89 protein-coding genes, 1 tRNA gene and 5 pseudogenes are annotated in these 106,550 nt (G+C 66.2%); 43 read left to right on the top strand and 52 right to left on the bottom strand.

What is annotated here, in order from left to right:
- Positions 1 to 123 (top strand): annotated as a pseudogene (locus FA740_RS13635) (IS5/IS1182 family transposase); the annotation flags it as partial.
- Positions 124 to 232: 109 nt separating this feature from the next.
- Here the strand turns inward: FA740_RS13635 and FA740_RS13630 are convergent.
- From FA740_RS13630 to FA740_RS13615, 4 genes are all read right to left on the bottom strand, one after another.
- The gene (locus tag FA740_RS13630) at positions 233 to 502 is read right to left on the bottom strand and encodes a hypothetical protein (protein WP_136857318.1); all 270 of its coding nucleotides are present in this window, start codon (positions 500 to 502) and stop codon (positions 233 to 235) included.
- A 54-nt stretch (positions 503 to 556) separates the two neighbouring features.
- Positions 557 to 2,104: an IS66 family transposase gene (gene tnpC, locus FA740_RS13625; protein ID WP_136857327.1), complete on the bottom strand. Its 1,548-nt coding sequence runs from the start codon at positions 2,102 to 2,104 to the stop codon at positions 557 to 559.
- Between the two features lie 67 nt (positions 2,105 to 2,171).
- Positions 2,172 to 2,525: an IS66 family insertion sequence element accessory protein TnpB gene (gene tnpB, locus FA740_RS13620; RefSeq protein WP_136857317.1), complete on the bottom strand. Its 354-nt coding sequence runs from the start codon at positions 2,523 to 2,525 to the stop codon at positions 2,172 to 2,174.
- Positions 2,522 to 2,893, bottom strand: a complete 372-nt coding sequence (locus FA740_RS13615; RefSeq protein ID WP_136857316.1) for a transposase — start codon at positions 2,891 to 2,893, stop codon at positions 2,522 to 2,524. The genes tnpB (FA740_RS13620) and FA740_RS13615 overlap by 4 nt, the downstream gene beginning before the upstream one ends.
- A gap of 262 nt (positions 2,894 to 3,155) precedes the next feature.
- Here FA740_RS13615 and FA740_RS13610 point away from each other — a divergent pair, with 262 nt between their 5' ends.
- The 3 genes from FA740_RS13610 to tnpC (FA740_RS13600) all read left to right on the top strand — a co-directional run bounded on the left by FA740_RS13610 (position 3,156) and on the right by tnpC (FA740_RS13600) (position 5,589).
- On the top strand, positions 3,156 to 3,599 hold the full coding sequence (locus tag FA740_RS13610) for a transposase (protein WP_246053634.1): 444 nt from the start codon (positions 3,156 to 3,158) through the stop codon (positions 3,597 to 3,599).
- A gap of 20 nt (positions 3,600 to 3,619) precedes the next feature.
- Entirely contained in the window at positions 3,620 to 3,952 is a 333-nt protein-coding gene (gene tnpB / locus FA740_RS13605; protein ID WP_211243711.1) for an IS66 family insertion sequence element accessory protein TnpB, read from the top strand.
- Between the two features lie 68 nt (positions 3,953 to 4,020).
- Positions 4,021 to 5,589 carry an IS66 family transposase gene (gene tnpC / locus FA740_RS13600; RefSeq protein WP_136857313.1) on the top strand — a complete coding sequence of 523 codons (1,569 nt, stop codon included), beginning with the start codon at positions 4,021 to 4,023 and terminating at the stop codon, positions 5,587 to 5,589.
- Here tnpC (FA740_RS13600) and FA740_RS13595 read toward each other — a convergent pair.
- The 7 genes and pseudogenes from FA740_RS13595 to FA740_RS13560 all read right to left on the bottom strand — a co-directional run bounded on the left by FA740_RS13595 (position 5,572) and on the right by FA740_RS13560 (position 25,426).
- Positions 5,572 to 5,754, bottom strand: coding sequence for a hypothetical protein (locus FA740_RS13595; protein ID WP_136857312.1), 183 nt, complete (start codon positions 5,752 to 5,754; stop codon positions 5,572 to 5,574). The genes tnpC (FA740_RS13600) and FA740_RS13595 overlap by 18 nt on opposite strands.
- A gap of 42 nt (positions 5,755 to 5,796) precedes the next feature.
- Positions 5,797 to 6,198 (bottom strand): DUF6538 domain-containing protein, encoded by a 402-nt coding sequence (locus FA740_RS13590; protein WP_136857311.1) that lies wholly within the window; start codon positions 6,196 to 6,198, stop codon positions 5,797 to 5,799.
- Between the two features lie 190 nt (positions 6,199 to 6,388).
- Positions 6,389 to 8,155, bottom strand: coding sequence for an ABC transporter substrate-binding protein (locus FA740_RS13585; RefSeq protein WP_169306305.1), 1,767 nt, complete (start codon positions 8,153 to 8,155; stop codon positions 6,389 to 6,391).
- A 256-nt stretch (positions 8,156 to 8,411) separates the two neighbouring features.
- On the bottom strand, positions 8,412 to 21,590 hold the full coding sequence (locus tag FA740_RS13580; RefSeq protein ID WP_136857309.1) for an RHS repeat-associated core domain-containing protein: 13,179 nt from the start codon (positions 21,588 to 21,590) through the stop codon (positions 8,412 to 8,414).
- Positions 21,591 to 21,663: 73 nt separating this feature from the next.
- Positions 21,664 to 22,221: a hypothetical protein gene (locus tag FA740_RS13575; RefSeq protein WP_136857308.1), complete on the bottom strand. Its 558-nt coding sequence runs from the start codon at positions 22,219 to 22,221 to the stop codon at positions 21,664 to 21,666.
- Positions 22,222 to 22,255: 34 nt separating this feature from the next.
- Positions 22,256 to 22,744: pseudogene (locus FA740_RS20565) on the bottom strand (YcbK family protein); the annotation flags it as partial.
- A 768-nt stretch (positions 22,745 to 23,512) separates the two neighbouring features.
- Positions 23,513 to 25,426 (bottom strand): AAA family ATPase, encoded by a 1,914-nt coding sequence (locus FA740_RS13560; protein ID WP_246053631.1) that lies wholly within the window; start codon positions 25,424 to 25,426, stop codon positions 23,513 to 23,515.
- Between the two features lie 66 nt (positions 25,427 to 25,492).
- Between FA740_RS13560 and FA740_RS13555 the strand changes: the two genes are divergently transcribed.
- Together FA740_RS13555 and FA740_RS13550 are read left to right on the top strand one after the other, a co-directional pair.
- Positions 25,493 to 25,771: a hypothetical protein gene (locus tag FA740_RS13555; RefSeq protein WP_211243710.1), complete on the top strand. Its 279-nt coding sequence runs from the start codon at positions 25,493 to 25,495 to the stop codon at positions 25,769 to 25,771.
- An 84-nt stretch (positions 25,772 to 25,855) separates the two neighbouring features.
- Positions 25,856 to 26,239: a hypothetical protein gene (locus FA740_RS13550; RefSeq protein WP_136857307.1), complete on the top strand. Its 384-nt coding sequence runs from the start codon at positions 25,856 to 25,858 to the stop codon at positions 26,237 to 26,239.
- Between the two features lie 3 nt (positions 26,240 to 26,242).
- On the opposite strand, the gene FA740_RS13545 is transcribed toward FA740_RS13550, so the two are convergent.
- The 5 genes from FA740_RS13545 to phaC form a co-directional block, all read right to left on the bottom strand.
- Positions 26,243 to 27,079: a protein NO VEIN domain-containing protein gene (locus FA740_RS13545; protein WP_136857306.1), complete on the bottom strand. Its 837-nt coding sequence runs from the start codon at positions 27,077 to 27,079 to the stop codon at positions 26,243 to 26,245.
- 388 nt (positions 27,080 to 27,467) lie between these two features.
- A tRNA-Ser gene (locus FA740_RS13540) sits at positions 27,468 to 27,557 on the bottom strand.
- A 42-nt stretch (positions 27,558 to 27,599) separates the two neighbouring features.
- On the bottom strand, positions 27,600 to 28,166 hold the full coding sequence (phaR, locus tag FA740_RS13535; RefSeq protein ID WP_136857305.1) for a polyhydroxyalkanoate synthesis repressor PhaR: 567 nt from the start codon (positions 28,164 to 28,166) through the stop codon (positions 27,600 to 27,602).
- A 132-nt stretch (positions 28,167 to 28,298) separates the two neighbouring features.
- Complete coding sequence (locus FA740_RS13530) at positions 28,299 to 28,754, bottom strand: Phasin (RefSeq protein ID WP_136857304.1); 456 nt, start codon at positions 28,752 to 28,754, stop codon at positions 28,299 to 28,301.
- Between the two features lie 171 nt (positions 28,755 to 28,925).
- Entirely contained in the window at positions 28,926 to 31,016 is a 2,091-nt protein-coding gene (gene phaC, locus FA740_RS13525) for a class I poly(R)-hydroxyalkanoic acid synthase (protein WP_136857303.1), read from the bottom strand.
- A gap of 133 nt (positions 31,017 to 31,149) precedes the next feature.
- Between phaC and phaZ the strand changes: the two genes are divergently transcribed.
- On the top strand, positions 31,150 to 32,496 hold the full coding sequence (gene phaZ / locus FA740_RS13520) for a polyhydroxyalkanoate depolymerase (RefSeq protein WP_420873150.1): 1,347 nt from the start codon (positions 31,150 to 31,152) through the stop codon (positions 32,494 to 32,496).
- A 90-nt stretch (positions 32,497 to 32,586) separates the two neighbouring features.
- A complete protein-coding gene (locus FA740_RS13515; RefSeq protein ID WP_136857302.1) occupies positions 32,587 to 33,060 on the top strand; it encodes a pyridoxamine 5'-phosphate oxidase family protein in 474 nt (157 codons plus the stop codon).
- On the opposite strand, the gene FA740_RS13510 is transcribed toward FA740_RS13515, so the two are convergent.
- Complete coding sequence (locus FA740_RS13510) at positions 33,042 to 33,791, bottom strand: alpha/beta hydrolase (RefSeq protein ID WP_136857301.1); 750 nt, start codon at positions 33,789 to 33,791, stop codon at positions 33,042 to 33,044. The genes FA740_RS13515 and FA740_RS13510 overlap by 19 nt on opposite strands.
- On the bottom strand, positions 33,788 to 35,077 hold the full coding sequence (locus tag FA740_RS13505; RefSeq protein WP_136857300.1) for an MFS transporter: 1,290 nt from the start codon (positions 35,075 to 35,077) through the stop codon (positions 33,788 to 33,790). Before FA740_RS13505 ends, FA740_RS13510 begins: the two co-directional genes overlap by 4 nt.
- 116 nt (positions 35,078 to 35,193) lie before the next feature.
- Here FA740_RS13505 and thrS point away from each other — a divergent pair, with 116 nt between their 5' ends.
- The 5 genes from thrS (at position 35,194) to FA740_RS13480 (ending at position 40,971) form a co-directional block, all read left to right on the top strand.
- The gene (gene thrS, locus FA740_RS13500) at positions 35,194 to 37,140 is read left to right on the top strand and encodes a threonine--tRNA ligase (protein ID WP_136857299.1); all 1,947 of its coding nucleotides are present in this window, start codon (positions 35,194 to 35,196) and stop codon (positions 37,138 to 37,140) included.
- Between the two features lie 191 nt (positions 37,141 to 37,331).
- A complete protein-coding gene (locus FA740_RS13495; protein ID WP_136857298.1) occupies positions 37,332 to 37,538 on the top strand; it encodes a cold-shock protein in 207 nt (68 codons plus the stop codon).
- Positions 37,539 to 37,612: 74 nt separating this feature from the next.
- Positions 37,613 to 39,067: a class I adenylate-forming enzyme family protein gene (locus FA740_RS13490; protein ID WP_136857297.1), complete on the top strand. Its 1,455-nt coding sequence runs from the start codon at positions 37,613 to 37,615 to the stop codon at positions 39,065 to 39,067.
- Positions 39,064 to 39,693, top strand: a complete 630-nt coding sequence (locus tag FA740_RS13485; RefSeq protein ID WP_136857296.1) for a DsbA family oxidoreductase — start codon at positions 39,064 to 39,066, stop codon at positions 39,691 to 39,693. Before FA740_RS13490 ends, FA740_RS13485 begins: the two co-directional genes overlap by 4 nt.
- A gap of 57 nt (positions 39,694 to 39,750) precedes the next feature.
- Positions 39,751 to 40,971 (top strand): multidrug effflux MFS transporter, encoded by a 1,221-nt coding sequence (locus FA740_RS13480; protein ID WP_246053630.1) that lies wholly within the window; start codon positions 39,751 to 39,753, stop codon positions 40,969 to 40,971.
- A gap of 73 nt (positions 40,972 to 41,044) precedes the next feature.
- On the opposite strand, the gene FA740_RS13475 is transcribed toward FA740_RS13480, so the two are convergent.
- From FA740_RS13475 to FA740_RS13465, 3 genes are all read right to left on the bottom strand, one after another.
- Entirely contained in the window at positions 41,045 to 41,818 is a 774-nt protein-coding gene (locus FA740_RS13475; RefSeq protein ID WP_211243709.1) for an ATP-binding cassette domain-containing protein, read from the bottom strand.
- A complete protein-coding gene (locus tag FA740_RS13470) occupies positions 41,815 to 42,870 on the bottom strand; it encodes an ABC transporter permease (protein WP_136857294.1) in 1,056 nt (351 codons plus the stop codon). Before FA740_RS13470 ends, FA740_RS13475 begins: the two co-directional genes overlap by 4 nt.
- An 81-nt stretch (positions 42,871 to 42,951) precedes the next feature.
- Entirely contained in the window at positions 42,952 to 43,974 is a 1,023-nt protein-coding gene (locus FA740_RS13465) for a sugar ABC transporter substrate-binding protein (RefSeq protein WP_409779437.1), read from the bottom strand.
- A gap of 123 nt (positions 43,975 to 44,097) precedes the next feature.
- On the opposite strand from FA740_RS13465, the gene FA740_RS13460 reads away from it, so the two are divergent.
- The 4 genes from FA740_RS13460 to FA740_RS13445 all read left to right on the top strand — a co-directional run bounded on the left by FA740_RS13460 (position 44,098) and on the right by FA740_RS13445 (position 48,206).
- On the top strand, positions 44,098 to 45,222 hold the full coding sequence (locus FA740_RS13460) for an ROK family transcriptional regulator (RefSeq protein ID WP_136857292.1): 1,125 nt from the start codon (positions 44,098 to 44,100) through the stop codon (positions 45,220 to 45,222).
- A 152-nt stretch (positions 45,223 to 45,374) separates the two neighbouring features.
- Entirely contained in the window at positions 45,375 to 45,995 is a 621-nt protein-coding gene (gene rpsD, locus FA740_RS13455) for a 30S ribosomal protein S4 (protein ID WP_136857291.1), read from the top strand.
- A gap of 199 nt (positions 45,996 to 46,194) precedes the next feature.
- Positions 46,195 to 47,283 (top strand): histidinol-phosphate transaminase, encoded by a 1,089-nt coding sequence (gene hisC, locus FA740_RS13450; protein ID WP_136857290.1) that lies wholly within the window; start codon positions 46,195 to 46,197, stop codon positions 47,281 to 47,283.
- Positions 47,280 to 48,206 carry a prephenate/arogenate dehydrogenase family protein gene (locus tag FA740_RS13445; RefSeq protein ID WP_136857289.1) on the top strand — a complete coding sequence of 309 codons (927 nt, stop codon included), beginning with the start codon at positions 47,280 to 47,282 and terminating at the stop codon, positions 48,204 to 48,206. Before hisC ends, FA740_RS13445 begins: the two co-directional genes overlap by 4 nt.
- Here FA740_RS13445 and FA740_RS13440 read toward each other — a convergent pair.
- A complete protein-coding gene (locus tag FA740_RS13440) occupies positions 48,203 to 49,210 on the bottom strand; it encodes a DUF2125 domain-containing protein (RefSeq protein WP_136857288.1) in 1,008 nt (335 codons plus the stop codon). The genes FA740_RS13445 and FA740_RS13440 overlap by 4 nt on opposite strands.
- 62 nt (positions 49,211 to 49,272) lie before the next feature.
- Here FA740_RS13440 and FA740_RS13435 point away from each other — a divergent pair, with 62 nt between their 5' ends.
- The 3 genes from FA740_RS13435 (at position 49,273) to FA740_RS13425 (ending at position 52,846) form a co-directional block, all read left to right on the top strand.
- Positions 49,273 to 49,818 carry a gamma-glutamylcyclotransferase gene (locus FA740_RS13435; protein WP_136857287.1) on the top strand — a complete coding sequence of 182 codons (546 nt, stop codon included), beginning with the start codon at positions 49,273 to 49,275 and terminating at the stop codon, positions 49,816 to 49,818.
- A gap of 144 nt (positions 49,819 to 49,962) precedes the next feature.
- Complete coding sequence (locus FA740_RS13430; RefSeq protein WP_409597256.1) at positions 49,963 to 51,174, top strand: biopolymer transporter ExbB; 1,212 nt, start codon at positions 49,963 to 49,965, stop codon at positions 51,172 to 51,174.
- Positions 51,175 to 51,178: 4 nt separating this feature from the next.
- Entirely contained in the window at positions 51,179 to 52,846 is a 1,668-nt protein-coding gene (locus tag FA740_RS13425) for a peptidoglycan -binding protein (protein WP_136857286.1), read from the top strand.
- Here the strand turns inward: FA740_RS13425 and FA740_RS13420 are convergent.
- From FA740_RS13420 to FA740_RS13410, 3 genes are all read right to left on the bottom strand, one after another.
- On the bottom strand, positions 52,843 to 53,175 hold the full coding sequence (locus FA740_RS13420; RefSeq protein ID WP_211243712.1) for an SMR family transporter: 333 nt from the start codon (positions 53,173 to 53,175) through the stop codon (positions 52,843 to 52,845). The two genes, FA740_RS13425 and FA740_RS13420, sit on opposite strands and share 4 nt — an antisense overlap.
- 191 nt (positions 53,176 to 53,366) lie before the next feature.
- Positions 53,367 to 54,383 carry a YihY/virulence factor BrkB family protein gene (locus tag FA740_RS13415; RefSeq protein ID WP_136857284.1) on the bottom strand — a complete coding sequence of 339 codons (1,017 nt, stop codon included), beginning with the start codon at positions 54,381 to 54,383 and terminating at the stop codon, positions 53,367 to 53,369.
- Positions 54,384 to 54,407: 24 nt separating this feature from the next.
- Positions 54,408 to 55,076 carry a hypothetical protein gene (locus FA740_RS13410; protein WP_136857283.1) on the bottom strand — a complete coding sequence of 223 codons (669 nt, stop codon included), beginning with the start codon at positions 55,074 to 55,076 and terminating at the stop codon, positions 54,408 to 54,410.
- 145 nt (positions 55,077 to 55,221) lie between these two features.
- Between FA740_RS13410 and purB the strand changes: the two genes are divergently transcribed.
- The 4 genes from purB to gap all read left to right on the top strand — a co-directional run bounded on the left by purB (position 55,222) and on the right by gap (position 58,915).
- Complete coding sequence (gene purB, locus FA740_RS13405; RefSeq protein ID WP_136857282.1) at positions 55,222 to 56,535, top strand: adenylosuccinate lyase; 1,314 nt, start codon at positions 55,222 to 55,224, stop codon at positions 56,533 to 56,535.
- 73 nt (positions 56,536 to 56,608) lie between these two features.
- On the top strand, positions 56,609 to 57,619 hold the full coding sequence (locus FA740_RS13400) for a FliG C-terminal domain-containing protein (RefSeq protein ID WP_136857281.1): 1,011 nt from the start codon (positions 56,609 to 56,611) through the stop codon (positions 57,617 to 57,619).
- 56 nt (positions 57,620 to 57,675) lie between these two features.
- A complete protein-coding gene (locus tag FA740_RS19735) occupies positions 57,676 to 57,819 on the top strand; it encodes a hypothetical protein (RefSeq protein WP_169306304.1) in 144 nt (47 codons plus the stop codon).
- Between the two features lie 94 nt (positions 57,820 to 57,913).
- Positions 57,914 to 58,915: a type I glyceraldehyde-3-phosphate dehydrogenase gene (gene gap / locus FA740_RS13395; RefSeq protein ID WP_136857280.1), complete on the top strand. Its 1,002-nt coding sequence runs from the start codon at positions 57,914 to 57,916 to the stop codon at positions 58,913 to 58,915.
- Positions 58,916 to 58,986: 71 nt separating this feature from the next.
- On the opposite strand, the gene FA740_RS13390 is transcribed toward gap, so the two are convergent.
- Together FA740_RS13390 and FA740_RS13385 are read right to left on the bottom strand one after the other, a co-directional pair.
- The gene (locus FA740_RS13390) at positions 58,987 to 59,739 is read right to left on the bottom strand and encodes an SDR family oxidoreductase (RefSeq protein WP_136857279.1); all 753 of its coding nucleotides are present in this window, start codon (positions 59,737 to 59,739) and stop codon (positions 58,987 to 58,989) included.
- Positions 59,740 to 59,803: 64 nt separating this feature from the next.
- The gene (locus tag FA740_RS13385) at positions 59,804 to 60,121 is read right to left on the bottom strand and encodes an antibiotic ABC transporter (RefSeq protein WP_136857278.1); all 318 of its coding nucleotides are present in this window, start codon (positions 60,119 to 60,121) and stop codon (positions 59,804 to 59,806) included.
- A gap of 157 nt (positions 60,122 to 60,278) precedes the next feature.
- Here FA740_RS13385 and pyrC point away from each other — a divergent pair, with 157 nt between their 5' ends.
- The 9 genes from pyrC (at position 60,279) to FA740_RS13340 (ending at position 69,933) form a co-directional block, all read left to right on the top strand.
- A complete protein-coding gene (gene pyrC / locus FA740_RS13380) occupies positions 60,279 to 61,322 on the top strand; it encodes a dihydroorotase (protein WP_136857277.1) in 1,044 nt (347 codons plus the stop codon).
- Complete coding sequence (locus FA740_RS13375; RefSeq protein WP_136857276.1) at positions 61,319 to 61,990, top strand: orotate phosphoribosyltransferase; 672 nt, start codon at positions 61,319 to 61,321, stop codon at positions 61,988 to 61,990. Before pyrC ends, FA740_RS13375 begins: the two co-directional genes overlap by 4 nt.
- 121 nt (positions 61,991 to 62,111) lie before the next feature.
- Complete coding sequence (locus tag FA740_RS13370) at positions 62,112 to 63,599, top strand: replicative DNA helicase (RefSeq protein WP_136857275.1); 1,488 nt, start codon at positions 62,112 to 62,114, stop codon at positions 63,597 to 63,599.
- Entirely contained in the window at positions 63,590 to 63,946 is a 357-nt protein-coding gene (locus FA740_RS13365; protein WP_136857274.1) for a DMT family protein, read from the top strand. The genes FA740_RS13370 and FA740_RS13365 overlap by 10 nt, the downstream gene beginning before the upstream one ends.
- Positions 63,947 to 64,098: 152 nt before the next feature.
- Positions 64,099 to 65,286, top strand: coding sequence for a multidrug effflux MFS transporter (locus FA740_RS13360; protein ID WP_136857273.1), 1,188 nt, complete (start codon positions 64,099 to 64,101; stop codon positions 65,284 to 65,286).
- Between the two features lie 56 nt (positions 65,287 to 65,342).
- The gene (locus tag FA740_RS13355) at positions 65,343 to 66,740 is read left to right on the top strand and encodes a helix-turn-helix domain-containing protein (protein ID WP_136857272.1); all 1,398 of its coding nucleotides are present in this window, start codon (positions 65,343 to 65,345) and stop codon (positions 66,738 to 66,740) included.
- Between the two features lie 188 nt (positions 66,741 to 66,928).
- Complete coding sequence (locus FA740_RS13350) at positions 66,929 to 68,218, top strand: DUF5930 domain-containing protein (RefSeq protein WP_136857323.1); 1,290 nt, start codon at positions 66,929 to 66,931, stop codon at positions 68,216 to 68,218.
- The gene (locus FA740_RS13345) at positions 68,208 to 68,696 is read left to right on the top strand and encodes a bactofilin family protein (protein ID WP_136857271.1); all 489 of its coding nucleotides are present in this window, start codon (positions 68,208 to 68,210) and stop codon (positions 68,694 to 68,696) included. Before FA740_RS13350 ends, FA740_RS13345 begins: the two co-directional genes overlap by 11 nt.
- A 385-nt stretch (positions 68,697 to 69,081) precedes the next feature.
- Complete coding sequence (locus tag FA740_RS13340; protein WP_136857270.1) at positions 69,082 to 69,933, top strand: fumarylacetoacetate hydrolase family protein; 852 nt, start codon at positions 69,082 to 69,084, stop codon at positions 69,931 to 69,933.
- A gap of 3 nt (positions 69,934 to 69,936) precedes the next feature.
- On the opposite strand, the gene FA740_RS13335 is transcribed toward FA740_RS13340, so the two are convergent.
- The 4 genes from FA740_RS13335 to FA740_RS13320 all read right to left on the bottom strand — a co-directional run bounded on the left by FA740_RS13335 (position 69,937) and on the right by FA740_RS13320 (position 72,822).
- Positions 69,937 to 70,734, bottom strand: coding sequence for a DUF2189 domain-containing protein (locus tag FA740_RS13335; RefSeq protein WP_246053629.1), 798 nt, complete (start codon positions 70,732 to 70,734; stop codon positions 69,937 to 69,939).
- 78 nt (positions 70,735 to 70,812) lie between these two features.
- Positions 70,813 to 71,304: a pantetheine-phosphate adenylyltransferase gene (gene coaD, locus FA740_RS13330; protein WP_136857321.1), complete on the bottom strand. Its 492-nt coding sequence runs from the start codon at positions 71,302 to 71,304 to the stop codon at positions 70,813 to 70,815.
- A 90-nt stretch (positions 71,305 to 71,394) separates the two neighbouring features.
- On the bottom strand, positions 71,395 to 71,856 hold the full coding sequence (locus FA740_RS13325) for a CBS domain-containing protein (RefSeq protein ID WP_136857269.1): 462 nt from the start codon (positions 71,854 to 71,856) through the stop codon (positions 71,395 to 71,397).
- A gap of 54 nt (positions 71,857 to 71,910) precedes the next feature.
- Positions 71,911 to 72,822: a LysR family transcriptional regulator gene (locus tag FA740_RS13320; protein ID WP_136857268.1), complete on the bottom strand. Its 912-nt coding sequence runs from the start codon at positions 72,820 to 72,822 to the stop codon at positions 71,911 to 71,913.
- 101 nt (positions 72,823 to 72,923) lie between these two features.
- On the opposite strand from FA740_RS13320, the gene FA740_RS13315 reads away from it, so the two are divergent.
- From FA740_RS13315 to FA740_RS13285, 7 genes are all read left to right on the top strand, one after another.
- Positions 72,924 to 74,423 (top strand): CoA-acylating methylmalonate-semialdehyde dehydrogenase, encoded by a 1,500-nt coding sequence (locus FA740_RS13315; protein ID WP_136857267.1) that lies wholly within the window; start codon positions 72,924 to 72,926, stop codon positions 74,421 to 74,423.
- 103 nt (positions 74,424 to 74,526) lie between these two features.
- On the top strand, positions 74,527 to 75,657 hold the full coding sequence (locus tag FA740_RS13310; protein ID WP_136857266.1) for a carboxylate-amine ligase: 1,131 nt from the start codon (positions 74,527 to 74,529) through the stop codon (positions 75,655 to 75,657).
- Positions 75,658 to 75,732: 75 nt separating this feature from the next.
- On the top strand, positions 75,733 to 76,878 hold the full coding sequence (locus FA740_RS13305) for an acyl-CoA dehydrogenase family protein (protein WP_136857265.1): 1,146 nt from the start codon (positions 75,733 to 75,735) through the stop codon (positions 76,876 to 76,878).
- 3 nt (positions 76,879 to 76,881) lie between these two features.
- Positions 76,882 to 77,886: an enoyl-CoA hydratase/isomerase family protein gene (locus FA740_RS13300; protein ID WP_136857264.1), complete on the top strand. Its 1,005-nt coding sequence runs from the start codon at positions 76,882 to 76,884 to the stop codon at positions 77,884 to 77,886.
- Entirely contained in the window at positions 77,883 to 78,752 is an 870-nt protein-coding gene (mmsB, locus tag FA740_RS13295) for a 3-hydroxyisobutyrate dehydrogenase (RefSeq protein ID WP_136857263.1), read from the top strand. The genes FA740_RS13300 and mmsB overlap by 4 nt, the downstream gene beginning before the upstream one ends.
- Positions 78,753 to 78,822: 70 nt before the next feature.
- Complete coding sequence (locus FA740_RS13290) at positions 78,823 to 79,104, top strand: hypothetical protein (protein ID WP_136857262.1); 282 nt, start codon at positions 78,823 to 78,825, stop codon at positions 79,102 to 79,104.
- A gap of 96 nt (positions 79,105 to 79,200) precedes the next feature.
- A complete protein-coding gene (locus FA740_RS13285) occupies positions 79,201 to 79,536 on the top strand; it encodes a hypothetical protein (protein WP_136857261.1) in 336 nt (111 codons plus the stop codon).
- On the opposite strand, the gene recN is transcribed toward FA740_RS13285, so the two are convergent.
- From recN to FA740_RS13210, 15 genes are all read right to left on the bottom strand, one after another.
- Complete coding sequence (recN, locus tag FA740_RS13280) at positions 79,533 to 81,179, bottom strand: DNA repair protein RecN (RefSeq protein ID WP_136857260.1); 1,647 nt, start codon at positions 81,177 to 81,179, stop codon at positions 79,533 to 79,535. The two genes, FA740_RS13285 and recN, sit on opposite strands and share 4 nt — an antisense overlap.
- A gap of 28 nt (positions 81,180 to 81,207) precedes the next feature.
- Positions 81,208 to 82,056 (bottom strand): outer membrane protein assembly factor BamD, encoded by an 849-nt coding sequence (locus tag FA740_RS13275; protein ID WP_136857259.1) that lies wholly within the window; start codon positions 82,054 to 82,056, stop codon positions 81,208 to 81,210.
- A 135-nt stretch (positions 82,057 to 82,191) separates the two neighbouring features.
- Positions 82,192 to 83,127: a UDP-3-O-acyl-N-acetylglucosamine deacetylase gene (gene lpxC / locus FA740_RS13270; protein ID WP_136857258.1), complete on the bottom strand. Its 936-nt coding sequence runs from the start codon at positions 83,125 to 83,127 to the stop codon at positions 82,192 to 82,194.
- 231 nt (positions 83,128 to 83,358) lie between these two features.
- Positions 83,359 to 84,936 (bottom strand): cell division protein FtsZ, encoded by a 1,578-nt coding sequence (gene ftsZ, locus FA740_RS13265; protein WP_136857257.1) that lies wholly within the window; start codon positions 84,934 to 84,936, stop codon positions 83,359 to 83,361.
- A 222-nt stretch (positions 84,937 to 85,158) separates the two neighbouring features.
- On the bottom strand, positions 85,159 to 86,493 hold the full coding sequence (gene ftsA / locus FA740_RS13260) for a cell division protein FtsA (protein ID WP_136857256.1): 1,335 nt from the start codon (positions 86,491 to 86,493) through the stop codon (positions 85,159 to 85,161).
- Between the two features lie 22 nt (positions 86,494 to 86,515).
- On the bottom strand, positions 86,516 to 87,460 hold the full coding sequence (locus tag FA740_RS13255; RefSeq protein ID WP_246053628.1) for a cell division protein FtsQ/DivIB: 945 nt from the start codon (positions 87,458 to 87,460) through the stop codon (positions 86,516 to 86,518).
- Positions 87,448 to 88,338, bottom strand: coding sequence for a D-alanine--D-alanine ligase (locus FA740_RS13250; RefSeq protein WP_246053627.1), 891 nt, complete (start codon positions 88,336 to 88,338; stop codon positions 87,448 to 87,450). Before FA740_RS13250 ends, FA740_RS13255 begins: the two co-directional genes overlap by 13 nt.
- Positions 88,339 to 88,530: 192 nt before the next feature.
- Positions 88,531 to 89,466 (bottom strand): UDP-N-acetylmuramate dehydrogenase, encoded by a 936-nt coding sequence (gene murB / locus FA740_RS13245; RefSeq protein ID WP_136857254.1) that lies wholly within the window; start codon positions 89,464 to 89,466, stop codon positions 88,531 to 88,533.
- Positions 89,467 to 89,676: 210 nt separating this feature from the next.
- Positions 89,677 to 90,024, bottom strand: coding sequence for a hypothetical protein (locus tag FA740_RS13240; RefSeq protein ID WP_136857253.1), 348 nt, complete (start codon positions 90,022 to 90,024; stop codon positions 89,677 to 89,679).
- Positions 90,021 to 90,290 (bottom strand): DUF2484 family protein, encoded by a 270-nt coding sequence (locus FA740_RS13235; protein ID WP_136857252.1) that lies wholly within the window; start codon positions 90,288 to 90,290, stop codon positions 90,021 to 90,023. Before FA740_RS13235 ends, FA740_RS13240 begins: the two co-directional genes overlap by 4 nt.
- Positions 90,287 to 91,708 carry a UDP-N-acetylmuramate--L-alanine ligase gene (gene murC / locus FA740_RS13230; protein ID WP_136857251.1) on the bottom strand — a complete coding sequence of 474 codons (1,422 nt, stop codon included), beginning with the start codon at positions 91,706 to 91,708 and terminating at the stop codon, positions 90,287 to 90,289. The genes FA740_RS13235 and murC overlap by 4 nt, the downstream gene beginning before the upstream one ends.
- The gene (gene murG / locus FA740_RS13225; RefSeq protein WP_136857250.1) at positions 91,705 to 92,802 is read right to left on the bottom strand and encodes an undecaprenyldiphospho-muramoylpentapeptide beta-N-acetylglucosaminyltransferase; all 1,098 of its coding nucleotides are present in this window, start codon (positions 92,800 to 92,802) and stop codon (positions 91,705 to 91,707) included. The genes murC and murG overlap by 4 nt, the downstream gene beginning before the upstream one ends.
- The gene (gene ftsW / locus FA740_RS13220; RefSeq protein WP_136857249.1) at positions 92,802 to 93,965 is read right to left on the bottom strand and encodes a putative lipid II flippase FtsW; all 1,164 of its coding nucleotides are present in this window, start codon (positions 93,963 to 93,965) and stop codon (positions 92,802 to 92,804) included. Before ftsW ends, murG begins: the two co-directional genes overlap by 1 nt.
- A gap of 233 nt (positions 93,966 to 94,198) precedes the next feature.
- Positions 94,199 to 94,942: a cytochrome c biogenesis CcdA family protein gene (locus FA740_RS13215; protein WP_136857248.1), complete on the bottom strand. Its 744-nt coding sequence runs from the start codon at positions 94,940 to 94,942 to the stop codon at positions 94,199 to 94,201.
- Positions 94,943 to 95,066: 124 nt separating this feature from the next.
- Positions 95,067 to 97,520 carry an Rne/Rng family ribonuclease gene (locus FA740_RS13210; RefSeq protein WP_136857247.1) on the bottom strand — a complete coding sequence of 818 codons (2,454 nt, stop codon included), beginning with the start codon at positions 97,518 to 97,520 and terminating at the stop codon, positions 95,067 to 95,069.
- A gap of 546 nt (positions 97,521 to 98,066) precedes the next feature.
- Between FA740_RS13210 and FA740_RS13205 the strand changes: the two genes are divergently transcribed.
- Positions 98,067 to 98,951 carry an alpha/beta fold hydrolase gene (locus FA740_RS13205; protein ID WP_136857246.1) on the top strand — a complete coding sequence of 295 codons (885 nt, stop codon included), beginning with the start codon at positions 98,067 to 98,069 and terminating at the stop codon, positions 98,949 to 98,951.
- Here FA740_RS13205 and FA740_RS13200 read toward each other — a convergent pair.
- The 4 genes and pseudogenes from FA740_RS13200 to FA740_RS13185 form a co-directional block, all read right to left on the bottom strand.
- The gene (locus FA740_RS13200) at positions 98,904 to 99,743 is read right to left on the bottom strand and encodes a glycosyltransferase family 25 protein (RefSeq protein ID WP_136857245.1); all 840 of its coding nucleotides are present in this window, start codon (positions 99,741 to 99,743) and stop codon (positions 98,904 to 98,906) included. The genes FA740_RS13205 and FA740_RS13200 overlap by 48 nt on opposite strands.
- Positions 99,724 to 100,341 carry an inner membrane-spanning protein YciB gene (locus tag FA740_RS13195; protein ID WP_136857244.1) on the bottom strand — a complete coding sequence of 206 codons (618 nt, stop codon included), beginning with the start codon at positions 100,339 to 100,341 and terminating at the stop codon, positions 99,724 to 99,726. The genes FA740_RS13200 and FA740_RS13195 overlap by 20 nt, the downstream gene beginning before the upstream one ends.
- 26 nt (positions 100,342 to 100,367) lie before the next feature.
- A pseudogene (locus FA740_RS13190) lies at positions 100,368 to 101,267 on the bottom strand (EamA family transporter).
- A gap of 40 nt (positions 101,268 to 101,307) precedes the next feature.
- Positions 101,308 to 102,327, bottom strand: coding sequence for a DUF1223 domain-containing protein (locus tag FA740_RS13185; RefSeq protein ID WP_246053626.1), 1,020 nt, complete (start codon positions 102,325 to 102,327; stop codon positions 101,308 to 101,310).
- A 231-nt stretch (positions 102,328 to 102,558) separates the two neighbouring features.
- Between FA740_RS13185 and acnA the strand changes: the two genes are divergently transcribed.
- On the top strand, positions 102,559 to 105,339 hold the full coding sequence (gene acnA / locus FA740_RS13180) for an aconitate hydratase AcnA (protein WP_136857243.1): 2,781 nt from the start codon (positions 102,559 to 102,561) through the stop codon (positions 105,337 to 105,339).
- A gap of 335 nt (positions 105,340 to 105,674) precedes the next feature.
- On the opposite strand, the pseudogene FA740_RS13175 reads toward acnA, so the two are convergent.
- A pseudogene (locus tag FA740_RS13175) lies at positions 105,675 to 106,136 on the bottom strand (DDE-type integrase/transposase/recombinase); the annotation flags it as partial.
- Entirely contained in the window at positions 106,120 to 106,326 is a 207-nt protein-coding gene (locus FA740_RS13170) for a transposase (RefSeq protein ID WP_136857242.1), read from the bottom strand. The pseudogene FA740_RS13175 and the gene FA740_RS13170, both read right to left, overlap by 17 nt.
- A 23-nt stretch (positions 106,327 to 106,349) precedes the next feature.
- Here FA740_RS13170 and FA740_RS13165 point away from each other — a divergent pair.
- Positions 106,350 to 106,535, top strand: a pseudogene (locus FA740_RS13165) (transposase); the annotation flags it as partial.
- Between the last annotated feature and the right edge of the window lie 15 nt (positions 106,536 to 106,550).

The following is a 106,550-nucleotide window of genomic DNA, read 5'->3' as shown; positions in this document are numbered from 1 at the left end:
TGCTTCAACAAGCTGAAAAACGCACGCCGGGCCGCCACACGCTACGACAAAACCGCTGAAAGCTTCCTGGGCTTCATCGACATCACGTCTATCCGCCTCTGGGTTCGCCTTTTGTCAACATGACCTAAGTTCGAACTCTCTTATGGCCGTGTCGAAGACAGGCTTGATCTGGTAGACGTACTTTGAAATCGTGTCTGCAGTGATGTAAGCGCTGTTCTGATCCCACATATTGTTAGCTTTTGCGGAATGGGATGACGTTGTCGCCTCGCATGAATGCGATTGCACCTTCGGCCTCGATGGCCTGGATTGCGGTATTCCGAGCGTCTTTGTCCGAGGCGAACTGATCGTCCCAAACGTGACTGGTTCCTTCATGATCGACCACTTCGAGGGACCAGGTTTTGCCGTGTTCAAGGCGGTAGATTTCGATGGAGAAGGGGAAGCCGTCGATGATGACGTGCTGGCTCTTTCCGGAGGTGACCAGATTTGGTTCGTCTTCGATCATCGGCGGCGCTCCGCGGTTATTGATCTTTCGACTATGCCGCCTGCTTTGGTCAGGTCAATCAGTCGAGGACTGATGCGCCCAGTTCCATGGAAGAAGGTCGTCGATCTGGCTTTGCCTATGGCCTTGGACGATTGCGGTAAGGGTGGCTGAGAGCCATGCGTGGGGATTGACGCGGTTTATCTTGCAGGTCTCGATGAGCGAGGCGATGACGGCCCAGTTTTCGGCTCCGGCATCATGGCCGGCGAAGAGGGCGTTCTTTCTATTCAAGGCGATGGGGCGGATGGTTCGTTCGACGGTGTTGTTGTCGATCTCCACGCGGCCATCGGTGAGGAAGCGGCCGAGGCCGTTACGGTATTTGGCGATATAGGCGAGCGCCTCGCCCAAGGGTGACTTGGCGGAAGCGCGGGCGCGATGACGGACCAGCCAATCGTCGATACGGGCGAGGATCGAGGCGGAGCGTTCCAGCCGGATGGACAGTCGGGTGGCGGGGTCGCTGCCACGGATCTCGGCCTCAATGGCGTAGAGGTCGCGGATGAGGGCCACGCCTTCTTCGGCAATCGGCGCGGTTCCGGTGCGGGTGATCTCGATCAGTTTTCGGCGCGCATGGGCCCAGCAATAGGCCAACTGGATGCCCAGACCGATCCGGTCTGGCGCGATCAGCCGATTGTATCCGGCAAAGCCGTCGACCTGTAGGATGCCACCGAAGCCCTGCAATATCCGCTCGGCATGCTGCCCTCCCCGACCGGGGGCATAGGTGAAGACCACGCCTGGAGGTGAGGTGCCGCTCCAAGGACGGTCATCGCGGGCCAGCGCCCAGAAGTATCCGGTCTTGGTCTTTCTAGCCCCGGGATCGAGAACCGGGGCGCGCGTTTCGTCCATGAACAGCTTGGTGGACCGTTTCAGATCGGCGAGCAGCGCGTCATGCACAGGGCGCAGCTCGAAGGCGGCACGCCCGACCCAATCGGCAAGGGTGGAACGGTCGAGGTCGACGCCCTGGCGGCTGTAAATCTGAGCCTGACGGTAAAGTGGCAGATGATCGGCATATTTGCTGACCAGCACATGCGCGACCATCGCTTCGGTCGGCATGCCGCTCGGGATCAACCTCGCAGGGGCCAGTGCCTGCGTCACGCCGTCGGTGCAGGACCGGCACGCATATTTGGGGCGGCGGGTGACGATGACGTGGAACTGGGCGGGCACGATGTCGAGCCGCTCTGACACATCTTCGCCGATGCAATGCAGGCAGCCACCGCAGGCACAGGTCAGACTGGCGGGCTCGATCACCTCCTCGATGCGCGGCAGGTGTTTGGGCAGCGATCCGCGATTGGGGGCACGCGGCCTGGCCGGGCGCCTAGCGGCGCGATCCTCGGCATCCTCTTCGGCATGGATTGCGGCGATGGCCGTCTCCAGATCCTCGAGCGCCAGTTCGAATTGGTCCGGATCGCTCTTCTCGGATCGCCGTCCGAAGGCTACGTGTCTGAAGGCCGCGACCAGCTTCTCCAGCCGTTCGATGCGCTCGTCCTTGCGTCGACCCTGCGCTTCCGAGGCGATCAGCATCGCCTTCAGTGTGGCAATTTCCTCAAGCAGATCAGCGGTCTTTGGCATGGCCATAGTTTATCACCTGCCGCGGACAATACCCGCAAAAGTTGCTCCAAAACTCAACAAAAAAGGACTATTCCACCGCTTCTGGCGCCCTTGCTGCGATGGCACGAACCCGTCGCCAATCCAGCCCAGCAAACAGGGCTTCAAACAGGGCGTGGTTCATCGTGAGCAGCCCGTCCTTCACCGCGGGCCAGGTGAAGCTGTGCTCTTCCAGCCGCTTGTAGGCCATCACCAGTCCGGTGCCGTCCCAGTAGAGCAGCTTCAGCCGGTCCGCTTTCTTGGCCCGGAACACGAAGACAGTCCCTGTAAACGGGTCCTTATGCAGCTCGTTTTTCACCATCGCAGCCAAGCTGTCATGGCCCTTGCGGAAGTCGATGGGTTTTGTCGCCACCATGACCCGCACCCGGTTCGATGAGAAGATCACGTGCGGGCCTGCAGCGCCAAGACCAGCTCAGCAACACGATCTGCGGGCGTTGTCGCATCCAGACGCAGCATCACAGAGCCAATGATCAGGTCAATCGGCCTCGTGACCGGCGTCTTGGTCTGCTCCGGCCAAGCCACGGGCGAGCCAAACTCCGCACCCGCAATCTCAGGCACGACCAGCTTGCCCTTCCGGGCCAGCGTGCGCCACGCGGACAAGTGGTTCGCCTTCAACGAATGGCGTCGCGCCACCTCGTTCACCGAAACTCCCGCCACCAGCGTCTCGGCCACGATCCGGCCCTTTGCCTCGTCAGACCACCGCCGCTTGGCTGCCGGAGCCGCCAAGAGCTCCACAAACCCAATGGCCTCCATATGGCGCTCACGATGGACTCCCAATGACACCTCCCGTGCAAATCTCAACACGAGGCCAAATCGCAGCTTACGGATACAGTAGGAAGGTGGGGTGGGGACAGCGCTTACGCAGTGATGCCCCTGTCCCTTAGTTTTCCGACATAGGCGTTGGCCTGCTCCCTGCGCACATCCCCAATAATCGTAAGCGCGACGCCGATACCCTCCTGCCGCTTGTGATCTGAACGGGTCATTCTCCACGCGGATGAGCGTTGGAGGTTGGGGCTTGGAACGAGACGGCAAAGTGGGCGTCCATTTGGACGGCTCGAGGGACGGCGGGGTTTCTCGGCTTGAGGTGATCGAGGGCCCGTCCGGGCGCCGGCTTCGCACGAAGGCAGAGCAGGCGCGGATCGCGGCGGAGAGCCTGGTGCCGGGGGCTTCGGTGACGGATGTTGCGCAACGGCACGGGACGACGCGCTGGCAGATCTATGACTGGCGGAGGAAGCTGCGGACGGGGCAGCTTGTCGTGCCTGAGAGCGTAGCGGCCCTGCCGATGTTTGCCGAGCTTGTCATGGAGGGCGCGGCTGCTGGGGCAGAGATGCCCGCGGAGGTGGTGGTTGCGACCGGCGTGGAGATCGTTGTCGGCGATGTCGTGATCCGCGTCGGCGCCGATGCCGATGAGGTCCTGCTGACACGGGCGATCCGCGCCGCGCGGGCGGCGGCGTCGTGATGTTCGGTCAGGGAGGGCCGGTGAAGGTCTATGTGGCGACGCGCCCGATGGACTTCCGCAAGGGCATCGACGGGCTGGCCCTGGCGGTGCAGGAGATGTTCGGTCTCGACCCGTTCTGCGGCGCCGTCTTCGTGTTCCGTTCGAAACGGGCGGACAGGATCAAGCTTCTGGTCTGGGATCAGACCGGGATGGTGCTGGTTCACAAGCGGCTGGAAGGAGGCAAATTCGTCTGGCCGCAGGTGCGGGACGGGGTGATGCGGATGTCGTCGGCGCAGCTGGCGGCGCTGTTCGAGGGGCTGGACTGGCGGCTGGTAAGACCGGAGCGGGCGCGTCGCCCGCTGGCGGCGGGGTGAGCGTCCCGATGCGCGAGAACTCCTGTTTTTACTGGCCCTGAGGAGGGCTTCGTGATTCACTTCCCCGCATGGATGCCGACGCCCTCAGCCGCGAGAACACCCTTCTGAAGGCCCGCCTGGCCGAGGTCGAGGCGGCGCTGGCCGAGGTGCAGGAGGCGAACCGCCGGCTGGAGGGTATCCTGCGCGCCGCGCAGCGCGAGATGTTCGGCAAGAGCTCCGAGAAGCTGTCGCCCGACCAGTTCAATCTGCCGCTCGAGGATGCCGAACTGGCCCAGGGTGTGCTCGCGGCCGCGCAGGAAAAGGCAGAGGCCGCGCTGCAACGGGCGCGCGGGGAAACGCCGCGGAAGCCCGCGCGCAACCGCGGGCATCTGCCGTCGCACCTGCCCCGGGTCGAACGGGTGATTGAGCCCGCCAGCATCCTGTGCCCTTGCGGCTGTGGTGAGATGGCCCGGATCGGGGAAGATACATCTGAGCGGCTCGACGTGATCCCGGCGCAGTTCCAGGTGCTGGTGACGCGGCGCCCCAGATATGCCTGTCGCCGCTGCTCGCAGGCCGTGGTGCAGGCCCATGCCCCTGAGCATGTCGTCCCTGGCGGGCTGCCGACCGAACGGCTGATCGCATGGATCATCGTGTCCAAGTTCGGTGACCACCTTCCGTTCTACCGCCAGGCGGGGATCTTCGAGCGGCAGGGACTGCATCTCGACCGCGGCACTCTCGGCAACTGGGTAGGCCGTGCCTGCTTCCACCTGATGCCCGTGATCGACCACATGAAGGCCCATCTGCGCGCCGCCGACCGCATCTTCGTCGACGAGACCCGCGCCCCGGTTCTGGACCCAGGCCGGAAGGCCACCAAGAGCGGCTACTTCTGGGCCGTCGTCTCCGACGACCGCGGCCATGGCGGTGCCGGACCGCCGATCGTGCTGTTCCATTACGCCCCCGGTCGGGGCCGGGAGCATCCACTGAAGTTCCTCGCAGGATACCGTGGCCGGTTCCTGCAATGCGACGCCTACCAGTCCTACAACGCGCTGACCGAGATCACGCGGGATGAAGGGCCGTGGCAGCTGGTCTATTGCTGGACCCATGTCCGCCGCCGCTTCGTCAAACGCGTCGAGAGCGACGGCTCGCCCATCGCCGAGGAGATGCTGCGCCAGATCGCGTTGCTGTATCGGATCGAGACGACCGTGCGCGGCCACGCCCCTGCCGAACGCCTCGCCGCCCGACGTGAGCATGCCGCCCCGATCATCGCCGCGCTCAAGCCCTGGCTGGAGACCCAGCTGTCGCGCATCCCGCAGAAGTCCCTGCTGGCCGAGGATATCCGCTACACCCTCGGGCACTGGTCCGGCCTGATCCGCTTCCTCGACGATGGCGCCCTCGAGCTCGACACCAACCCGGTCGAGAACCAGATCCGTCCGATCGCGCTGACCCGGAAGAACGCCCTCTTCGCCGGAAACGAGATCGGCGCCGAAAACTGGGCCATGCTCGCGTCGCTCGTCGCAACCTGCAAGCTGTCAGGCGTGAACCCCGTCGACTACCTTGCCGACACCCTCCGGGCCATCCTCGACGGGCACCCCAGATCCAGCATCGAAGACCTCATGCCGTGGCGCTACGCACAGCAGCCGTCAAGCCTCGCCGCATAGGGCCTCAACATCGCGCTTACCAATAATCGCATCCCCGGTGATGCCCATCAGCACTGACCAAGCCCGGTCGAATTGCTGTTGTGCCGTCTTGTTCCTTGGACCTTTGCCCAGCGCGATGTGCTTGTCCTTGGCATCACTCAAAGTTCGAGGGATGGCTTTCCCCATCAGCAGATCAAGCGTCAGGCTATTTTGGGGGTTCGGTGTTGGTTACTCTTCATAGGGCTCAAAAGGCCCTCCTGTCAGCGCTTCAATGAAGCGGTCGATTAGTGGATTGTCTGGATAGCGAAGCCCATCACCGGGCTTTAGCCCAGCTGCCTCCAGACGTCCCAGCGCTGCCTTTGGATCGACGCCTTCGACGGTGCCGCTGCTGAGGTGATTGTCCCATAGCGCATCCTGCCGTTTGGCATGATCGTTAGCCCGCTTCGCCGCCTCTATCTGGTCGCCGGTCTTTAGGGAGAAATACAATACGGACTGAGGCCTGCCCTTAGCATCCAGGTGCAAACCCTCGCAGCCGACGCTAACGCGACGCCTGAAGTACCAGACGTTGCCCTTCTTCTGGATATACTTCGCAGACAAACGGAAAGCCCCTGAGTCGAACAGTAGAACCACAGTGTGTCACCTTATGTGTGACCTGTAGCTAGCTCAACAATCTTCTAAATACATGTTTACAAAAGGGAAGTGCAATAATTTTGGCGGAGGGGATGGGCCTGACATCCAACCTTCTCCACAATTTAAAGCATTGATTTAAAGAGAGAAAAAACTTCTCGTCATGGAGATGGTTCGCGTGTCTCTACTTCCCCTAGTTAGAAGCCGTGAGATTGTGAACGATCGACTGGAACTGCCCCCATGACAACGGCGGCATCGCATAGGGGTTATCTGCAGTCGGCCAACCTTTCCAGCGACTTGTATTAAACGGAACGATAATTGGCTCTTGGACCAGCGGCACCAACGGAGCTTCTTGCGCCAACAACTCGTAGGCTTCGCGCGTCAAGTCGATGACCTCAGGCTCACCCGGCGCCGTCTTCGACATCTCATCGACAATCTGCCCGAACCGCTGCGCCGCCGGCGTGTTCCAGCGAGCCATGTTGTTGTAACCGGGGCTTCTTACACCAATGTCCACAGCGGCATTCGGGTGGTATCGGCGCAGGGACGCGTAAGGGTCAACCACGGAGCCGCAACCCAGCCACGAGTAGGCCGCCTCGAACTTGCCCGGAGGCAATATCCAGGCCCAGAGTTCATCGGCAGGAACGACTTCGACCTCTGTTGCAATGCCGGCCTCGGTTAGGCTTTGTGCTACGACGCCCGCCGCCGAAGCGTCTACTGCCGGAGTGTCGGCCACGTGAATGGTCAGGCTCAGGTCTTCTCCCGCCTTCTCGTAGATGCCGTCGACGCCCTTCGCATAGCCGGCCGCGACCATTTCCGCGTCCCCTTGGGCTGGATTAGCCGTTTCTGGCATGGCGAAGCCCGAGGCTACAATCACATCCACATAGGGTTGAAGCCCGGGGAGCGCGGGAAACAAGGTCTGCGAAGGCTGGTTCTGACCCCCGAACGCGTCATCGACGATCCGGGTCTGATCGACGAAATGGGCGACTGCACGGCGCAGGGCCGCGTCATCCCAAGGCGGACTGATCGTGTTGAAGTCGAGCTGGCGCGGGCATTGGCCGAGCCAGGGAACGGGATCGGTCGCGCTCCAGGCGATGACATTCGGGTTTGCTTCCCGGATGCCCGTAAAAGTCTCGAAATCGACCTCTGGTCCGAAGTCCAGTTCGTCAGCCTTCAGGGCGTCGATCGCTTCCTGGTCCGTTTCAATATAGCGGATCACGACGCGTTCAGGCTCCGGCACGTCCCGAAAGCCCGTCTTGGCGCCCCACCAATCTTGGTTGCGGACCAGGACAACTTCCGTGGCTGTTATGCTGTCGGCGACGTATGGGCCGGAGCCGAGCAACGGCTTCAGGAAGCCAGACCCCAGCGGTGTAGCGGCAAATGTGCTGATGTTGCCTTCCCATACGTGCCGCGGAAGGATGAGGAATGTCCCTTCGCGACGTGCGGCCAACAGATCATGCGGAAACCGCATGTTGGGCTTTCGCAATGTTACGGTGAAGGTCCGCTCGTCCTGAACAGACACGCTTGCCACTTGAGAGCGCAGGTTGACCGCGTTCGGGGAGCGATACGTGTCGCTGTTCAATAGGAGACCAAAAGTGAAATCTACATCGTCTGTGTTGAGCTCCTCGCCATCAGACCATTCGACACCGTCGCGCAATGTAAGTCGCCAAATTCTTCCGTCGGCATTCGGCTCGAAGGCCTCGACGAGCCATGGTGCCAGACGGCCATTCGAATTGGTCAAGTGGAATAATGGCTCGCCAACAATCGCATATGCCGTGAACGCTCCGCTCGTGAGGTCTAGCGGACTTATTCTGTTCCAGTCGGGAGTTGAAAGATTCCAAATCCTAATATCCTGCGCTAAAGAAGCGTTAGGCAATAAAACTCCGAAATAAAACAAAGCAGATGCGATGCTTTGAGATATTATTAGACTAAAGTTCGACGAAAATCCAAACCAATGCATCATTCGCCACATCCCTCAAAAACATCAACCTGCCTTTTAGCAATTTCCTCCGACCACTTCTGTGGCTTGCTACTTTCTGAGAACCACGGTGCGCCTTTGGAGAGCCAGTGCTGGCGATATTTCTGGACATCTGCAAGTTGCCGAACATCATCCCCATAATGAACCCCACAGCAGGGGCAAATCTCGAAAGTGAATATCCCGCTTGGATCTTCGTCTAGGCCCTGCCATCCGCATACGAGACATTGGAAACTTGACTGCGTCATGGTCCTAGATCCAGCCTACGCACTCTCTGGTAGTATTCAACACCGCTTTGTCCCAGCTTTCTTCCCATTTCAGACTCTCCGGGACGGAACAGCGTCTTAATCGTACCAGAGTTCGTGACCACCCCGAATTCACCGGTGCGCTTATTGAACCTAACTAGCTCCCCATTGAGCCGCGTGTGCTGCAGTACATCCCTTCCGGGTGCACCACTGAGGAATCTTCTAGCGCGATCCAGGTAGGTGGTTTTGGAGATATTGTATCCCCACTCCGCAGCTATACCATGTTTCTTCCAGTGCTCCGTCAACTTGGCGGCAGAAGCAAAGTCTTTTGCTTCTGGGAGTACGGAGAGCGCTTTAGAGATTGACTTTCCGCCGACGCCATAACCACCGCCCGGCGCAACTATCCCAACGCCAAACCCAGCCGCTGAAATCAATTTGTCAGATGTGCTTGCATTTGGATCCGAGAGAGTGCTCGCTACATCGTAAGTATCGTACGCACTTAAACCCGCTTCAACGAGCGTCCAAGCGCCAAGTGCTCCCCAGTACACCAGCACTGGAACATTGCCGTCCAAGTCTGTCAGGAGTATTGGATTTTGCCCGGCAAAGGCGTAAGCGCTGAAGTTTCTGGGCGCGTAGACGCCACCCGCCGGAGTTGCAGATAGATAGGATATCTGCATTGGGTCGGGTGATACCCAGAAGCCAAGGTCACGACTATAGTACCGCGCCCCGAAAGACGAGAACCCAGTGGCGGGGTCCAGTTCCTTACCGTGGAACACCGACGGGAGGGACGACAGTGGCTCCTCCGGAGCGGCAAGCTTGTTTGCCGTCAGTTCCAGCCCGAACGGGCTGAACTCCCGTCGTGCGATCAGCGTGCTTTCCGCATCCGTGATCTCGCCCACCGCCAGCACGCTTGCGGTGATCGTGCCAACAGCAATGTCCGGATAGAGATAGGTGACCATCGGCTCCGCCGTCTCGCTGACCGGCGGCGTCAGACTGGCGACGGGAAGATCGCCGCTCGCAAGTTGCACCGTCCCTCGGCCGTCCGCCGTGCGGGAGTAGAACGGCGTCATGTAGATCGACGTGATCTCCCGCTCCGCCTTCTCTCCATCCTCTTCCAGGATTGGGCGATGGATCTTCAGAACGCGGTTGCCAGCGTAATCGTAGACATACTCCTCACGCAGAACCTCGGCGTTGTCCGTCCAGTAGCCGTCCGGCCCACCGAGAACCTTCCTGAGCCGCCCGGCCCCGTCCCAATCGAGCCGGCGATCCGACATGACCCCGGGCGCACTGCCGTTCTCGGTCGTCTTGACCTTGGCGAGGCGACCGACCTCGTCATATTCCAGAGCGCTGATACGGGTCGCCTCGAGATCAGGAAGGGCAAAGCCGATCGACGTCGGCGCGTGCACCGGCTGACGCGGTGCGGGCGTATTGTCATACGCGTACTCCCAACGGCGCATGAACATCGACCCGGGATCGCCTTCGATGTTCAGCTCCAGGTTCGTGATCCGGTGGCCCAAATCAAACCCATAGGTCCCGGCGGCTGTCATCGTCTCCGCGTTCTTCCGGGCGAAAGCGTCGAAACCGGTGAGCCGGTTTGCCCCGTCGTAGGCGAAGTTGAAATGGCTGCGGTAGTTCTCTCGGATCGCTGCGACGTTCTGGTAACCTGCGATGTTGCCGCCGCCGTCGTACTGGTATCCGGTGATCTGCACGGGAACATTGGCCCCTTCCGCCTGCGCGGCCGTGATCGTCGCCATCTGGTTCAAGCGGAGGTCGAGCGGATCGTAGAAAAAGCCTGTCACCGTTCCGTCGGACATCAACCTGACGGCGGGACGGTTGATCCCGTCTCTCACTGACCGGACGAGAGGCTGGCCATTGAAGAGGAGCGCGGCCACCGAGCCGTCCGGTGCAAAGCGGGTTCCGATCGAGAAGCGCGCAACGCAGGTTTCGGGCCCGTCGGCGTTGCAGGCGGTCGACGGGTTGGTCGGGACGCTTTCGTTAAACTCCTGAAGCGTGAGATCGCCGAACGAGGAATAGGAGTTTTCCAGCTCGTAGAAGGCCACCTCAGGCTGGAAAGTCTCTGGGCTGCCTTCGCTTGGCACCATGTCCCAGACCGGAGCGACGATGGAGCGGGTCTCTCTCTTGACCTGCCCCAGTTCGTTGAAGTTGTAGCTTCGAGCCCCGGTGCGGTCGGCGACCAGCGTAACCTGGCCAATGCAGTTCTCGCAGATTCTTCCGGTGACGTCGAAAAAACGCTGGTTTGCGTGATCGTTGGGAACAACACGGTGCGACTCAAGAAGCTCCCCAAACGCCGTAGTGTGCGGGAAGCGATCATAGAAGAAAGAGACCGAGTCCTGCCGATCCTCAGTGCCGCCCTTTTGCCCAAGCGAGTGGTAGGTCATGGAAACGACGCGATCCGCGGCGTATTCGAAACGGCGTATCTCGGACGGTTGATGCACCACTCCGCACGGCATGTCCGCCTCCACTTCGTACGCGAACCCGCTCCGTTCCGTCAGGTTGTTCAAGTTGTCGAACTGATATCGCGTGCACCCCGAGTCGGGATCCCGAACCTCGATCATTCGCCCGAGCCGGTCATACTTTGCTGCAAGCGAGGCTCGGTCTCCCCCCGAAAGGGGGTAGTCGACGCTTGTCAATTGAAGCAAGGGATCGAAATGGTATTCCACAGTCGCGTTCGCGGCAGGACTTTCCTCTGTTTCCCATGCGCGAAGGGCTTCTTCGATCGACAGGCAGTGACCGAGGGTGGTGGAGTAATCTCTGTCATAAGTGTTGTTTGAATCCACAGAGAGGGAATAGTCAGTGGCCTTGTAAAGCCGCTCCTGACTCTCGACCGCAGCCGTGGTCAGTCCCCTGGGATCGGTGTACGAGGCCGTGAGCGCGCACCGGGGCGACAGGACCAAAGTGCGGAATCTTTTGGCAGACTCACCGAGGTAATCGGCTTCTCCGATATCATAGGCAAACTGCTTTGTGGCAAGAACACCAGGTTGATTGCCAGCGAGCCCTTCCACCGCAAGTCGGTGTTGCTCATTGACCGGTCGGTCCCCACTGTCAAAACCTCGAATAACAAGGGGAGCCTCCTGCCGCCCGGGTGCGGCCAGCCCATCGAAAATCGGTCCCAGCATGTCCTGCGCGCCATCCCCGGCGAAGCCCTCGAACACGGCAAACTCGCGACCAAGTACGTCCACGAACCCTCCGGTGGCGACACGGCTTGACCTCGTTTCGGCACACTGTCCGTTTATGCCTCCTCGGGGGCTTGAATTGATTGAGGTCAGCAGGTCCGGACGGACCCCGCTACATACCTCCGCCTCGATAATTGACTGAACTGGCTTACCGGCCCCATCAGTGTACGCTGCCGAGTTTCTGATGGTATCAAAGCTCCTCGAAGCACCCTCGTAGGCGTTGGAACTGGCGAACATTTGAGTGTGGCTGCTAAAGGCGTTGTCGATGACATTTGGCCACCCATAGTTCGCAGCACCCAGAATGTTCCAATGGCCGGTCGTCTCCAGGAACTCGAATTTGCGAACGGCGAGCTCAATGTCCTTCGAGAAGGCTCTATTTTGCCTTGGCGCTGCCCCCCAGTCCCTCGCGAGAAGCCGGAACCTGCCCCACCGATCGAAGTCAAGCAGCAGATGATTTCCGTTTACGTCCCGCGTTCCGCTGACGAGACCATGGTGGGGATCAATCCTTTGTCGCGACCAGTGCGTGACCGCGATCCTTTGGTCGGTGTCGGACTTGTAATCCACATTGAAACCGCACGTTCCGATCGCCTCCGGTGGCTTTCCAGCGCTGCTCGCACCAGCGCCGACAATGTCTTGAACGCAGCGTGTCGATTCAAGAAATGTCGGCGTCAGCAAAAATGGATCGTGCCGATAGTCGTATCGATGCTCCAGCCACTCTCCCTTATCAGTGAGCGGGGAGACCACTTCTGTTATATTTCCAAAGGAATCGTATCCGCTTATCTGCCAATGTTGAATGGCTGAGAAATGCCTCGTGCCAGCCGGCAGACCCGGTACAGTGGTGTAGGCGCTTCTTTGCGCGTCACCGAAGCTGCTTAGCCCGTCGGTAAGGCTCTCGCTCATCGATCTTTTGAAGCCCTCGCAAATGCCCACGCGAAATGAGAACCCATCCTCATTACGCAGTGCAGGATAGAGGCATACGTCGGTCACATTGGCCGGGGTGCCGACCTCATCGGAGGAGCCCTCGAAGAGTGCCTCTCGCATTCGAATCGGCCCCGCGTCAGAGCCTCGCGGCCAAGGTCCCGGCAGGATTGTCTCTGCCTCGGCCAACGACAGTATCGGATACTCAGTAGGGCTATTGCCGAGGGATTGTTTCTCAACTTCGGCGCTTAGACCATTCCGTCCGGTGTAGATCGTCCTTCCGTAGAAGGATGAACCGTCGATCGGAACGCCATTACCGTCCACGTCGCCGATCGAATAGTATGTGACCGCTTGTCCCCACTGGTCGAAATCCGCACCGCCTGCCGAATAGAGTGCTTCGGCGGGCCTGATGGATATTTCAGGGATCATCGTTCCGTTAGGGACCGACAGTCCCGGCTTGGGAATGTGCAAGTCGGAAAAGCGCGGTCGCACAGATCCACCCTGCTGTGCCCAAAACTGCGCCTGCTCCAACCAAAACCCGGACTCACAGGCCTGTTTGGTCAGGGTCGCATGGCAGGAGCGGAGATCTTCGCCACACAGCGCCCCATCTCCCAACACCTCGGGGCCATCCAATGTGGAATTCATGGAACTCGCACTCGCCCACTTGGAGGGCAAGGCAGAGCCGTTGATAAACAGCCCCCGATACCAACGCGCTTGCGCGACTAAACCTGGCGCTTCGCATGCCGGGGTTGCCAAGACACCAAGACTTTCCAAGTGCTCGATCGAATATCCCACGCGTCTTGCGTTGGCGGTTTCGAAGTCGACTGTTGCTTGTAGCTGCGCACGGGCCGTCGACGCGTCAGCAACCTCGGTATGGCTGGATCCGAGCACGACCTCTGCAGTCAGCGATCCCCTCGTCAGGAAGTCTCTGTTTTGATATTGTCTTAAAACCCTTCGAAGCTCTTGGAAACTCTCCCTCGCAAGCTCTCCACCAGAGGAGATGACGTTCTCGCACGGCTCGGCGTTGTCGCGATCGCAGCCGAACGTTGAGACATGTACTTCCGAAAACCCATAGAAAGTTCTTTCAGCCCGATTGAAATAGCCGTCTTCGTAGGTATACGCGTCGATCCTCACGTCCTGCCCATCCGAGTATATGGGCCGACCATGCTGATCCTTCCCGGGGACGAAGCCGTCGAATTCGCTAACTCTATCCGCAACCCAGATCGAGCGGCCCAGCTCCGGACCAGTGTTGCCATTCAGGGCATAAGAGATTTTTTGTTCGACGCCCGTAGGGCTGACGATTTCAGTCAACAAATGGTAAGTCGCGTCGGGATTGTAGTTGAAAGATGTCGAAATAGAGCTTGGTAAAGAGAACTCTGGGACTGAGATTGTACCGTCATTGGCGCTCCGAAAAACTCCACTGACGCGCGCAAGGTCAGGCACACCGTCTCCGTTGACATCTCTTATGTTGAGGATCTCACTTGTATGATTGTTCGACTTCTTTTGCGCCGGATTGAAGACGATCTTGACGTATAGAATGTTTGCGCCAAACGTGAATGCGCTGCCAGCATCAACAAGTGTCGTCTCTCCCGCGGTTGTTTCTGAACCGTCCCAATTCTCAATCTCGTGAAGGCGGCCTTTCAGGAATCCGTTGCCCAGATTGGGGAAAACACCAAGGTAGTTCTTTCCGCCGGCGGAAATCGGGACCACGATATCGGATCGACCATCACCGGTGAAATCCATGATGACACCCTCAGATCCCTGGACCCGTGTCCCAAGTCCCAAGCCGCCCTTTATGCTACCGCTATTGATGTCGAATCCAAGGCGCACACCGAATCCGGTAGAGTACGTTGTGTTGAACGGACGATCGGCGACGAGTTGACCGCCAATGGAGATATCTCCGTCTCCCACTTGGATCGGATCCGTTCGGCCGGAAAGGGAGTTACCAAGACTAAACTGTACGCCCACACCACCACCGATGTTCGTTCCGCTTAGAAGGTCCAATATCCCATCGCCGTTGAAGTCTTTGAGATCCCGGAATCTTGTCTGCTTGCCGCTCTCAAAGCTCAGATCGAAGGAGGGAGAGACAACGGCGTCCATGGATTTTTGGTAGATCTGCGCAAATGTCGGTGGCGAAAGACCAAATCCGGCACCCCGGCTCACGCTCTCACTGGCCTGGCCGTAGCCAGCGCTGGATGTTCCGAGACCCATTGGGTCTGGATTTGATGACGTTCTGGAGCTGAAATATCGCCACCAATCTTCGCGCAGGAGACCGACCGGTGATGTGAGTTTGGCAGACAGGGAGCCATTGCCTGTCAACAGCTCGGGATAGCCGTCCCCGTTTATGTCGACATAGAGCGACGTCGTGTCACTTTTGTTGAAGACCGTGTTGGTGTTGAACGAGAGGCCACCGACACCCACTCCTTCGTTCCTGGAAACCGACTGGCTCCTACTGCCTTGAATTGGAGCGAAGACGTGCAACGCCGTTATCGGGTCTGGCGGGTTTGGGCGGTTCGGCACGCCTGGAGGTGCGCGGGCCAAAAGATTTTCCACGGTCGGGTTGATTACCCTTGCGGTGGTGCCGGTCGGCGGCGGCGGAACTGGTGTGAACGGCGTCACGACCTGGGTTGAGCCATGTATGGCGGCGAACTTCTCCGCGTCCGAGGGTTCAGGGGAGGGACTGAGCGCCGCACAGTACTCCGCGGGCGCGCGATTGTCGTTGCACGCCACCCGCATCATTGCGTCGAGCTCGAATATAAACTGCTCGATGAGCGGCTGTTCCAAGCCTATGAGTGCGGAGACTGATCTTACAGTCGGTCTAGTTTGATGCTCGCCATCGGAATCATCGTGCAGGCCGGCATTTCCAATTGCGCGGTGCATGAAGACGGTGTCGTCTTGGCCAGACCAACAACTCGCGAAGGTGTTTGGCGTTGGGACGGCGCAGATATCGGTTTCCGATATCAACTGGTTTACGCTGACTGTCTGCTGTGTCTCGTGCACCGGACCAAGAAATCTGTGCTCCAAGGGAAAGATGGCCGAGAGTTTGAAAGAAAGCGTGTCACGGCCCTCACTCTTGGTGTCGCTCTCGCAGCCCACAAAATCTCCGGACTCGTTCTCCGAACCCGCACTGCTGATACAGGCGCTGATCGCCCGATCATATCGTCCTCTTGGATTCTCGGGAGGTCGCGCAAACTCGGTTCGACTGTATCTCAGATCCGCGAACGCCGGTGAGACAGACAGCGCGCCGGTGCCGCCACTCTTTTGGGCCCAGAAGAGCCATGACGCACCTGTCTTGGGAAGATTTGGTTCCCGGATCTTGACAAACGATATGCGTTCTGGGTCAGAGAGCATGTGCTTCTGAAGGTATCCGAACTCTGAAACGAAATCGCTCAGCCCCGCCACACCTTCGATGGTCGAGGTGTCCTCGATGATCTCCGCTCCGGGAGTCGCCACCCGTTCCGCTGTCCCCAACGAGTATGCGGTCGCGGGAGCCATGTATTGACGGCTGGCAATAGGTGCATGAACCTTGTCCTGGTCCCACTCTAGCCGAAACTCGTCGGCAGCTATCTCGATTTCGGGGAAGAGGCGGAAAAGCTCCCGTCTGCGCTTGATCGAGTACTCCTTGTCGTCGATCGTCTTGTGGCCGTCTGAGTAAGTTCGATATTCAGCCCCAAGCAAGAGCTCCGACCAAGCGATCCTGGTCCATGGCCTGCATGATCTCGGCAGTTCTTGGCGGTTGATCGGCACCACGCTTCCGCAATCAACAGAATCAAGGTTGGGTGGGACGATCTGCGAAGGGCTGCGCGGTATGATGTAGTCGCCAGAAGGGAGAGGGTCCGTTGCGCCCGCGGGAACCTGAAGTACGGAGAATTTTCCATTCAGTTCAAAAGGGACATTTAGAGGGGAAGTTGTTGCGAAAGCCCTTTCCCGTGGCCGCAGCCTGACGCGAAATTCAACGATATCCAGCGGCCTCGCCTCAAACTCGAAGATCCGGTTTCGACCAACGATGCGATTGTTCTCCAGAATCTGGATCGCGACGCTATCCGCTGGCGGCCCGACATACTTCGCCGTCGCGGTGCTGTAGCCCTCAAGCTCGTCGCAGTCCTGCTTCGCCTCCATCTGGTGGAGGTCCGTGTACAACCCTCTGCCGTTGGGGGATCCGGAACCGGTGCCGGGTACTCTGGAATGCATCAGATCATCAGAGAAGGCTACAACCCTGCCGGGCCTGCGGTTCGTCACGATCCGCTGGAGAATGTCCCCTCCATCACCGGTGTTCAGCCCCGTCGGATCCGGATAGAAGTGCGTTACCGGAGGCCACTTCGGGCCGTGTGCGCCATAGCTTCCGATACATGTTTGCTTGAGCGGGGATGTTGGAGAAATGTTTCCCTCCACATTCGAAGCCGCAGATCCGGTCAGTTCAGAGATCAGAGCCGGTACACCGTTCACCGTCAGAGACAACTCCAGGTCGAAGGCTGGCTCTTCGCTCCTCAAGAACTGTGACAGGATGCGCTCATACGCAACACGATTGGGATGTGGTGTGCCGTTGGCCTGGTTGGGGAAGAGACGAAGAATATCCTCCATCGCGAAGTTCATCAGGAAACGGTAACTGCACAATGCTTCGCGCCCATAGATTGGGCTCTCCACCGGCGCGGCCGACCTCGTGATCGTCCCACAGTTCAAAGGATTAGCCTTGACCGGTAAACGGTAGCCGGATCTAGCAAGCAGCGGAGGAGACGTTAGGGCATTGCGGGGAAGTTCAAGATTTTGCAGGACGCGTGTCAGAAGGGTCTCCGCACTGGACACCTGCTCTTCGAAAGACAGGTGCCTCAGTACCTCGCGAAGCTTCAACCTTTCAGCGGTGGTGTCTGCCTCAGGCCTGTCGTTATCACTAAACTTTAGCCCTTGAAGTTGCAATTCCTCGGCGATGCAGTCGGCTTTGCTCCGCTCGAGCATTGCCCTCCAAAACTCAATTCTCGATGGTGCGAAAGGTTGAACGATCGAACTATCTCGTTCGACTAGATATTGAAAAATCTCTTCAGCGAAGCCGCAAAGACGCGCTATTTGGCGCCCTCGCGCCATGTCCACGTTTGAGTACTCGTCTGCCACAATCTTTTCAAACGCGATGTCAATGCGCGATGGGCTTCCCTCGTTAAGTCTCGGATTTGGTGCCGCGAAAGTGCCGTGTGTGATGCGCCGGTGCTCCACGTCGGGATCTCCGAGTGCAATCGGCAAGTACATTGAGATGATCTTTGATGCTGTGCCCTCGATCACGGTACCCTGTCGTTGTTTATATGGATCTTCCTCACTCGGAAGCTCCGAGTTCGGTGGCACCTCTGTTATCTCTGAAACGAGGCGAGGCGGGGCAATCCACCTGAGAGAGGTCAGACGGCTGTCGAGATTCGTCGCCGTAACGGTAGCGTGCCCCTTGTGTTCGGTCCGAAGCCGAAGTGCGATCCTCCACGGATCTGCATCGTCGCGAAGGAATGCGTCGCAAACGGCTTCATCGGTCACGCAAATCGGTTCGATCGTGACCGTGCAAGTAGCATTTTGCGTACCCAGGCATGATTCGGAAATGTCGTGACGGAACATGAGCGGCAAGTCCGCCGCGCGCCGGTTGCCTGCGGCTGCGCGGCCCCCATGGATGTCCAGACTAATCTGATAATCTTGAGTGAGTGCGGTGCTGATCTCGAACTCGCCCGAGAACTCTCGACGCGAGCCTCTCGGTATATGCGCGGCCGCGCGGGCGTTTGATGTCAAGAGGCCGGTTGCGAGGGTGAAGCGATACCGGTTTTGTCTGTTCAGCAGACAGTCTGTTTCGACGGGCGGGCCTGAAAACTGATCCCGCCAAGTGCAGTCATACACTTCGTCGACCGCGTAGTCCCCATACCTCAAGCCGACGTTGAAGGCAGGATCAAGGTTTACCTCTTTCGTCCCGTCCGCACGCTCAAGTGTGATCCCGAATTCCTTGTACTCGTAACGCGCATCGGGTTGCAGTGACCCGGTGAAGTCGGGATGGACCGAATAGCTGAGATACACGACGTCCCCGGCCTCGGCATCGAGGAGCCATCCGTTCTCATCCGATCGGTGGGCGCAGGGGGACCCGTTCAGCAGTTGGGAGATTTCAAACACGCCGCCTCGCGGAAGGGTCCCCTCGCCACAAAACTCGATTTCGTCGGAGTACTGCGCGCCGTTGGCACGCCGGCTTCGGGATATTTCCAGACGCAAGACGGCGGCGGGCACCCGGGGGAAGGTGAAGGAGTCGCCTGGCTGTACAGAGCTTGGGCAATGAGGTCTGTCGGGGAACTCCTCGCAGTCGTTGACGTATTGATCAAACGCGTGCGCCTTCGCCCGTAGTTCGGGGAAGCGGCGAAGGCCGTTTGAAAGGAGCCTGTCGCCTTCGGGGGTCGGCGCGGACGCGTCCAGTCTGAACTGACCGCCGATTGACAGTCCACCGGTGAGCGGCGCCTCCCACGCCACCGCAGTCTGACTGTAGGAAAGCTGTTCAAGGCGCTCGCTCAGCACATTGAGCGCCAGTTTCATCTGCTCAACCGACTCGCGGAATCCTGGCGGCTTTCGATTCTCCTGTTCCAGGATTTCGCGCGCCGTGGCCTCTCCCGCAGGGCCTGGAAGAGGGGGCGCGAGCGCACTTTCGGGGCTGAACTGAACAAAGCATGTCGCCGGTGTCGGGCATGTCTCTCCCTGGCCGTACAGCACGCGCCCATAGACTACCGCGTCGATCAGCCCGTCCCCATCCCGGTCGGTGAAGTAAACATATGTTCTGCTAGCTGCGGAGTTATAACCAACGCCGAAAAAGCCGTTTGGCACGAATCCCTCAACTCCGAAGCTTTGTGTCGAGTAGCTTGAGATGGCGATGTCATTCAGTCCGGTGACACGCCGACCACACTGGTCGGATGGATAGGTGACCGATCCATCCTGCGCGCGGGAGGCGGCGCAATACTCCAGACCCGTGCTGGTTCTTGTCAGAATGTCTTCAATTCCGTCGCCGGTCACATCAATCAAGGTCGACCCTGAGCGACTCTGGATAAAACTCTGGCCGGCCTTTATGCCTCCACCGATGGATTTGTCGCTGGTGTCTCCTGCGGGGCCGACACCGACGTAGACGGAGGCACCTGTCTCGTCGGTATTGCTTTCTCCAAGGAGACTCGCGCCAGTCAAAACATCAAGGCCAAGTCCTGACAGAAGCTCCTTCGGAAAGCCGATGCCACTTTCCGCATCCCGATGCTGCAGCGGGTTTTCGAACTTATGCTCACTCCACACGAGCGTTTCGGTTTGTCGGTCACATTGCTCGCCGTCATAGGAGAATTCGAACGTCTGCTTGGACTGATCCGCTTGTCCGTCGCCGGAAAGATCCCTTTCGGCGAGTGGTCCATCATAGAGCTTGTTGGCGGACACCGTGACCGATTTCAGCACCTGGTCAAAATTCATGCAGGGGTCATCGCCATTGGTGAGCGCGAACTCATGGCGGCTGTAAAGAATGTCGCGCCGCGGCTCGAGTCGCGATGAATGTGGCTGCCCAGGCGGGTCTAAGCCAGCCTGTTCAGCACGCCCGTCTGTAAGAATAAATTCTTCTGGCCCGTCTGAACCGACAAGCTTCGCTCCTTCCGCTGTAAGCCAGAAGTTGTCTTGAGGTGCCTGATAGTGGACGTCGACCCTTTCCAGCCAGTATTGATGGAAACGAAGAAACCCGAGCCGCGCATCCGACGTATAGCGCTCTTCGACCCGCTCTCGCCATACGAAGTCGACCCGTGTGACACCGCCGGTCGCCGCGCCGGCAAGCCCGGCGCCAAACGCATCATTGTAAGTGATCCGCTCAATGCGCAGGTCCTGAATGCAGCTTGGCGAGGCGCGCGCGCAGTCCGTGTTATCCGTGTGGTAGCGATATCGCGCTCCGGAGCGCGAAGGTTGATTGTCGAACTCCTGACTAAGTCCCCAAACCCCGGCCACGGTTCGCGTCGCGCCGCCGATCGGCATGGCACTCGTCAATATTGACTGCGGGTCCTCCTCAACCTTGTCGCCATCCAGGACGCCTCCGTATAGACGGGTTACCCGGCTTCTTGGGTCCCAAACCTCCCAAAAATAGCGTGCCGGGCTGTTTCCATACCGACGAACAATGAGCGGATCCGTGGAGTTCCTCGGGCGAAAGACGCGAACGCCCTCAACTCTGGGCAGAATTGGTCCACCCTTGTAGAGCGGGGGTATGTCCCGTCCTTCAGCGTCGAGCGCAATAAGCTCCTGCCCGTCTAAGAAATAGTCCTCCGTCTCAAAATTCGGATGATAGATGGGCGATGGACCCCGGACGTGAATCTTGCTTATCTTCAAGTCCCATCCGCGCCCCAGATCACCAATCCCGATATCTGGAGAGTTTGTGATCTTGAAGCTTGGTCCGGGCCCTCTACTCGGCCGCAGGAGAAGCGGAAGGTCCACCGCGACCTGTCCACGGGAGTCCGGCTCGACACGCGGCATTCCCAGCAACCCCTGGTTGGGGTTCACGTCTCCAAGGGTCTCGCCCAATTGGTTCTCGCTGAGAGGACCTGGGGTAGGCAGGTCCGGCTTGACGATAATGCCGGAGATGGCCTGCACCGAAGTTGTCGTGAGCGTGGCGTAGACTTTGGTGGGGTCCGCCTGGTTTGGTCTATGCTCCTCGGCTTTCGTCCAGGTTCCATGAACCGGGTTGAACACAAAAATGGAGGCGCGCCCAAACTCACGTCGTGCGATACCGTCCACGGCGATCCCAACGCTTAGCGTGTCAACCGATATGCCGCCGCCGGATAACCCCTCAATCAGGTAAGAGGAGCAGCCGTCATCGGAGGCGGTCGTGTTGACGAGTCGAGCAGGATTTGCAGCCGCTTCCGCGTCCAGCTTCAAGGCTGGCGTATCATTCTCCTCCAGACATGAGACCAAAAAACCAACGCTTTCTGACGTCTCGATGACACCTAGGTACTCAAGTTCCAGACCGAAAACCCGGTCTCGCCGATGATCTTGAGAAAAGCTCAGCGTCCGGGGCTCTGCTGCCGCGTCAGTTGCAGAGAGCAGCAAAGAGAGCATGAATCCGGCGTAGATTCCTGAAGAAACCGATCTCACTGCCCCCCCCCGCTCTCAAAACATAAACTGGACTTTACTACTTTACCTCAACGCAAGGAATTCTATCGGAGTACGGATGCGATTCACCTTCACCTGACACGAAATCGCGTCGAACCATTTCATTATTAACAAAATCAAACGCGGCGCCACTAATTCCGCTCTCATCGTCTTCGAATATATAGAGAACGCTGCCGGGTGAGTAGCGTATGTGCGACGGCGGCTGGTACTCGCCGTCTAAGGCGAGCCTAGCTGTACCATCCGTCATCTCAAGCCTGTAAGATTGTCCTTGGAACGAGCATTCGACGGAACGTTCTCCGGACCGCCATCCGCCGTCAAACGTGTCAATCAGAGGTTCAATCTGTTGAGCATTGATCGAACTAGCACAAAAAAAATGCGTAGCTAGCAGACATGCGGCCATCTTCCAATGATCAGAGACTTCTTCCATCCTTAAAGTAAGCGCTGGCCCGCTGATTCGATCAAGGTGTTTTTCGGCCATCTCGATCGCTCCAAATTCTTCGCGGTTGAGCCGTGGGCCCAGCAGGAACAGAAGGATCTTCAGCGCGATTGCGCCGTCTCGGAGCGCCGTCTGAGGCATGCCGATCCGGTGAGCGCGGCCACGAGCCCGCCGATCATCGCTGCCCCCGGCGCCAGTCATCAAGCCGGGCGTAGATCGTGACCGCGATCCCACCCAGCGCCACGGCGATGAACACCCAGCGGAGCGTGTCGAGATACGGCACGAGCGGCAGGATGGCGGTCTGCGTCTCGGCCAGGACGCTCTGCGCCACCTCTACGCCCGCAGCGCCGAGCGTCGCGACACCCGCCGCCCCGCCGCCCTTCATCGTACGGCTGTCGGCCAGCATCTCCCGCGCGGGCGGCGTCTCAGCTGCAAACGCGGTCGCCCGTACCCGGAACCGCTGGCCCCACTGACGCGCGGGCCCGAGGTCGACATGCATGAACCCCGAGCGCGGGTAGAAGCCGAAGCCGAGGAACCCGACCTCCCGCGCCGCAGCCTCGAAGGCCATCGGGTCGTGGTTGGCCATGGCGATATCGAAGGCCGCCCCGTCGAGGTGCTTGGAGCGGGTCGCGCCACCAACGGCGCGGTTGTGCTCGGGGCCCTTGCCGGTGGCGTGGCGTTTGATGGTGCCGACCGGCACGCCCTCGTAGGGAATGCCGCGCAGTTCGGCCCATGCCGTCAGCGTGGCCATCAGCCCGCCATAGACATGGGCGGCATCGGTCGCTGCATGACGGCGGACCTCCTCGAACCAGATGGCGACGACGGGGCCCGACAGCCGGTCGATTTCGGTGAGCCAGTTGGTGAAGCGGAGATACCGCATGCCGCCGCCATCAAAACGCCCGGGGCGGAAGGACGCCGTGCCGGAGGTGATCAGCCCGTCGATGCCGTGCAGCGCCCAGCCCGTCGTGGTGCCGAGGTCGAGGGCAAGGATCACCCGGTTGGATCGGGCGACAGGCGGAAGATCGGGGATTGCCTCGCGGCTGGAGGTGGCGAGAGTCAGGACAGCCACGGGTGGTCTCCTTTTCTGGTTGGCTGCTCGGGTGGATGACGACTGCGGCCTGGTGCTTGGCGGTACGGGGCCGCCGTCGTCGGATCGGAATGTGCAGCGAGCGTCGGAGCACGCGCGCGGATACCTCGACGTATGGGAGGCGAGGCCAAACCTGCCGGTTGGCCTCCCCATACGTAGTATGGGGGCTTGCCCACTCGCCTCATCTTCTGGCTGCAAGTCTCTGTACCCGTTGATTTTTTATGGCTCAGAGGATGAGGCGGGTCGATGAGGAAGGCCTTTCTCATCCTCATCGCCAACCCGTTGATTTCATTGGACCATGAGAAAGGGATGAGCATGAGGAAGGCCGCGCTCATGATGAGGAAGTCAGTCATGGGCCTCCTCCGGATAGACCCAGACGGAGGGGTTCTCGACCTCGCGCGCGCGGCCGGAATGGGCGCATTTGTAGTGGGTCGGCAGCACCGCGACGCCCTCGGCAAGGACCTCGCCGGTGTCCGTGTCGATCACGGGGTCGCGGCCGAAGCGCATGTCCCTGATCACGAGATATCCGAAATGCGATTGCGTCCCGGCGTACCCGTGCTCCGTGAAACTCCGGCGGAACTTGATCAGGCCCTTGGTGGCAAGCACCGACAGCCGCTCACGGATGCTGTAGCGCCCGCCGAGATCGTGCTGGTTCTCGAACGCCTCCGCGAACTGCGTGGCGGTGTAGAGCCGACCCTCGGCCGCCTCGTCGAAGATCATCCCCAGGACGACCTGGTTTTTCCGATCCCGCTCGGCATCATGCCTGGCGCCGATGTCCTGGCGCACGAGGCGCTCGTTCATCGGGTTGATCTCGACCCATTGGCCGCGCACCTTGTCGATCAGCTTCGAGGGCAGCGCGGGGCCGTTGCGCAGCTCGATCTCCAACTTGCGCTCTGACGCGTCCTCGTCGGGGCGGTGCAGGATCAGGCCGGAGGTGTAGAAGCCCTGCAGGGCGCTGGCGCCCGAAAGCGCGAGGAACGGATCCTCCTTCACCTGGAGCTTGCTGAGCTTCTTGGTGTGGTGGATCAGGATGACTCCGCAGTCGGGATCGATGTGGTCGCGCAGAACCTCGACCCGCTCCTTGAGGAAGAACATCATGGCGGTGTTTTCGTTCTCGCCGCCGCCGTCCGGCCCGCCGTCGAACAGGTTGCGGATCGGGTCGACGCAGAGGATGTCGGGCGGCGCATCTGGAAATGTCCTCCGGATCGCGCGGGCGACCCGCACGCTGCCCTCGTTGTCGAGCAGCATCTTCAGCTTGGGCGTGGCGACAAAGGTGTCGCGTGCGGCGGCCAGCATCTCCGGTGGCAGCGCGATTTGCTTTAGCCGCTCGCGCAGATAGTGATACTGGATCTCGGCCTGCAGGTAGAAGATCCGCAGCGGCCGTGGCGGCGTGAAGCCGAGGAAGGGCACACCGGCGGCCATGTGGACAAGCCAGGAGATCAGCAGGTCGCTCTTGCCGACCTTGGGCGCACCGCCCAGCACCAGCAGTCCGCCCGGCGTCAGCACCCGGGGCGCGATGATGTCCTCCGGCATCGGGCTCTGATCGTCCAGCAGCGCGCCCAACGTGAAGGCGGGCATCTCGACCGGTCCCGGTGCGCCGGAGTCCAGCCGGATCAGCGGCGGGCCGTATTTCTCGACATGCAGTTCCCAAAGCCGCTCGGATTCCCGCTTCAGCCGCTCTACCGGCCAGGCGGGCCGCAGCATCGCGGCGTTGTAGCCGCAGATACCGATCCAGCCCTCGTCCTTTGTCATCCGGCCCTCGTGGACCATGCGGATGAAATGCCCGATCGCGGCGGACGCGCCCTCGAAACGGGACCAGTCGTCCTGTGCCCCCTCGCGCACCGGTGTGACCAGCACATCGTCCATCGCCGGTTTGTCAGGATGGGTGAACGCCGGCTGCAGTGACACGCCCGGCGCGGGCGGCATGTCGGTGACGGCTTCGATGAATTCGGCCAGATCGCGTTCGCGGTCGGCGTTCAGTTCGACGATCCGCACCTGCGTCTTGAGGTTGTTCTTGTAGTAGACCGAGCCCGCCACTCGGGTCGGCTGATGGGCGGAGCGGAAATGCATGTCGCCGCCGACCTTTGCGGCGATGTCGCCGCGCAGACGGCAGACCCGGCCTATGTCGTCGCCCTCGGCGGGTTCCGTCAGCGCCCACCAGACGTGGCACTTGCGCTGCCCCTCGGCCGTCAGGCCGCCGCTCCCGCAGGAACGAGAACAGGAATTGCGCGCGATCGAGGAACGCCACTCCAACGCCATCGAACACACCTTCCCGGTGGCCGTCGTGCTGCTCGTGCCAAGCTCCCTCTCGACGGAGCAGCGCGGATGAGCAACGATCACGAGTGGCTGAACCTAGTCGAAGTCTCTGGGCCCTTCCCGGCGCTCGGTGGTTCACTGTTCGCCCCGGATCGATATCCCTTCCTCGAAGGGCGGAAAAAAGGCACGAGTTGGCGGAGCGATCCGGCCGAACCCCTGCCGATCGACGACCGCACAGTTCTGCTCCTGCTGGACGCGATCCAGATCTTCGAGGGTCGCACGCTGTCCTACCGGGCGCTCGACGTTGAACAGATTGGTCACGTCTATGAGGGTCACCGTGACGTCTGAGGGGCTGGTGATTGATGTCCGGACCGACGGCGTCTCGGGTGTCATGCGCGACATGATGGCGCCAAGAAAGAAGGTGGCGGCGGAATGATGAAACCCGACGAGTCCATCCAGATATTCGTGCCGCTCAAGGTCCGCAAGCAGAACGGGCGGCCGAAGATCATGCCGCCCGCCACCTATCTGCCCAGCGAAGACCGGACGCAGGATCCGCATATCCTGCGCGCCATCGGCCGGGCGTGGGGCTGGCGGCGGCGCATGGAGGCTGGCGAATTCAACACGGTCACCGATCTGGCGAAAGCCGTGGGGCTGGCCGAACGCCATGTCAGCCGACAGCTGCGGCTCGCCTATCTCGCGCCGGGTGTCCTCAAGCGCCTGGTCTACAAGCGCGAGGTGCCCGCCGTGACCCTGTTGCAACTGACCGATGTCGCGGCCCTGCCATGGCACGAACAGCCGGAGCGGGTGCTCGACTGAGGCTCAGTGAAAGCTCGCCTGAAACGTCGTCGCGGTCAGCGAGACATGCGCATCCAGTGGTGGGTGCAACTCGAACGCCTTCGGCTCGCGCGAGAAATTCCACAGCCGGAACAGGCGCCATTCCGACCGATGTTCCTCGGCCACGGCCAGTTCGTTGCGGGTGATGTGGAAGGGCGTGCGCTCCCATCCGTTCGTCGTCTTGACCTCGATCAGCCGGGGTAGCCCGTCCGGGGCGAAACTCGCGATGTCGTAGCCCGCGCCATCGCCATCCTCCTCCGACACCCAGCGCACCTTGCGCTCCAGATCGTCCCGTCCTGCCGTCCGCAAGGCCGCGCGCTCATGCGCCAGCACGCGCTCCTCGCCCGCGCGGCCGAGGGCCCGGTTGCGCTCGTCCCGGCCCGCCACGTCGAACTTGCGGGCGATGTGCAGCATCTGCTCCAGCTCCTGCGGCGGCGGCTGGTTCGACAGCGTCGGCGGCGGCCCCACCCAGATCTGCGCCGCCTCGCGCAGGCCAGCGGCGGGGTGCAGCCCCGGTTGGCGCCCGAGCCAGGCGGGGTTCAGAGCCAGCCACCGGGCCACGGCATCCACCAAGGTCATTTGGAAATTGAACGCGGGCTTGTAACCGGGGATCCAGTCCTCGCCGAGCCCCTTCAGCACCGCGCTGATGTTCTGGTGCTTGAACTCGACCGATCCCTCCGATCGGGCGTTCAGCAGCGGCAGCAGCGCGCGGCGGTGTTCGGCCTTGCTGTAGCGGCGCCCGGAGATGTCGTCGGCCAGCATCGCGAAGTAATCCGCGACGATCAGGTCGTTCTCTTCATCCGTCCAGGGCCCGTTCGACATTGCGCCAGGCTATGGGCACGAAGTGTGTTTGTCATCAGAGACTTCCGGCAGGGTTCCGGCTCGCTTCGGACGCTTCCGCCGGACTTGGGGATCGGCCGCCACGGAGCCGTCCTTCTGGCCGCCCTGCGCCTTCGTGTCGGTCTCCGTCACCGGATTTTTTCGCGAACGGGGCGAACCCATGAACGCGGCAACCCATTGGATATGCGAGGATGTTTTACGCCGTCCCGTGACCATTGAGGGGCGCTCGAAGAGAGACGCAGGCCGTTCGGAGACCCGTTCCGCGTCAAGCGCCCAGTCTCCGAAGGGCGGATAGCCCTGCCAACACCCTTTGAAACAAAAAGAAAAAAGGCCCCAATCGGGGCCCTTGGACGGATTCAGCGTCTGAATGTGGCGGAGCGAGAGGGATTCGAACCCTCGAGACGGTTCCCCGCCTACACACTTTCCAGGCGTGCGCCTTCGACCACTCGGCCACCGCTCCGTAGCGCGGGTCTAGCCCGGCGGACGGCGCGGTGCAAGTGGGTCACAGCTTGGAAACGCGCTTTTGCAGCTCCGCCAGCTGGCGGCGGATCTCGGCCATGTCGCGGGCGTCGTCGGGGGGTGCCGCGTCACTCTCCGTCTGATCGGGCTGCGGGCCCAAGGCGCCCGCGGGCCATCCGCCCATCATCGCTTTAAGAAACATCTGCTGCTGGCGCTGCAGCGCGTCAAAGCCTGGCATCTTGGCCATCGGATTAGGCATCGAGGCCATGTTCTCCATCAGCTTGGACTGGCCCTCGCGCAGCATCTCGAAGCTGGCGGCCAGAAACTGAGGCACCACGGATTGCGCATTCGTGGTGTAGCTGCGCACCAGATCCGTCAGCACATCCAGCGGCAGCACGCTTTCGCCGCGGCTCTCGTGTTCGGCGATGATCTGCAGCAGGTATTGCCGCGTCAGGTCGTCACCGGACTTGAGATCCACGATGCGAACCTCGCGGCCGTCGCGGATGAAGCGCGCGATATCCTCGAGCGTCACGTAATCGCTGGTTTCGGTATTGTAGAGGCGGCGGCTGGCATAACGCTTGATCAGCAGCGGCGCAGTCGATGCGGCCATCTTGGGGTCCTTGGATGCGTGGTGACCCATGATGAAAGCTGCACCTGCAAAACGCAAAGGAAAAAACCCGGCGCCTCAATGCACAAGGGGGCAGCCGAAGCTGCCCCCAAGGGATCGGTCGTGATCAGGCGATCACTTCTCGGCGGCAGCCGTGGTGGCTTTCTTGACGGCGGCCTGGGTGTCGCGGGTCGCCTTTTCGGCAACCTTCTGCGCGTCCGAGGCCATGTCCTTGCCGGCGGTCAGCATCAGATCGACCGTGTCCATCTGGACCTTCTTGGCGACTTCCGCATAGGCGGCCATGTGCTCGGCGGCCATTTCGGCTGCGGCCGAGGCGAAATCGCTCATGGCCTTGGCGTATTCGGACGGGTCCTGCTTGACCGCAGCCAGCTCACCCATGCGCGAGATCGAGTCCTGCGCCCAACGAGCCGAGATCTCGGTCGAACGCTCGGCGGCGCTCAGCGCGACGCGGGCCAGCTTTTCGCCCATGACGTTCTGCGACTTCATGGCGTCCTGCATCGAGCTGGTGTCGATCGGGAAGTTGGCCATCATGTCCTGCATGGTCTTGGCGAAATCGGGGGTCTTAGCCATATCGTTCACTCCTATCACTGCAGCGACCGAGAGACGAAGGGAACGGGTCGCTGCTCTCCATTCCATGCAGCCAATATGAATGCTGCACTGCAGCATTTCAAGATATTTTTCTGCACTGCGGCATAATTTTTGCGCCCCGCCCGCATCCCCCGCCGGCAGGGCGCCGTGACATCAGCCTGCCCTTTCGTGCACATAGCGGCCAGGCGCAGGCTCCAGCCCGTCACCCGGGTCGCGGGCATCCACCATCGGCCCGGCGCGTTCGGCCAGCCAGGCGCCCCAGGTCGGCCACCAGCTGGAGGGCTGGAACGCGGCCGCGTCGCGCCATTCCTGATGCCCCTGGGCAAAGCCGTGATCGCTGAGGTAATGGCCGTATTTCTGACGCGTGGGCGGGTTCACGATGCCCGCGACATGGCCCGATTGCGACAGGATGAAGGTCTTGTCCGCCGACCCCATCTGCGCCACGCCCCGCCAGCAGTCCTTCCAGGGGGCGATGTGATCGGCCTCGCAGGCCACCGCGCAGAGCGGCACCGTGACGTCGGACAGATGCAAGCGGTGGCCCAGCACCTCAAAGCCGTCGGTGGCGAAGGCGTTCTTCTGGCACAGCCCACGCAGATACTGCATCGCCATGCGCCCCGGCAGGTTGGTGCTGTCTCCGTTCCAGAACAGCAGATCGAACGCGGGCGGCGTCTCGCCCAGCATATAGCTGCGGATGGCGGGCCCCCAGACCAGGTCGTTGGCGCGCAGAAAGCTCATGGTGCGCGACATCAGCTGCGCGCGCAGCAACCCGTGGCGCTGGACCTCGGCGTCGATGCCGCCGACGAAATCATCCTGCAGAAAGCTGGTGAACTCTCCCTGATCGGAAAAATCGGTCAGCGTCGTGAACAACGTGGCCGAGTTCACCCGCTTGTCGCCGCGCTGTTTCAGCAGCGCCAGCACCAGCGACAGCGTGGTCCCCGCGATGCAATAGCCGACGGTGTTCAGGCGGCTCTGACCGGTCTGCGCCAGCACCTGATTCATCGCGTCCAGATAGGCCTCGGCGTAATCCTCCATGCCGGTGTCCGACATGGCGGCATCGGGGTTCTTCCAGCTGACCACGAACAGGGTGTGGCCCTGATCGACCAGCCAGCGGATCAGGCTGTTCTGGGGTTTCAGATCCAGAATGTAGAACTTGTTGATCCAGGGCGGAAAGATCAGCAGCGGCAGGGCATGGGCCTTGGGCGTGCTGGGGGCGTACTGGATCACCTCGAACAGAGGCGCGCGATAGACGACGGTGCCGGGCGCGGTGCCGATATTCTCGCCCACGGTAAAGGCGCGGCGGTCGGCCAGCGACACGATCATCTCTCCGCCATGGCTCTCGACGTCGCGGACCAGGTTCTCCAGCCCCTTGACCAAGCTCTCGCCCTCGGTCTGGACGGCCTTTTCCAGCGCGTCCGGGTTGGTCGCCAGGAAGTTGGTGGGCGCCATCATGTCGATGATCTGCGCAGTCATCCAGTCGACGCGACGGCGCGCGACGTCATCGGGCAGCTCCAGGCTGTCGGATGCCTCCTTGAGCGCGCTGGCATTGGTCAGGTACTGCCGCTTGATCAGGTTGAAATAGGGGTGGTTCTGCCACAGCGGGTTGGCGAACCGCTTGTCCGACGGGCCGTCATCGGGTGGCGCGACCAGATGGCCCGTCGCCAGCGCCTGCTGGGCGCGGGCATAGTTGGACAGCGTCTGCCCCCAGAACGAGACCTGCGTCTCGATCATCTTGGCGGGATGTTCGGACAGCGTCTTCAGAAAGGCGTTGGCGGCGGTCAGGTACAGGTCCGGCCCCGGCCCCTCGACCCCGGGATTGGGCAGGCTGCGATCGGCCAGGGCCGACATCAGGCGGTGGCCCAGGGTCTCGATCCGCTCGATGTTCTCGGCCAGCTTGCGGGCGGGCGGCGGACTTTCGGACGCGCGCGCCGCGTTGGCGGCATCGGGACCGGCCGATTTGGGCGCAGACCCGGCCTCGGGCGCGGGGGGGGCTGCGGCTTTCGGCTTGCGCGCCACCTTTGGCTTGGCGTTGCCCCCGGGTGTCGCGCTGACCTTCGGCTTGGCGGCGGGCCGGGATCTGGCGGCCTTGGGCTTTGCGGGCGATGCCGTCTTGGCCTCGGACGTCACGACCGCCGGTTCGGCATCCTGCGCCGCTGCCGTGCGGCTGGCACGCGGCTTTCCGGTTGTTGCCGATTTCGCGCGCGATTTCGCAACATTTTTACCTGTCGCCCCCGGCTGTCTTGCCATGATCCGTAATCCCCCCTAGGAATGACCCATGATAGGCGCAGGGCAGGCAAGGCGTAAACCCGGCTTCTGACCCCGTTCCGGCCCGCCGACCACGCGACTATCATGTGCCGCAGTGCAGCAATTGGTGGAAAACATGCCGGTCAAGGGTATTCGGGGCATCGTGTCCTATGACGCGATGGAGACGATTCGGAACACGAACGAATGGATGGGCGCGACCGCGCGGGCAATCGGGTCCTACCCGGCCTTCGCCCTGGTCCCGCATCCGGGGTTCCGCATGCTGGGGGCCTGGGGCCGCATGACGGAACGCAGTTTCGCCCGCATGGTGATCAAGCCCGATTGGGAGATCCCCCCCATCGCCGGAGAGGACGGGCAGGACCATGTGGTCTATGTCGAACCCGTCATGCGCCGCCCGTTCGGCGACCTGATCCATTTCCGCGTCGCCCGCCGCGACCCCCTGCCCCGCAAGGTGCTGCTGGTGGCGCCCATGTCGGGCCATTACGCGACGCTGATGCGCTCGACCGTGACCTCGCTGCTGAACGATTGCGAGCTGTACGTCACCGACTGGCACAATGCCCGCGACATCCCGGTCAGCGAGGGCAAGTTCGACGTCGAGGATTACACCCGTTATCTGGTGGACTTCATCCGCCATCTGGGCCCGGACGTGAACGTCATTGCGGTCTGCCAGCCTGCGCCGCTGGCCCTGGCCGCGACCGCCATCCTGGCCGAGGATGACCCCGCCGCCCAGCCCCGCACCCTGACCCTGATCGGCGGCCCGGTCGATCCCGACGCCGCCGCGACCGAGGTCACCGATTTCGGCAACCGCATCACCATGGGAGAGCTGGAGCATCTGGCGATCCAGTCGGTGGGCTTCAAGTATCGCGGCGCGGGCCGGATGGTCTATCCCGGGCTGGCGCAGCTGTCGTCCTTCATCACCATGAACATGGAGACGCATACACGCGCCTTCATCGAACAACTCTATGCCGAGGCCCGCGGCACCGCGAGCGAGGGCGACAAGCACAACAAGTTCTATGACGAATACCTGGCCGTCATGGACATGACGGCGGAATTCTACCTCTCCACGGTCGAGCGGATCTTCAAGAACCTCGAGATCGCCAAGAACCGCTTCAGCGTCGAGGGTCGGCCCGTCGACATCGGCAAGATCACCGAGGTCGCCGTGATGACGGTCGAGGGGGCCAATGACGACATCTCGGCCCCCGGCCAATGCGTTGCGGCGCTGGACCTGTGCACGGGCGTGCCGCAATCCAAGAAGGTGCAGCACCTGGAACCCGGCGCGGGCCATTACGGCATCTTTGCGGGCAAGTCCTGGCGTCTGAACATCCGTCCGATGGTGCTGGACTTCATCGACGAGAACGCCGCCCTGCCCGACAGCATCAAGCCCCGGCGCAAGCGCAAGGTCGGCGGCCCCGCTGCCGATTGCGGCGTGAACGATGCGCCCCATTCGGACAACGTGGCAGTCTGAACCCGCCCGCGCCCGGCACCGGGGAACCTGTCCCGGCGCAGGCTTGTTATGATCCCGAAGGCCGCCTGATGCGGCGCGAAAGGATCACCGATGACCGACCACAATCACCAGTTCTGGAGCCGCCTGGACGACATCAACAGCGGGATGCTGGGCGTGACCAGCGACCCGCGCCTAGTGCCCATGTCGCATTACGCCGACCGCAAGGCGGGCGTGCTGTGGTTCATCACCGCCAAGGGCACCGACTTGGCCAACAGCGTTGCGCAGGGCGCGCAGCCCGCGATCCATGTCGTCAGCGATGGCGGTCAGGGCCTTTACGCCCGCATCCACGGTCAGCTGTCGCTGTCCGACAACGCCGCCAAGCTGGACGAGCTGTGGAACGCCGTCGCCTCCAGCTGGTTCGAGGATGGCCGCCAGGACCCCGACGTCCAGCTGCTGCGCCTTGACCTGACCGAGGCCGAGGTCTGGGCCACCGGCGGCAAGGTGTCGTTCCTGTACCAGATCGCGAAATCCAAGATCACCGGCGACAAGCCCGACATGGGCGACCATTACAGCCTGACGTTCTGAACCACGTCCTCGATGGTCGCCACGATCAGCGACAGGCAGGCCGGCGACGAGAACCGGTGATCGGCCCCCTTCACTAGGGTCAGCCGGATGTCGTCGCCCGACACATGGTCCAGCAGATCATGCGCCCAGCTGACTGGAACATCGGCATCCGCGGTGCCCTGCAGCATCCTGACCGGGAATGGCAGCGCCAGCGGTTGGTCCAGCACCAGCCGCTGGCGCCCATCTTCGATCAGGCGCCGCGTCAGGATCAGGGGTGCGCCGTATTCACTTGGCAGCGCGACTTGCCCGTCGCGATTCAACTCGCCGCGCTGCTCCTCCGAAAACCCGGCCCAGAACCCCCGCTCGGTAAAGTCGGGCGCGGCGGCGATGGTCACCAGACCCGCCACGCGTTCCGGATGGCCCCGCGCGATCAGCAGGCTGATCCAGCCGCCCATCGACGATCCGACCAGCACCTGCGGTCCCTCCGTCAGCGCCGTGATCGCCGCCAGCGCGTCCGCGGCCCAATCGCCGATGCACCCCTCCTCGAACGCGCCGCCGCTTTCGCCATGCCCGGAATAGTCGAACCGAAGGAAAGACCGCCACTGCGCTGCCGCCCATTCGCGCAGGTGCAGCGCCTTGGCCCCCTGCATGTCCGACCGGAACCCGCCCAGAAAGACCACGCCCGGCCCCTGCCCGTCCAGCCGCTCATAGGCGATGCGTCGTCCCGCATCCGTGGTCAGAAAATCCGTCATTCGCTTACCTCGTCCAATCCCCATGCAACCCAGGCACCCATCGCCGATGCCACGGCAAAGGCCGCGACCGCCCAGGCGGCGCCCAGCACCGCCAGCCCGGCGGATGCCGCACCCGCCACCAGCAGCACGATCCCCACGACCAGGTTCGACACCGCAGTATAGGCCGCGCGCTGATCGTCGGGGGCCATGTCCACCAGATAGGTGGTCCGCCCCTGCCTGACCCCGTGATAGGCGATCATCAACCCGAACAGAACCACCGCGATGGCCCCCGTCGCCTGCGCCAGCCCCATCGCGGCCAGCACCAGCGCCAGCACCAACGCCACGGCCCCCGCCACCCCCGACCAGATCAGCACCCGCCGGGCCGAGCGGTCCGACATCCGCCCCCACACCCAGGACGACAGCAGCGAGGCCAACGCCGAAGCCAGCACCAGGAGGCCCAGCTGCTGATCCCCCTCGCCCGCGGCGGCCAGCACCAAAAGATAGGGCGGCGCCAGCGCCGAACCCACCAGCAGCGACCGCGCGATGATGAACCGCGCTAGCTGCCCGTCCTGGCGCAGCAGCCGCAGCTGCCCCAGGGATTGCGACAGGCTCAGGACCTCCTCGCGCGGCTGCGCCTCTTCGTCCAGGGTGGCAAAGACCGCGCCGGCCGCGATCCAGACCACCCCCGCCAGCGCCACCGCGCCGATGACCAGCACCGCCCGATCCAGCGGCTGCCACAGCAACAGGCCCGCAAAAACGATCACCCCGGCCGCGCCCACGCTGCTGGCGAAACCGGTGGCCGCGCCGCGCCGCGACTTGCCCACGGTCTTGCCCAGCACATCCTTGTAGCTGGCCGAACAGACCGACCGCGCCAGCGCCAGCACCGCCAGCGCCGCGATGATCGCGACACCCGCCGCAGCCCCCTGCATCGTCAGCGCGATGGCGGCGATGGCCAGCGCCGCCAATCCCTGCACCACGCTGCCCACCGCCCAGGCCCATTTGCGCCGCGGCAGCGCGCCGATGGCCCCCGCGGTGAACAGCTGCGGCAGCAGCGATCCGGCCTCGCGCACCGGGACCAGCAGGCCGATCACGCCTGCCCCCGCGCCCAGATGGGTCAGCAGCCAGGACAGGACCAGTTTCGCATCGACCAGCCCGTCGCCCAGCTTGGACGCCGCTAGCGATATGATATAGCGCAGGAAATTGCGTGGCTCGACCTGGTGCTGGCCATCGGACAGGCCGCCGTCGCTGTCGGGGTCGTCGACCAGACGCTCGAACAGCTGGTCCTCGAAATCGCTATGGTGGCTCATGCTGGCTTCCCGTGTGTTGCCGTAATCTTGACTAATCGCGCGGGCACGTCCATGCCTGCCCGACCATAACCCGCAACCGGGCGTTCCGTGGGCGCCAAACCGACGAGGAGGACAGCATGTCCCAAATCACCCTCACCTTTCCCGATGGCAACGCGCGCGAATACCCCGCCGGCGTGACCGCCGCCGAGGTCGCCGAGAGCATCGCCCCCAGCCTTGCGAAACGCGCGATTTCTGCCAGCCTGGACGGCGCGCATATCGACCTGGCATGGCCGATTACGGCCAGTGGTCAGATCGCCATCCATTCGATGAAGGAGGAGGCGCAGGCGCTGGAGCTGATCCGCCATGATTTCGCCCATATCATGGCCCGCGCGGTTCAGGCGATCTGGCCCGACGTCAAGGTCACCATCGGCCCGGTCCGCGATTACGGCTGGTTCTATGATTTCGACCGGGCCGAGCCCTTCACCCCCGACGATCTGGGCGCGATCGAGGCCAAGATGAAGGAGATCATCAACGCCCGCGAGCCCGTCCGCACCGAAATCTGGGACCGCGACCGCGCCATCGCCCATTACAAGGCGGCGAACGAGCCCTTCAAGCTGGAGCTGATCGACCGCATCCCCGAGGGTCAGGACCTGCGCATGTACTGGCACGGCGACTGGCAGGACCTGTGCCGCGGCCCGCATCTGCAAAACACCGGACAGCTGCCCGCCGACGCCTTCAAGCTGACCCATATCGCCGGGGCCTATTGGCTGGGCGACGCGACGCGCCCCATGCTGCAGCGCATCTATGGCGTGGCCTTCCGCAACCGCGACGACCTCAAGGCGCATATGACCATGCTGGAGGAGGCCGCCAAGCGCGACCACCGCAAGCTGGGCCGAGAGATGAACCTGTTCCACATGCAGGAGGAGGCGCCGGGCCAGATCTTCTGGCATCCGAACGGTTGGAACATCTATACCACGCTGCAGGATTACATGCGCCGCAAGCAGCGCGCAGATGGCTATGTCGAGGTCAACACCCCGCAGGTTGTCAGCCGTAAATTGTGGGAGGAATCAGGGCATTGGGAGAATTATCAGGAAAACATGTTCATCGTCGAGGTTGATGAGGAACACGCCAAGACCAAGACGATCAACGCCCTCAAGCCGATGAACTGCCCCTGCCACGTCCAGATCTTCAACCACGGCCTGAAATCCTATCGCGACCTGCCGCTGCGCATGGCCGAGTTCGGGTCCTGCAACCGCTATGAGCCCTCGGGCGCGCTGCACGGCATCATGCGGGTGCGCGGCTTTACCCAGGACGACGCCCACATCTTCTGCACCGAGGATCAGATCGAGGCCGAGACTAAGAAGTTCATCGACTTCCTGGCCGGCATCTATGCCGACCTGGGCTTTGACGGCTGGCGGATCAAGCTGTCCACCCGCCCCGAAAAGCGCATCGGGACCGAGGAGAGCTGGGACCGGGCGGAGGCGGCCCTGGGGAACGCCTGCAAGGCCGCCGGTCACGACTATACAATTTTCCCCGGTGAGGGCGCGTTTTACGGGCCAAAGCTGGAATTCGTGCTGACCGATGCGATCGGGCGCGACTGGCAGTGCGGCACGCTGCAGGTGGACCCCAACCTGCCCGAGCGTCTGGACGCGGAATATGTCGGACCCGACGGGGCGAAGCACCGCCCCATCATGCTGCACCGCGCCGTCCTGGGCAGCTTTGAGCGGTTCATCGGCATCCTGATCGAGAACAGCGCGGGCAAGCTGCCCTTCTGGCTGGCCCCGCGTCAGGTGGTCGTGGCCTCGATCGTGTCGGATGCCGACGACTATGTGGATCAGGTCGTGGCCGCCCTGCGCGCCAAGGGCATCCGCGCCGAGGCCGACATCCGCAACGAAAAGATCAACTACAAGGTCCGCGAACATTCGGTTGGTCGCGTCCCCGCGATCCTGGCCATCGGCATGAAGGAGGTCGAGGAGCGCACCGTCTCTCTGCGCCGCCTGGACGCCCAGGGCAGCCGCACCGTGTCCCTGGATCAGGTCGTAGCCGACCTGGCGCTTGAGGCCACGCCCCCGGACCTGCGCTGACCCCGGCCTGCGTCAAATGCGGCCCGCGGGGGCCGCGTTTGATGCTTGCCTTTTGCAACGATTCGGGCATCCTCTCATTCGCGTGAGCAAAGACTTTCTACCGCCTCCCTCTTGGGCAGCCGGAAGACCGAAAGCGGGCTGCACGACCTGGCGCAATCCTGCGTCGGGATGACTTGAAGGAGAGAACGGTTATGGCAACCGGAACGGTTAAATGGTTCAACGCGACCAAAGGCTTTGGCTTTATCGCGCCCGATGATGGCGGCAAGGACGTGTTCGTGCACATCTCCGCCGTGGAGCGTGCGGGCCTGACCGGCCTGCAGGACAACCAGAAAGTCGAATTCGACCTGCAGTCGGGCCGCGACGGCCGGGCCTCGGCCGCCGATCTGAAACTGCTCTGATCCGCCCGCGCGCGTGATCCGGACGGCCCGTTCGCGCGGGCCGTTTTTTGTTGGACAACAGGCAGGGCCCAGGGATGAACCTGGCGGAACATGTGCTGCGGGCGGGGCTGGATGTCCCGGATGGCCAGGCCCTGGTCGTCATGGGTCATGACGACGCCCAGGTCTGGTCGCATGCCGAACTGCGCCGCGCGGTTCTGGGCACAGCCACGGGCCTGCTGCGGGCGGGCCTGCGCCCGGGTGACCGGTTGCTGATGCGGCTTGCGAACCGTCCGGCCTTTCCGATCGCCTATCTGGGTGCCATCGCCGCAGGCGTGGTCCCGGTGCCGACCTCGGCCCAGCTGACCGCACCCGAGATCACCCGCATCGCCACCCGCATTGCACCGGCGGTCATCGTGGCGGGCGCGGGCGTGCCCCTGCCCGACCACCCCGCACCTGTCCTGACCGAGGACGATCTGGACGGCTTTGCCACGATGCCGCCCGCGGAGTTTGCCCAGGGTGCCGCGGATCGGCTGGGCTATATCGTCTTCACCTCGGGCAGTTCCGGCCAGCCGCGGGCGGTCATGCACGCCCATCGCGCGATCCTGGCGCGGCAGGCGATGATGCAGGGCTGGTACGGGCTGCGCCCCGACGACCGGCTGCTGCACGCGGGGGCGTTTAACTGGACCTTTACCCTGGGCACAGGGCTGCTGGACCCCTGGACCCTGGGCGCCACCGCGCTGATCCCGGCCCCCGGCACGCCCATCGAACAGATCCCGGCGCTGGCCGCCCGCCACGGCGCCACCATCCTGGCCGGGGCGCCCGGCATCTTTCGCCGCCTGCTGCGCGCCGACTGGCCGCCCATCGCCACCCTGCGCCATGCCCTGGCCGCCGGGGAACGGCTGGACCCGGCCCTGCGCGCCGCCTGGACGGCCCGCACCGGCACCGACATCCACGAGGCGATGGGCGCGTCCGAGATTTCGACCTTCCTGTCAGGCAGTCCCGACCGCCCGGCGCCGCCCGGCACTGCTGGATATCCGCAGCCGGGCCGCCATGTCGCGGTCCTGGACACCGACGGCCCCGGCCAGCCCGGCCCGCTGGCGGTGCGGGCCGACGATCCGGGGCTGTTCCTGGGCTATCTGGACGATCCGGCGGCCACCCGGGCCTGCTTTCGCGACGGCTGGTTCCTGACCGGCGATCTGGCCCAGGCCGCCCCCAATGGCGCCATCACCCTGCTGGGCCGCGCCGATGACATCATGAACGCCGGCGGCTTTCGCATTGCCCCGCCCGAGATCGAGGATCACCTGGCCACCCATCCCGATGCAGGCGACGTGGCGGTGGCGGAACTGCCTGTCGCGCCGGGCGTCACCATCGTCGCGGCCTTCTGGACCGGTCCCGCGACGCCCGCGCAGATGCAGGCTCTGGCCCAGGACGGCCTGGCCCGCTACAAGCAGCCGCGCGCGTGGATCCCGTTGGACGCGCTGCCGCGCACGCCCACCGGCAAGATCAACCGCCGCGCCCTGCGCGCGGCGCATCGCAAGGACCTGGAATGACCCGCCTGGACATCTTCGCCGATCCCGTCTGCCCCTGGTGCCTGATCGGCAAGGTCGAGCTGGACCGCGCGCTGGAAAGCCGCCCCGACCATCCCTTTGCCATCACCTGGCACCCGTTCCGCCTGAACCCCACCATGCCGCCCCAGGGCATGGACCGCGTGGCCCATCTGCGCGCCAAGCTGGGCGACCGCGCCGCCGATGCCGCCCGCGCCCTGGCCGAACGTGCCGCCGCCCTGGGTCTGACGCTGAACCCCGCGCCGCGCGAACCGGACACGACCGACGCCCATCGCCTGATGCATTGGGCCGGGCTGGAGGGCGCGCAGACCCGCGTGATGTCGGCCCTGCTGCGCGCCCATTGGCAAGAGGCACAGGACATCAGCGACCATGCCGTGCTGGCCCGGATCGCCAAGGGCGCCGGCATGGACCCGGCGCTGGCAGCCCGCCTGCTGGCCTCGGATGCCGACCGTGACGAGGTCGCGGAGCGCGAGGCGCATGCCCGCGCGCGGGGCATCACCTCGGTGCCGACCTTCATCGTGGCCGATGCCCATGCCGTCAGCGGCGCGCAGCCTGCGACGCTGTGGCAGCAGGTCATCGATGAGATCATGGCTGCCTCCCGCCCGGACTGACTTGCAGACTCTGCAAATCGCGCCTATCTGGGGGGTCAGAACCGATTGGTGATCCCCATGTCCGACCTTGCCCACCCGGCCACCGCGCAGGCCCGCCGCCTGCCTTTGCCCGAATTCATCGCGATGCTGGCGTTCCTCTTTGCCACGATCGCGTTTTCGATCGACGCGATGCTGCCCGCGCTGCCCGACATCGCGGCCGACCTGACCCCCGACAACGTCAACCGCGCCCAGTTGATCCTGACCACCTTCGTGGCCGGGATGGGGCTGGGCACGCTGTTCGCGGGCCCCATCTCGGACGCGCTCGGCCGCAAGCGGACGATCACCATCGGCTTTGGCATCTATATCGCCGCGACTGTCGCCGCGCTCTATGCCAATTCGCTGGAGTTCCTGCTGATCGCCCGCTTCGTGCAGGGCCTGGGCGCCGCAGCCCCCCGCATCGTCGGGCTGGCGCTGGTCCGCGACCTGTATGAGGGCCGCGAGATGGCGCGCATCAGCAGCTTCGTGATGATGATCTTCATCATGATCCCCGCCGTGGCGCCGACGCTTGGGGCGGGGATCATCGCGATCTCGGACTGGCACGGGGTGTTTCTGGCCTTCATCGCCTTCGCCGTCGTGGGGGCACTCTGGCTGAACATCCGCCAGGCCGAGACGCTGCCCCCCGCCGCCCGCCGCCCCCTGCGCGTCGGCACGCTCTATGCCGCCGCCCGCGAGGTGCTGTCCGACCGCCAGGTGATGCTCACCACGCTGATCCTGACCCTGGGCTTCGGTCAGATGTTCGGCCTTCTGTCCTCGGCCCAGCAGCTCTTCGGCGAAACCTATGGCAAGGGAGAGAACTTCCACCTGTGGTTCGCCGCCATGGCGCTGCTGTCGGGGTCGGGGACCATCCTGAACGCGACCTTCGTGATGCGTTTCGGCATGCGGCGGATCGCGAAATGGGCCTACATCATGCAGACGGTGGTGTCCGGTGTGGCGCTGGTGCTGATCCTCAGCGGCGTGCTGCCCGACGCGCTGCAATTCCCGCTGTTCTTCTTCTGGGCGGTCAGCGTGTTCTTCATGGCGGGGGTCACCTTCGGCAACCTGAACGCGCTGGCACTGCAACGCATGGGCCATATCGCGGGCATGGCAGCCTCGATCGTGGCCGCCATCTCGACGCTGGCGGCGGTGATGATCGCGGCGCCGGTGGGTCTGCTCTATGACGGGACCGCGATCCCGGCGATCACCGCGACGCTGATCTGCTCGGCGCTGGCGTGGTTCCTGATGCGCCGCCTGACGGACTGACGGCCGCGCCTACAAGGCCACGCCGCGGGGGGTCCGGGGGGCGCGAAGCCCCCCGGCCGTCGCGGGACGCAAATCAGGCGGCGACGCCCTCGGGCGCCCGCGCCCCGGTCATGTAGGACACCGCATCCGACATCGAATGCTCCTTGGGGTCGATGACGCACAGCCGCTTGCCAAGGCGGTGGATGTGGATGCGGTCCGCGACCTCAAAGACATGCGGCATGTTGTGGCTGATCAGCACGATGGGAATGCCACGCGACCGCACGTCCTGGATCAGGTCCAGCACGCGGCGGCTTTCCTTGACGCCCAGGGCGGCGGTCGGCTCATCCAGGATGATCACCCGACTGCCGAATGCCGCCGCGCGGGCCACGGCCACGCCCTGGCGCTGACCGCCCGACAGGGTCTCGACCGGCTGGCTGATGTTCTGAATGGTCATCAGCCCCAGCTCGGTCAGCTTGGCGCGGGCGAAATCGTCCATCGCCTGCTTGTCCAGCATGCCCAGCCACTTTCCCAGAAAGCCCGGTTTCCTGATCTCGCGGCCCATGAACATGTTGTCCGAGATCGACAGCGCGGGCGACAGGGCCAGCGTCTGATAGACCGTCTCGATCCCCATCTTGCGGGCATCCAGCGTGCTGTCAAAGCTGACCGGCTTGCCGTCCAGGCGGATCTCTCCCTCATCGGGCTTGACCGCGCCGGAGATGGCCTTGATCAGGCTGGACTTGCCGGCGCCATTGTCGCCGATGACGGCCAGGATCTCGCCGGGGTACAGGTCGAAATCGGCATGGTCCATGGCGGTCACGCGGCCATAGCGCTTGACCAGGTTGCGCGCGGACAAAAGCGGTTCGGTCATGACGACACCTTTCTGATCCATTGGTCGACGGCGACGGCAAAGATGATCAGCCAGCCGGTCGCGAACAGCTGCCACAGCACGTCCACCCCCGCCAGCCGCAGGCCGGAATTGAACACGCCCACGATCAGCGCCCCGATCAGCGGCCCCAGGATCGACCCGCGCCCCCCGAACAGAGAGATGCCGCCGATGACCACAGCCGTGATCGATTCCAGATTGGCCTCAAAGAACGAGGTTGGGCTGATCGACCCCACCCGCCCGATCGACGACCAGGCCGCCAGACCGCAGATCAGGCCCGCCACGACATAGACCGACAGCAGCACGCGCTTGGTCTGGATGCCGGCCAGCGCCGCCGATTCCGGATCGTCGCCCACCGCATAGACGCGCCGACCCCAGGCCGTCTTGTACAGCGCGTAGTACAGCACCGCGAACACGACCAGCATCAGCACGACCCCATAGGTCAGCACCGCGCCGCCGATCTCGAACCGGGTGCCAAAGAATTTCAGCAGCGGCGCCTCGGCGTCCAGGGTCTGGCTGCGGATCGTCTCGCGGCCCGACAGGTAATAGTTCAGCGCCAGGAACACGTTCCATGTACCAAGCGTGGTGATGAAGGGCGGCAGCTTCAGCCGCGTGACCAGGAACCCGTTCAGCGCCCCGGTGGCCGCCCCGCAGGCCAGGCCCACGAAGATGGCGATGGGCACGGGCACGCCGAAATTGATGGCCAGCTGGCCCATCACGACCGAGATCAGCACCATGACGGCACCGACCGACAGGTCGATCCCCGCGGTCAGGATCACCAGCGACTGCGCCGCCGCCAGCGTGCCCACCACCGCCACCTGCTGCAGCACCAGCGACAGGTTGAAGGCCGAGAAGAAGTTCGGAGAGATCAGCCCGAAGGCGATCAGCGACAGGACCAGCACGATGACCGGAACCATGGTGGGATACTGGTGCAGGAAATGCTGCACCCGGTCCAGCGTGCTGCGATGACGGTGGTCGAATTGGGCGACCGTATCGCTGGCATTGCGCGGGACCACGGGATCGGGGGTGTCGGACATCGGACTCTCCGTGGGTATGGCAAAGGGCACGATGGCGGGATGTCCCGCCATCGGCCGTTCAGCATGGGGCTGGTGGGGGCATCAGCCCCAGCAGCGCTCCAGCCCTTCGGCGACGCTGATCGATTCGACGCCCTCGGCCGGGCTGTCGGTGACCAGGTTCACGCCGGTATTGGTGAAATCCAGGCCCTCGGTGGTCTCGGGCTTGGTGCCGTCGGCGGCGAAGGCCGCGATCGCCTCGATGCCCATGGACGCCATCAGCAGCGGGTATTGCTGCGCGGTGGCACCGATCACGCCCTCCTGGACGTTCTGCACGCCCGGGCAGCCGCCATCGACCGAGACGATCATCACGTTCTCTTCCATGCCAAAGGACTTCAGCGCCTCATAGGCACCGGCGGCGGCGGGTTCGTTGATCGTATAGACCAGGTTGATGCCGGAATCGCGCTGCAGCAGGGCCTCCATCGCCTGACGGCCGCCCTCCTCGTTGCCCGAGGTGACGTCATGACCGACGATGCGGGCATCGTCCTCGTCGCCGATGACGTTCTCGTCCTTCACGTCGATGCCAAAGCCCGCCAGAAAGCCCTGGTCGCGCAGCACGTCCACGGACGGCGCGCTGGCCGACAGGTCCAGCATGGCGATCTTGGCGTCGGCCGCCGCGTCACCCATCTGGGCCGCGGCCCATGCGCCGATCAGGCGGCCGGCCTCGCGGTTGTCGGTGGCGAAGGTCGCGTCAGCCGCGTCGATCGGGTCCAGAGGCGTGTCCAGCGCGATGACCAGGATGCCGGCCTCACGCGCCTGGCCCAGGGAATCGGTGATGGCCTTGGTGTCGGACGCGGCGATCAGGATGCCCTTGACGCCCGCCGCGATGCAGCTTTCAACGGCCTGCTGCTGGGTCTCGTGGTCGCCGTCGATCTTGCCGGCAAAGGTCATCAGCTCGATGCCCAGCTCATTGGCCTTGGCGGTGGCGCCTTCCTTCATCTTCACGAAGAACGGGTTGATGTCCGTCTTGGTGATCAGGCAGGCCTTGGTGGCCTCCTGGGCCTGGGCGAACCCTGCGGACAGGGCAAGGGCGGACACCGCGACGGATGCGCGGAAAACGGTCTTGATGGTCACTTTACTAACTCCTCCAGCACGACGGTTCCTCGGCCGTCTTGCATTCACAAAGCACCAGAAGAATCGACTTGTCAATAAATCAATCATGTTGATTAATGCATTTCAGGAGGATGACCCATGCCCCTTGATCGTGACGGCCCCGGCGCGCTCAGCCGGAACGAACGGCTGATCCTGTCGCTGATCCGCAAGCGCGGGCCGATGCCACGTGCCGCGCTGGTCCAGCTGATGGACCTTTCGGCCCAGTCCATCACGAACCTGACGCGCAAGCTGATGCAGGCCGGCTATCTGGATGCAGGCGCGGTGGTGCGCGGCAAGGTCGGCCAGCCGTCGACGCCCCTGGCGCTGGCCCCGGACGGGGCGCTGTTCCTGGGCCTCAAGATCGGGCGCAGGCTGGCGGAACTGGCCCTGGTCGATTTCGCGGGCCGGGTCCGCGTGCACCGCCAGGAGGTCCACAGCCACCCCCGCCCCGACCGCGTGATGGCCTTTGCCCGCCAGGGGCTGGAGACGATGCTGGCCACGCTGTCGCCCGCCGAACGCGCCCGCATCACCGGGCTGGGCATCGCCGCGCCCTATCGCCTGTGGGACTGGGGCCACGAGATGTCCGACTGGCTGAACCTTGACCTGCGCTACGAACTGGCGCGCGGCCTGCCCTTTCCGGTGTTTCTGGACAATGACGGCACGACCGCCTGCGGGGCCGAGCTGATCTTTGGCCGCAACGACCTGCCGCGTGATTTCATCCATATCTACATCGCGCATTTCGCGGGGGGCGGCATCGTGCTGGACGGGGCGCTGCGCCATGGACCGACCCGGAATGCCGGGGCGCTCGGCTCGATGCCCATCCCTTCGGTGGGTCCGGGGGGCGGGCAGCTGCTGGACCAGGCGTCGGTTTCGGCCCTGGAGGCGCGGATCGGGCGGTCGCTGCCGCCCGACGATTCGGGATGGGACGTGCCCCCCGCGGTCGAGGCGGACTGGGCCGATCAGGCGGGCCGCGCCCTGGCCTTCGCAGCCATGTCGGCGGTGGCACTGGTCGATCTGCCGCTGGTGGTGATCGACGGCGCGGTGCCGCCCGCGACCCGCGCCCGCCTGGCGCAGGCCATGCGCGACGCGCTGCAGGCGATGCCCGCCGCGGGCATCGACCGCCCGCAGGTGATCGAGGGCACATTGGGCCGCAGCGCGCGCATCCTGGGGGCTGCAGGCCTGCCCTTGTCGCATTTCTTCCAGCCCGACGGGGCGCTGGACTAGGGCGATTGCGGTTGACACCGGGGCCTGCGCGTCTATACGGCACGCTTCGTTGGTGTTGGTGGACCCCGCAAGGGGAACCCTGTCAGGCCCCGGTTCGCAAGAGCCTCGGCCAGAGGACAACGCCCTTCGCAACCTGTTGAAGGAGATCAGCCGTGACCAAACGCACGTCTGCCAAGTACAAGCTCGACCGCCGCATGGGCGAGAACATCTGGGGCCGCGCCAAGTCGCCCGTCAACCGTCGTGAATACGGCCCCGGCCAGCACGGCCAGCGCCGCAAGAACAAGCTGTCGGACTTCGGCACCCAGCTGCGCGCCAAGCAGAAGCTCAAGGGCTACTATGGCGACCTGACCGAAAAGCAGTTCCGCCGCATCTATGCCGAAGCCGAGCGGATCCGCGGCGACACCGGCGAGAACCTGGTGGGCCTGCTGGAGCGTCGCCTGGACGCGATCGTGTATCGCGCCAAGTTCGTGGCGACCATCTGGGCCGCCCGCCAGTTCGTCAACCACGGCCACATCCAGGTCAACGGTCAGCGCGTGAACATCGCCTCCTACCGCGTCAAGGAAGGCGATGTCATCTCGATCCGCGAGCGCTCGCGCCAGCTGGCCATCGTGCTGGAAGCCGTCGCCCTGACCGAGCGTGACGTCCCGGATTACCTGGAAGTCGACCACAACAAGATGACCGCGACCTTCGTGCGCACCCCGGCCCTGGGCGACATTCCCTATGCCGTGCAGATGGAACCGAACCTGGTCGTCGAATTCTACGCCAAGAACTAATCGCCGCCGGGCCCTGTGCCCGAAGCGATATCACAGGGGGCCGCATCTTCGGATGCGGCCCTTTTGCGTCCCGCCACGGCAGGGGGCCAGCCCCCCGCACCCCCCGGCGTTGCGCGGGCCCGATGGCAGCGCGGCGGTTTGGGGGCTTTTCTAACGCCGATGGCGCGACTAGACGGGGTTCGACACAAGGATGGACCCCATGACCCAGACACCCGTGCAGCCCGGCATCATGGACATCGCGCTCTACGTCAGCGGCGAAAGCACGCTGGCGGGCCGCGCTGACGTGCTGAAGCTGTCGTCGAACGAGAACCCACTTGGCCCCAGCCCCGCAGCGCAAGAGGCGTTCCGCCGCGCGGCGGGCGATCTGCACCGCTATCCGGCGACTGACCACGCGGGCCTGCGCGCGGCCATCGGGCAGGTGCACGGGCTGGACCCCGACCGCATCATCTGCGGCGTGGGATCGGACGAGGTGCTGCAATTCGTCGTCCAGGCCTTTGCGGGACCGGGGGATGAGGTGATCACCACCCAGCACGGCTTTTCCATGTATCCGATCCTGGCGCGCATGGTCGGCGCCACCCCGGTCACCGTGCCGGAGGACACGCGCCGCGTCGATGTGGACGCGATTCTGGCGGCGGTCACCGTGCGCACGCGGGTCGTCTTCATCGCGAACCCCGCCAACCCCACCGGCACCATGCTGGGCGCGGACGAGCTGCAGCGGCTGATCGACGGGCTGCCGCCGCAGGTGCTGTTCGTCCATGACGGCGCCTATACCGAATTCGCGGAGGGGTTCGACGGGGGCGCATCGCTGGTCGACCGGCATCCGAACGTGATCATGACACGGACCTTTTCCAAGGCCTATGGGCTGGGGGGGCTGCGCGTGGGCTGGGGCTATGCCGCGCGGGAGGTCATCGACGTGCTGAACCGCATTCGCCAGCCCTTCAACCTGTCCGACGCCCAGATGGACGCGGCCCGCGCGGCGGTGCTGGACCGCGACTTCACCACCCGCTGCATCGCGCTGAACGCGCGGATGCGCGACCGGATGCGGCAGTCGCTGATCCAGATGGGCATCGGCTGCGACGAAAGCCACGCCAATTTCGTGCTGGCCCGGTTCGACGGCCCCGACACCGCCGCTGCCGCCGATGCGGCGCTGCGGGCGGACGGCATCCTGGTGCGGCGCGTGGGCGGATACGGCCTGCCCGATGCGCTGCGCATCACCGTGGGCGATGAGGATGCCGTCACCCGGGTACTGGATTGCCTGGGACGGTTCATGCAGGGGCGCGGGCAATGACGCAGGTCTATGACAAGGTCGCGCTGATCGGGCTGGGCCTGATCGCCGGGTCGATGGCCCATGCGATGCGCGAGGGCGGGCTGGCGGGCCGCATCACCGGCTATGCCCGCAGCGCCGAGACCCGCGACACCGCGCGCCAGATCGCCCTGTGCGAGGTCTGCGACAGCGCGGCCGAGGCCGTGGCGGGGGCCGATCTGGTCGTGCTGGCCGTGCCCGTGGGCGCCATGGCCGATGTCATGACCCAGATCACCCCGCATCTGGCGCCGGGCGTCACAATCACGGATGTGGGCTCGGTCAAGCAGTCGGTGATCGACGCCGTGACCCCGCATCTTCCGGCCGGCGCGCATTTCATCCCCGGACACCCGCTGGCCGGGACCGAACATTCCGGGCCGCGCGCGGGCTTTGCCAGCCTGTTCCGCAACCGCTGGTGGCTGCTGACGCCGCTGCCCGACACCGACCCTGATGCGCTGGCCCGCCTGGACCGGCTGATCACCGCGATGGGCGCCAAGACCGACCGGATGGACGCCGCCCATCACGACCTGGTTCTGGCCGTGACCAGCCATGCGCCGCACCTGATCGCCTATACGATGGTGGGGGTGGCCGACCACCTGCGCCGCGTGTCCGGCGAGGAGGTGATCCAGTATTCCGCCGCCGGGTTCCGCGACTTCACCCGGATCGCGGCCAGCGACCCGACCATGTGGCGCGACGTGTTCCTGCACAACAAGGAGGCGACGCTGGACATCCTGGGCCGCTTTACCGAGGAGCTGTTCGTCCTGCAGCGCGCCATCCGCATGGGCGACGGCCAGCAACTGCACGACTATTTCACCCGCACCCGCGCGATCCGTCGCGGCATCATCGAGGCGGGTCAGGACACCGAGGCCCCCGATTTCGGCCGCACCCCCGGCGCCCGCCCCGCAGGCTAGATCGCGGGCGCGGGGCCGATCGGCACGCCGCCCAGGATCAGCTGGCCGTCGCGCATGATGATGGGCAGGCGCAGCTCTCCCTCCGCGGGGTCGGGAAAGGCCGGGCCGGGCAGCGTGTCGTCCAGATCGGCCCGCGACAGCTGCGACAGGCCCGCGCGCAGCAGCAGCTGGCCCCGCGGCGGAATGAGGCCCAACCCCACCGCCATCCCGATCATCGCATCCGCATCGGCGGAATAGAGCGCGACCTGACCCTCGGCCCGGCCCTGGGCGTCGTGCGACAGGCGGCCGATGATGCGCAGGCCGATCTGGCCCGCCTGCAGGGCCAGCCCCTCGGTCTGCCAGCCGACAATCTGGGGCACCTGATCGCCTGTGACCGAGGGCGTGCCGTCCAGCCAGATCCGCACCGGCCCCTGCGCGCCCACCGGCCCCGGCAGCGGCCCGGGATCCAGCCCCAGACGCGCCACCCCCGCCACATCCAGCCCCTCCAGCGCCAGGTCCAGCGCGTAGGCCGCCCGCGCCGGTCGCGGCGCGTTGGCCCCCAGGGGGACCATCCGCGCCTGCAGCGACAGCGCATCCGCCAGCGGCTGCCCGTCCAGCGTCACGTCCTGCGCCTGCAGGTCCAGCCGGTCGGGCGCCATGCGGTTCAGCGGCGCCAGCGACAGGCTGGCCACCGGGGCCGACAGGCCCAGCTGCATCACCTGGCCGCCCTGCGTCACCTGCGCCTGATCGGGCAGGTCCAGCTGCGCGGTCAGCGGCGCCAGGGGCGACAGCCAGGCGCGCATCCAGGGCAGCCCGACCCCAATGGCCGGGTCGCTGAAGCGCAGATCCGTCAGCCCGACCCCGATCTGGCGCGGATCGCGCAGCGCCGTCACGGACGCCGCCTCCAGCGCCGGATCGGTGGCGATCCATGCCGCAACCCGGTCGCGGGCCAGCGTCTCGACCCCCAGCCAGCCGCCCACCACGATTGCCGCCACCAGCCCCGTTCCGATTACCGCCCCGCGCATGTCCGTGTTGCCCTTTTTTCCAACCCTGTGTCGTCCTACCTTGTGCCCCGAAAGGATGGACAATGGAACGCATCGATTGGGTCTTTGGCTATGGATCGCTGATCTGGGACCCGGGCTTTGATCCGCAGGAGGCCGTGCGCGCCGATCTGGCCGGCTATGCCCGCAGCTTCTGCCTGCGATCCATCCAGCATCGCGGCACAAAGGCCCTGCCTGGGCTGGTCCTGGGCCTGGACCCGCAGGAGGGCGCGCTGTGCCGGGGTCTGGCGCTGCGCATCAGGCCCCGCGATCATGACCGCGTCCTGGCCGATCTGCGCGCGCGCGAGCTGGTCACCGATGCCTATCGCGAGGCGATCCTGCCCTTGGCGCTAGAGGACGGGCGGCAGGTGCGCGCGCTGGCCTATGTGATGCGGCGCGACCATTGGCAATATGCGGGCGGTCTGGACGCGCAGGAACAGGCGCGCATCATTGCAGCCGCCCATGGCGGTCGCGGCCCGAATGCCGACTACCTGTTCAACACCGCCACCCATCTGGCCCGGATCGGGATGCCCGACGACCACCTGGATGCCCTGTCGCGCGCCGTGCGCGCACTGATGCCGCCCGCCGGTTGACCCCGGACTTCGGAACGCTTGGCAAGTGCGGCGGCCCGCCCTACAGTCGGGCAAAAGCATCGACGGGACGGGGATTTACCGGTGAGCGATCCGACCAATGGCGACCCGCAGGGACGCTCGCGGCTGACCCTGACGAACCGCCGAATCTCGGCCACGCGCGACCAGGCGCTGACGGCGGACGGCGGTGCGCCGCGCTTTTCGCAGCCGGTGCGGCAGATCCTGCTGATGCTGACGGTGATGGGGCTGGTGGTGGCCGGGGGATGGTTCGCCTATGGCCGCATCCTGTCCATCTTTGACGCGAACCGCTGGCTGAACGGGCTGATCCTGGCGGTCTTTGCCCTGGGCGTGCTGGCCTGTTTCTGGCAGGTCGCGCAATTGGTCGGATCGGTCAGCTGGATCGAGCGTTTCGCCGCCCGCCGCCGCAATGCGGAGCGCACGACCGGTGACGACATGGCCCCCCGCCTGCTGGCGCCGCTGGCCTCGCTGTTGGGGTCGCGCGGACCTGCGGGCGGCGCGATCAGCGCCAGCTCGGCCCGGTCGATCCTGGATTCGGTCGCGACCCGCATTGACGAGGCGCGCGACATCACCCGTTACCTGGCCAACCTGCTGATCTTTCTGGGCCTTCTGGGCACGTTCTATGGGCTGGCCACGACGATTCCCGCCGTGGTGGACACCATCCGCGCCCTGTCGCCGCAAAATGGCGAAACCGGGCTGGAGCTGTTCCAGAACCTGATGACCGGCCTTGAATCGCAGCTGGGCGGCATGGCCACGGCGTTCTCATCCTCGCTGCTGGGTCTGGCGGGGTCGCTGGTCGTGGGCCTCCTGGAGCTGTTCGTGACGCATGGCCAGAACCGCTTCTACCGAGAGCTGGAGGAGTGGATGTCGGGCTTTACCCGCATCAGCGTGGCCTCGGGCGAGGGCGAGGGGGTCGATCAGGCGGCGCTGGCGGGGTTCCTGGACCAGATGGCGGGTCAGATGAACCGCCTGCAGACCTATCACACCGAACGCGACGCGCTGCGCGAGGAGGCCGCCCTGATGGCCGATGAGCGGGTCGTTGTGATGGCCCAGGCCATCGAGGCGCTGGTCCAGCAGGCCCAGGCCGAACGCAGCGCATCGGACGGTCAGGCAGACCGCCTGACCCAGGCCCTGACGCGGCTGGCCGACAGCCCGCCCCCCGCCCCCGACCTGTCGCGCCTGGAGGCCGCACTGGACCGTTTGTCCGCCGAGCTGACCGAAGGCCGGGACGAGATGCTGGCCGAGCTGCGATCGGACATCCTGGTCCTGACGCGGGCGGTGCGGGCCGCGCGCTTTGGCGACCCGTTCCGCGACGATCTGCTGACCCGCGGCGAGGGCTGAGGGCATGCGCCTGTCCCGCGGCTCATCGGCGCAGCGTTTCTCGTCCACGATCTGGCCGGGCTTCGTCGATGCGATGACGGCGCTGCTGCTGGTGCTGATGTTCGTGCTGACGATTTTTACCGTGGTGCAGGGGGTGCTGCGCGAACAGATCACCACCCAGGACGGCACGATCACCGATCAGGGGCAGGTGATCTCTCGCCAAGAACGCCAGCTGGACGATCTGGGTGCGCAGGTCGCGGCCCTGGGCCAGGCGCTGAACGCCGCCACCACCCGCGAGGCCGAGATGGCCGCATCGCTGGAGACCGAGGCCGAGCGCGCCGCCCGCGCCGAGGCCGAGGCCCGCGACCGCGCCGCCCGCATCGCGCGGCTGACCAGCCAGCTGGCCACGGGCCAGTCGGAGCTGGACCAGGCCCGCACCCGCCTGACCGATTTCGAGGCCGAGGTCGCGGCGCTGCTGGCTGAACGCGCCGCCAGCGCCACCCGGCTGAGCGCGCTGGAGGCCGATCTGGATCAGGCGCAGACCCGCGCCTCGGCCGCCGAACTGGCGGTGGCGGCGGCGCGGTCGGAAAACGATGCCCAGGCCGAGGCCGCGCGCCTGGCCGCCGCCCGCGCCGCCGCGCTGGAGGCGCTGGCCGCCGATCTGCGCGCCCAAACCGAGGCGCAGCAGGCGACGCTGGCACAGACCGAGACCCGCCTGACCGAGGCCGAGCAGACCCGCCTGGCCGAGGCCGAGGCCGCAGCCCTGCTGCGCCAGCGCCTGGAGGGTGCGGATGCCGAACTGACCGCGATGACCCTGGCGCTGGAGGAACGCCGCCGCGAGGCGGAGGAGACGCTGACCCTGCTGGCCGCCGCCAATGCCGCCCGCGACGAGGCCGAGGCCCAGGCCATGACCCAGCTGACCGAGGCCGAGCGTCAGGCCGCCCTGCTGGCCACCGCGCGGGCGCAGCTGGCCGATCAGCAGGATCTGTCGCAGGACAGCCAGCGCCGCGTCGCCGCCCTGAACGAGCAGGTGGCCCAGCTGCGCGCCCAGCTGGGATCGCTGCAGGCGCTGCTGGATGCCGCCGGGGACGAGCAGGCCGATGCCGAGCTGCGCGTGTCCGATCTGGGGCAGCAGCTGAACGCCGCCCTGGTCCGCGCCGCCGAGGAGACCCGCGCCCGCCTGGCCCTGGAGGAGGAGGCCCGCCTGCGTGCCGAGGCCGAGGCGCAGGATCTGGTCCGCTATCGGTCCGAATTTTTTGGCCGCCTGTCCCAGATCCTGTCGGGCCGCGAGGGGGTGCAGGTGGTCGGCGACCGCTTCGTCTTCCAGTCCGAGGTGCTGTTCGCGCCGGGCGAGGCGACGCTGTCGGGCGCGGGCCGCGACCAGATCGCGGGTCTGGCCGCGCTGCTGACCGACGTGGCCGGAGAGATCCCGCCCGAGATCGACTGGATCATCCGCGTGGACGGCCATACCGACAGCCTGCCGCTGTCCGGCACCGGGCGCTATGCCGACAACTGGGAGCTGAGCCAGGGTCGGGCGCTGGCTGTGGTCCGCTATCTGGCCGATGATCTGGGCTTTCCGGCGGCGCGGCTGGCGCCTACTGGTTTTGCGGACACGCGCCCCATCGCCCCCGAGGACAGCCCCGAAGGCCGCGCCCTGAACCGCCGGATCGAGCTGAAACTGACCGAGCGTTAATGCCCGACGGTGCGCGAGAACACGTTGATCACGATCACCCCGGTGACGATCAGCACCAGCCCCAGCACCGCAGGTCCGTCCAGCCGTTGGCCGAACACGACCAGCCCGATCATCGCGACCAGCGCCACGCCGCAGGCGCTCCAGATGGCATAGGCGACGCCCAGGGGCAGCACCTTGAGGCTGACCGACAGCAGGTAAAAGCTGACCAGATAACACACCGCCATCCCGACCGTGGGCGCCAGACGTGTGAACTGTTCAGAGCGCTGCAGCAGGGTTGTGCCCAGCACCTCCAGCGCGATGGCCGCGCCAAGCGGAACGTAGGGGGACAGGGTCATCGGAACTCGCCGTAAGATGCCCCATCCTTTTGGCAGCGGGCTGGGGGCAGTCAAGCAGTTTCGCGCGGGCCGGGTCTGCCGGAGGCCTAGGGTGCCCCGGTACGGGCCGACGCTCTACGCTGCCACCGCGCAAGCAAGGGAGCCTTGTCTGATCCCGCTCACGGCATTCGCCTCACCGGTGCGGCTCAGGCCGCATCAGTTGTCTCAGGCGACAGGGGCCGCTCGTCGGACAGGCCGGCCATGTGCTTGAGGTGCCGCTCAAGCTCGGAGTTGATCTCGGCGCCGACCAGCACGATCGTGGCGTTCAGCCACAGCCAGGTCATCAGCGCGATCACCGCACCAAGCGACCCATAGGTTTCGTTATAGTTGCCGAAATTCACCGCATACCAGGAAAACAGCATCGAGGTGATGACCAGCGCCAGAGCCGCAAAGACCGCGCCAGGCGACACCCACCGCCAGCGTGACTTGGGCGCCGCGGGCCCCCACCGATAGACCGCCGCCAACGCCAGGACCAGCAGGCCCAGCATCAGCGGCCAGCGGATGATCGACAGGATCGTCTCTGCCCCCCACCCGATGGGCAGCAGGCGCAGCACCCAAGGCAGCACCGCGATCACGCCCAGCATCAGCACGATCATCGCCAACCCGCCCAGGGTGAAGGCCATCGCCACCAGGTTCAGCCGGACAAAGCCACGCGTCTCGCGCTGAAAGACCGCGACGTTCAGTGCCGACAGCAACGCCTTCATCCCGCCATTGGCCGACCAGAAGGCCACCAGCAGCGCGATGAACCCCGCCACGGACAGGGCCCCGGTCGAGGCCGAAGCGATCGAAACGACCTGCCCGCGGATGATTTCCAGTGAGCTTTCGGGCAGCAGATCCTCCAGCATCGCCAGATGCGACTGGATCGTGGTGGGATCGGCCCACAGACCATAGAGCGACACAAAAGCCGTGATCGCCGGGAACAGCGACAGCAGCCCAAAGAACGTCACGCCCCCCGACACCGACGTCACCCGGTCCTCGCCGATCTGCTTCACGGTGGATTTGGCGACCGCGATCACATCGGCCCGCGACATGTCGCGCAGGCCGGGCTGGGGGCCGGTGGGGGCGGCGTCGGCGGGCTGATCGCCCTCCAGCCCGAACCGCTGACGCGTTTCCTGATCCAGGGGGGCGAAGAACGCGTCGGCGATGCCGGGCTGTCTGGTCATGCGGGGTCCCTTTCGTGGTCCGGATCAGATCCGGGTGTCGTCATGCGGCGCGCGGGGCGCGCGGTCCTGCGTGGCGCCGGGCCGGGGTCCGGGCGCGCCGTTCAGGATGGCGCGCAGCTGATCGGCGGCCGCCACGAAATCGCCGACGATGGTCGTGGCCTGGCTGGACACGCCGCGGAACGACTGGAACGCCGCGGCCAGCGACTGCGCCACGCCGTTCAGACCCTGCGACAGGTCGGTTGCGGTGCGCGTCAGGTTCTGGGCGACATTGCCGCCCCGACCGCGCGACGCGTTGGCGCGCAGGCGGGCGGCCTGGGCGCTGTCCTCACGCGCTTGGGCGCGGACGCGGCGGCGCATCGCCTCGCGCTCCTCCTCGTCGAGCGTGGCAAAGCGCGGGGCCACCGGGGGGCGGTCATGAGAGGCGCGGTCATAGGACGGGCGCGGATGATCGTCCCCGCCGGCCAGCTTGCGCGCCAGCAGGCTGGACGCGGCCGTGATGCCCGCGACGCCCAAGGCGACGCCCGCCCAGACCACGACCTTGGCCGAGGTCGTCACGTCGTCCTGACGCGATGCCGCGCGGCGCGGGGCGGAGGCGGGGCGGTGGCCCGTGGGGACGGGCCGGGGTCCGAACCGGGTCTGGCTGGTGCGGTCGGCCTCGGTGGCGGGGGCAGTGGGGTCGTGGGGGCGGCGCATGGCAATCTCCGGTCGGTTGTCTGAACTGTTGCGACCGAACCCGCCGCGCCTGCGGAATGTTCCCCCGCCAGTCGTGCGCAACGCATGAAAACTTGCCCCCGCCCCCCTGCCCCGCTATGCCCCGACGCAGCAAAAGGAGCCCGCCATGATCCCGCGTTACAGCCGCCCCGAGATGGTCGCCATCTGGTCCCCCGAGACCAAGTTCCGCATCTGGTACGAGATCGAGGCCCATGCCTGCGACGCGCAGGCCGATGTGGGCGTGATCCCGCGTGAAAACGCGGAGGCCGTCTGGCGCGCCAAGGATGTCCAGTTCGACGTGGCCCGCATCGACGAGATCGAGGCCGTCACCAAGCATGACGTGATCGCCTTCCTGACCCATCTGGCCGAACATGTGGGCGCCGATCAGGCACGCTTTGTCCATCAGGGCATGACCAGCAGCGACGTGCTGGACACCACGCTGAACGTGCAGCTGGTCCGCGCCAGTGACATCCTTCTGGCGGGGATGGACCGGGTTCTGGCCGCGCTGAAGGCCCGCGCGCACGAGCATAAGGACACGGTCCGCATCGGCCGCAGCCACGGCATCCATGCCGAACCCACCACGATGGGCCTGACCTTCGCCCGCTTCTACGCCGAGATGGCCCGCGGCCGCGCCCGACTGGAGGCCGCGCGCCACGAGATCGCCACCGGCGCGATCAGCGGCGCGGTCGGCACCTTTGCCAATATCGACCCCGCCGTCGAGGAGCATGTCTGCGCCAAGCTGGGCCTGCGCCCCGAGCCGATCAGCACCCAGGTCATCCCGCGCGACCGCCACGCGATGTTCTTTGCCGTGCTGGGCGTGATCGCCTCCAGCATCGAGAACATCGCCATCGAGATCCGCCACATGCAGCGCACCGAAGTGTTGGAGGCCGAGGAGTTCTTCAGCCCCGGCCAGAAGGGCAGCAGCGCAATGCCGCACAAGCGCAACCCGGTCCTGACCGAGAACCTGACCGGCCTTGCCCGTCTGGTCCGCATGTCGGTCATCCCGGCGATGGAGAACGTGGCGCTGTGGCACGAACGCGACATCAGCCATTCCTCGGTCGAGCGTGCCATCGGGCCGGACACCACGATCACGCTGGATTTCGCGCTGCACCGCCTAGCGGGCGTGGTCGAAAAGCTGGTGATCTACCCCGAGACGATGCTGGCCAACATGAACAAGTTCAAGGGCCTGGTCATGTCGCAGCGGGTGCTGCTGGCGCTGACCCAGGCCGGCGTGTCGCGCGAGGACAGCTATCGCCTGGTCCAGCGCAACGCGATGAAGGTCTGGGAGAAGGGCGCCGACTTCAAGACCGAGCTGCTGGCCGACCCGGAGGTCACCGCCGCCCTCTCCCCCGCCGAGATCGAGGAGAAGTTCGACTTGGGCTATCACACCAAGCATGTCGACACGATCTTTGCGCGCGTCTTTGGCGCCGATCCGGTGTAAAACCGTCGGGCGTCAACCTTGCGTTAGGGTTGTCGTGGCATTCTTGCGGCACGGATTGTGATCGGAGGCGCGCATGACAAGCCAGACGGGGCTGAACCAGCGGCAGAAGGCGGCGGTGATCGTGCGCCTTTTGCTGGACGATGACGAGGTTGCGGGCCTGGACCGCCTGGACACCGCGACCCAGACCCTGCTGGCGCAGGAAATGGCCGGGATGGAGCTGATTGACCGCAACACCCGTGATGCGGTCATCACCGAATTCTGCGATCGGCTAGAGGCGGTGGGCGTCACCTTTCCCGGCAATCTGGACGGCACGCTGGCCATGCTGGGCGCGCGCCTGTCGGATGACAGCACCGACCAGCTGCGCCGGACAGCCGCCATCAACGGGCATTCGGACCCCTGGGTGCGGCTGTGCGATCTGCCCAAGGAATCGCTGATCGCGCTGGCCAATGCCGAATCGGTCGAGCTGGTGGCGCTGATGCTGTCCAAGCTGCCGGTCGAGGCGGCATCCGCCACCTTCATCGCCCTGCCCCGCGAACGCGCGCGGGTCGTGGCGCAGGCGATGTCGATGACCTCGGGCGTGACGCCCGCCGCGCTGCGCCGGGTGGGGCTGGTCCTGCTGCAGGCGGCCGAGGCGCTGCCCAAACCCGCCATCCCGACGCCCGCCTGCGACAGGATGGGGGCGATCCTGAACTTCGCGACCGCCGATCTGCGCGACGACGTGCTGGGCGCGCTGGACGAACGCGACATGGAATTCGCGGATGGGGTGCGCAAGGCGATCTTCATCTTTGCCCATATCCCCGCCCGGATCGAACCGCGCGAGGTCCCCAAGATCGTCCGAGAGCTGGACCAGACGACCCTGGTGCGGGCCCTTGCGGCCCCGGCAGAGGCCGATGCCGCCGCGGCCGAGTTCATCCTGTCCAACCTGTCGCAGCGCATGGCCGACGGCCTGCGCGAGGAACGCGAGGCCCTCGGCAAGCCGCGCGCCAAGGAAGTCGATGAGGCCATGACCGAGGTCATCAACGCCATCCGCCGCCTGCAGGAATCCAACCAGCTGACCCTCAAGCTGCCGCAGGACGAGGAATAGGCGCGGGCTTGTCCCCGCCGCGCGCCCGGGCGATAACCCCGCGACCGGAGGCCCCGATGACCAACCAGATCGCCATTGCCCTGCTGCTGCTGATCGTCGCAGTGTTCGCCGTGGACCAGATCTGGCTGGGGGGCGACCTTCCGCTGGTCGCGGCCAGGACGATGGACCAGTTCATCGAATATGTCAGCTTCTGGCGCTGAGGGCTGACGGGCCCGGCGGCCGTTTCGGCATTTGCATCGCCCCTGCCGCCACGCTACACCACGGGCAACCATCACCTGCTCGAGAGGGATACCCATGGCAGTCAAGGTCGCCATCAACGGCTTCGGCCGGATCGGTCGCAACGTCCTGCGCGCAATCATCGAATCGGGCCGCACCGACATCGAGGTCGTCGCCATCAACGACCTGGGCCCGGTCGAGACGAACGCCCACCTGCTGCGCTATGACAGCGTCCATGGCCGCTTTCCGGCCACGGTGACGGTGTCGGGCGACAGCATCGACGTGGGTCGCGGCCCGATCAAGGTCACCGCCATCCGCAACCCGGCAGAGCTGCCCTGGGGCGATGTCGACGTCATCATGGAATGCACGGGCCTGTTCACGTCCAAGGACAAGGTTCAGGCGCATCTGTCGACGGGCGCCAAGCGCGTGCTGATCTCGGCGCCGGGCGACAATGCCGACAAGACCATCGTCTATGGCGTGAACCACGACACGCTGACCAAGGACGACCTGGTCGTCTCGAACGCCAGCTGCACGACGAACTGCCTGTCGCCGGTGGTCAAGGTCCTGAACGACACGATCGGCATCGATCGCGGCTTCATGACCACGATCCACAGCTATACCGGCGATCAGCCCACGCTGGACACGATGCACAAGGATCTGTACCGCGCCCGCGCCGCGGCGCTGTCGATGATCCCGACCTCGACCGGGGCCGCCAAGGCCGTGGGCCTGGTCCTGCCGGAACTGAAGGGCAAGCTGGACGGCGTGGCCATCCGCGTGCCCACGCCCAACGTCTCGGTCGTGGATCTGGTGTTCGAGGCCAGCCGCGACACCTCGGTCGCCGAAGTCAACGCCGCGATCAAGGCCGCCGCCGACGGCCCGCTGAAGGGCGTGCTGGGCTATACCGAGGAATCGCTGGTCTCGACCGACTTCAACCACGATCCGCATTCGTCGATCTTCCACATGGACCAGACCAAGGTCATGGAGGGCCGCATGGTCCGCATCCTGACCTGGTACGACAACGAATGGGGCTTCTCGAACCGCATGTCGGACACGGCCGTGGCGATGGGCAAGCTGATCTGATCGCCATCCCAGATTGAAAGACGGCGGGGCCAGAGCGTCCCGCCGTTTTCCGTTCAGCGCCCCGTGGCGCATCAATCGGCGTAGATCATCCGCACGCTCATCCCGCCATCGGCGACGAAGCGCTGGCCAGTGATGAACCCGGCCTCATCCGACGCCAACCAGGCGACCAGGCCCGCGATATCCTCGACCCGACCCACGCGACCCACCGGGTGCTGGCTGCGGTCGCGGTCAGAGTGTTCGGGCTCGTACCGGTTGGCGGCCTTCTGCCAGGGGCCGGTCTCGATCCAGCCGGGAAGGATGCAGTTCGCGCGGATCTGCGGCCCCAGGCTGACCGCCAGCGCATGGGTCAGCGCCACCAGCGCGCCCTTGGCCGCGGCGTAGGCCTCGGTCTGCGGTTCGGACTGCAGCGCGCGGGTGGAGGCGATGGTCACGATGCTGCCCCGCGCCTGCCGCAGCAGCGGCACCGACCGCCGGATCGTCAGAAAGGCCCCGGTGACGTGACTGTCCTGCCAACGCCGCCAATCGGCCAGGGACAGATCCTCGATCGGGCCGCTGACCGGGTCGGCCACGCCGGCGTTGCAGACCAGCAGATCCAGCCCGCCCTCCCCCAGCCAACCGTCCAGCGCCAGCATGCCCTGCGCCACCTGCGCCTCGGAGCCGACATCGACCGGAAGGCACAGCAGATCGGGGTCCTGATCACGCAGCTCGTCCAGCGCCTCGGCATCCAGGTCGAACACCGCGACGCGCCAGCCGTCATTGCGCAATCGTGTGACGATGCCCCTGCCGATTCCCTGCGCGCCGCCGGTGATCAATGCCGTCTTCATCCCGATGCTCCGTTTTGGGGTCCGTCTGACCCCAACAACCGGACGCGTCGGTCGTTCCAAAGCCTCAGCCGGACTTCACGGCGGACAGGCGGCGGGAATTGGCGCGGGTGCGGCGGCCATAGGGGCGCATGCCCGCAGACAGCATGCGTTCCGTGCTGTGCCCGCGCAGCCCGGCGCTGGCCATGGCGAACAGGGATTCCGACACGGCGGCGTGCTTTTCGGCGACCATGCGGAACGGCTCTCCGGGGGCCTGGACCATCAGGCCCATCATCCCGGCCATGCGGAGGCCAATTACCATGTTGGATTCGATCGCGATGCGGGCGAATTGCGACACCAGTCTTACCTGTGAGGCGGGCAGAATCATCGGCATCATCGGGTTCATGGGTGGTATCCTTTCGGCGGCCTTGGACAAAACCTGCCAGGCAGCGCCACTGTGCGCCCCTTGGCGCGCACACTCAACCGCCACTTTCGGACAGGGTTCCCGAAATATGAACGCGGCTGCTTGGCAAGGGGCCGTTGCCGTGGTTAGAGGCACCCTCATGACACAGACGCTGACACTTCGCCGCCCGGACGACTGGCACCTGCATCTGCGCGACGGCGCGATGCTGGCCGCGGTCGCGCCGCATTCCGCGCAATTCGGCCGCGCGATCATCATGCCCAATCTGGTGCCGCCGGTCACGACCGGCGCCCAGGCCGCCGCCTATCGCGACCGCATCCGCGCGGCCCTGCCGCCGGGTGCCGCGCTGGACCCGCAGATGGTGCTGTACCTGACCGACACGACCGACGCCGCCGATGTGGTGGCCGCGTTCCGGGCCGGGATCATCCGTGCGGTCAAGCTGTATCCGGCGGGCGCCACCACGAACAGCGCGTCAGGCGTGACCGATTTCGACCGCGTCCAGCCGGTGTTGGAGGCGATGGCCGAGGCGGGCGTGACCCTGTGCGTCCACGGAGAGGTCACCGACCTCGCCGTCGACATCTTCGACCGCGAGGCCGTGTTCATCGACACCGTGCTGGACCCGCTGCGCCGTCGCACGCCAGGCCTGCGCGTGGTGATGGAGCATATCACCACGTCCCAGGGCGTCGATTACGCCCGCGCGGGCGGCGATGATCTGGCCGCGACGATCACCACGCATCACCTTGTCATCAACCGCAACGCCATCCTGGCGGGGGGCATCCGGCCGCATTACTACTGCCTGCCGGTCGCGAAACGCGAATCGCACCGCCTGGCGCTGCGCGAGGCCGCGACCAGCGGCGATGCGCGGTTCTTTCTGGGCACCGACAGCGCGCCGCACACCGACGCCGCCAAGCTGCAGCCCTGCGGCTGCGCGGGCTGTTTCACCGCGCCGAACACCATGTCGATCCTGGCGCAGGTGTTCCAGGATGACGGCGCGCTGGACCGGCTGGAGGCCTTCACCAGCCTGAACGGCGCGGCCTTCTATCGGATGGCGCCCAACGACGACCGCATCACCCTGACACGCCGTGACACGCCTGCGACATACCCGGCGCAGATCACCGCGGGCGATGAGACCGTCACCGTCTTCGACCCCGGATTCACGCTGTTCTGGCACCTGGAGGACATATGAGCCTGACCTTCCCCGCGCGCGACGAGATCGCCCGCCTGACCGCCCGGATGCTGCTGGAGATCAAGGCCGTCGATTTCAACGCGGCCCAGCCCTTCACCTATGCGTCCGGCCTCAAGGGCCCGACCTATGTGGATTGCCGCCGCATCATCAGCTTTCCGCGCGTCCGCGCCACGCTGATGGATTTCATGGCCGCGACCGTCATGCGCGACGCGGGCTTCGAGGCCTTCGACAATGTCGCGGGCGGCGAGACGGCCGGTATCCCCTTCGGTGCGCTGGTCGCGGAACGGCTTGGCCTGCCGATGACCTATGTCCGGAAAAAGCCCAAGGGTTACGGCCGCAACGCCCGGATCGAGGGCGTGATGACCGAGGGCCAGCGGGTCCTGCTGGTCGAGGATCTGACCACCGATGGCGGCAGCAAGCTGTCCTTCGTCGATGCGATCCGCGAGACGGGCGCCACCTGCGCCCATACGGCGGTGATCTTCTACTATGGCATCTTCCCCGAGACCACGCAGCGGCTGGCCGATCACGGCGTGGCGCTGCATCACCTGTGCACCTGGTGGGACGTGCTGGCCGAGGCCCGCGCCCAGGGGTCGTTCGACGAGGCGACCCTGACCGAGGTCGAGGCCTTTCTGACCGACCCCCGCGCCTGGCAGGCGGCAAACGGCTGACAGCCGGGTTATCCACAGCCTGTCCACAGCGTCATCCACCGAAATCCGGGGCCGGGCGATTTCAACGCCCGGCCCTTTGCGCTACCCTCCCCCGCGACCCTACCGAAAGACAGGCACGAACATGACCGGCTTGCGCGTGATCATTCCCGGACAAATCGAGGGCGGCGAGGACAAGCAGCCCATCCCCTATTCGCTGGAGGCCGAACAGCAGCTGCTGGGCGCGCTGCTGACGAACAACGATGTGTTCGACCGGGTCAGCCAGATCATCAAGTCCGAACATTTCTATCACCCGGTCCATGCGCGCATCTTTGACATCTGCGCCGAACGCATCCGCCGCAACGCGCTGGCCAGCCCTGTCACGATCAAGGCCTTCCTGGACAATGACGAGGGCCTGAAGGAGCTGGGCGGCCCGGCCTATCTGGCCCGCATGGCCGCGGCGGCCATCAGCGCCTATGCCGCGCGCGACTATGCGCAGATGATCCGCGAATTCGCCCTGCGCCGCGAGCTGATGCTGCTGGGTCAGGACATCACCGCCCGCGCCCAGACCGTCGAGGTCGGCGACGACGCCGAGGAACAGATCAAGGCCGCCGAACAGACGCTGTACAAGCTGGGCGAGGCGGGGACCGCGGAACGCGGGTTCCAATCCTTCCTCAAGGCCGTGACCGGCGCCGTGCAGGTGGCCAATGCCGCCTATCAGCGCGACGGCAAGCTGTCGGGGATTTCCACCGGGCTGATCGATCTGGACGGCAAGATGGGCGGTCTGAACAATTCGGACCTGATCATCCTGGCCGGCCGCCCGTCGATGGGCAAGACCGCGCTGGCGACCAACATCGCCTTCAACATCGCCAAATCGCACAAGCTGGGCGAAAAGCCCGACGGCACGCAGGGGTCGGTCGAGGGCGGCGTCGTGGGTTTCTTCAGCCTCGAGATGTCGGCCGAACAGCTGGCCGCCCGCATCCTGTCCGAGGCCGCCGAGGTGCCGTCCGAACGCATCCGCTCCGGCAACATGGACGAGGGCGAATTCCGCCGCTTCGTCGAGGCCGCGCATGCGCTGCAGAACTGCCCGCTGTTCATCGACGACACGCCCGCCCTGCCCATCAACCAACTGGCCGCCCGCGCCCGCAAGCTGAAGCGGACGCATGGGCTGGACGTGCTGATCGTGGACTACCTTCAGCTACTCAAGGCCGCCACCGCCAAGGACAGCCGCGTGAACGAAGTGTCCGAGATCACCCAAGGCCTCAAGGCCGTGGCCAAGGAGCTGAACATCCCGGTCATCGCCCTGTCGCAGCTGTCCCGTCAGGTCGAGAACCGCGAGGACAAGCGCCCGCAGCTGTCCGACCTGCGCGAATCCGGCTCGATCGAGCAGGACGCCGACATCGTGATGTTCGTGTTCCGCGAGGAATACTACAAGGAACGCGAAAAGCCCTCGGACAGCGATCTGGACGCGATGGCCCGCTGGCAGCAGGTGATGGAGAACGTCCACGGCAAGGCCGAGGTCATCCTGGGCAAGCAGCGCCACGGCCCCATCGGCACGGTCGAGCTGGCCTTCGAGGGTCAGTTCACCCGCTTCGGCAACCTGGCCCGCGACAGACAGTCGCAATGGGACTGAACCTGCCCATCCCGGTCGCCACGATCGGGCTGCTGCTGGCGTCCAACGTCTTCATGACGGTGGCGTGGTATGGGCACCTGAAATTCAAGACCGCACCGCTGGTCACAGTGATCTTCATCAGCTGGGGCATCGCGTTTTTCGAATACCTGATGCAGGTGCCCGCCAACCGCATCGGCTACGGCTATTACAGCGCCGCCCAGCTGAAAACGATCCAGGAGGTCATCAGCCTTTCGGTCTTCGCCCTCTTCTCCTGGCTCTACCTGGGCGAGAGGCTGGGCTGGCAGCACGGCGTCGGCTTCTCGCTGATCTGCCTCGGCGCGTGGTTCATCTTCCACGACTTCGGCTAAGGCACCGTCCCCGGGGGGTGCGGGGGGCTGGCCCCCCGCCGTCGCGGGACGCAATCCCTCGCCATCTGGCGCAGCGCGAAACCGCGCGCTAAGGAGGAATCAGCGGGTCTGTCTGCACATCGTGCAAACGCCCCGCCGATCCGGAGATTGTCATGCGCACGCCCCCCCATATGCTGACGCTGGTCGCCCTCTCGGGCGTCTCGGCCCTGTCGATGAACGTGTTCCTGCCCTCGCTGCCCGGCATGGCGCGGGATTTCGGCGTGGAATACGGCGTGATGCAGCTGTCGGTCTCGGCCTATATCGGGGCCAGCGCGGTGCTGCAGCTGCTGGGCGGGCCGCTCAGCGACCGCTTTGGCCGCAGACCCGTGGTGATCTGGGGGCTGGTGGGCTTCCTGCTGGCGACCATCGGCACGCTCTTGGCCACGACGGCGACCACCTTCCTCATCTTCCGCCTGCTGCAATCGGTGATCACCGTCTGCATGCTGGTCCCCCGCGCCGTGGTCCGCGACCTCTATGACGGCGACCGGGCGGCCTCGATGCTGGGCTATGTCACGATGGGCATGGCCGTGGTGCCGATGATGGCCCCCGTCTTCGGCGGCGTCCTGGACGAGCTGTTCGGCTGGCAGGCCAATTTCGTGGTCATGGGCCTACTGGGCATCGCCGTCCTGGCCCTCGCCTTCCGCGACATGGGAGAGACGGTCCGCGGCGGCGGCATGCCCCTGCGGGCGCAGATGGCGAACTATCCCATCCTGGCGCGCTCGCACCGCTTCTGGGGCTATTGCGCGGCGGCGACGCTGTCCTCGGGGGCGTTCTTCGCCTATCTGGGCGGCGCGCCCTTCGTGGGCGACCAGGTCTTTGGCCTGACGCCTGCGCAGGTCGGCTATTGGTTCGCCGCGCCCTCCATCGGCTATATTCTGGGCAACTATCTCTCGGCGCGCTTCTCTCCGGTGCTGGGCCTGAACCGGATGATCCTGATGGGGGCGGTGGTCTGCGCTGCGGCGCTTTCCGTCTCGCTGATCCTGGACCTTGCGGGCATCGTGCGGCCGTTGTTCTTCTTCGGCGCCATCGCGCTGATGGGCCTGGGCAACGGCATGGTCCTGCCCAATGCCAATGCCGGCATGATGAGCGTCCGCCCCGAACTGGCGGGCACCGCATCGGGCCTGGGGGGGGCGCTGGCCGTGGCCGGGGGCGCGGCGCTGTCGGCGCTGGCGGGCGCGCTGCTGCAACCGGGCAGCGGGGCCACACCGCTGCTGGCCATCATGTGCGCCTCGGCGCTCGGTTCGCTGGTGGCGATCGGGTGGGTGCTCAGGCGCGAACGCCAGCTGGCCCGACAGGGCTGAGCCTCTTGCGGCAGGGCCTTTGCAACCGCTAGAACCGGATTTGCAAAGGGGGCAGCATGGCCACGCAGAAAATCTATGCCGGCAGTGCCCTGCGCGAGACCCGCGCCCGCGCCGCCCTGACCCAACGCCGCTTCGCCGAAAAGCTGGGCGTCTCCCTGCCTTATCTGTCGCAGATGGAGAACAACCACCGCCCGATCAGCGCGGGCGTCCTGCTGCGCCTGGCGCAGGAATTCGGCATCGACCTGACCACCCTGGCCGCAGGCGACGCCGAGCGCATGGTCATCGACATGCAGGAGGCCCTGGCCGATCCGCTGTTCGACACCGCCCCGCCGCTGGCCGACCTGCGCCTGGCCGCGACCAATGCGCCGGTGCTGGCCCGCGCCTTCCTGGACCTCTACCGCGCCCATCGCGACGGGCAGGAGCGGCTGGCCGCCCTGGACGAGGCCATCGGCGCCGCCAGCCAGAACAGCCTCAGCACGCCCTGGGACGAGGTCCGCGACTTCTTCCACTATTGCGACAATTACATCGACGCCGTGGACCGCGCCGCCGAACGCTTTGCCTGCCCCGAGGGGCATCGCGGCGATCTCTGGGCGATGGCGGTGGCCGCGCTGGCCGCCAAGGGCATCCGCGTCCAGCTGACCGAATTGCCCGCCAATGCCGTGTTCCGCCGCGAGGCCGACCGCCTGCTGGTCAATGCCGCCGCCGAGGCCCCGACCCGGCTGTTCCAGCTGCTGCACCTGGTCGCGCTGGAGCGTCAGGCCGACCTGCTGGAGGCGACGCTGGACCTGGCCCGGTTCCGCAGCCCGACGGCGCGTGACATCGCGCGGCTTGGCATGGCCAATTATTTTGCGGGGGCGGCGCTGATGCCCTATCGCGCCTTTCTGGCCGCGGCCCAATCCGAACGCCACGACCTGGAGCGGCTGGCCCATCTGTTCGGCGCCTCGCTGGAGCAGGTGGCGCATCGCCTGTCCACGCTGCAGCGTCCCGGCGCCAAGGGGGTGCCTTTCTTTTTCGTGCGCGTCGATCAGGCCGGCACCATCACCAAGCGCCATTCCGCGACCCGCCTGCAATTCGCGCGCTTCGGTGGCGCCTGTCCGCTGTGGAACGTGCATCAGGCCTTTGAGCAGCCGGGCCGCTTCCTGCGCCAGCTGGCCGAGACGCCCGACGGGGTGCGCTATCTGCTGCTGTCGCGCGATGTGTCCAAGCATCCGGGCGCCTATAACGCCCCGGTCCGGCGCTTTGCCATCGGGTTGGGGGTCGAGGTGACCCATGCGGGCGGCCTCGTCTATGCCGACGGCCTAGATCTGAGCAAGCCGCGCGCATTCGAGCCCATCGGCATCTCGTGCCGAATCTGCCCGCGGCGCGACTGTCACCAGCGATCCGTTCCGCCGATCGACCGACCGCTGCGCATCCCGCAGGATCGTGATGGCCCGCTGCCCTATGAAATCGCTTGATTTCCTTGTTAACCATTTAGGTTTCTAGGCGGGAACCCGCCGACCGAGGCAGGGTTCCGCCAATCAAGGGAACCCAAGTCCTCGCGGATGTTGCCAAGATGGCACAGCTGCTGTTTACCCGTCCTCGAACGGAACCAACGCGCCTGGCCTTCCAAACGCGGCGTGATTTCGAGGGACAAAAGCTGACAATGACGGTGATGGATCGACTGAACGCGTCGCTTGAAAAGTGGCTCCCCGAGCAACGGCTCTTTCTTCGCTCCGACGACACCACGCGCTTTGTCCGCCTGCGTCCCGTGACCCAGATGGTCGGCATCAGCGGCATCACCCTGGTCTTTGGCTGGACGCTGGTCGCCAGCTCGTTCCTGGTGATCGACGCGGTCAGCTCGGGCAACACCCGCGACCAGATCCAGCGCAGCCAGGCCGCCTTCGAGGAGCGCCTGTCCCAGCTGCAGGCAGAGCGCGACGCCCGCGCCGCCGAGGCGCTGGCAGCCCAGGCCCGCTTTTCCGCCGCGCTGGACAAGGTCTCGCAGATGCAGACCCAACTGCTGGCAACCGAGGAGAGCCGCCGCGAGATGCAGACCGGCCTGGCCGCCGTCCAGACCACGCTGCGCGACGCCCTGGCCGACCGCGACACAGCCGCAGCCAGCGTCGAGGCCGCAGGCACCCCCGCCCCCGACCGGACCGAGGAATTCTCGGTCGCGCTGGACATCCTGTCCGGAGAGCTGCGCCAGGCCGCCGATCAGCGCCACGAGGCCGTCGAGGAGGCCGAGGCCGCCCGCCTGACCGCCCAGGAGCTGACGGTCGAGCGTGACCAGATCCTGGCCCGCAACGACGAGATCCTGACCCAGCTGGAAAGCGCCGTGACCATCTCGGTCGCGCCGCTGGACCAGGTGTTCCGCAATGTCGGCATGAACCCCGACGACGTGCTGCGCACCATCCGCCGCGGCTATTCCGGTCAGGGCGGCCCGCTGACGCCGATGTCCTATTCGACCCGCGGCAATGCCGCGCTGTCGGATACCGAGGACAAGGCGCGTCAGATCATCGTGACGCTGGACCAGATGAACACCTATCGCATCGCCATCGAAAAGCTGCCGCTGGCGATGCCCGTGACCGCGAATTTCCGCTATACCTCGGGCTTTGGCCGCCGGTGGGGCCGCATGCATGAGGGCATCGACATGGCCGGACCGGTCGGCACGCCGATCTATTCTACGGGTGACGGCGTGGTCACCTATGCCGGCCGGATGGGCGCCTATGGCAATCTGATCAAGATCCGCCACGAGCTGGGCACCGAGACGCGCTATGCCCACCTGAACCGCATCGGTGTGAAAGTCGGCGATCGGGTGTCGCAAGGCGAGCGGATCGGTGATATGGGAAATACCGGACGTTCGACCGGTCCGCACCTGCACTATGAGGTGCGCATGAACGGTCGGGCCGTGGACCCGATGAGCTTCATCAAGGCAGCAGAAAATGTTCAGTAAGACCCGCGTGACCGAGACCCGCCCCACCCCGACCGACACCGCCGCCCCGCAGGCCGCCCCCGCGACCCCGGATCGCCCCGCCCCCGAGGCGCAGGCCGCAGCGACCCCGCGCGTGCGCGTGGCCCCCTCGGTCCTGTCGGCGGATCTGACTGTGACGGGCAACATCAAGACCCAGGGCGACATCCAGATCGAAGGCACGGTCGAGGGCGACATCCGCGCCCATCAGCTGACCATCGGCGAATCGGCCACGATCAAGGGTGAGATCGTCGGCGACGACATCATCGTCAACGGTCGCGTCATCGGCCGCGTGCGCGGCCTCAAGGTGCGTCTGTCGGCCTCTGCGCGGGTCGAGGGCGACATCATCCACAAGACCATCGCCATCGAATCGGGCGCCCATTTCGAAGGCTCGGTCCAGCGTCAGGAAGACCCGCTGAACAATGGCGGCACCAAGAAGCTGGCCCCCCCGACGGCCGAGTGAACCCGGTCTGCCAGACAGCAAGGCCCGCGTTTCGCGGGCCTTTTCTATTGGGGGGGTGGTTCTACGGCCCCGGCGCTTGCCCTGTCTGGCCCTGCGCCAATAGGCAGGTCCCGGAACAAACCGGGTAATCTTGCCCTGCATCACCCGACGCAGAGCGGCCCTCCACCTCAGGGCTCAGCCGATGCGCGCCAAGGGTGTCCTGGTGGCCGGAGCGCCCGGTGAACGCGCGCGCAGGTTCCATCGCTCCCGGGACAGGGGCCTTTGGTCCAATCATCATTCACCACAGACGCGCCGCACTTTCCCGTCGGAAAAAGATTTCAGATTCGCCATTGCGAACCACCGCCGCCACAGGTCCAATGCCCCGGCAAGCGGAGGAGGACGTGCGATGAAGCTGGTTCGATACGGGACTGCGGGGGCTGAATGGCCGGGGTTGCTGGATGATCAGGGCCGCGTGCGCGATCTGTCGGGCCATGTGGACGACCTGTCGGGCGCGGCTCTGACCGCCGCGGGGCTGGCGCGGCTGGCGGCCCTGGACCCTGCGACGCTGCCCCTGGTACCGGGCCAGCCGCAGCAGGACCTGCGCCTTGGGGCCTGCGTGGCAGGCGTGGGCAAGTTTATCGGCGTCGGCCTGAACTATGCCGATCACGCCGCCGAATCGGGCATGGACGTCCCGTCCGAGCCGGTGCTGTTCACCAAATGGACCAGCTGCATCGCGGGACCCGACGACGACGTGCATCTGCCCGCCGGATCGACCGCCACCGATTGGGAGGTCGAGCTGGGCATCGTCATCGGCGATGGCGGCCGCGACATCCCTGAGGATCGCGCGCTGGACCATGTCGCCGGCTATTGCGTGATCAACGACATCAGCGAGCGCGACTGGCAGATCCGCCGCGGCGGCAGCTGGGACAAGGGCAAGGGCTTTGACGGCTTTGGCCCCGTCGGCCCCTGGCTGGTCACCCGCGACGAGATCGCGGACCCCCAGGCCCTGCGCCTGTGGCTGGAGGTGGACGGCACGATGCGCCAGGACGGCACCACCGCGACGATGGTCTTTGGCGTGGCGCATCTGGTCGCCTATTGCTCTCGCTTTGCGACCCTGATGCCGGGCGATCTGATCACCACGGGCACGCCCCCCGGCGTCGGCATGGGGCAGAAGCCGCCGGTCTATCTGCGCGGCGGGCAGGTCATGCGGCTTGGCATTGACGGCCTGGGCACGCAGACGCAGCGCGTGGTCGGCTGATCGCTAGGCAAGCCCGTCGGGACTGTCGGGCAGCAGCTGCCGGTACAGGTGCCAACTGGCATGGCCCAGCACCGGCAGCACCAGGAACAGCCCCAGAAACCCGGGCAGGATCGCCAGGAACAGCAGCCCCGCGATCAGCGCGGCCCAGAGGCCCAGCACCACCGGGTTCTGCAGCACCGCCCGGACCGAGACGATGATGGCGGTGATGAAATCGACCTCTCGGTCCAGGAGCAGCGGCAGGCCCGCGACGGTAAAGGCGAACAGCGCCGCCGCGAACCCCGCCCCCACCAGCGTGCCCACGGCCAGCATCGCCAGCCCCCGCCCCTCCATCAGGATCTGGGCCGAGCTTGTCACATGGGTCAGCGACGCGGTCCCCAGGAACACCGCAAAGATCGTGTGCGCGACGAACACCCAGAACATGAACATCAGCAGGATCACCATCGCCATCGACGGCACCTGCCGGTCCTTTTGCGCGATGACCACGCGGATGACCTGCGGCCAGTCCAGGGGCTCGGCCCGCTCGATCCGGCGGCTGACCTCGTAGAGGCCGACAGCGGCAAAGGGCGCGATCAGCGGAAACCCCAGGATGAAGGGGATCAGCCACCAGTCGCGCCCCACCGACAACGCCACCGCGGCGATGACCCACCCCCCCGCCACGTAAAAGCCCGAGAACAGCAGGCCAAAGGCAGGCGCCCGGCGAAAATCGCGCCAGCCCAGTGCCAGCGCCGTGCCCAGGTCGGACAGGCGCAGCGTGGCGGGCAGCGGCACGGGATCTGCGGTGGGCATGTCTGATCGCGTCACGAAATTCCCCTTCGTCTCATGCGCGTCCGAGGGAAAGGCTAGGCCAGCGGCGGGGGTGTTGGCAACGAAAACCGCAGCCTAGCGGTACCGCTCGCGCAGCGCATCGGCGATGGGGGGCGTGACGAATTTCGACACGTCCCCGCCAAGGCGCGCGATCTCCTTGACCAGCTTGGAGGCGATGGCCTGGCGGCGGGCATCGGCCATCATGAAGACGGTCTCGATACTGCTGTCCAGGGCGCGGTTCATGCCGACCATCTGGAACTCGTATTCGAAATCGGCCACCGCACGCAGGCCGCGCACGATGATGCTGGCGCCCACGTCGCGGGCGCAATCGATCAGCAGGTTCTCGAACGGGTGGACGACGATCTCTCCGCCGGTCTTGGCGACGATGGCGTCGCATTCGGCCTGCACCATCGCCACGCGCCGCTCAAGGTCGAACAGCGGCCCCTTGTCGCGGTTGATCGCAACGCCGATCACCAGCCGGTCGACCAGCGCCATCGCGCGCTGGATGATGTCGATATGCCCCAGCGTGATCGGGTCGAACGTGCCGGGATAGAGGCCGATGCGCATGGGTGTCGCGTCCTTGGTGTCGGGGTCGTCCCGCAAGGCAAAGCGCATCTGCCCCGTGATTGCAAGATCGTGATCGGCTGCGACGATGCGTCAGCTGCCCATGATCATGCCGGTCAGAGCCTCTTTTTCGGCCGCCAGTTCCTTGAGCCGTCCGCTGACCGCATCCCCGATCGAGATGACGCCCAGCATGTTGCCCTGGTCGTCCACGACCGGCATGTGGCGGAACCGCCCCTGGGTCATCCGCTCCAGGATGGTCAGCGCGTCCTCTCCGGTGGTGCAGGTCTGGACCTGGGTGGTCATCACGCCGCTGATGGGCTGCGACAGCACCTCGGGGCCGTGCTTGCCCAGTTGCCGCACGATGTCACGTTCGGACAGGATGCCGTCGGGGCGCCGCCCATCGGTGGACACAACCACCGCACCGATCCGCTTGTCCGCCAGCAGGCGCGCGGCCTCGGCCAAGGTGGTGTCGGGCGCGATCGTCACGATCGACCCCGCGTCGATCCACGGCTTGCCGGTGTCCGATTTCATCGACAGCAACTGCTTGACCAGCATGATGGGCCCCCTCCGGCTTGCTTGGCCTCATCATTTTCGCCAAATCCGCCCGCGTCAAGCCCGACCATCGCGGGCCGACGGTCGCGGCCCCTCCAGGCGGGCGACCTCGGCGCGGATGCCCTGCGCCAGCGCCTCGGCCAACAGCGTCAGGCGGCGCGAAGCGCGGTCATCGGCGTGGCGCACCAGCCAGAAGCTGCGCGTCAGCGCGATGCGGTCGGTCAGCACCGGCACGACCCCCGGCGCAAAGGGCAGCGCGAAATCATGCACGATCCCCAGCCCCGCCCCCGCCCGCACCGCCTGCATCTGCACCGCGACCGAATTGCTGCTGATCTGCGCCCCCTCGACCCCGGTGGCGGACAGGTAATCCAGCTCGCGGTCAAAGATCATGTCGGGGATATAGCTGATCATCCGGTGCCCGCGCAGATCGGCCAGCGTGCGCAGCGGCGGGTGGCACGCCAGATAATCGGCATGCCCGGCCAGATGCAGGTGATAGTCGGTCAACCGCTGCACCATCAGCCGCCCCGCATCGGGGGGCGACACGGTGATGGCCATGTCGGCCTCCCGCCGGGTCAGGTTGACGACGCGCGGCAGGGCCACGATCTGGATCTCCAGCCCCGGATGGGCGTCGCACAGATCGCGCGCCACCTGCGGCAGCAGATAATTCGCGCAGCCATCCGGCGCGCCGATGCGCAGCTGTCCGGTCAGGCCCGCCTCGCCGGTGACGGCCTCGGTCGCGGCGGTGGCGGCCAGCTCGGCCGCCTCGGCCGGGGCCATCAGGCGCGACCCTTCGGCGGTCAGCTGATAGCCCGTCGGCGTCTTGAGAAACAGCGCCGCACCCACAGCCCCCTCCAGGCGGGCGATGCGGCGGCCCACGGTGGACGCGTCCATCGCCAGCCTGCGCCCCGCGCCCGACAGGCTCTCGGCCCGCGCGACGGCCAGAAAGATGCGCAGATCGTCCCAGTCCATGCCGCTGCCTTTGCAAAAACGCAAAACCCTTTTGCCAGCATTCCCCTTTATTCCGCAAATCCGCAAGACTAGGCTGCGCCCAACAGTTGCAGGAGGATGCGATGAAAGAGATACATCACTGGATCGACGGCAAGGAAGTCAAAGGCACCTCGGGCCGGTTTTCCGATGTCTACAATCCCGCCACGGGCGAGGTTCAGGCCCGCCTGTCGCTGATCACCAAGGCCGAGATGGACGACGCCATCGCCCGCGCCGCCAAGGCCCAGATCGCATGGGGCGCCACCAACCCGCAGCGCCGGGCGCGCGTGATGATGGCCTTTGTCGGCCTGATCAACCGCGACATGGACAAGCTGGCCGAGGTTCTCTCCTCCGAGCACGGCAAGACCTTCCCCGACGCCAAGGGCGACATCCAGCGCGGGCTGGAGGTGATTGAGTTCTGCATCGGCGCGCCGCATCTGCTCAAAGGCGACTTCACCGACAGCGCCGGTCCCGGCATCGACATGTATTCCATGCGCCAGCCCCTGGGCGTGGTCGCGGGCATCACCCCCTTCAACTTTCCCGCCATGATCCCGCTGTGGAAGATGGGCCCTGCCCTGTCCGCCGGCAACGCTATGATCCTGAAACCGTCCGAGCGTGATCCCTCGGTGCCCCTGATGCTGGCCAAGCTGCTGCAGGAGGCGGGGCTGCCCGACGGCGTGCTGCAGGTGGTGAACGGCGACAAGGAATCGGTCGACGCGATCCTGGACAGCGAGGTCATCCAGGCCGTGGGCTTTGTCGGCTCGACCCCGATCGCGCAATACATCTATGAACGCGCCGCCGCGACCGGCAAGCGCGCGCAGTGCTTTGGCGGCGCCAAGAACCACATGATCATCATGCCCGATGCCGACCTGGATCAGGCCGCCGATGCGCTGGTCGGTGCCGGTTTCGGCGCTGCGGGCGAACGCTGCATGGCGATCTCGGTCGCGGTGCCGGTGGGCGACAAGACCGCCGACGCGCTGATCGAAAAGCTGATCCCGCGGATCGAAAAGCTGAAGGTCGGCCCCTGGACCGCCGGAAACGACATCGACTACGGCCCCGTGGTGACCAAGGCCGCCAAGGAGAACATCCTGCGCCTGATCCAGACCGGCGTCGATCAGGGCGCCGAGCTGGTGGTGGACGGCCGCGACTTCAACCTGCAGGGCTACGAGGACGGCTTCTTCGTCGGGCCCCACCTGTTCGACCGCGTGACCCCTGACATGGACATCTACAAGACCGAGATCTTCGGCCCGGTCCTGTCCACCGTCCGCGCCGCGACCTACGAGGACGCGATCAAGCTGGCCATGGACCACGAATACGGCAACGGCACCGCGATCTATACCCGCGATGGCGACACGGCGCGCGATTTCGCGAACCGCATCAATATCGGCATGGTCGGCATCAACGTGCCGATCCCGGTGCCGCTGGCCTATCACACCTTCGGCGGCTGGAAGAAATCGGGCTTTGGCGACCTGAACCAGCACGGCCCGGATGCGTTCCGCTTCTATACGCGGACCAAGACCGTGACGGCCCGCTGGCCGTCGGGCATCAAGGAAGGCGGAGAGTTCAACTTCAAGGCCATGGACTGACGCCGATACGGCACGCGACGTGGCGGGGGGTCCGGGGGGCAGCCAGCCCCCCGGCACCTCGCGGGACGCAAGCCCGGCGCGTCGTGGCAACCAGGACGGACCCATGACGACTGATCCCGACTTCACCCTGGGCATCGAAGAGGAATACCTTCTCGTCGATGCCGACACCCTGCAGCTGGCCGCAGCCCCCGAGGCACTGATGCAGGCGCTCACGGCCGATCTGGGCGACCAGGTCAGCCCCGAATTCCTGCGCTGCCAGGTCGAGATCGGCACCCCGGTCAGCGCCGACATCCGCGCGGCAGGCGATCACCTGCGCCATCTGCGCGGCACCGTCGCGCGGCGCGCCGCCGAATACGGGCTGGCCCCCATCTCGGCCTCCTGTCACCCCTTCGCGGATTGGCGCGATCAGGATCACACCGACAAGGACCGCTATAACCAGCTGTCGCGCGACATGGGCGGCGTGGCGCGGCGCATGCTGATCTGCGGCATGCATGTGCATGTGGGCATCCCCGACCCCGCGCTGCGCATCGACCTGATGAACCAGCTGGCCTATTTCCTGCCGCATCTGCTGGCCCTGTCGGCCTCCAGCCCCTACTGGCTGGGCGAGGATACCGGCCTTGCCTCCTATCGCACCACGGTCTTCGGCGACATGCCCCGCACCGGCCTGCCCCCGCAGATGGGCAGTTGGGACGAGTTCGAACGCTCGGTCCAGGCCCTGACCGACCTGGGCATTATCGAGGACAGCAGCAAGATCTGGTGGGACCTGCGCCCCAGCAGCAAATACCCCACGCTGGAGACCCGCATCTGCGACGCCTGCCCGCGGATCGAGGATGCGCTGACGCTGGCCGCCTTGATCCAGACCACCCTGCGTATGCTGTGGCGCCTGTCGCGCAGCAATCAGCGCTGGCGACAGTACGAGCCCTTCCTTCTGGCCGAGAACCGCTGGCGCGCGCTCCGCTATGGCACGACCGAGGGGATGATCGACTTTGGCGCTGGCCGGATCATCCCGTTCCAGCAGATCGCGGACGACTGGTTGGGCCTGATCGCGCAGGATGCCGATGCGCTGGACTGTCAGCCGCATGTCGCCCGCCTGCGCGAGATGGTGACCCACGGCACCGCCTCCGAGGCACAGCGCGCGGTCCACGCCCGCGCCCGCCAGGCCGGTGCCGACAGGACCCAGGCCCTGCGAGCCGTCACCCACCACCTGACGCAGGAGTTCACCCGCGACCTCTGACCGCTTGCAACACTGTCGCAACATCTGCCAATTAAACACCTGTTCAATTCACCACGGTCCGGGGAGGGGCTGCCGATGGATTTCGCACTGACCGAGGAACAGCAGGCCATCTTTGACATGGCCCGCGATTTCGGGGCCGACCGCATCGCGCCCCATGCCCGCGCATGGGAGGCTCAGGGCACCATCCCCCGCGACCTCTGGCCCGATGTGGCGGCCCTGGGCCTGGGCGGCATCTTCGTCTCCGAGGATCACGGCGGCACGGGTCTGTCGCGCCTGGACGGCACGCTGGTCTTCGAGGCGCTGTCGATGGCCTGCCCTTCGGTCGCGTCCTTCCTGTCGATCCACAACATGTGCGGCGGCATGATCGACAAGTTCGGCAGCGACGAGGCCCGCGCCCGCTGGCTGCCCGACCTGTGTTCGATGACGACGATCTTCAGCTATTGCCTGACCGAACCGGGCTCCGGTTCCGACGCGGCCGCCCTGCGCACCCGCGCGGACCGCGACGATCAGGGTTGGCGCCTGAACGGGACCAAGGCCTTCATCAGCGGCGGCGGCTACAGCGACGCCTATATTGCCATGGTGCGCACCGGCGCGGACGGCCCCAAGGGGATCAGCACCGTGATCGTGCCCGACGGCACGCCGGGCCTGTCCTTCGGCGGCCTTGAGGACAAGATGGGCTGGCGGTCCCAACCCACCGCCCAGGTCCAGTTCGACGATTGCGTCATCCCCCAGGGCAACCTGCTGGGCGAGGAGGGTCGCGGCTTCAGCTATGCGATGGCTGGCCTTGACGGCGGTCGCCTGAACATCGCCGCAGCCGCCCTGGGCGGGGCGCAGGCCGCGTTGGATCAGACGGTGGCCTATATGGGCGACCGCAAGGCGTTCGGCAAATCGCTGGACCAGTTCCAGGCCCTGCAGTTCCGCCTGGCCGAGATGGAGACCGCCCTGCAATCCAGCCGAATCTTCCTGCGCCAGGCCGCCTGGAAGCTGGACCAGGGCACGCCCGACGCCACCAAATTCTGCGCCATGGCCAAGCTGCACGTCACCGACCGCGCCTTCGAGGTCGCCAACCAGTGTCTGCAGCTGCATGGCGGCTATGGCTATCTGGCCGATTACGGCATCGAAAAGATCGTCCGCGACCTGCGCGTCCACCAGATCCTGGAGGGCACGAATGAGATCATGCGCCTGATCATCGGACGCGCCCTTCTGGCGGAAAGGGGCTGAGGCATGGACCTGCATATCCGCATCACCGGGCGCGCGGGCCGCATCACGCTGGCCCGGCCGCAGGCGCTGAATGCGCTGACCCATGACATGGCGCTGGCCATCCACCGCGCGCTGGACGACTGGCAGGGCGATGACGCCGTGGCGCTGGTCGTCATCGACGCCCAGGGCGACCGCGCCTTTTGCGCGGGTGGCGACATCGCGGCGGTGTATCACGCGGGTCTGGCGGGCGATCACCAGCTGGGCCGCGACTTCTTTCGCGACGAATACCGCATGAACGCGGCCATCGCCGATTTCCCGAAACCCATCGTGGCCTTCATGCAGGGCTTTGTCATGGGCGGCGGCGTGGGGGTGGGCGGCCATGCCAGCCATCGCATCGTGGGCGACACGACCCGCATCGCCATGCCCGAAAGCGGCATCGGCCTGATCCCCGATGTCGGCGGCACATGGCTGTTGTCGCGCGCGCCGGGGCGGATCGGCGAATACCTGGCGCTGACCGGCGCACGGATGGGTCCGGGCGACGCGATCCATGCGGGCTTCGCGGACCTCTTCATCCCCGAAGTCGACTGGCCCGCCCTGATCGCCACGCTGGAGCAGGACGGCGATGTCGCGATGCTGCGCGGCCAGCCCGCGCCCGCCGCCACGCTGGACCGGCGCGACCTGTCCGCGTTCGGCGGCCGCACCCTGCCCGAGATCATCGCGGCGCTGGAGGCCGCGGGCGATACCGAGGCGCTAGCCCCCCTGCGCCGCAACGCGCCGCTGTCGATGGCCGCGGGCCTTGCGATGGTGCGCGCCGCCCGCGCCGACACCCGGATGCAGCAATCGCTGAGCCGAGAGTTCCGCTTTACCGCCCGTGCCACCGCGGACAGCGATTTCCTGGAGGGCGTGCGGGCCCAGATCATCGACAAGGACCGCCAGCCCGTCTGGCGCCAGGACCCGACCGAGGACAAGCTGCGCGCCATGCTGGCGCCGCTTGGGGATGACGAATTGCTGTGGGAGGATGCAGAATGAGGATCGGCTTTATCGGACTGGGGAATATGGGCGCGCCCATGGCCGCGAACCTGGCCGCTGCCGGGCATCAGGTCGCGGGCTTTGACACCGCCGCCCCCACGCCGCAGGGCGTGACCGCCGCCTCCAGCGCCGCGGAGGCCGTGCGCGAGGCCGATGTGGTCATCACCATGCTGCCCAACGGCCAGATCCTGCAGGCGGTCGCAGCCCAGATCATCCCGGCGATGCGGGCGGGGGCGGTGCTGTGCGACTGTTCCACCGTCGATGTCGACAGCGCCCGCGCCGTGGCCGTGATGGCGCGCGATGCGGGCTTGGGCGCGCTGGACGCCCCGGTTTCGGGCGGCACCGGGGGCGCGCAGGCCGGGACGCTGACCTTCATGGTCGGCGGCGATGCGGGCGATTTCGCGACCGTCCAGCCGCTGTTCGAGGTGATGGGCCAAAAGGCCGTCCATTGCGGCGACAGCGGCGCGGGACAGGCGGCCAAGATCTGCAACAACATGATCCTGGGCGTCACCATGATCGCCACCTGCGAGGCCTTTGCCCTGGCCGACAAGCTGGGACTGGACCGGCAGAAGATGTTCGACGTGGTCTCGACCAGCTCGGGCTATAGCTGGTCGATGAACGCCTATTGCCCCGCGCCGGGGGTCGGCCCAGTCAGCCCGGCCGATCGCGACTATGCGCCCGGTTTTGCGTCCGAGCTGATGCTCAAGGACCTGAACCTGTCCCAGATGGCGGCCGAATCGGTCGGTGCCGACACGCCGATGGGGGCGCTGGCCCGCCAGCACTACGAGGACTTCGTCGAACGCGAGGACGGCCGCGGACGTGATTTTTCTGCCATGTTGCCAAGACTTTCGCAGCGCCAGCGCTAACAGCACCCCTTGCATACCGTGAATTAACCTTTGATGTGTTCAAGATCGGAGGTCACGGATGGGGGCGACAATGGCGGCACGATGGGGATTGACGGCGGGCGTGATTGTCACGGTGACCCTGTTGTTCCTTGTCGGCCTGCAGCCTGGGGCGCAGGCCGCGGATCAGGCCCCCCCGGTGGTGGGTGACGTGCCCCCGCCCGCACAGACCCGGCTGATCGACAATCCCGGCATCTACGGGCTGGGCCCCGACCTGCCCGGCAGCAGCTATGCCGTGGTGGCCGGGCATCTGGTGCGCATCGACACCGCCAGCGGCAAGATCCAGTCGGTGCTGCGCCCTATTCCGCCGAAATAGGCGCATCCCCCAGATCACGACATGGCTGCCATGCTGGCAGGGGCGGAACCCGCTACCCCATCCTGGGTTGAGCCATGACCGTTCAATGAGGACAAGATGACGCCGCTGCACCCCTTTGCCGCCGTGGCGGCAGGGACAATGCTCAGCCTTGCCGCCCTGACCGCCCCCAACACGATCCCCACGCAGGGCCTGCCCGATGCCGGGCAGACCTGTCAGCAGGGTTGTGCGGGCACCGTTGCCGCGGTTCCGCCCATCGGTCAGACCGTGCCGCCGGACAGCGTTCATCGCGTGACGATGCCGGGTCGCTATGGGCTGGCAGGCCCGCCCGACGGACAGGAATTCGCCATCATAGCTGGTCATCTGGTGCGGATCGACGCGGCTGACAGGCGAGTGCTGTCGGTCCTGCGCCCCGTCCCGCGGCTGCTGGACTAGCCGTCAAGCAGCGACCGCGCGGCCTCGGTCGCGGCGTCGGTCACCCGATCTCCGGCCAGCATGCGCGCGATCTCGGCCACGCGGTCGGGCTGGGACAGGGGCACCACGGTCGAGGTGGTCATGCCGTCCGTCACCGATTTCGACACCCGGAAATGCGCCGCACCCAAGGCCGCGACCTGCGGGGAATGGGTGATGACCAGAACCTGCGCCCCATCGGCCAGCGTCTGCAGGCGTCGGCCCACAGCATCGGCGGTCGCACCGCCAACGCCCCGGTCGATTTCGTCGAAGATCATGACCAGAGCATCATTGCCGCGCGCCAGGCACACCTTCAAAGCCAGCAGAAAACGCGACAGCTCACCCCCCGAGGCGATCTTGTCCAAGGGGCCCGACGGCGCGCCCGGGTTGGTCGCGACCGTGAAGGCCACCACGTCACGCCCGTCAGGTCCCGGATCGGCCGGAGAGACGACCGTGCGGAACACCGCCCGCTCCATCTTCAGGGGGACCAGTTCGGCGGTGACCGCCTGATCCAGGCGCCCGGCGGCCTCGGTCCGCGCATGGGTCAGCGCGGCGGCGGCGGCGTCATAGGCGGCCTCGGCATCGCGGGCGGCCTGTCGCAGGGCGCCCATCCGCGCCTCGCCCGCGTCCAGCCGCTCAAGCCTGCCGCGCAGCTGATCGGCCAGCCCCGCCAGATCATCCGCCAGCACGTCATGTTTGCGGGCCAGCGCGCGCAGGGCGAACAGCCGCTCCTCGGTGGCCTCAAGGGCATGCGGGTCGAACTCCAGCGCGGCGAGCGTGTTCTCGACCCCTTGGGTCGCCTCGCCCAGCTCGATCAGGGCGCGGGACAGGGCGGCCAGCGGCTCGTCCAGGCGACCTTCGGCGCGATCCGATGCCCCCTCCAGCCAGCGCGCGGCATCGACCATCGCCCCTTCGGCCCCGTCGCCGCCCAGCATCTGCAGGGCGCGGGCCACGTCGTCGCGAATCCGCTCGGCCCCCTGCATGGAGCGTCGGGCGATGTCCAGGCGCTGCTCCTCCCCCGGCTCGGGGGCCAGCTTGTCCAGTTCGGCCACCGAATGGCGCAGGAATTCCTCCTCCACGCGGGCGGCGGCCAGGGCGGCCTCCGCCTCCTCCAGCGCGCGGGCGGCCTCGCGGCGGGCGGCCCAGGCCGCGCGCACCGGCGCAAGATCCATCGCGCCGAATGCGTCCAGCAGCACCCGGTGACCGCGCGGGTTCAGCAAGCCGCGATCGTCATGCTGACCATGCAGCTCGACCAGAACCTCGGACAGCTGGCGCAGCACCTCTCCCGACACGCGGCGGTCGTTGACCCAACCCGTCTTGCGCCCGTCCAGCGCGTTGACCCGCCGCAGGATCAGCTCATCATCATCGATCGTGATGCCCGCCTCGGCCAGCAGGGCGCGGGCCGGATGGGCGGCGGGCAGGTCGAACACGGCCTGCACCTCTCCCTGGGTCGCGCCCTGCCGGACCAGATCGGCGCGCGAGCGCCAGCCCAGCACAAAGCCCAGACAGTCCAGCAGGATCGACTTGCCCGCCCCGGTCTCTCCGGTCAGCACGTTCAGGCCGGGGCCGAAGGACAGGTCCAGCCGGTCGATCAGCAGCATGTCGCGGATGTCCAGCGATCTCAGCATGCGCCGAGACCCGCGCAACGGGTGGTCATTACAGCCAGCGCCCCTGGATCGTCTGGCGATAGACGTTGGTCAACCAGCTGTCGCCGCGCGATTCCGCGCTGAGACCGCGCCCGCGCAGCTGCCGGAAGGCGTCCTGATAGAAGGGCGACGACTGGAAGTTATGGCCCAGGATCGCGCCCGCCGTCTGCGCCTCGTCCAACAGGCCCAGGGCCAGATAGGCCTCGACCAGACGCAGCAGCGCCTCGGGGGTCTGGCTGGTGGTCTGGAACTCCTCGACCACGACGCGGAAGCGGTTCACGGATGCCGCGTAATGCCCCTGTTTCAGATAATAGCGGCCGATCTCCATCTCCTTGGCGGCAAGGTGATCGAAGGCCAGGTCGAATTTCAGGATCGCGCTGCGGGCATACTCGCTGTCGGGATATTGCTCGATCACCGTGCGCAACCCCTGCAGCGCCTGAAAGGTCAGCCCCTGGTCACGGCCCACATCGTCGATCTGGTCGTAATAGGACAGCGCCAGCAGATATTGCGCATAGGCGGCATCCTCGTCGCCCGGATAGGCGTCCAGGAACCGCTGTGCCGCGCCGCGCGCCTCCTCATAGTTCTGGGCCTTGTGATTGCCATAGGCCTGCATGATCAGCGCGCGCTTGGCCCATTCGGAATAGGGATACAGCCGCTCGATCTCGCTGAAATAGATGACGGCATCGGCGGGACGGCGGGAATTCTCCAACTCGAACTCACCGCGCTTGTAGATCTCCTCGGCGGTGAAGCGGTCCAGGTTCTGCCGCTGCGCCGCGTCCCGGTTGCCGCCGCAGCCGGTCAGGACAAGCCCCGCCAGCGCCGCAGCCATCACCGAAGCCGAGATTTTCGAGCCCGCCATCTTTATCCTGCCCTACGATTTTGCCGATGCGCCGCCCGCCACGGGGCGGCGATGCCGGCATGCTCTAGCACAGAACATCAGGGGGCGCAAAATGGCAATCCGTTGAATTCCGGCATGGTCCGGGACGTCCCGGCATCATTCCGCGGCAAAGACCGCGGCGATTCGGGGGCGTGCATAATCGGCAACGCCCGCACCCGGCAGACGGCCCTCCAGCTCGGGAGAGCACAGCTCCCAGGTCCAGGCCTCGGCATCCGCGAACAGCGCGCGCAGCAGGCGGTTCGTCATCGCATGCCCGGCCCGGTGCCCGGTATAGCGCGCCAGAAGCGGCGCCCCCGCCAGCGCCAGATCGCCGGTCGCGTCCAGCATCTTGTGGCGCACGGCCTCGTCGGTGTGACGCAGGCCGCCCGGCGACAAAACGCGCCCGCCATCGACGACCACCGCGTTCAGATAGGTGCCGCCCAGGGCCAGACCGTTGCGGCGCATCGCATCGACATCCGCCGCCCGGCAGAAGGTGCGGCTGTCCGCCAGTTCCCGCAGAAAGGCGCCGTTCGCCATGTCCAGACGCTTTTCCTGATGCCCGATGGCCGCGTCCGCAAAGTCGATCTCGAAATCGATCTCCAGGTGGTCAGCGGGCGACAGGCGTGCAAAGGCGTCGCCCTCGCGGACCTCGACCGGGCGCAGCACGCGGATGGCGCGCAGCGGTGCGGCCTCACGCGCGATGCCCGTCTCCAGGATGCCGGCGACAAAGGGGGCGGAGGAGCCGTCGAGAATGGGAATTTCTGGGCCGTCGATCGTCACCAGCGCGTTGTGGATACCGGTTCCGGCCAGCGCGGCCATCACATGCTCGACCGTCGACAGGGTGACGCCCTGACCGTTATCCAGCAGGGTGCACAGGCGCGACGGGGTCACGTGATCCCACAGCGCCGGGATGTCGACATGCGGAGACAGGTCCGTGCGGCGGAAGACGATGCCGTGACCGGCCGGGGCGGGATGGATGTCCAGACGGGCCGAGGCCCCGGAATGAAGCCCAACGCCCTGAAAGGTCACCGTGTCGTTCAGCGTCGCCTGCATGGTGTGCCTGCCTTCGGAATGTTCTGCGGGGCGCGGATCGCCCCTCGTGTCATTCCAGCTAGGTCCGGCCCGCCATGCGTTCAATTAACGTTTTGTAACGGGGTGAAACATTCGGCCGCCGCAACCCTGCAACCTATGGATGATTTAACTTAAAGGCCTGATATCCATGCGAAAAGGGCCGCCTTGGGGCGGCCCTTTCGTCAGCTGTCCATGCCGGTATCGTGATCCGGCTCAGTTGGCCTGACGGCGCAGGAAAGCCGGAATTTCGACATTGTCCTTGCCGCTGGCATCGGGGCTGGCCAGGTCGTCAAAGTCGGTATCCTGCTGGCGCGCACGCACGGCCACACGCTCGCTGACGCGGTCGGCGATCGAGGAGGCGGCGGGTTTCTGCGCGCCCGGCTGGTCGGTGCCGTGACCGGCCATCCGCTCCAGCATGCGCCCAAGACCGCTCATACGGCTGGCGCCACCGGCGGTGGCGGGCTGCTGGGGCTGGGCCGGTGCGCGGCCGTGATTGTCCACGGCGCGGCGCAGACGCTCCATCACCTCGGGGGCGGGCTGGCCGGGACGGGCACCCTGCGGCGCGCGCGGTGCGACAAAGGCCGACGCGTCATCGTCGATGCGCACGGCCGTCTGACGGGCGCTGTCCTTGGGCTGATAGGCGGGCTGGGGCATATCCTCTTCGGCGCGGGGCGCTTCGGCACGCAGGGCGGGCGTCTCGGCCACCGGGGGGGCGACGCGGCGCGGCGGCATGACGGGCTCCTCGGCGGGTGCGGCGACCTGCGGGTTCTGCGTCAGCGGCGCAGCCATCGTGCGGCGCGGCGAGGGGACCTCGACCGCACCGGCACCGGCATCGATGCCCGTCGCCACAACCGACACGCGGATCGCGCCGTCCATATCGGGGTCCAGGGTCGAGCCGACGATGATGTTGGCGTCGCTGTCGACCTTGTCGCGGATGACATTGGCGGCCTCGTCCAGCTCGAACAGGGTCATGTCATAGCCGCCGGTGATGTTGATCAGCACGCCGCGGGCGCCGTTCAGGCTGATCTCGTCCAGCAGCGGGTTGGCGATGGCGCGCTCGGCGGCTTCCTGGGCGCGGTTCTCGCCCGAGGCCTCGCCGGTGCCCATCATGGCCTTGCCCATCTCGTCCATCACGGCGCGGACGTCGGCAAAGTCCAGGTTGATCAGACCGGGACGGACCATCAGGTCGGTCACGCCCTTGACGCCCTGGTACAGCACGTCATCGGCCATCGCAAAGGCCTCGGTAAAGGTGGTCTTTTCGTTGGCCAGGCGGAACAGGTTCTGGTTCGGGATGATGATCAGCGTGTCCACGACCTTCTGCAGGGCCTCGACGCCCTCCTCGGCCTGGCGCATCCGCTTGGACCCCTCGAACTGAAAGGGCTTGGTGACGACGCCGACGGTCAGGATGCCCATCTCGCGCGCGGCCTGAGCGATGATCGGGGCCGCGCCGGTGCCGGTGCCGCCGCCCATGCCGGCGGTGATGAAGCACATATGCGCGCCCATCAGATGATCGACGATGTCCTCGATGGTCTCCTCGGCGGCCTTGGCGCCGATGGTCGGCTTGGCGCCCGCGCCCAGACCCTCGGTCACCTTGGGGCCCATCTGGATGCGGCTGGTCGCGCGGCTCTGCTGCAGGGCCTGTGCGTCGGTGTTGGCCACCACGAACTCGACCCCGTCCAGCTGTTTCTGGATCATGTTGTTGACGGCGTTGCCGCCGGCGCCCCCGACCCCGAAGACGGTGATGCGCGGCTTCAGCTCTTCTTCATCGTTCATCATCAGATTGAGGTTCATGGTATCCGCCTGTTTCGCTGCTTGCTCTGGGAGGCGGGTATGCCGCTCGAATCCCGGTCTTTGATAATTAACTTAACCATTCGGGCCCGTTGCGTCACCCGAAAAAGCCCTGACCTGCGCAAAATCTGGAGGGTCGGCCCTTGAAATAGGCGGCATCTTGCCACATCCGCTGAATATGGTGGGGAAGACCCCACCATGCCCCAGAAACCGGTCGATCCACCCCTACCAGTTGTTCTTGAACCACCGATAGGCGCGACGCAGGCTGCGCCCCGGATAGCGGTCGGCGGGCATCTCGAAATCCCACCATTCGTCCTGCGGATGGGCCGCGAACAGCGCCAGCCCCACGGCGCTGGAAAAGCTGGGATCGGTCAGCTGATGGGCCAGCCCGTCGATGCGCAGCGGCCGTCCGCAGCGGATGTTCGGCCCCAGGATGCGGGCGGCCAACCCGTCCAGCCCGGGGATCTGGCTGCCGCCGCCGGTCAGCACGATCTGCTGGCTGGGCATGTGGTCGAAGCCTGCCGCGTCGAGGACCTCGCGGACATGCTCCAGAATTTCCTCGACCCGGGGGCGCATGACGCCGATGACGTCGGCGCGGCTGACCTGGCGGCGATCGGCCTCCCAGTCCCCGGTCTCTCCACCGACATCGATCATGTCGCGGTCGTCGCGACCCGTGGCCTCGACCCCGCCGTTCAGCGTCTTCAGCCGCTCGGCCACGGGCAGGCTGACCCGCAGCCCCTGGGCGATGTCCTGGGTGATCAGGTTGCCGCCAATGGGCACATGGTCCGAAAAGATCATGTGCTTCTTCACGAAGATCGTGACGCCGGTGCCGCCGCCGCCGAAATCGACGCAGGCCGCGCCCAGCTCCTGCTCATCCTCGACCAGCGACGCGCGGGCCGAGGCATAGGGTGCGGACGCGATCCCCGCCAGCTCCAGGTCGCAGCGGCGGATGCATTGCACCAGGTTGCCGATGGAATCGCCGTCCACGGTCAGCACATGCATGTCGCAGAACAGCTTGTTGCCCAGATGGTCGCGCGGATCGGCCAGGTTGCTGCGGTTGTCGACCGCGAAATTCACCGGCTGCGCGTGCAGCACCTCACGGCCGCGGCCGAAATCGGGCGTGTCGCAGGCGGCCAGCACGGATGCCACATCCGCCTCTCCGACCTTGCCCGCGGCCAGCACGATCTCTCCGGCCAGGCCATAGGAGGCGGGCCGCCCCCCGGACAGGCAGGCGATGACGTGATCGACCCGGACGCCCGCCAGCTTTTGCGCGGCGGCGACGACGGTGCGGATGGCGCGCTCGGTCTCGGCCATGGTCTCGATCTCGCCGCGGCGCATGCCCCGCGACCGGGTCGAGGCCGCGCCGATCACGCGGAAATTCACCTGGCCCGCCATCGGCCCCACGCCGTCGGTCTCGCGGAAGGTGCCGGTCCCGTCGAACCGCAGCACCAGGCAGGCGATCTTGGACGTGCCGATGTCCAGAATGCCGATCACGCCCCGCTGGAGGGCGGCGCGGCGGATGTTCCGCATGGCGCGCTGAGTCTGATACAGGTCTGTCATTCGCCGGTCCCTCCCCTGTTGGTCATCCTTCGGTCTCCTCGGGCAGGATGCTGCCGTCGGGGGCCAGCATCGGCAGGCCTCGCGCGGTGCGGATGGTGTTGCGTGCATCGATACCAAGGCGCAGGACCGGCCGCGTCGGATCGCGCAGATCGACGGTGGCGATGTCGCGGCCCAGCATGTCCTCGGCCCGGTCCAGCGCGATGGCGGCTTCCAGCGCGATCACCGCGCCGGTCTGGGGCAGCAGGATGCGCTGGCCGTGATCCAGGACCAGGTCCCACCGCCGCTCCCCGCGCCGCACCAGGCCGCGCACGCGAGGCAGGATGGGACCTGCGGCGTCGAACAGGGCCAGCGCCTCGTCGGTGGCCAGATCGGCCCCCTCTCCGGTGATCATCGGCAGGTCGGCACGCACATCGCGCGAGGTCACGCTGGCCACCCGGTGCCCGCCCGCGTCCAGCATGTCGATACCGCGGGCATGGCGCCACAGGATCGCGGGCTCGCGTTCCTTGACCACAGCCGACAGGATGCCGCCCGGCTTGATGCGCAGGTCGATCGTCTCGACCGCGTCCAGCTGCAGCACCTGCAGGCGCAGCGCGGCCAGATCGATGTCAAAGCTGGAGGCCGGCAGATCCACCGGCAGCATCGCCCGCAGCGCGCGGTCCACGACCGGGGACGCGCCCTCGATGGTCATGACGCGGACCTGGAATTCATCGCGGCTCTGGACCTTGGTCACGGCGGTGGTGACGGTGTCGGTCAGCATAGCACGGCGATCCTCGTCGGCCAGCCACAGGCCCGCCACCATCGCCAGGGCAAAGGCCGGGACGCCGACGCGAAAGACCCGGCGATACAGCGGCGTCAGCCACACCCGCTGCAGGCGGTATTTCAGGCGCGAAGGCGCCGGGTCGCGGCGCTGCCGCCCGGGCGGAGGGGTGATCTGCTTGCCGGGGCGATGATCGATCACGACCGGCACAGCGCGTCCTCCACCATCCAGCGCATCAGCGCCGGAAAGTCGATGCCCGCATGGGCGGCCTGTTCGGGGGCCAGGCTGGTGGGGGTCATGCCGGGCTGGGTGTTCAGCTCCAGGATGATCAGCCCGTCCAAGCCGCGCGCCTCGTCCCACCGGAAATCGGTGCGCGTCAGGCCGGTGCAGCCAAGCGCCTTGTGTGCGCGCACCGCCATGTCCAGGCAGGCGGCGCGGATGTCGTCGGGGATGTCCGCGGGGATCACGTGGCGCGACCCGCCGACGGTGTATTTCGCGGCATAGTCATACCAGCCTTCGGTGACGATCTCGGTCACCTCCAGCGCGCGGTCGCCCATCACCGTGGTCGTCAGCTCACGCCCCGGGGCGTAGGTCTCGACCATCACGCGGGCGGGCATGTCGGGCGACAGGGCGGGCGGCTGGTTGGCGCCGTCATGGACGATATAGACGCCCACCGAGGACCCCTCATCGTTGGGCTTGACCACATAGGGCGGCGGGATGACGTGGCGCTGGCGCACCTCGGAGGCATCGGCGATGACGCTTTCCACGACCGGCAGATTGGCCGCGCGAAAGGCCTGCTTGGCGCGGGTCTTGTCCATCGCCAGGGCCGATGCCAGCACGCCCGAATGGGTATAGGGCAGGTTCAGCCAGTCCAGCAGGCCCTGGACGCAGCCGTCCTCTCCCCACCGGCCATGCAGGGCGTTGAAGACGACATCGGGGGACGCATCGGTCAGGCGGCGGACGATCTCGTCGCCGCGCGCGGTGCCAAGATCGATCTCGGTCACCTGATATCCCGCCACCCGCAGCGCATCCGCGCATTCGCGCCCCGATGACAGTGACACCTCGCGCTCGGCAGAGGGGCCGCCCATCAGAACCGCGACCGAGTGGGCTGTCCTGCTCGACCTGCCCGCCACTGTTCGCCTTTCGTGCCCGGTTGATCCGGGCTTGATCTGGTCCGCGCCCCCTTGGACGGAGGCGTCATGTCGCAGCAGGATACAAGCAAAGCGCGAACCGCAAAAGCTGAATTTCTGCCGCGCGCGCAGAATGTTGCGCGGGCAGGCTCAGTCGGCGTCCGGGGCCGGGTCGCCGATGCGGATGACCTCCCATTGAAGATCGTGGCCGCTGTCCTCCAGGACGCGGCGGCGGACCAGCTCTCCCAGGGCCTCCAGCTCGGCGGCGGTGGCGCCGCCGGTGTTCAGCAGGAAATTGGGATGCTTTTCAGACATTTGCGCCCCGCCCCAGCTGTGGCCGCGCAGCCCCGCCCGGTCGATCAGCGACCAGGCCTTGAGGTCATGGACATCATCCGCCTGCCCGGTCGAGCTGAAGCCCGCCGGGTTGCGGAAGGTCGATCCGGCGCTGCGTTCGCGGGTGGGCTGGCTTTCGTCGCGGCGCGCCAGCTGGTCGGCCATCTTGGCGTGCAGGCGGTCCGGGTCGCCCGGGGCCGCGCGCAGGCGGGCGCTGGTGATCACCCAATCGGCGGGCAGATGCGTCTCGCGATAGCCAAAGCGCAGATCGGCGGGGGTCAGCGTGACCACCTGGCCCTGGCGCGTGACGGCCTGCGCGTCGATCAGGTGGTCGGCCATATAGCTGCCATAGCAGCCCGCGTTCATCCGCACGGCGCCGCCGATGCTGCCCGGGATGGTGCGCAGAAAGGTCAGGTCCAGCCCGGATTCGGCGGCGCGGCGGGCCACCTGCGCGTCCAGCGCGGCGGCGCCTGCGGTGACGGTTTCGCCCGTGATATCAACGCTGTTGAAGGCGCGGCCAAGGCGGATCACCACGCCGCGGATGCCGCCGTCGCGCACGATCAGGTTGCTGCCCACGCCCATCGGAAAGACCGGCACGGCCGGGTCCAGCGCGGCCAGGAAATCGGACAGGTCGTCCAGGTCGGCGGGCTGGAACAGCCAGTCGGCGGGGCCGCCGACGCGCAGCCAGGTCAGGCCGTCAAGGCTTCGGTCGGGGATCAGGCTGCCGCGGGGGGTGGGAAGGTCGATGCTCATGACCGTGGGTGGTAGCCAGCCGCACTGCGCCCGTCAACCGCAACACCAGCGCGCGTTGCGTCGTAGCACCGCCCCGCCCGCGCCGCGCGGGATGCCAGCAAATGCTGGCGATTGGGCCGCACCGGGCGTGCACAGGGCAGTCACCGGATGTGCACAGGGCGTACACCGCTTGCGGGCGTTGCGTTCAGGGTTCGGTCAGAAGCGGCCCGGTCAGAGGGCCAGCGTCGCCCCGATCAGCAGGGCGGTGACCGCCATCGCCAGCGCCGTGACCGCGCCCCAGACCGACCGCCAGGCCAGCCGATGGCCGCGCAGCCGCGCGACGGTCAGGCCAGCCAGCATCCCCAGCAGCGCGGGCAGCACCGTGAAGGTCTGGGCCACGATGGCCGCCAGATCGTGAAAGCCCCCCTGCCCCTGTCCTGCGCGAAACAGCTGCAGCGCGATCGCGGCCAGCAGCAGCGCCAGCACCACCAGCGGCCAACGCAGGCGCAGCCGCGCGGCGCCCCAGGAGATGACGCCCGACCCCGCCAGGCACAGGCCCGCGATCAGCCAGGGATTCACCGCTGCGCCTGCGATGCGGGGGGAGGGGCGCGGCGCGCGGTCGGGCGGGCCAGCAGCATCAGCAGACCCAGGCCGAACCCCGCGACCCCCAGCCCCGGCCCCCAGTTCAGCGTCAGCCAGCCCAGGGCGGGCACGCCGGCCAGCACCAGCAGCCAGGCCGCGCCCACCTGCCAGCGCCGCGGCAGGCGCGGCAGCGCGCAGGCCAGTGCCAGCCACAGACCGGCCAGCAGCAGCGACTGGATCGCCGGATCAGCCGCAGCCCTCACGCGGCGCGGCCCTGCAATCGCGCGGGCAGCGCGTTGGCCCAGGTCGAGATGGTGCCCGCGCCCAGGCAGACCACCATGTCGCCGGGGCGGGCCTGTTCGCGGACCAGCCGCTCCAGGTCGTCCTCGGACAGGATGGCGCGGGCGTGGCGGTGGCCGTGGGCGATGAGGCCCGCGACCAGATCATCGCGCGAGGCGCCGGGGATGGGCTCCTCTCCGGCGGAATAGACGTCGGCGATGGCGACCACGTCTGCCTCGTTGAAGCAGGTGCAGAAATCCTCGAACAGGTTCGAGAGGCGCGAATAGCGGTGCGGCTGGTGGACCGCGATCACGCGGCCGGTGCTGGCCTGGCGCGCGGCCTTGAGCACGGCGGCGATCTCCACCGGGTGGTGGCCGTAATCGTCGATGATGGTAACGCCGTTGATTTCACCCACGCGGGTGAAGCGGCGACCGACGCCGCCGAATTTGGCCAGCGCCTCGCGGATTTCGGATTTCTTGATGCCCAGGTGACGGGCCACAGCAACGGCGGCCAGGCAGTTCGAGACGTTGTGATCGCCCGGCATGGGCAGGGTGCAGCCCTCGATCATCGGCACGGTGCCGTCGGTGGCCTCGCCCTGCAGGGCGATGTCGAACTGGGCGATGCCCTTGTCATAGGTCAGGTTCATCGCCCGCACATCGGCCTGCGCGTTGAAGCCGAAGGTGACCACGCGGCGGTCGGTCAGTCGGCCCACCAGCGCCTGCACCTCGGGGTGGTCGGTGCAGCAGACGGCCAGCCCGTAGAAGGGAATCGACGAGGCGAAATTGGTGAAGGCCTGGCGCAGCGCGTCAAAGCTGCCCCAATGCTCCATATGCTCGGGGTCGATGTTCGTCACGATGGCGATGTCGGCGGGCAGGCGGTTGAAGCTGCCGTCGGATTCGTCGGCCTCGACCACCATCCATTCGCCCGCACCGGCCCGCGCGTTGGACCCATAGGCGTGGATGACGCCGCCATTGATCACGGTCGGGTCCAGCCCGCCCGCATCCAGCAGGGTCGCGACCATCGTGGTGGTCGTCGTCTTGCCATGCGTGCCCGCGATGGCGATGTTCGATTTGAGGCGCATCAACTCGGCCAGCATCTCGGCGCGGCGGACGATGGGCAGGCCGCGCAGGCGGGCCTCCTCCAGCTCGGGGTTGCCCTTCTTGATGGCGGTCGAGATGACGATGACGCCCGCGCCCGCCACGTTCTCGGCGCGCTGGCCCTCGAAGACGGTGGCGCCCAGGGTCTCCAGCCGGTCGGTGATCTTGGATTTCTTGGAATCGCTGCCCTGCACGCGATAGCCAAGCGTCAGCAGAACCTCGGCGATGCCGGACATGCCAATGCCGCCGATGCCCACGAAATGGATGGGGCCCAGCTCTCCGGGCAGTTTGGTGGCTGCGTTCATCGCGTGATCTCCTCGACGAGGTCGAATAGGCGGCGCGCCGCATCGGGGCGCGCAAGGGACAGGGCGGCCTCTGCCATGGCCGTGGCCTGGGCGGGGTCCGTCAGGATCGCGCGGATGTCGCGCGTGAGGTCGTTCGCGTCAAGGACGGATTCCGGATGGACATGGCCCGCGCCCGCATCGGCCAAAGCCTGCGCATTGGCGGTCTGATGATCGCCGGTCGCCGCGGCGAAGGGGATCAGGATCGCGGGCCGCCCGATGACCGTGATGTCGGCCAGCGACGAGGCGCCCGAGCGGCTGATCACCAGATGCGCGGCGGCGATGCGGTCGGGGACGTCGGTGAAAAAGGGCTGAACCTCGGCCGCGACGCCGGCTGCGGCATAGGTGTCGGTGACGCGAGCGGCGTCCTCGGGGCGGGCCTGGTGGTGGACCGTCAGGCGGGCGCGCAGGTCGTCGGGCAGGGCCGCGATGGCGGCGGGCACCACGTCCGACAGGACGCGCGCGCCCTGGCTGCCGCCGATGACCAGAACGCGCAGCGGGCCGTCGCCCGGCGCCTGATAGGGGCTGGCCGCGCGGTCCAGGACGGCGCCGCGCACCGGATTGCCGACATGCTGGCCGGTGATGCCCTGGGGCAGGATGGTGGGCCAGGTGCCGCAGGCGACGCGGTGCACGCGGGCCGCGAACAGGCGGTTCACGCGGCCCATCACGCCGTTCTGTTCGTGGATCATGCGCGGCAGGTTCATCAGCTGCGCCGCCGACAAGGCCGGGATGGTCGGATAGCCGCCAAAGCCGATCACCACCGCCGGGCGGTCGCGGCGAAAGGCCCGGCGCGCGGCCAGGACGCCCGCCGCGATGCGGAAGGGGGCGGCCAGCTTGCCCGCCAGCCCGCCCCGCGCCGTGGTGGCCGAGGCCACGACCTGGCGTTCGACCGCCTGCGGAAAGCCGCCCGCATAGCGCGCGCCGCGATCGTCGGTGGACAGCTTGACCCGCCAGCCCTGAGCCAGCAGCAGCTCGGCCAGGGCCTGGGCGGGGAACATGTGCCCGCCGGTGCCGCCGGCGGCAATCAGCGCCAGCGGCGCGCGCGTTTCCGGGGGCATCAGCGGGCCCGCCGCAGGATTTCGGCGAATTCGCCCTGGGGGCGGGTGCGCGTGAGGGCCAGCAGCATGCCCACCGCGATGCCCGAGGCGATCACCGAACTGCCGCCATAGCTGACGAAGGGCAGCGTCATGCCTTTGGCGGGCAGCAGGCGCACCGCGACGCCCATGTTGATCAGCGCCTGGACGCCGAAGGCGCAGGCCAGGCCCGTGCCCGCGATGCGCGCGAAGGGGTCGCGTTCGCGCACCAGCCGCAACAGCGAGCGCAGCACGATGGTGGCGTAAAGGCAGATGATCGCCAGGACCATGACAAAGCCGTATTCCTCGGCCGCGACGGCGATGATGAAGTCGGTATGCGCGTCGGGCAGCGACCATTTCACCGACCCCTCGCCCACGCCGACGCCGAAGAAGCGGCCTTCCTGGATGGCGTTGGTGGCGAAATAGATCTGGGTGTTGGCATCGACCTCGGCCGAGAGGAAGCTGTTGATGCGGCGGGCGAAGTGTTCGGAGGCGTTATAGGCGAACAGCCCCCCTGCCCCGGCCAGCGTCGCCACGCCCACGATCACGGCCACGCCCGAGCCTGCCACGAAATACATCACCAGCCAGGAGAACAGCACCAGCGAGGCCTGTCCGAAGTCGGGCTGCAGCGCCAGCAGGACGACGACGACCAGCGCGACCCCGAAGGAGAAGGCCCGGCCCGGCGGGCCGCCCGGCTCCTGCGCGGCGGCCATGAACCAGGCGCAGATCGCGACAAAGCCGGGTTTCAGGAATTCCGACGGCTGGATCGAGACGAAGCCCAGGGACAGCCAGCGCGTCGCGCCCTTGCCGAAATCGGTGCCGATGACCGGAAGCGCCAGGATGAGCAGGAACGAGACCGCAAAGCCCAGCACGCCGATGCGGCGGATCTGGCGCGGGGTCATCATCGAGATGACCAGCATCACCAGAAGGCCCATCGCGCCAAAGACCAGCTGTCGCTGGACATAGTAGAACCGCGGCAGGTTGTTCTTTTCCGCCAGGGGGACCGAGGCCGCCAGCCCCAGCAGGATGCCGATGGCAAAGAGGCCCAGGACGCAGGTCAGCGACCACTTGTCCAGGGTCCGCCACCAGCGGGGAAGAATCGGGTCGCCCGCCCGAACGGGCGTCGTGCCGAAGACCATCTCGGTCATGGGAATACCGCCGTCACTGCCTCTGTGTTGTCCGGTTTGCCCGGATCTGTGCGAAAGGATAGCGCGATTGTCGCAGCCGCGCTACCACAGATTGTCCAAGGGCCGGAGCGCCCGCCGGAACGTGATCGCGGGGGGGGGGGCCGGAGCCCGCAAGCGGCCTCCGGCGTGCTGCCGCCCGGCCTGGCGCCGGCTGCGCCGGCGGGTGTGTCTGCGGTCAGGGTGGAGCCCGGGGATCAGCCCAGGGTGGCCAGGGCCGGGAAGGTTTCCAGCAGCCAGAAGCTGAAGGCCGAGAAGGCGCCCGTCAGCAGCATCGTGCCCACCAGCACCAACAGCGCGCCCATGACCCGTTCGATGGTCTTGAGCCAGGGCTTGATGCGGTTCATCAGCCCGATCGCCCGGTCGATGAAGATCGCGGCCAGCAGGAACGGGATGCCCAGGCCCAGCGCATAGACCGCCAGCAGCGCGGTGCCGCGTGACAGCTCGCCCCCGGTCGCGGCCAGGGACAGGATCATGCCCAGCTGCGGGCCGATGCAGGGCGTCCAGCCGAAGGCGAAGGCCAGGCCCAGCACATAGGCCCCCAGCGCCCCACCGCCCTGCTGTCCCGATTGCAGACGCGCCTCGTGATCCAGGATCGGGATGCGGATGATGTGCAGGAAATGCAGGCCCATGATGATCACCATCACCCCCGCCACCCGCGCCAGCATGTCCTGATATTGCAGGAACGCCCGCCCGAAGGCCGAGGCGGCGAATCCCATGATCAGGAAGACCGTGGACAGGCCCAGCACGAAGAACAGCGCGGGCAGGACCGCGCTGCGTTCGCGCGTCCTGAGGCCGTTCACCCCCACCCCGGTCATGTAGGCCAGATAGGGCGGCACGATGGGCAGCACGCAGGGCGACAGGAAGGACAGCACCCCCGCCAGCAGCGCCACGAAGGCGGCAGGCAGAAAGGCGGCGGTGGCGAGTTCGATTCCCAACATGCGCGCCACCTTAACGGCTGGCGGCGCGAAGGACAGGGGCCAAAGCGTCACGGATGCGTGGGCCGGATGCAAACGGGGCGCGGTGTCTCCACCGCGCCCTGTTCCTTGGGTCGTCCTGCAGGCCTTAGCGGCCGGACCACCAGCCGCGGCGGCGGGGCTGGGCGGGTTCGTCGGCATTGGCGGCGACCGGCTCGGCAGCCTGGGGCTGCGCGGGTTCGGGCTGGGACGCGGGCTCGGACGCCGCGTCCACCGGGGCCAGATCGGCGACGGGGGCGGCGGCGGCCTGGATCAGCGCCTCTGCCACGACCTCGGGTTCGGGCAGCGGGGCGGCGGCTGTGACCGGCAGGGGGGCCGCGCGGTCGGCATCAGCCTCGTCCGAGAGGTCGACCACCTCGGGCAGGGGCGCGACCTCGACCGGCTTGCGGCTGCGCGAGCGGGTGCGGGTCCGGCCACGCGAACGGCCTGTGGTCGCCTCCTCGGCGGGGGCCTCCTCGGCCGGCGTCTCGACCGGCGCGTCAACCGGGGTCACGGCCTGGGCGGCGACAGGGGTCGCCTCGTCGTCCTGGTCCTGGTCGTCGTCGGACTGGTCGTCATCGGCGCGCGCATCCTCACCCTCGGGGCGGTCGCCCGACTTGCGGCGACGACGGCGGCGGCGGCGGCGCGAGCGGCCCTCTCCGTCCGGGTCGTCCCTACGCTCGGTCGCGGGTTCGGATGCCTCGACCTCAGCCTCGGCCTCGGGGGCCTGCTCGACCTCAGGCGTTGCGACATCCTCGTCCTGATCAACCTCGGGCAGGTCCAGATCCTCCTCCTCGTCGATGCTGGCCATCAGGTCGGCATTGACGCCCAGGGGAACATGGCTGGGTTCGGGCAGCACACGGGTCGCGGTCTTGAACTTCTCGATCGCGAAATCGGGCGAGACCAGCGCCGGGTCAGCCTCGACGCGCACGGAGAGGCCATAGCGCGCCTCGATGCCCGCCACATGCTCGCGTTTCGCGTTCATCAGGAAGTTGGCGACGGCGACCGGCGCCTTGACCAGCACCTCGCGCGAACGTTTGCGCGTGCCTTCGTCCTCGATGGCACGCAGGATGGTCAGCGCCAGGCTGTCATCGCTGCGGATCAGGCCGGTGCCGTGGCAATGCGCGCAGGGCTGCGTGGTCGATTCCAGCATGCCGGGGCGCAGGCGCTGGCGCGACATCTCCATCAGGCCAAAGCCCGAGATGCGGCCGATCTGGATGCGGGCGCGGTCGGATTTCAACCGCTCCTTGATGCGCTTTTCCACGGCGGCGTTGTTGCGACGCTCGTCCATGTCGATGAAGTCGATGACGATCAGCCCGGCCAGGTCGCGCAGACGCAGCTGGCGGGCCACCTCGTCGGCGGCCTCCAAGTTGGTCTTGAGCGCGGTCTCCTCGATCGAGCCTTCCTTGGTGGCGCGGCCCGAGTTCACGTCGATGGCGACCAGCGCCTCGGTGATGCCGATGACGATGTAGCCGCCCGATTTCAGCTGCACGACCGGGTTGAACATGCCGGCCAGATAGCTTTCCACCTGGAAGCGCGCGAACAGCGGCATCTGGTCCTGGTAATGCTTCACGCTGTCGGCATGGGTCGGCATGATCATCTGCATGAAGTCGCGCGCCAGCTGATAACCGCGCTCTCCCTCGACCAGCACCTCGTCGATCTCCTTGGAATAGAGGTCGCGGATGTTGCGCTTGATCAGATCGCCCTCTTCATAGATCGCGGCGGGGGCGATCGACTTGAAGGTCAGGTCGCGGATCTGCTCCCACAGGCGCAGCAGGTATTCGTAATCGCGGCGGATCTCCATCCGGGTGCGTTCGCTGCCCGCGGTGCGGATGATCAGGCCCGCGCCCTTGGGCACGTCCAGCTCATTGGCGATGTCCTTGAGCTTCTTGCGGTCGGCGGCGTTGGTGATCTTGCGGCTGATGCCGCCGCCGCGCGCGGTGTTGGGCATCAGGACGCAATAGCGGCCCGGCAGCGACAGGTAGGTGGTCAGTGCCGCGCCCTTGTTGCCACGCTCTTCCTTGACGACCTGGACCAGCATGATCTGGCGGACCTTGACGACCTCCTGGATCTTGTAGCGGCGAGCGCGGGGCTTGCGGGGCGCGCGGACCTCCTCGGTCACGTCCTCGTCGGCGACCGATTCGATCTCGTCGTCCTTGTCGGACGCGTCCTGGGCCAAGTCGTCCGTCGTCGTCTCATCGGACTGCTCGACCGCCTCGGCGCGGGGCTTGCGGCGCGAGCGGCCACGCTCTTCCTCGGCCTCCTGGGCCTCGGCATCGGCGCGTTCCTCGGCCTTCAGCGCCTCGCGGTCGGCCGCGGGGATCTGGTAGTAGTCGGGGTGAATTTCCGCAAAGGCCAGAAATCCGTGGCGGTTTCCGCCGTAATCCACAAAGGCCGCCTGCAGCGAGGGTTCGACCCGCGTGATCTTGGCCAGGTAGATGTTCCCGGCGATCTGACGCCGGTTGGCCGTCTCGAAATCAAATTCCTCGACTTTGGTTCCATCGACCACGACCACCCGAGTTTCCTCGGCATGGGTGGCGTCGATCAGCATTTTCTTTGCCATTGATCTGTCTTTCGCGCAGCCGACGGCCGGGCGGGGCCGGTGGCGCCCCCCGGTTCGGTCTGCGGTATGATGAGGACACGGGCGCGTCACCGACGCAGATCACCTGACCGGCGGCGCCCATGGCCCGCCCGTCCCGATATCTGCCGTCCAAAGCGCGCGTCATCGCGTCTGTTCCCTAGGATGGCCCGAAGCCGTGAAAGGCCGGGCCGCTGTTCGTCGGACCCCTGCGCCGTCCCGCAAGGCGGTGGCACCAGAGGCGTCGGGTTTTCCGCGGGACACATGGCTGCCCGGGTTCGGGATCAGAGGTGCCGCGCTGCGAAACTGTCGGCGTGGGGTCAACCCCCGGTTGCGGGGCAGTCCTGCGCGTGCGTTCAGCATAGCGGGGCACGCATGCAAAATTCAATGCCGAAAACGATGCCCGCCCCGGATCGCGGCATTCATGGGCGGTTTTCCGGCACCCGCAACGTCACGCAGGGTTAACGGATTCTTCACGCGCCCGTCGCAGCCTGTGCCTAGACCGGTCGCGACCGGGTAACGGAGAACGCGATGCCGGTGATGCGCCTGGATGCCTGCCAGCCTGTGCCCCCTGCCCTGCGGGAGGCCGCCCGTGGCCTGCCTGCCGGGGCGCCGATCCTGGTGATGGTGCACGGATACCGCTATTCGCCGCAGCGCCCGGCCCATGACCCGCATCGCCACATCCTGGCGCCCGAGGCCGCGCCGGGCCGCATGTCCTGGCCGCAGGAGCTGGGCTTTCGCGGCGATCCGGCCGAGGGGCTGGCCCTGACCCTGGGCTGGGAGGCGCGGGGCCGGTTGCGCGGGGCCTATGACCGGGCGCAGCAGGTCGGCGCGGGTCTGGGGCGGCTGGCCGATGAGCTGGCCTGTCTGGCCGGGCGCCCGGTGGGGCTGATCGGGCATTCCCTGGGCGGGCGGGTCGCGCTGCAGGCACTGGCCCATGCCGCGCCGGGGTCCGTGGGGCGGGTCGTCCTGCTGGCGGGGGCCGAGTTCCAGGACGCCGCCCGCGCCGCGCTGGACACCCCCGGCGGGGCTGCGGCCGAGGTGCTCAACATCACAGCGCGTGAGAACGACCCCTTTGATTTCGCGCTGGAGCAATGGCTGACGCGGGGGCGCGCGCGGGCCATCGGCGCGGGCTTGGGCCAGCCGCGCGCGCAGTGGCTGGACGTGCAGATCGACGATGCGGCGGTGCTGGACGCGTTGGAGGCCCTGGGCTTTCCGACCGCGCGGGGGGCGCGGCTGATGTCGCATTGGACGCCCTATCGGCGGGCAGGGCTGTTTGCGTTCTATCGCGCAGCGCTGTGCCACCCCTGGGCGCTGCCCCTGGGGTTGCTGCGCCATCACCTGCCCGTCCGGGGCCAGCCGCGCTGGTCACGCCTGCTGGCCGGTCCCGCCATGCTGGGCGGGCTGCGGGCCTAGGCCCAACCGCGCGCGGATCAGGCGCGTGCCGCGACAGGCCAGGCGCGCGGCCTCCAGCCAGGCGCGATAGGGCAGCACGGTCAGATAGCGCGACCGCCCCAGCTTGTAGGCGCGCAGGCCCGCCTGGATCTGGGTCGGATGGTCGGACCGCTGCGAGGCGGGCAGCGGATCGACAAAGGCCGCGCGCAGCCCGTCCAGGTATTCCAAATCAAAGGCGATGTCCCAGGCCAGCCGCATCGGCATCAGGTCGGTCACGATCCATTGCGCGGCCCGCCTGTCGATGACATAGGCGCCCGCGCCCTTTTCGCGCGTCAGCGCTAGCGCCAGCCGCCGCCCCTGCCCCAGATCGCGCACCGCGTATTTGCGCCCCCGGTTCACGGATGTCAGCCGCAGCAGGTTCCACCACGCCCCCTGAACCGCCGCCCGGTCCAGCACCCCGATCAGGTCGGGGTCAAAGCTGACGTCATCCTCCAGGATCAGGGCCAGATCGGCGCCGCTGTCCAGAAAGGCCCGCGCGCAGGCGACATGGGACAGATAGCAGCCGACCTCGGGCGGGGTCGTGCGGCGGCCATGCAGCAGGCGATAGGCGCGTTCGTCGAATTCGGGGATGGGAAAGGTCAGGGCGCGGCCATCGACGCCCTCGATCCGGGTGAAGGGCAGGTCCAGCGCGGCCAGCTGGGCCTGCATCGCGGTCAGGCGGGCCTGGGCGCCCGCCATGTTGATCAGATAGACCGCCAAGTGCCGCCCCGACAGGGGCAGCACCGTCCCCGCGTCAGAGGGCACGGTCGTCATCGGACGACTTGGGCGTGGGCAGGGCGTGGTCACGATACAGTTTCGCATTGCCCAGCAGGAAGGCGAACAGCAGCACCGGCAGGCCGAAGGTCTTGAACCAGACCCAGGTGCTGTCGGTCATGGTGCGCCAGACCAGCTCGTTCGCGCCGGCCAGCACCACGAAGAAGATCGCCATGCGCAGCGTCAGCTTGCGCCAGCCCTCGGCATCCATCGGCAGGGCTTCGGACAGGACCGCGCCCAGCCAGTTGCGGCGCAGCGCCAGGCCCGTGCCCAAGATGACCGCGAACAGCAGGTAGATGATCGTCGGTTTCAGCTTGAAGAAGCGCGGATCGTTCAGCCAGATCGACATGCCGCCGAAGACGATGACCAGGACCAGCGTGGCGACCTGCATCGGCGCCAGCTTGCCGGTGATGCGCCACTGAATCGCGGTGGTCAGGATCAGCGCGGGGATGAAGGCCAGCGTGGCCAGGATGAACCCGCCATAGGCCTGCCCCGCGATGGCCACGGTGTCGTTGCGATACAGCATGAAGACGGCAAAGAACAGGATCAGCGGGCCGAATTCCAGCGCCGGCTTGACCCAGGGTTTCGTGTTTTCCATCCGGTCTGCCTTCCTGTGACCGCCCCTCAGGCGGCGAATTCCACGATGACCGCGCCCAGCGCGATCAGCGCCATCAGCGCCACGCGGCGCGGTCCCACCTTTTCGCCCAGGATCAGCCAGCCCACAAGGGCCGCGAAGACGGTCGAGGTCTCGCGCAGGACGGCCGCGCGGCCCACATCGTCGATGCGCGTGGCCAGCATGACCGAGCCGAAGCTGGCAAAGGCCACCACCGCGCCCAGCGCGCCCCGCCTGGCCAGGGGCGCGATCTCGGCCCGCGGCAGGGCGGCCAGCCGGCGCCAGGTCCACAGCGGCATGAACAGCCCGTCCAGCACAAAGAACCATGCCAGGAATGTGAACGGATCGGCGGCCAGGCGGATGCCCCAGGCGTCATAGGTGGTATAGGCCGCGACCGTCACGCCCGTCGCCAGCGCCCAGGCCAGGGCCGGGACCAGCGTGTCGCGCCCCACCGTCAGCCGGCGCAGGCTGTTCAGCGCCAGCCCGAAGATGCCGCCCACCAGCAGTCCCAGCCCCAATCACTGCACCGCGTTGAAGCGTTCGTCAAAGACCACCATCGCGACCAGCACCACCACCAGCGGGGCCGATCCGCGCACGACCGGATAGACGACCGTATAGGCGCCGCGCTGATAGGTGTGGGCCTGTGCGACCTTGTAGGCGATGTGGATGCCCATCGCGCCCGCCAGCACCGGCCACAGATGCGGTTCGGGCCAAGGCACCAGGAACAGCGCCACCGGCAGCGCCATCAGCAGGTAGGACGCGTCGATGGCCGCGCGGCTGATCCAGGGATCGTGGCGGCCCTTTTGCAGCGCGCCGAAGACCGCGTGCAGAAAGGCCGCCGTGATCGCCAGGATCGACGCCAGCCGCGCGCCCTGCTCGGTCCCCGAAATCTGGATGATATAGTCGCCCATGCCGCGTGATGGACCGGGCTTGCAGAATGTGCAAGCGGCCTCAGTCCAGGCGGATCGCGGCCAGGATCGGGCCCGGCAGGGCGCGCTTGCCCTGCATCTGCTGGATCAGCACGGCGTGGCGGGTGTCGGGAGGATAGGCGCCGCCCTCGACCAGCTCGGCCCGGACGGTCAGGCGCAGCGGCTGCTGGCCGTCCCAGCGCGACAGATGCTCCAGCCCCAGCACGACATTGGAATAGACGACGCTGCGGCCCCGGTTCTCTCCGGCGCGGACCTCGACGCGGCGTTCCGGGGCATAGCGGATCAGCACCACGTCGACCGCGCCGCCCAGATCGGACAGGGGCTGGACCTCGATGGCCTCGCCCCGCTCGGTGCGGTCGCGGCGGATGCTGACCAAAGCGGGGGCAAAGCGGTGCTGGTCGATCAGCCCCATCAGCTGCGCCGGACCCGGAGAGACCGAGGTGTCCTGACCCTCGACGATCATCTGCGGCGTATAGACCGAGCGTTCGCCCGCCGCATGGGCATAGGCGGTCTGGCGGTCGGTGAATTCGGGCCGCGCGAAGCTGTCCGCCCAGCCCAGATAATCCCAATAATCAACGTGATAGGACAGCGCCAGCACATCCCCCTGCCCCGCCAGCATGGTCAGCATGGCATCGGCGGGCGGGCAGTTGGAGCAGCCCTGAGAGGTGAACAGCTCGACCACGACCGGCACGCCCGCGCCCGGCAGATCGGCCGAGACCGGGGGCGCGGCCTCCATCGCGGCAAAGCCGTTGATGCCGCCGGCCTCGGTCATGGGCAGGCCGGGGGCCAGCATCGACGCAGGCGATTGCCGCCCCGGATCGTCGGGCGCCAGGATCAGCGGCGCGTCCTGGCCGGATTGTTCGAACCCGCCGCGCGACTGGACCCCGCCATCGGAGGGCGGCGCGGCGGTGGCCGACATGCCCGACCGCGCGCCGACCGCATCCGCCGTCTGCGCCAAAGCCGGTCCGCCCGCCAGCAGCAGCGCCGTCACCAGCGCCCCGATCAGGGTCCGGGGCGCAAAGTGCGGCGTCAGGGCGGTCAAAGGGGTCAGGTCGGGTTTCACACCGGACGTGATAGCGGCTGGCGGTCGCAAAGGCCAAATCAAGGCTTCGTCAGCGCTGGTTCGGCGGGAATGCGTGCCTCTTGAGCAACAGATCGGAGTATGGTATGCAATCGCATACAATTCGCGACGCAACCCTTGCGCGATGCCCCCCGATGGGGCAAAGCAAGGCACACGCCGGACCCATCCATTCTTGCAGACAGGGAGGCCTTGATGCCCATCCAGACCGGAACCGACACCGCCAAGACGCGCCGCACGCTGAGCGCGGGCGCGCAAAGCGTCGATTACTTCTCGATCGCCGCCGCCACCGAGGCGGGGCTTGGCGATTTCTCGAAACTGCCGGCCGCGCTGAAGGTCGTGCTGGAGAACATGCTGCGCTTTGAGGATGGCGGCCGGACCGTGTCCGTCGACGACATCAAGGCCTTTGCGCAATGGGCGACCGATGGCGGCAAGTCCAGCCGCGAGATCGCCTACCGCCCGGCCCGCGTGCTGATGCAGGATTTCACCGGCGTTCCCGCCGTGGTGGACCTTGCGGCGATGCGCGACGGCATCAAGGCCCTGGGAGGCGATCCGCAGCAGATCAACCCGCTGAACCCGGTCGATCTGGTCATCGACCATTCGGTGATGATCGACGAATTCGGCACCCCCCGCGCCTTCCAGCGCAATGTCGAGCTGGAATACGAGCGCAACATGGAGCGTTACACGTTCCTGAAATGGGGTCAGAAGGCGTTCAACAACTTCCGCGTGGTCCCGCCCGGCACCGGCATCTGCCACCAGGTGAACCTGGAATATCTGGCGCAGACCGTCTGGACCGACACGGACCAGACCGGCGCGACCGTCGCCTATCCTGACACGCTGGTCGGCACCGACAGCCACACCACCATGGTCAACGGCCTGGCCGTCCTGGGCTGGGGCGTGGGCGGCATCGAGGCCGAGGCCGCGATGCTGGGCCAGCCGATCTCGATGCTGATCCCCGAGGTCGTGGGCTTTGAGGTGACCGGCGCGCTGGCCGAGGGCGTGACCGCCACCGACCTGGTGCTGAAGGTCGTCCAGATGCTGCGCCAGCACGGCGTCGTCGGCAAGTTCGTCGAGTTCTATGGCGAGGGGCTGGACCACATGCCGCTGGCCGACCGCGCGACCATCGCCAACATGGCGCCCGAATACGGCGCCACCTGCGGCTTTTTCCCGATCGACGACGAGACGCTGCGCTATCTGCGTCAGACCGGCCGCGAGGAGGACCGCATCGCCCTGGTCGAGGCCTATGCCAAGGAGAACGGCTTCTGGCGCACGGCGGATTACGCGCCGGTCTATTCGTCCACGCTGACCCTGGACCAGAGCACCGTGGTGCCCGCGATCTCGGGCCCCAAGCGCCCGCAGGATCACGTGCCGCTGACCGAGGCCGCGACCGCGTTCGGCGATTATATCAAGGGCCTGCGCCCTGCCCCGTCGGTGCCTGCCGAGGAGAAGGCCGAGATGACCGAGGAAGGCGGATCGCCCGATCCGGCGCCCACCGAGATCCCCGGCGGCAGCCACGGCCACCTGAACACCGCCAAGGTTGACGGTGAGGATTACGAACTGCGCGACGGCTCGGTCGTGATCGCGTCGATCACGTCCTGCACCAACACCTCGAACCCCTATGTGCTGATGGCCGCCGGTCTGGTGGCACGCAAGGCCCGCGCCCTGGGCCTGACCCGCAAGCCCTGGGTCAAGACCTCGCTGGCACCCGGATCGCAGGTGGTCGAGGAATATCTCAAGGCCGCCAACCTGCAGGAGGACCTGGACGCCCTGGGCTTCAACCTGGTCGGTTTCGGCTGCACCACCTGCATCGGCAACTCGGGCCCGCTGCAGCCCGAGATTTCCAAGGCCGTGAATGACAACGACCTGGTCGCCGTGTCGGTCCTGTCGGGCAACCGCAACTTTGAAGGGCGCATCTCGCCCGACGTGCGCGCGAACTATCTGGCCAGCCCCCCGCTGGTCGTGGCCTATGCCATCGCGGGCGACATGAACATCGACGTGACCAAGGACCCGCTGGCGCACACCCCGGACGGCAAGCCGGTCTATCTGAAGGATATCTGGCCGACGTCGAAGGAGGTCGCCGAGCTGGTCGACACCATCGTCACCCGCGAGATGTTCCAGGCGAAATACGCCGACGTCTTCAAGGGCGACGAGCGCTGGCAGGGCGTCGAGATCACCGACAGCGAAACCTATGACTGGCCGGCATCGTCGACCTACATCCAGAACCCGCCCTATTTCCAGGGCATGTCCAAGGATGCGGGCGTGATCCACGACGTCAAGGGCGCGCGTGTCCTGGCGCTGCTGGGCGACATGATCACCACCGACCACATCAGCCCCGCGGGCTCGTTCAAGCCGACCACCCCGGCGGGCCAGTACCTGACCGAGCGCCAGGTCGCGCCGCGCGATTTCAACAGCTACGGCTCGCGTCGGGGCAACCACGAGATCATGATGCGCGGCACCTTCGCCAACATCCGCATCAAGAACGAGATGCTGGATGGGGTCGAGGGCGGCTTTTCCAAGGACGCGTCGGGCAACCAGGCCGCGATCTATGACGCCGCGATGTCCTATGTCGAACAGGACACCCCGCTGGTGATCTTTGGCGGCATCGAATACGGCGCGGGCTCCAGCCGTGACTGGGCGGCCAAGGGCACCAACCTGCTGGGCGTCAAGGCCGTCATCGCCGAAAGCTTTGAGCGGATCCACCGGTCGAACCTGGTCGGCATGGGCGTCATCCCGTTCGAGTTCACCAACGGCGACACCCGCAAGACGCTGAACCTGACCGGTGACGAGACCGTGTCGATCGAGGGTCTGGCGGGCGACTTCAAGCCGCTGTCGCTGGTGCCCTGCACGATCACCTATGCCGACGGCACGGTGAAGCAGATCCAGCTGAAGGCCCGCGTCGATACCGAGGTCGAGATCGACTATCTGAAGAACGGCGGCGTGCTGCATTACGTGCTGCGCAACCTTGCCGCCGCCTGATCCAACGGTCATCGCGAAACCCAGCACCCCCGGCCCACGCCGGGGGTTTTTTCATGCGCGACGATGCGATGTCAGTTGCCGGTATCGGTCGCCATCGCCCGCCCGCTGGCTGCCGCCAACTGATCACGCAAGTGATGCGCCCGGCGCACCGGCTGAGGGGGGGAGGGTAATCCCCCCGAAAGTACGGGCTGCATAAGTAGAATTTCTCGGCAAGAGAAACAAGGATATTATTAATGAAGACAAGCAGATACACTGAAACTCAGATCCTTGCGATCCTGCGGCCGGCCGTGGACAAGATGGACTTGCCCCGGTTCTGTTCCGGTCGGGTGCTCATGTTAGGCGGCCCTCTGCTCGACGGCCACGGGTGATTTCCAGCCGAGGGCTGAGTGTTTGCGGCGCGGGTTATAGAAGCCATTGATGTATTCGAAGAAGGGAATCTCGACGTCGCGTCGGGTGTGCCATTCGCGCCTCCAGACCAGTTCGGCCGTCAGGGTCTTGAAGATGGAGCGTGTGAACGCCACTGGTCCGAGAAAGCACGCGACGCTCGACGGCCGAGTTATCATAGCAGTTGCCCCTGCCGCTCATTGATACCTTGAACCCGCTTTTGCGCAGACGTTTCTGGTCGTCATGGGCGCTGTATTGCGCGCCGCGATCCGTGTGGTGAATACAGCCTGGTGGCGGGCGGCGCAGGGCAACAGCCATGTTCAGCGGCCTGATCGCCAGATCCTGTTTGATCCGGTCGGCTCGATAGCCCAGCCAATCACGCGCCTCGAGAACAGGTCAATGATGACGGCCAGGTTCATTCTCGCGCAGAAGATCGGCGTCCCGGTCAGGCACCTTCGCCTCATCGGAAATCGCCCTTATCCACTTGCCGAGCGTCGAAAGCCCAACCCAAAGATCAGACGCAACCTGGCGTCTCGTCAGACCGCTGGTGAGCGCATTGCGAACCGCATCCCGCTTGAACTCGTCGCCGTGTGTCGCTGCCATATCCTGTCTCCTTTTGTGAGAGCATCGCTCTCAGAAAACCGGAACAAAACCGCGGCAAGTCCAGGATACCGGTGGGCGAGCTGTGCCGGGCGCATGGCATGAGAAGCGCGTCGTTTTACAAATGGCGGGCGAAGTATGGCGGCATGGATGCGTCCTTGATCAGCCAGATGAAGGCCATGGAAGAGGAGAACCGGCGGCTGAGGCGGATGTAAGCGGACCTCAGC

It is taken from the genome of Paracoccus hibiscisoli, assembly GCF_005048265.1.
GTDB classification, from domain to species: Bacteria; Pseudomonadota; Alphaproteobacteria; order Rhodobacterales; family Rhodobacteraceae; genus Paracoccus; species Paracoccus hibiscisoli.
Note: the sequence above shows the minus strand (reverse complement) of the source record. Positions and strands in the feature narration are given on the sequence as shown.

Coding starts and splice junctions, on each gene's coding strand:
- FA740_RS13630 (WP_136857318.1), bottom strand. CDS start 502: ATGATCGAAGACGAACCAAATCTGGTCACCTCCGGAAAGAGCCAGCAC.
- tnpC (WP_136857327.1), bottom strand. CDS start 2,104: ATGCCAAAGACCGCTGATCTGCTTGAGGAAATTGCCACACTGAAGGCG.
- FA740_RS13615 (WP_136857316.1), bottom strand. CDS start 2,893: ATGGAGGCCATTGGGTTTGTGGAGCTCTTGGCGGCTCCGGCAGCCAAG.
- tnpC (WP_136857313.1), top strand. CDS start 4,021: ATGGATGCCGACGCCCTCAGCCGCGAGAACACCCTTCTGAAGGCCCGC.
- FA740_RS13595 (WP_136857312.1), bottom strand. CDS start 5,754: ATGGGGAAAGCCATCCCTCGAACTTTGAGTGATGCCAAGGACAAGCAC.
- FA740_RS13585 (WP_169306305.1), bottom strand. CDS start 8,155: ATGATGCATTGGTTTGGATTTTCGTCGAACTTTAGTCTAATAATATCT.
- FA740_RS13580 (WP_136857309.1), bottom strand. CDS start 21,590: ATGCTCTCTTTGCTGCTCTCTGCAACTGACGCGGCAGCAGAGCCCCGG.
- FA740_RS13575 (WP_136857308.1), bottom strand. CDS start 22,221: ATGCCTCAGACGGCGCTCCGAGACGGCGCAATCGCGCTGAAGATCCTT.
- FA740_RS13560 (WP_246053631.1), bottom strand. CDS start 25,426: ATGGCGTTGGAGTGGCGTTCCTCGATCGCGCGCAATTCCTGTTCTCGT.
- FA740_RS13555 (WP_211243710.1), top strand. CDS start 25,493: ATGAGCAACGATCACGAGTGGCTGAACCTAGTCGAAGTCTCTGGGCCC.
- FA740_RS13550 (WP_136857307.1), top strand. CDS start 25,856: ATGATGAAACCCGACGAGTCCATCCAGATATTCGTGCCGCTCAAGGTC.
- FA740_RS13545 (WP_136857306.1), bottom strand. CDS start 27,079: ATGTCGAACGGGCCCTGGACGGATGAAGAGAACGACCTGATCGTCGCG.
- phaR (WP_136857305.1), bottom strand. CDS start 28,166: ATGGCCGCATCGACTGCGCCGCTGCTGATCAAGCGTTATGCCAGCCGC.
- FA740_RS13530 (WP_136857304.1), bottom strand. CDS start 28,754: ATGGCTAAGACCCCCGATTTCGCCAAGACCATGCAGGACATGATGGCC.
- phaC (WP_136857303.1), bottom strand. CDS start 31,016: ATGGCAAGACAGCCGGGGGCGACAGGTAAAAATGTTGCGAAATCGCGC.
- phaZ (WP_420873150.1), top strand. CDS start 31,150: ATGCCGGTCAAGGGTATTCGGGGCATCGTGTCCTATGACGCGATGGAG.
- FA740_RS13515 (WP_136857302.1), top strand. CDS start 32,587: ATGACCGACCACAATCACCAGTTCTGGAGCCGCCTGGACGACATCAAC.
- FA740_RS13510 (WP_136857301.1), bottom strand. CDS start 33,791: ATGACGGATTTTCTGACCACGGATGCGGGACGACGCATCGCCTATGAG.
- FA740_RS13505 (WP_136857300.1), bottom strand. CDS start 35,077: ATGAGCCACCATAGCGATTTCGAGGACCAGCTGTTCGAGCGTCTGGTC.
- thrS (WP_136857299.1), top strand. CDS start 35,194: ATGTCCCAAATCACCCTCACCTTTCCCGATGGCAACGCGCGCGAATAC.
- FA740_RS13495 (WP_136857298.1), top strand. CDS start 37,332: ATGGCAACCGGAACGGTTAAATGGTTCAACGCGACCAAAGGCTTTGGC.
- FA740_RS13490 (WP_136857297.1), top strand. CDS start 37,613: ATGAACCTGGCGGAACATGTGCTGCGGGCGGGGCTGGATGTCCCGGAT.
- FA740_RS13485 (WP_136857296.1), top strand. CDS start 39,064: ATGACCCGCCTGGACATCTTCGCCGATCCCGTCTGCCCCTGGTGCCTG.
- FA740_RS13480 (WP_246053630.1), top strand. CDS start 39,751: ATGTCCGACCTTGCCCACCCGGCCACCGCGCAGGCCCGCCGCCTGCCT.
- FA740_RS13475 (WP_211243709.1), bottom strand. CDS start 41,818: ATGACCGAACCGCTTTTGTCCGCGCGCAACCTGGTCAAGCGCTATGGC.
- FA740_RS13470 (WP_136857294.1), bottom strand. CDS start 42,870: ATGTCCGACACCCCCGATCCCGTGGTCCCGCGCAATGCCAGCGATACG.
- FA740_RS13460 (WP_136857292.1), top strand. CDS start 44,098: ATGCCCCTTGATCGTGACGGCCCCGGCGCGCTCAGCCGGAACGAACGG.
- hisC (WP_136857290.1), top strand. CDS start 46,195: ATGACCCAGACACCCGTGCAGCCCGGCATCATGGACATCGCGCTCTAC.
- FA740_RS13445 (WP_136857289.1), top strand. CDS start 47,280: ATGACGCAGGTCTATGACAAGGTCGCGCTGATCGGGCTGGGCCTGATC.
- FA740_RS13440 (WP_136857288.1), bottom strand. CDS start 49,210: ATGCGCGGGGCGGTAATCGGAACGGGGCTGGTGGCGGCAATCGTGGTG.
- FA740_RS13435 (WP_136857287.1), top strand. CDS start 49,273: ATGGAACGCATCGATTGGGTCTTTGGCTATGGATCGCTGATCTGGGAC.
- FA740_RS13425 (WP_136857286.1), top strand. CDS start 51,179: ATGCGCCTGTCCCGCGGCTCATCGGCGCAGCGTTTCTCGTCCACGATC.
- FA740_RS13415 (WP_136857284.1), bottom strand. CDS start 54,383: ATGACCAGACAGCCCGGCATCGCCGACGCGTTCTTCGCCCCCCTGGAT.
- FA740_RS13410 (WP_136857283.1), bottom strand. CDS start 55,076: ATGCGCCGCCCCCACGACCCCACTGCCCCCGCCACCGAGGCCGACCGC.
- purB (WP_136857282.1), top strand. CDS start 55,222: ATGATCCCGCGTTACAGCCGCCCCGAGATGGTCGCCATCTGGTCCCCC.
- FA740_RS13400 (WP_136857281.1), top strand. CDS start 56,609: ATGACAAGCCAGACGGGGCTGAACCAGCGGCAGAAGGCGGCGGTGATC.
- FA740_RS19735 (WP_169306304.1), top strand. CDS start 57,676: ATGACCAACCAGATCGCCATTGCCCTGCTGCTGCTGATCGTCGCAGTG.
- gap (WP_136857280.1), top strand. CDS start 57,914: ATGGCAGTCAAGGTCGCCATCAACGGCTTCGGCCGGATCGGTCGCAAC.
- FA740_RS13390 (WP_136857279.1), bottom strand. CDS start 59,739: ATGAAGACGGCATTGATCACCGGCGGCGCGCAGGGAATCGGCAGGGGC.
- FA740_RS13385 (WP_136857278.1), bottom strand. CDS start 60,121: ATGAACCCGATGATGCCGATGATTCTGCCCGCCTCACAGGTAAGACTG.
- pyrC (WP_136857277.1), top strand. CDS start 60,279: ATGACACAGACGCTGACACTTCGCCGCCCGGACGACTGGCACCTGCAT.
- FA740_RS13375 (WP_136857276.1), top strand. CDS start 61,319: ATGAGCCTGACCTTCCCCGCGCGCGACGAGATCGCCCGCCTGACCGCC.
- FA740_RS13370 (WP_136857275.1), top strand. CDS start 62,112: ATGACCGGCTTGCGCGTGATCATTCCCGGACAAATCGAGGGCGGCGAG.
- FA740_RS13365 (WP_136857274.1), top strand. CDS start 63,590: ATGGGACTGAACCTGCCCATCCCGGTCGCCACGATCGGGCTGCTGCTG.
- FA740_RS13360 (WP_136857273.1), top strand. CDS start 64,099: ATGCGCACGCCCCCCCATATGCTGACGCTGGTCGCCCTCTCGGGCGTC.
- FA740_RS13355 (WP_136857272.1), top strand. CDS start 65,343: ATGGCCACGCAGAAAATCTATGCCGGCAGTGCCCTGCGCGAGACCCGC.
- FA740_RS13350 (WP_136857323.1), top strand. CDS start 66,929: ATGACGGTGATGGATCGACTGAACGCGTCGCTTGAAAAGTGGCTCCCC.
- FA740_RS13345 (WP_136857271.1), top strand. CDS start 68,208: ATGTTCAGTAAGACCCGCGTGACCGAGACCCGCCCCACCCCGACCGAC.
- FA740_RS13340 (WP_136857270.1), top strand. CDS start 69,082: ATGAAGCTGGTTCGATACGGGACTGCGGGGGCTGAATGGCCGGGGTTG.
- coaD (WP_136857321.1), bottom strand. CDS start 71,304: ATGCGCATCGGCCTCTATCCCGGCACGTTCGACCCGATCACGCTGGGG.
- FA740_RS13325 (WP_136857269.1), bottom strand. CDS start 71,856: ATGCTGGTCAAGCAGTTGCTGTCGATGAAATCGGACACCGGCAAGCCG.
- FA740_RS13320 (WP_136857268.1), bottom strand. CDS start 72,822: ATGGACTGGGACGATCTGCGCATCTTTCTGGCCGTCGCGCGGGCCGAG.
- FA740_RS13315 (WP_136857267.1), top strand. CDS start 72,924: ATGAAAGAGATACATCACTGGATCGACGGCAAGGAAGTCAAAGGCACC.
- FA740_RS13310 (WP_136857266.1), top strand. CDS start 74,527: ATGACGACTGATCCCGACTTCACCCTGGGCATCGAAGAGGAATACCTT.
- FA740_RS13305 (WP_136857265.1), top strand. CDS start 75,733: ATGGATTTCGCACTGACCGAGGAACAGCAGGCCATCTTTGACATGGCC.
- FA740_RS13300 (WP_136857264.1), top strand. CDS start 76,882: ATGGACCTGCATATCCGCATCACCGGGCGCGCGGGCCGCATCACGCTG.
- mmsB (WP_136857263.1), top strand. CDS start 77,883: ATGAGGATCGGCTTTATCGGACTGGGGAATATGGGCGCGCCCATGGCC.
- FA740_RS13290 (WP_136857262.1), top strand. CDS start 78,823: ATGGCGGCACGATGGGGATTGACGGCGGGCGTGATTGTCACGGTGACC.
- FA740_RS13285 (WP_136857261.1), top strand. CDS start 79,201: ATGACGCCGCTGCACCCCTTTGCCGCCGTGGCGGCAGGGACAATGCTC.
- recN (WP_136857260.1), bottom strand. CDS start 81,179: ATGCTGAGATCGCTGGACATCCGCGACATGCTGCTGATCGACCGGCTG.
- FA740_RS13275 (WP_136857259.1), bottom strand. CDS start 82,056: ATGGCGGGCTCGAAAATCTCGGCTTCGGTGATGGCTGCGGCGCTGGCG.
- lpxC (WP_136857258.1), bottom strand. CDS start 83,127: ATGCAGGCGACGCTGAACGACACGGTGACCTTTCAGGGCGTTGGGCTT.
- ftsZ (WP_136857257.1), bottom strand. CDS start 84,936: ATGAACCTCAATCTGATGATGAACGATGAAGAAGAGCTGAAGCCGCGC.
- ftsA (WP_136857256.1), bottom strand. CDS start 86,493: ATGACAGACCTGTATCAGACTCAGCGCGCCATGCGGAACATCCGCCGC.
- FA740_RS13250 (WP_246053627.1), bottom strand. CDS start 88,338: ATGGGCGGCCCCTCTGCCGAGCGCGAGGTGTCACTGTCATCGGGGCGC.
- murB (WP_136857254.1), bottom strand. CDS start 89,466: ATGAGCATCGACCTTCCCACCCCCCGCGGCAGCCTGATCCCCGACCGA.
- murC (WP_136857251.1), bottom strand. CDS start 91,708: ATGAACGCAGCCACCAAACTGCCCGGAGAGCTGGGCCCCATCCATTTC.
- murG (WP_136857250.1), bottom strand. CDS start 92,802: ATGCCCCCGGAAACGCGCGCGCCGCTGGCGCTGATTGCCGCCGGCGGC.
- ftsW (WP_136857249.1), bottom strand. CDS start 93,965: ATGACCGAGATGGTCTTCGGCACGACGCCCGTTCGGGCGGGCGACCCG.
- FA740_RS13215 (WP_136857248.1), bottom strand. CDS start 94,942: ATGTTGGGAATCGAACTCGCCACCGCCGCCTTTCTGCCTGCCGCCTTC.
- FA740_RS13210 (WP_136857247.1), bottom strand. CDS start 97,520: ATGGCAAAGAAAATGCTGATCGACGCCACCCATGCCGAGGAAACTCGG.
- FA740_RS13205 (WP_136857246.1), top strand. CDS start 98,067: ATGCCGGTGATGCGCCTGGATGCCTGCCAGCCTGTGCCCCCTGCCCTG.
- FA740_RS13200 (WP_136857245.1), bottom strand. CDS start 99,743: ATGACGACCGTGCCCTCTGACGCGGGGACGGTGCTGCCCCTGTCGGGG.
- FA740_RS13195 (WP_136857244.1), bottom strand. CDS start 100,341: ATGGAAAACACGAAACCCTGGGTCAAGCCGGCGCTGGAATTCGGCCCG.
- acnA (WP_136857243.1), top strand. CDS start 102,559: ATGCCCATCCAGACCGGAACCGACACCGCCAAGACGCGCCGCACGCTG.
- FA740_RS13170 (WP_136857242.1), bottom strand. CDS start 106,326: ATGGCAGCGACACACGGCGACGAGTTCAAGCGGGATGCGGTTCGCAAT.